The following is a 112,227-nucleotide window of genomic DNA, read 5'->3' on the forward strand; positions in this document are numbered from 1 at the left end:
TCGACGTCAGCGGATCCCCGGACGGTGCGTACCCCTCCGGTATGTAACGCGGGTCGGGCACGCGGACCGCGGCCGGGATGTAGCCGGGGGCGAAGGGATGGATCGACTCCACCGTGGGCCGATCCAGGAGATAGAAGTGGACGTCGAAGTGCGGGACGTCGAAGCCGTGCTGGGGATCGTGGCCGTGCGAGTTCCAGTCGACCGTGACGTGGTCGAACGCGGTGGCGGCCGCCTCCTCGGGCAACTCGAGCACGTAGGCCTCGGTGACCGGCATCAGGGCACTGGGTAGGTCGTCGAGGGCGGCCGCATCGAGTCGCACCCCGATGGTGGCCGGCGTGCCCTCCTCGTCGACGGTGACGTACGTGCGGGCGTTGCCCGCCCCGACGGGATGAGCGGGTCCTTCGACGAGGCCCGAGACGCCCCCGGCGACCGCGGGGGCGGGAGGGACGAACAATCCGAGGACCGCCGCCGAGACGATCACGGCGAGATGTCGGGCACGAGGCCGAATGTTCATGTGGGGTCCTCGATTTCCGTCGTCGTCGAGCGGCATCGTTGTGGATGCTAACTGTCGCGCGGACGGTGGATGGCCGACTAGATCGAACCGTGATGCGTGGGCGGGAAGATGCCCGTGATGTTCGAGGAAGTGGGTCCGCCAGTGCTCGCGGATGCGGCGGAACCCGATCTGTGCCCCCGGCAGGATTCGAACCTGCGACACCCGCTTTAGGAGAGCGGTGCTCTATCCCCTGAGCTACGGAGGCGTCCGGCCGGGCGGAGCCGACCTTGGCGCGTTGTGAGTGTAGCCGCCGGGCACGTGCCGTAACCAAGCGCCCGCTCTCGAGGCTCTCGAGGCGATGCGTACGACCTGCAGGTTCCCGCCGATTGAGATCAAGGAAAGGTAACACTGGCCTTTCCCTATACCGTTTTGTTACCTTGGGTCGCCAGGAGCGGCCGGGGGATACCCGGTCGAAGTCGGGACGAAACAAGGGACACACTGTGGGACGCCATCAGCGCACACGCGAAGACGCAGCATTCGACCTCGAGACGATTCGCGTGCCGTCCCCCGGCAAGGGCCGTCACCGCGTCGAGCCCACCGGTACGTCCGCTCCGGTCAAGGCCGCCACCGTCGCCGCTGCCACGGGTGCCTTCTTCGCCGTCGGCTCGCAGATCGGCGCCGGCACCGCTGCCGCGCATCCCGGCCACGACCACGTCCAGGCCGAGGCTCCCACGCCCAGCCTGCCCTTCGAGCTTCCCGCGGGCCTGCTGCCCGAGGGTGTCGAGATCCCGGCCATCCCCGGCATCACCACCCCGGCCGAGCAGGGCGCGCCCGAGCTTCCGGCCGAGGTCACCGGCTTCCTCGATCAGTTCTCGGGTCCCAACTGGCTCGATCAGCTCAACCCGGCTTCTCCCTCCGCCGTCCAGCCCGTCTCCGGCACCCTCACCTCCGACTGGGGTCCGCGCTGGGGCGCCCACCACGGCGGCATCGATATCGCAGCCCCGATCGGAACGCCCATCAAGTCCGCGGCCAACGGCACGGTCCTCGACGCCGGACCGGCTTCCGGCTTCGGCCAGTGGGTCCGCGTCCTCAACGACGACGGCACCACCGCCGTCTACGGTCACGTGAGCACCTACCAGGTCTCGGCCGGTCAGCGTGTCAACGCCGGCCAGCAGATCGCCACCGTCGGCAACGAGGGCTGGTCCACCGGACCGCACCTGCACTTCGAGGTGTGGGACACCGACGGCACCAAGATCAACCCCAACGCGTGGCTGAGCGATCGCGGCGTCGTCACCGACTGGGGCGGCTACCGCGCCGTCTGATCCCACCCGCAGTATTCGATCCCACCCCACGGCACGCCGTCTGATCCCACCCCCGGCGTGAGCGCGCGCTAGGCTTGGCTCGACAGACCGCGCGCCGACCCGGGGGTTCCATTGGGAGCTGAGATATCCGCTCGTTCGTTCACCGGGGAAGACCGGCGGATGTTCCGGAGCAAGGTTCGCGACTGCATGAAGGCTCTCGAGCGGATGCTTCGAGAGGACGTCTTCGTCGACGTGCACTCGTCACCCGAACCACATCTCGGCATGGAGATCGAGTTCAATCTCGTCCGCGACGACATGTCGCCCGCGATGTCGAACCTCGAGGTGCTCCAGGCGATCGACGATCACGCGGTCTTCCAGACCGAACTCGGCCAGTTCAACGTCGAGATGAACGTCGAGCCGCGACGTCTCACCGGCGACGAACCCTTCGAACTCGAAGAGTCGCTGCGGTCGTCACTGCGGCGCGCCGACGAGCGGATGCACCTGCACGACGCGCAGCTGGTCATGATCGGCATGCTGCCCACACTCGAACTCGACGATCTCGAACGGGGCCGGATCACCGCCAATCCCCGCTACGAAGCGCTCAACGAGCAGATCTTCGCGGCGCGCGGCGAGGACATCGAACTCGATCTCGACGGTGTTCCGCTTCCTGGCAGGGATGCCGTGGAAACCCTTCGGGCAGATATGAATTCGGTGGTCCCCGAGGCGGCTTGCACGTCCCTGCAGCTGCATCTGCGGATCGCTCCCGAGGATTTCGCGACGCATTGGAACGCCGCCCAGTGCCTGGCCGGAGCGCAGGTCGCGCTCGCGGCGAACTCGCCCTTCCTCGCCGGCAAGGCGCTGTGGCACGAGAGCCGGATCCCGTTGTTCGCGCAGGCAACCGACACGCGTCCGCTCGAACTGCGGAACCAGGGTGTCCGTCCCCGCGTATGGTTCGGTGAGCGGTGGATCGACTCCGTCCTCGACCTGTTCGAGGAGAACTCCCGCTACTTCACGGCTCTCCTGCCGGAGGTCTCGGACGTCGATCCGATGGCCGAACTCGACGCCGGCCGGATTCCCGAACTGCGCGAACTGCAGATGCACAACGGCACCATCTACCGGTGGAACCGGCCCGTCTACGACATCAGCGACGGCCATCCGCACCTGCGCGTCGAGAACCGTGTGCTCCCTGCAGGACCGACCGTCCTCGACACCATGGCCAACGCCGCCTTCTACTACGGGACGCTGCGCGCCCTCACCGACGCCGACGAGCCGCTCTGGCGCGACCTCAGCTTCGACGCCGCCGAGCGGAACCTCGTGCTCGGTGCGAAGTTCGGTCTCGACGCGAAGCTGTACTGGCCGCGCACCGGATGGGTCGGCGCCGACGAACTCGTGCTGCGGTGCCTGTTGCCGCTCGCGCACGAGGGCCTCGAGGCATACGGACTGTCGGCGGCGGTCCGCGACCGCTATCTCGGCATCGTCGAGGGGCGTGCACTGACCCGGCAGACCGGGGCGGCGTGGCAACGACGGCAGGTGGCCCGGCGCGAGGCTGCCGGCGAGAACCGTCGCACCGCCCTGCTCGGGATGATGAGGGACTACGTGCAGAACATGACCTTGGGCACTCCCGTCCACGAGTGGGAGTGACGGCCCTACAGTTGCAGGGTCCGCGTCACGGCCACCGTCGGCTGGACGACGACGCGATCCGCGGGTGGCTCGAAGCCGGGTACTTCGCCGAGATCGTCACCGAGATCGGCGACGCGGACGCCGAGGCGGCTCTCGAGCATGCTCAACGTCAGCTCGACCTCGATCCCGTCGGGGCCGGGAGCCCAGAACAGGAAACCGAAGTCGTCGGACGGTTCGGCGCGGAAGCCGTCCACCGTCGCGCCGTGGACGTGGGCGGTGGTGTTGTCGATCCACAGTCCGACGGCCTGGGCGTTCCTCGGTGAGCTCAACCGCAGTCGGATCTTCCGGGCGCTTCCGCCGGTCGTGTCCTCGAGGATCTCGACCTCGGGCGCCTCGAGGTCGGCGACCGGAGCGGGCCCGTGGTACATCGGACGGTGCTCCCGCCACGGGAAGGCGGTGGGGAGCGATTCGGGACCGGTGGTGAGCAGCCCTTCGCTCCAGTCGGATCTCGGGCCGTCCGGCGATCCCCACACCGCGGCACCCCGATCGGCGTCGAGCGAGTACCAGAGGTATTCCTGCCGGGGATCGGTCGCCCCGTCCCGGTTGAGGTAGCCGGCGAGCAGCGTGCCCACCAGGACGATCGCGATCGTGCCCGTCGCGGAGACGACGAGCCCACGGGTGGTCGACGCGAACGGCTCGCACAACGGGAGCAGCGCGGCGAACGTGAAGGCGACGAACAGACCGGCCACCGGCGCCCCGTAGAGGAGTCCGGCGTCGAACGACACCAGCACGGCGGGCAGGCCGAAGATCAGCGAGCCGAGTGCGCCGAGGGCGATCGTGACGAGCGGCCACACCGTGTCGCGCTGCGGGAGGAGCAGCGCCACCAGCAGACCCAGCGCTGCCGGCAGAGTGAGCACGAGCAGAGTCAGCGGCACACCGGCGAAGGGGATACCGGCGAGAGCGAGCACTGCGACGAGCGTGAACGCTCCGCACGTGAGGGCGGCAGCCGGACGGCCGCGGCCCCACCACGATCGCGCGACCAGCAGTACGCCGAGGGCCGCGACGACCGCCGCGAACTGGAAGACACCCGGCCGGTAGGGCTCGTCGGCGACCGGGGCGGCCATGCCCGGATCGACGGTCTGCACGATCCACCACGGCAGCCACGCCGCGCCCGCCGCGAGGACGGCGGCGAGCAGGGACACGCCCACGGCAGCGCCGGACTGCCAGGCCGACGTCTCGCCACGGCGCACCCGCAGCACGACGATCGCCCCCGCGATGCCGGCCAGCACGATCGCCCCGACGACCTCGGCCCACCTCGGCATGTGGAGAAGTCCCCAGGGCGCGGTCGTCACGACCTGGTCGCCGCCGTCGTCGACCGTGGTGAGATCGGATCCGGCGAGCGTGCGGGCGGTCGCGAGGGAGGTGTCGCCCATGTGCTGCAGCGACGTCCGGCTGAGACGGTCGGGGGTGTCGAGAGGGCTGTGGTAGTACGCCGATCCCGCGGAGATCGCGGTGTCGAGGGCGTGGTGGCCGTGCTCGGCGAAGCGGCGGAAATCGGTGTCGTTCGGCAGCGCCTCGAAGATCAGCTCGGTGAGGGAGTCGGCGTTCGCGCCCGGTGCCCCCGCGAGGCTGTCGATCAGGACGCCGTTCGGTGAGGTGATCCGGAAGGTCGTCGGCGTACCGGCGTTCCCGCGGGCTTCGTGGTTGAGCACGACGACCGGGCCCGCCCGGACGGACTCCGTGCCCACGAACCGGTGGGCGCCGAGCAGACCGTTCTCCTCACCGTCGGTGAGCAGGACGACGACGTCGTTCCGCGGGGGAGGACCGGACTCGATGGCACGAGCGACCTCGAGGACCGTGCCGACGCCGATCCCGTCGTCGCCCGCGCCGGGGGAGCCCCGGACCGTGTCGTAGTGCGCGGCGAGCACGACGGTGCCGGTGGGATCGGTACCGGCTCGGGTCGCCACGATGTTCTGCACGCGGGCGCCGCGCTGGGTCGCCTCACCGGACCGCGCCATCCATCCGACGCCCGAGTCGACGCGGGTGGACCACCCGAGTTCCTCGAGGACTGCGACGAGATGGTCGCGGGCATCGGCGTGGGCGGTCGATCCGAGCGGTCGTGGGCCGGTGGCGATCGCGTCGATGTGTTCGCCGGCGCGGGCGGCGCTGAAGACGTCGGCGGGAGCATCGGTTCCGAGCGGCTCGTCGGACCCGGGGAACAGGGCGACGAGGCCCGCCACGAGAAGGACTCCGATCAGCGCGAGGACACTGTTGCCCAGGGCCTGAAATCGGCTACGCGGGGACGGGGCCGGGTCGCGAACAGCCGCGGCGGAGTCCATGGTTGCAGCCTAGCCGCGAATGCGGCGGTGCCCCGGCAGACTCGGCCGGGGCACCGCGATCGGATCGGGTCGGATCAGGAGGCAGGTGCCCAGCTGTCGGGTCCGAACACCTCGTAGTGGATGTTCTCGGCCGGGACGTTGCGCTCGATCAGAGCCTCGCGCAGCGAGAGCATGAACGGCAGGGGACCGCACAGGTAGGCCTGGGTCTTCGGATCGAGCGGCAGATCCGAGATGTCGGCCCGTCCGACGCGGACCGTCTCGAGCGGTCGGCGGTTGCCGAGGTCCTCGTACCAGCGGTACAGCTGGGCCGACGGGATCTTCTCGGCGAGGGTCTCGAGCTCGCGACGGTGGGCGTGGCTCGCGACCGACCGGTCGGCGTGCAGGACCGCGACGGGACGCTCGTCGCCGACGTCGGCGAGGTGATCGAGCATGCCGATCATCGGGGTGCATCCGATGCCGGCGGACGCCAACAGGATCGGGGTGTCGCCCTCGGTGAGCACGAGATCGCCGAAGGGAGTGGTGACCTCCAGCTCGTCGCCCTCGAAGAGGTTGTTGTACAGGAAGTTCGACACCTCACCGGCGGGAAGCACGGTGCCGTCGGGTGCGGTGGTCTCGAGGACCCGCTTGACGGTGATGCGCCAGTCGCCCTTCGCGGGTGCGCTCGACAGGCTGTACTGACGGATCTGGCGGGCGCCGTCGGGGAGGTGGACGCCGACCGAGAGGTACTGGCCCGGACGGAAGGTGGGCAGCGGGGAGCCGTCGAGCGAGGTGAGCACGAACGAGACGGTGTCGGCGGACTGGTGGACGCGGTCGGCGACGCGGACGGTGCGCCAGACGTCGCCGGCCTCGACACCCGCGGCCCGGTACAGATCGGCCTCCATCGAGATGAGGGTATCGGCCATCAGCCAGTACAGTTCGTCCCATGCTTTCGCGACCTCGGGAGTCACTGCCTCGCCGAGGATTTCGACGATCGCCTCGAAGAGGTGCTTGTGGACGATCCAGTACTCGTCGGGCTTGATGCCGAGCGAGGCGTGCTTGTGGGCGACGCGGGACAGGATCGCCTCGACACGGGCGGGGTCGGGATCGAGCTGGAGCGTCGCGAAGGCCGCGATCGATCCGGCGAGTGCCTTCTGCTGCTCACCCTGCTTCTGGTTGCCGCGATTGAACAGGTCGCGTTCGAGCTCGGGGTGGGCGGCGAACATCTTGCTGTAGAACAGCGAGGTGATGTCGCCGATGGCGGCTCCCACCGCTGGGAGGGTCGCGGCGATGACGTCCTTGGATTCGGGTGAGAGCGGCATGGTGTGTCTCCTCGTGTGTGTCGTGACAGGCTGCACCGGCGGCCTCGCCGTGGGTCAGCGGCCGGTGGGTGGTTCGAGGGTGAGCAGGACCGGACCGGCGTCAGGGGTCGCCAGGTCGGCGATCGTGACGTCGTCGAGGGCGGCGTAGAAGGCGTCCTGTGCGGTGCGGAGCTTGGAGCGGAGGCCGCAACCGCGACGCATGGGGCACGGCTTCGCTCCTTCGCACTCGACGACCTCTTCTTCACCCTCGAGGGCTCGGGTGAGCCAACCGAGGCTCGCCGTGCGGCCGAGTTCGGTGATGGTCAGTCCTCCGCCGCGTCCGCGGCGGGTGGTGACCACTCCGAGCTCGCCGAGCCGGGCGACGACCTTCGTCGTATGTGCGTACGACAGATCGAGCTGGTCTGCAATCGTTCTGGTACTGGGCATACTCTCCGCCGGGCCGGCGACGAGATGCATCACAACTCTCAGTCCTAGATCGGTGAACCGGGTGAGTTGCATGACCTCACGGTAGTAAATTCGCATCCCAAATGACAATTTGATGTGACGCAGATCGCTGTTGCCCGAATGCATTGCGATCAAAGGAATCTCGACACGATGACCAAAGTCCGTATCCGGACGTAGCGGATCCGACTAGCCTCGGAGGCGTGAAACCACTCGGTGAAGCACCCCGCGACCACAATCACGTGACCGTCGGTGTGGACGGTTCCCCGGCCTCCGAGCGGGCGGTGAGATGGGCCGCGGCCACCGCGGCCGGCCGGAAGATCCCACTGCATCTCGTCCACGCGGTGGACTTCGCCCCATCGGGTTGGACGAAACTTCCCTTCTTCCGTCCCTCGCAGGTCTTCGAGTGGAGCGAAGCCGAGGCTCAGGCACTCCTGAAGGAGGCCGCGGAGACCGCCGAGGCGGTGGCGCCGGATCTCGAGATCACCGCCGAACTCGCCCTCACCGGAAGCGCCAAGTGGCTCGTCGAGCTGTCCCGCACGTCGCGGATGATCGTCCTCGGTGCCACCGGGAGCACCAAGTTGGGGGAGGCCTTTCTCGGTTCCACCCCGGTCTCTGTCGCCGGTCATGCCGAATGTCCGGTCGTCGTGGTGCGGGGGCCGGAGGGATCCCTCCCCGACGAGCGGCCCGTCGTCGTCGGCGTGGACGGTAGTCCCGCGAGCCGCCAGGCGGTCGACCTGGCGTTCGAGGAGGCGTCCTGGCGCGGGGTCGACCTCGTCGCCGTCCATGTCTGGAGCGACCTGAAGGTCGGGGAGATCGACGAATCACCCCTCGATTTCGATCCCCGCGCGTTCGAGGAGTACGAGCACTCCCTGCTGTCCGAGTGCCTCGCGGGCTACGGCGAGCGCTATCCGGACGTGACGGTCCACCGGAAGGTCTACGTCGACGGCCCCCGCGCCCACCTGCAGTCCTGGAGCGGGAAAGCCCAGCTCGTCGTGGTCGGTACCCGAGGTAGGGGCGGCTTCAAGGGGATGGTGCTCGGCTCCACCGGAAATGCGCTCATGCGCGAGGCGCACTGCCCGGTGATGGTGGTGCGACCGGTCACCTCCTGACGGCGGTAGTGTTCGGGGCACGTGGACGAACGCGCCCCGAGCGGGGTGTGCAGCAGGAACGAAGGTGGCGCATGCGCATCGGAATGGGACTGAACTACAGCGGAGGTTTCGCGGAGACCGCGGCGGAGGTGGCCGACCTGGAAAAGGCCGGCCTCGATATCGTGTTCGTGCCCGAGGCCTATTCGTTCGATGCGGTGAGCCAGCTCGGCTATCTGGCGGCCAAGACCACGCGCGTGGAGCTCGCCTCGGGAATTCTCCAGTTGTTCACCCGGACACCGACGCTCACAGCGATGACGGCCGCCGGCCTGGACTTCGTCTCCGACGGTCGCTTCGTGCTCGGTATCGGTGCGTCCGGGCCGCAGGTTATCGAAGGTTTCCACGGTGTTCCCTACAACGCGCCGCTGGGCCGCACGCGCGAGATCGTCGACATCTGCCGACAGGTGTGGCGCCGCGAGAAGGTCGACCACCAGGGCAAGTACTACCAGATCCCGCTGCCCGCCGAGCGTGGCACCGGGCTCGGCAAGCCGCTGAAGATCATCAACAAGCCTGTGCGCGAGCGCATCCCGATCATCATCGCATCGCTCGGTCCGAAGAACGTCGAGATGACCGCGGAAATCGCCGAAGGGTGGCAGCCGCTGTTCTACTACCCGGAGAAGGCCGCCGAGGTGTGGGGCGAATCGATCGCCAAGGGCAAGGCCAAGCGCGATCCGGCGCTCGGCGACCTGCAGATCTACGCGCAGACCGCGCTGGCGATCGGCGACGATGTCGACCACATGCTCGACTGGGTCCGGCCCATGGTCGCGCTCTACGTCGGCGGCATGGGTGCCAAGGGCAAGAACTTCTACAACGACCTCGCGATCCGGTACGGCTACGCGAAGGAAGCCGAGACCATCCAGGAGCTCTACCTCGCCGGAAAGAAGGAGGAGGCGGCCGCGGCGGTGCCCGTCGATCTGCTCCGCTCGATCTCCCTGATCGGTTCGGAGGGCTTCGTGCGCGAGCGGGTCGCGGCCTTCGCGGAGGCCGGGGTCACCACCCTCAACGTCACCCCGTTCGCGGCCGACACCGCAGGTCGCGTGCGACTGATCGAACAGCTGCGGCAGATCTGCGGCTGACCCACCGAGAAAGGTTCCACGTACGATGACCGAGAACAAGCCGATCGTCGTGGCCGTCGACGGATCCGACGCGTCCACGACCGCGGTGAACTGGGCGGCACGGACGGCCGGGATCCGCGGCCTGCCGCTGCGCATCGTCACCGTCGTGCACATCCCCGCCTTCTACTACTCCGAGCCATACCTCGCGCAGAGCTTCCACGAGGAGATGAAGGCGACGGCCCGCGACAGGCTCGACAACGCGGCCGTGCTCGCCCGGCAGATCATCGACGAGAACCGTCACGGGAACGTCGAGGTCACCACCGAGCAGCTCGAAGGCAAGGTCGTTCCCACGCTCATCGCGCAGGCCGAGCACGCCGACCGGCTCGTCGTCGGATCGCGCGGCCTCGGTGAGGTGAAGGGCCTGCTCGCCGGTTCGGTCTCCACGGCGGTCGTCTCGCACGCGACGGCGCCCGTCGTCGTGGTGCGGGGTCGCACCCTCGACGGTGCGCCGCCGGCAAAGGGGCCCGTCGTGGTCGGTGTCGACGGATCGGTCTCGTGCCGCGACGCGGTGGAGGTCGCGTTCGAGGAGGCCTCCGCACGCGGCGCGACGCTCGTCGCGGTGAACGTGTGGAGCGACGTCAGCGTCCAGCCCTCGCTCGGGGCCGTCCCCGAGGACCCGCACTGGAGCCGGATCCAGACCGGCGAGGAGATCGTGCTCGCCGAACGTCTCGCCGGTTACCAGGAGCGGTACCCGGACGTCACCGTCGAACGTGTCGTCGCCCGCGACCGGCCGGTGCGGGTGCTCAGCGAATATGCCGAGGCCGCACAGCTTCTCGTGGTCGGAACCCGCGGACGCGGCGGTTTCAAGGGGTTGCTGCTCGGCTCCACGAGCAACGCGCTCATCCAGACCGCGGACTGCCCGGTCCTCGTCGTCCGGTCGAAGGAGACCGAGGACTGATCCCGGACGAGGGAGCGAGGCGGGGCGTCACCCGAAGTCGTCGACGCCCCGCTCGCGCAGTTCTCTCCATGCGTCGGCCGGATGCACGCCCCGGCTGATCGCGCCGTTCTCGATGAGCACCCCGAGCATCTGCGAGAGCACGAACGCGACATCCTCGACACGCCCGCACTCGTAGCGGGCGGACAGCCACCCGGAGACGTTGCCGGCCTTGGCGGCCTGCGCCATGTCCAGGGCCGTGCGGAACAACTCGCGGGTCGGATCATCGATCGGATCCTCGGTCGGTGCGCTCATCGTCACCTCGATCTCTCTTCTCGTCAGAAACCCACGCGCAGGATCACCAGCGGCACGACCGGCAGGTCGAGCATCTCGGCCAGGCGCGAGCCCGCGTCCTCGACGCGCAGGGGATGGGTCATGACCGACGCCGACAGTCGCGCGTCGATGGCCGCGAGCCAGCACCGCTCCACCGCCGCGCCGACCCGGACCAGATCCGCCGGCGATGTGGACGCGGCGGAGAACAGGAGAACCGATTCGCGCGCGATCGCCGCAGCCAGCGCATCGACGTCGGGGATCCCCGTCGTGACCATGGCCTCGCCGGCCGCGCCGTGTTCGTCGAGGCTCGCGCTCCAGGTGGTGACCACCTCGGCGTTGCCGCGCGGCTGCCAGTGGGAGGTCCACGAGAACATCTCCCGCTGGTAGTGCGGGTGACGCCGGCGGGTCTCCGCCGCGTAGGCGAGCACCTGGGCCAGGGCGACGGCCTCGTCGGTGGCGAGCAGGCGCACGTCGACGTCGGGTACCGCCCCGGCCGCGGCGACGACGTCGGCGAGCGTCTCCGTCGGCACCGGGATGTCGGTGAACGATTCGCGGTGGCTGCGCCGGTGCGAGATGGCGGCGTACAACCGCAGGTCGCGGCTGCTCGGGGTACCCGAGCCGAGAGTCTCGATCCGGGCGATGAGCTCCGGACGTTGCGGATCGGGCAGCACGGAGGTGCGCGAGCGGTTGCCGAGGACCCGGATCGCGAGCTCGAGATTCGCGAGGGCCGCACCGCACGAGATCAACCGGTCGACGCGCAGCGGGTCCGGCCCCGGTTCCGCGAATTCGAGGCGTTCCTCCAGTTCGGCGCTGTGATCGGGCAGGTGCAGATTCCACGGTTGCGTGTCGTGCACCGAGGGTGCCTCCACCACCGCACGCGCAATGATCTCGGTGTCACCGAGCGACCAGGTTCCGGCATCGACAGTCACGAGATCCTCCTCGTCGGCTCGTTCGTCCCACATGTCCACCTCTGCCTCTCCAGCGTCTCCCGAGCGGTGCCCGCGGGGCAGGGGGAGAAGGTCCCCAGATGGGTGTCGAACGGCCCCGAGGACGTGGGTATCGCGGTACACCTGGGACAATGACGGAACAGCATGTCAACGAAAGGTGTCCGAGATGACCCGCGTGTTTCTCGTCGACGATCACGAGATCGTGCGGCGCGGCCTGGTGGATCTGCTGAGCAGCGTGCCCGACTTCACCGTCGTCGGTGAGGCCGCCTCGGTGGGGGAGGCCCTGGCCCGCGTGCCCGAGAGCGGCGCCGACGTCGCGGTGCTCGACGTGCGGCTTCCCGACGGCAACGGGGTCGAACTGTGCCGCGAGCTGCGTACCCGCATGCCGGGTCTGCGCGCCCTGATGCTCACCTCCTACGCCGACGACGAGGCACTCTTCGACGCGATCATGGCGGGTGCCTCGGGGTTCGTGCTCAAGCAGATTCTCGGCACCGACCTCGTCTCGGCGATCCGCACCGTCGGCGAGGGCGGCTCGCTGCTCGACAGCCGTGCCACCGCCGCCCTCATGGAGCGGATCCGGGCGTCGCGCACGGCCGATCCGCTTGCCGAGCTGTCGGAACAGGAACGCGCCGTCTTCGAACTCATCGGTGAGGGCCTGACCAACCGGGAGATCGCCGAGCGGCTGTTCCTTGCGGAGAAGACCGTGAAGAACTACGTCTCGCGGCTGCTGGCGAAGCTCGGCATGCAGCGCCGCACGCAGGCTGCGGTGCTCGCCACCGAGCTGCGCAACGAGCGCGGCAAGCCGACGTCCTGATCCGACGGGGGCGGGACCCGTTCCGTCAGAGCGGGACCGTCCACAGCACCCGGGTGCCGCGCGGGTGGGCCAGGCCGATCTCGCACGACCCGCCGCACTGCACGGCGCGCCGCTCGAGGTTCGCCAGCCCGCTGCGGCGAGGCGTGTCGGGCAGACCCGTGCCGTCGTCGAGGATCTCGATCCGGAAGTCGTCCTGAACCGAGACCGACACCGAGATGTTGTCGGACTGGGAATGGCGCAGCGCGTTGCTCAGCCCCTCGCGGAGCACGGCCTCGGCGTGCGGATGGATCCGCATCGGCACCAACGTGTCGATGGGGCCGACGAACTGCACGTTGGGTGCCACCGAGGAGTGGATGCTCAGGTCGCCCACGACATCCAGCAGTCTCCGGCGCAGACTGTTCGACGCCGCCGCGCCGGTGGTGTGCAGATCGAAGATGGTCGTGCGGATCTCGCGCACCGTCCGGTCGAGCTGCTCGATCGCGTGGCGGATCACCTCCACGACACGTTCGGTACCCGCACCTTCCGCCGTCGCACTCTGCAGACTCATGCCGGTGGCGAACAGACGCTGGATGACGTTGTCGTGCAGGTCCTGTGCGATACGGTCACGATCGGCCAGCACGTCGAGCAACCGCTTCTTGCGTTGCTGTTCGGCGAACTCGAGGGCCACGGCCGCGAGGTTGGCCATGGATTCGAAGCGGGCCACGTCCTCGTCGTCCCACGGTTCGGTACCGGCCTCGCGGGTCGCGACGAGCACGCCCGTGACGGTCGACGTCGCCGACAGTGGCAGCACCACCGCGTGGCCCTCGTCGCCCTGTTCCGTCGGCGGCAGTCCCTCGAGCGTATCGAGGTGCATCGGCTGCCGGCTCTTGAGTGCTTTGAGCACAGGCGATCCGGTGAGATCGAAACGCTTGTCCTTCCCGCACGGGATCGCGGGGGACGCGGCCTGCAGGCGGCCCTGATGACCCTCGACGAGCACCACATAGGCACCCGCACACCGGGCGAGTTCACGGACCTGGCCGGTGAGCATCGACAGCGTCTCGTCCACCGACCCACCCATCAGCAACCGCGAGTTGATGGATGCCATTGCGGTGAGCCATCTCTCGCGGGCGAGGGAGCCCTCGAACAGGCGCGCGTTCTCGACGGCCACACCGGCGGACATCGCGAGGACCTTGAGGATCACCTCGTCCTCCTCGGTGAACTCGGGTGCGCCCAGCTTCTCGGTGAGATAGATGCTGCCGAAGACCTTGCCGCGCACCATGATCGGAGTTCCAAGGAAACTTTTCATGGGCGGGTGGTTGGGCGGGAATCCGATGGAGGCGGGATGCTTCGACAGGTCGGCGAGGCGGACCGGCCGGGGATCGTTGATGAGCAGACCGAGGATGCCCCGGCCCTCGGGCAGATGGCCCATCACCTCGCGCTGTGTCGGGTTGATCCCGACGTACACGAACTCCGACAGACCACCGTCGGCGGCGCGCACGCCGAGCGCGCCGTAGCGGGCGTCGAGGAGAGCGGTCGCGGCGGTGACGATGCGCTGGAGCATGGAATCGAGTTCGAGACCCGATCCCACGACGAGCACCGCTTCGAGCAGTCCGCGCAGGGTCGTCGGGGCGTCGACGGAGTCGTCGAGCCGGTCGCGGAGCTCGGCGAGCAGCGTGTCGATGGCGACGTCGGTGGGTTCGATCATGAGTTCTTCTCTTCCAGCAGGTGCAGCGCGGCGGACACGGCGGATTCCGAGGGATCCGTCTTCGCGCGGCTCAGGTCGTGTGCGGCCCCGGTGACCTCGACGAGGGTCGTGGCCGCGGGCAGAAGATCGAGTGCCTCCCGCAGTTCGTCGAAGGTACCGAAGGGGTCGCGGTCGCCGTGGACGAACACCGTGGGCACCGAGATCTTCGGCAGGTGCTCGGTGCGCAGCTTCTCCGGCTTGCCCGGCGAATGGAGGGGATAGGACAGCAGGACGAGGGCGTCGGCGATGCCGGGTTCGTCGGCCGCGAGCATCGACGTCTGCCGGCCGCCGTAGGAGACGCCGCCGAGCAACAGCGGCCCGGACACGCGGTCGCGCAGCTCCGCGGCCGCGGCGGCCACACCCTCACGGTCCTCCGCGGCGCGGGACGGCTGCGGGGGTCCCTTGGGTTTGCGACGGCGGAACGGCAGGTCGTAACGCAGAGCGAGGAAGCCGGCGTCGGCGAACCGGGAACACATCAGCTGCAGGATCCGGGCGTCGCAGTTGCCGCCGGCGCCGTGCGTCAACGCGACGGCACCCCGCGGGCTGCCCTCGGGAAGATGCAGGTGACCGGTCACGGTGCCGGTGTCCAGCGGTTCGACACTCACACCGATACGGTAACCGCCGCGTCGGCGACGTTTCCTGGGCCCTCCGTGCTCCGGTGCAGGTCGCCTGTGCTCCGTGCCTCTACCGGCCGGCGGCCGCGCTGCGGGGGATCGGGCCGATGTCGGAGTGGCGACCGGGCACGAGCGCGGCGTGCCGCCCGCCCGGGCCGGGACCGCGGCGGGCGGCGAGCGCGTCGGCGACGGCACCGGTGACGAACCCGTAGACGCTCTTGTGGAGGACGTCGATCGCCAGTTCGGAACGGGGCCACGTCTGCGGCGGTGCTCCCACGCCGGTCGCATTCTCGAGGATCTGGTCGTTGGTCAGACGGACGACGGTGAACTTCGACGAGGCGAGCGGCCCCCGCAGGCCCACCTCGGCCATGACCGAACGCAGCACGCCGATGGCGATGCCCTGTCCGAAATGCATCGCCCAGTTCAGGGCGGTCGAGTGCTGCCCGGCCGATTCGGAGGCGCCCGTCATCCGTGCGAGTACGCGGCCCGGCACGTGGGAGTTCGGTCGCCCGGTGACGGCCTGCTCGATCTTCTCCCCGACGGTCATGGCGGCCACGCCGGCCGCACCGGCGACCAGCCCTTCCCACAGTGCGTTTCTCAGCATGACCGCTCGGGTACCCGCCGCGGGATCGGAACAACCCGCATTCCCGGACGGAGCCCTTCGGGCGACACGGTGAAGGAGCGTCCTTCGGGCGGCACGGTGAGGGAGCGATGACCGGAGCGACACGACCCCGAGACACCCGCGACGGAATCTCGGTGCGGCACTCCGCGATCAGCGGTGCCCTCCTCGGTGTGGCGCTCATGGCCGCGATCGACGAGATCGTCTTCCACCAGATTCTCGGCTGGCACCATTTCTACGACCGCTCCACACCCGCGGTCGGTCTCGCCTCCGACGGTCTGCTGCACACGGCCGAGTTGCTCGTTCTCGTAGCGGGATTCGCGTTGCTCGCCGACGTGCGTCGCAGGCACGCCCTGGCGGTACGGCACTTCTGGGCGGCGCTGCTCATGGGAGCGGGCGCGTTCCAGTTGTTCGACGGACTGGTGAACCACAAGGTGTTCCGCGTCCACCAGATCCGCTACGACGTCGACGTGTGGCCCTACGACCTGGCCTGGATCGCAGGGGCTCTCGTGCTCCTCGTCGCCGGTGCATTCCTGTGGTGGTCGGCGCGACGGAACGTGCGCACCACCGGGCTCTCGGACGGATAGGAGCCGTCGGTGCACGATCATCCGACGCACACGGGACCGGGAGCACTCGCCCTCGTCGTCCTGCTGGTGGCGGCTCTGGGGGTCGCGCTGTACCTCGGGGCGGCCGTGCGGCTGCGTCGCCGTGGCGACGCGTGGCCGTGGTGGCGTGATGCGAGTGTCGCTGCGGGTGCCGGCGCCGTCGCTGCCACGGCGGTAGTTCCTCTGCCCGGTGGGCCGTTCACCGCGCACATGGCCGGGCATCTGCTCGTCGGCATGGTCGCGCCCCTGCTGATCGTGCTGGGGCGGCCGGTGACCATGTTGCTGAGGACCGTCCCGGTGGGAGGCGCACGCACGGGCCTGCTCACCGTGCTGCATTCGCGGCCGGCCGCACTGCTCACGGCGCCGGCGGTCGCGGCCGTGCTGGACATGGGTGGGCTGTGGGTGCTCTACCGGACGCCGCTGTTCGCTGCGATGCACGACGACACGCTCGTCGCGGCCGTGGTCCACCTGCACGTCTTCGCCGCCGGGATGCTGTTCACCATCGCGATCTGCCGGCTCGATCCTCTCCGCCGCAGGTACGGTCTCCCGCATCTCGCGGTGGTGTTGCTCGTGGCCGGCGCGGTCCACGCGGTGCTGGCGAAGACGCTGTACGCGCAGTCACCTCCCGGCACGATGTTCGCCGCGTCCGATCTGCAGGCGGGTGCCCAGCTGATGTACTACGGCGGCGACGCGGTCGGTGTGGCCCTGGCCGTCGTGCTCGCCGTCCGCTGGTACGGCGAGATGGGGCGTGCCCGCGCGCGGGCGGTCACCGTCGGTCGCGCTCGACCGGCCGCATGAACCGGACCCACATGCGGTGCAGCATCGCGGCGAACACCACGGCCCAGGCCGCCACCGCGACCCACAACTCGGCGGCGCCGATCGCTCCGACCAGCGGCAGATCGTCGGCGCGACCCAGATACATCCCCGCGACCGCGTACATGCCGAGCGGGAAGACGATCGACCACAGTGACGAGTCGTAGGTCAGTGGAACCCGGTGGACGCGGTGACGCCACCAGCCGGCCGCGACGAGCGGCGGCAGCAGCCACGTCGCGAAGGCCCAGATGACGACGGCGAGGCCCGCGATCAGGCCGCGAGTCGCGTCGACCATCGGGGCGTCGTCCATCTCGACGATCCGTGAACCCGCCACGACGGTGATCGAGCACGCTCCCATCGACACCCAGTACGGGGCGGTCAGGTCGGTGGGTCGCAACGGGTACTGCAGCATCCGCGCCGCGACGAAGATGCCCGCCGCCGCGTACAGGAAGAGCCCCACACCCCAGGTGAACACCGCGACGGCGGCGAGGAGCCGGTCCAGTTCGCGGTAGACCGGTTGGAGCGTGGCCGCGGCGATGGCCACCGACTCGCTGGCGACGACCCAGATGAACCACGTTCCGTTCGCCTTCGCGAGGACGGGACGCTCCGCCGTGCCGAGCACGGCGGTCCACGGGACGACATATCCGAGCACCAGCCACGTCGCCGCCGCGCCCACGAGCAGTACGGCCGCGGTGGAATGCCGACCGTCCATCATCAGGCGTACGCCGAGCACGTTGCTGCCCGCGACGAAGGTGAAGAAGCCGAACGCCCGTCCGGAATCGGCGAGATCGGCGCGGACTTCGTCGCGGAACGCGAAGAACCGCCACACCGACAGGGCCACCAGCGTCGCGTATCCGATCGCGGACACGATCAGCAGCACAGCTGATCCGAGGTGGAAACCGCGGAGGTGGAGTCCGGTGGAGACGATGCCGCCGGCCATGACGAAGGCGAAGTAACCCGGTGCGAGGGTGCGGACTTCTTCGCGGAGACGGGAACGGGCCTGCACGGCGCGCACGCTACTTCAGCAGGCGGGACATCCGCCGGTCGGCGAGGACCTTCCCTCCGGTCTGACAGGTCGGGCAGTACTGGAACGAACGATCGGTGTAGGAGACCTCGCGGATGGTGTCGCCGCACACCGGGCACGGCTCACCGGTGCGTCCGTGCACGCGCAGCCCCGACCGTTTCTCGCCCTTGAGGCGCGCCGCGTCCTGCCCGACCGAGCGCGTGACGGCATCGGTGAGAACCGACCGCATCGCCCCGTACAGGGCCGTCACCTCGTCATCGGTGAGCTTTCCGGCGGTCGCGAACGGCGACTGCTGAGCGACGTGCAGGATCTCGTCGGAATAGGCGTTGCCGATGCCCGCGAGAACCTTCTGATCGGTGAGCAGCGTCTTGAGGCGTGAGGTGCTGTCGGTCAGGAGCTCGGCGAACTCGTCGCGGGTGAAGGCGAGCGCGTCGGGGCCGAGGCGGGCGATGCCGGGCACCTGCTGCGGATCGTCGACGACCCAGACCGCGAGGCGCTTCTTCGTGCCGGCCTCGGTGAGATCGAAGGCCGGTGTCGTCGCGTCGGGGGCGAACAGGTGCACGCGGAGGGCGAGCGGACCGCGACCGAGTTTCGGGGGAGTGTGCGACGGTTCGTCGAGCCAGCGCAACCAGCCGCCGCGGGACAGGTGCGTGATCAGGTGCAGCCCCGAGCAGTCGATCGCGAGGAACTTGCCGAAGCGCGCCGCTCCGGTGATGTCGCGTCCCTGCAGCGCCGTAATCGGCGGGTCGGCCGTCTGCAGCACGCTCAGCGCCGCGACGTCGATGCGTCCGACGACGCTGCCGACCGCGTGCTCGCGCAGGAACACCGCAAGTGCTTCCACCTCGGGGAGCTCGGGCATGGGAACAGGCTACGGTCGCCGGGCCGTTCGCGGGTGGCGACGGACACCATCACGTCACCGATAGACTGCGCTCGTGACTGTGTCGACGCCCTACGAAGACCTGCTGCGCCTGATCCTCGAGACCGGCGCGGAGAAGGCCGACCGTACCGGAACCGGCACGCGGAGCCTGTTCGGCCACCAGATGCGCTTCGATCTGTCCGAGGGCTTCCCGTTGATCACCACGAAGAAGGTGCATCTGAAGTCCATCGTCTACGAGCTGCTGTGGTTCCTGCGCGGCGACTCCAACGTCAAGTGGCTGCAGGAGCACGGCGTGACGATCTGGGACGAGTGGGCCGCACCCGACGGCGATCTCGGCCCGGTCTACGGCGTGCAGTGGCGCTCGTGGCCGACCCCCGACGGGCAGCACATCGACCAGATCGGCCAGGTGATCGAGACCCTGCGCAACAATCCCGACTCGCGGCGCATCCTCGTCTCGGCGTGGAACGTGGCAGAGCTCGACAGGATGGCGCTCATGCCGTGCCACGCCTTCTTCCAGTTCTACGTGGCCGACGGCAAGCTCAGCTGCCAGCTCTACCAGCGCAGCGCCGACATGTTCCTCGGCGTGCCGTTCAACATCGCCAGCTACGCGCTGCTCACCCACATGGTCGCGCAGCAGACCGGACTCGAGCCGGGAGAGTTCATCTGGACCGGCGGCGACTGCCACATCTACTCGAACCACATCGAGCAGGTCACCGAGCAGCTCACCCGCGATCCGTATCCCTACCCGACGCTGAAGCTGCACCCACGCGACTCGATCTTCGACTACCGCTACGAGGACGTCGAGGTCGTCGGTTACCGGCACCACCCCGCGATCAAGGCGCCGGTGGCCGTCTGATGGGGGATGTCACCCTCGTCTGGGCCCAGGCACGCGACGGTGTGATCGGCCGCGACAACACCATTCCGTGGCACATCCCCGAGGACATGGCGTTCTTCAAGGACGCCACGATGGGCAAGCCGGTGATCATGGGCCGGCTCACCTGGGACTCGCTCCCGGTGAGATTCCGGCCGCTGCCGGGACGCCGGAACATCGTCGTCACCCGCAACGTCGAGTGGTCGGCCGAGGGCGCCGAGACCGCGATGAGCCTCGAGGACGCGTTGACGCTCGCCGGCGAGGACGAGGTCGTCGTGATGGGCGGGGGCCAGATCTACGCGCAGGCGATGCCGTTCGCGACTCGGCTGCTCGTGACCGAGGTCGACCTCGACGTCGTAGGAGATGCGACCGCACCTCCGATCGGGCCCGAGTGGGCGGCGGAACCCGGGGAATGGATGACGTCCACCAAGGGAATCAGGTTCCGCTGGATCCGGTACGCGCGAAGCTGAGTTCTCGCGGCGGCATCTGAGCGATACTGCGGTACATGGACAAGCTCTCGTTGACCGCCCTGGCACGGCAGCAGCTCAAACTCGCAGCGGCGTCCAGCAGCGGACGCAGCTCCCAGACGGTTTTCGGTGGGCATACCAAGCACCTGCGGCAGACCGTCGTCGCGTTGCTCGCCGGCCACGAACTCGGCGAGCACGACAGCCCCGGCGAGGCGACCCTGCAGGTGCTGTCGGGTCAGCTCCAGCTCGTCGCGGGCAACGACGTGTGGAAGGGTTCGGCGGGCGACATGATCATCATCCCGCCGGTCCGGCACAGCGTCAGCGCCATCGAGGACGTCGCCTTCCTGCTCACCGTCGCCAAATAGCGGCGCTCATTGCACGCACCGAGTAGCGGTGCTCATTGCACGCACCGAGTAGCGGTGCTCATTGCACCGGTGCCGGAGCGGTGTACCCGCGGTAGCCCTCCCACGCGAGTCGGCGCTCGCGACGCGGATCGTGCTCGATGTGCGTGACCTCGTCGAAAATCACTGTCGCGCGGCCCTTCTCGTCGTAAGGCGGCCACGACGGCAGTGGTTCACCGTGCCGGGCCACGTTCAGCCACTGGCGCTGCATCACCCCGGCGACCGTGCGCAGGCCGCGTCGCCCACCGAGTGCGGTGAGCGCCCGCCCGAGCGGTTCGCCGGTCTGGTCGAAGACCGCGAGCAACTCCACAGCGTGCGTCGCGTCGAAACCCGTCCACCGCAGCAGTCGCGGCGCGAGATCGAAGCGGTACATGAAGGTCGGCGCGAAACGCGAATGCGCCTGCGCGATCTGCACGGACGGATACCAGAAGGTGAGATCGCCGCCGAGATCGATCGCGGCACGCTCGTCCGGATATCCCGGGTAGACCGCCGTGATGCGATCCTTCGCCTCCGGATCGGTCGCGGCGAACAGTGCGTCGATCCGCCGCGGGTTCGTCGGCAGCGCGTCGAGGAACTTCGGGAACAGTGCGCCCTCGCGGTCGTTCGTCCCGAGCACGAGCGGAACGGGATGCGCCGCGCCCGTCTCGTACGCCTCGAGCGGCTGGAGCGGAACGAAATCGCCGTCGACGACCGGACCGAAGGGATGCAGACCGGGGGTCGCGCGCAGCACCTGCGCCCCGAGTCGCGATCCCACCCGCCCGAGTTCGACGGGGGAGGCGTCGAGCAGCGCCCGCGCCGCGGTATCCGGGTCGGCACCGAGCAGTTCGACGAACTTCCGGCCCCATTCGGCAGAGCGGTCGGAGGTGACGACGAGATTCGGCGCCGGGCTCTGTGCGATCGCGGCGGAGAACAGTCCGCGCGCGGCGGGTGTCGCGAGCAGGGTCGTCACCGAGGTGCCGCCGGCGGACTCGCCGAAGATCGTCACGTTGTCGGGGTCCCCGCCGAAGGCCGCGATATTGCGCTGCACCCATTCGAGCGCCGCCACCTGGTCGCGCAGACCGAGATTGGAATCGAATCGGACCGAATCGGTGGAGAAGGATCCGAAGTCGAGATAGCCGAGCGCTCCGAGGCGGTAGTTGATCGACACGTAGACGACGTCGCCGCGTCGGACCAGCGACTCGCCGCCGTAGACCGACAGGGCACTCGTGCCGAGGGTGAAGGCGCCGCCGTGGATGAACACCATGACCGGTCGCGGTGCATGGACCCGACCGGCGGGGGCGAGCACGTTGAGGGTCAGGCAGTCCTCGTCGGGACGCACGCGCACCCCGCGACGACCGGTCTCGGCGTAGCGCGGACGCTGCGGGGCGGCATTGCCGAACTGCGTCGCATCGCGCACCCCCGTCCAGGGCTCGACCGGTTGCGGCGCGCGCAACCGCAGCGGACCGACCGGGGGAGCGGCGTAGGGGATGCCGCGCCAGGCGAGGAGGTCGCCGAGCCGGGTGCCGCGGACGGTCCCGTCTGCGAATGTGACGTGGGTCTCGGGCGTCATGCTCCGCACTGTACGTGACGGCGCGTCACGGTAGCCGCCGCATCCACCGTCGAGGTCACCAGGAGTAGGCCTCGAGTCCCCGATCTGCGAGCTCGGCCCGGACGTAGGTGCGCAGCGTCGCGGCGTCGGGGAAGCGGTCCTCGTCGAGGGCGACGAACGCGAGGGTGTACCGCTCGTCGGTGTGGCAGGCGTACACCGACAGGCGGGTCGCGGTGCGGGCCGGCCGGGTGTCGAGTCCCGGGTGCATGGCGCGCATCGCGATCCCGGTGGTGCGGTACGGGCCCAGCGTGGTGAGTTCGCGGGGCACTGCGCCGATGTTGGAACACAACAGGTCCCGCTCACCGGCACCGCGCGCGACGCGGGCGGCGATCCGGTCGGGCAGGAGCTGCAGGATATCGGCCGGCATGTTGTGCGGCGCGCCCTCCCGCGGCTGCGAGTAGGCGTGCGCGGCGCGGGCACGGATCGACGCGACGGTGTCACCGTCGTCGACGGTGATCCCCACCATCGACACGCCGTTGGAGACGGTTCCGTCCTTCCGGTCGTCGACCGGAACGGAGATGCGCACGGGGAACGGGATCCGGGCGCGTCGAGCGACACCGGCGGACACGGCGATCAGCAGGGCGTTCGGGCTGCCGTCCTCCGCGGCGGCGACGGCCCTCCACTGCGCCGCGTCGACGTCGACGAGCGCGGTGCGCGGTCGCGAGCGCACCGTCTGCGGAGCGGACGGTTTCTCCGTGCGGGGCGTGTACTTCACGCGGCGCAGCCCGCTGCCGACCTTCCGGAACAACTGCATCGCATCGCGCAGGTCGGACTGGCGACCGGAGTCGGGTCGTCGCGGCCGGTCGGCGAGCGCGTCGGCGACGGCGCGGACGAATCCGCGCGCGTCGGTCAGCACGTGCGAGCACACGATCGACAGTGCGGTGCCGCCGCTCGTGAGTCGGGTCGCGGCGAGGGCCCAGCCGGGACCGAGCTCGGGATCGACGTCCACGTTCGCGTGCTCGTCGGCCCAGTCGAGGAGCTCGTCGTCGGGGATGGGGGTCGCGGGATAGCGCAGCGGATGGACGTGCGTGTTCGGTTCGAATCGGGGGCGTGCGCCGGGAACCCGGGGACGGACCACGCGACGCCCGAGCGGGCCTTCGGACAGCACGTCGTGAAGGGACAGCAACAGGGTCGCGTCCACGGTCTCGTCGGTGCGCCACAGACCCTGCATCACCGACGGCAGGCCGGTTCCTTTGTGGCGGTGGAGGAACATCTCGTCCACGACGCTCAGGCGATTCACAATCCCGACCGTAGCGCCGACCGTTGACCGAAGCACTGAACCGAGGTTCAATCCTTGGTGTGGCGTACCGGCGGACACCCGCAGTGCAGGAGCGACTCGACGCGCAGCGCGAGGCGATCGCCGCTGCCGCCGTGGCTCTGCTCAGCGAGCGCGGATACAGCGGACTGTCCGTCTCGGCGGTCGCCGAACGGGCCGGTGTCGCCACCGGCAGCGTCTACCGGCACTACGTCGACAAGTCCGATCTCATGGTGCGGATCTTCCGGGAACTGTGCGGCCGGGAGGTCGAGGCCGTGACGTCCGCGGCCGCAACCGGATCCGGTGCCGACCGGGTGACCGCGGTGGTCGACACCTTCTCCCGGCGTGCGCTGCGCAATCCCACCCTCGCCTACGCGCTGCTCGCCGAACCGGTCGACGCAGCGGTCGACGTCGAACGGCTCGTGCTGCGCCGCGCCTTCGCGGCGGCCTTCGCGAACGCCGTGCGCCACGGCATCGCAACCGGTGAATTTCCCGAACAGGACGTCGAACTCACCGCCGCCGCGCTCGTCGGGGCCGTCGGTGAGGTACTCACCGGCCGCCTTCCCGGCGCGGCCGACGGTCGCCATTGCGCCGCGGCCGATGGTCGACATTGCGACAGCGCGGCCGGATCCACTGTCCCCGACCTCGTCGCGCTCGCACTGCGCGCGGTGGGGTACCTGTCTTCCGGAACGACCCAGGAGTGAAGCCGTGAATTTCCCCGCCACCCACGAGGTGTTCAATCAGGTACCGGACCTCGAGCCCTACGGGGCCGCCGACGACCCCGCCCTCCTCGAAGGACTGCGCCGCGAAGGAGCGAGCTGGGCCGAGGACGAGGTCCGCGAACTCGGCGCCCTCGCCGGCACTGCCCGTGCCCAGGCCTGGGGGCGGCTCGCCAACGAGTACCCGCCCGTGCTGCACACCCACGACCGCTACGGCCACCGCGTCGACGAGGTCGAGTTCCATCCGCACTGGCACGACCTGATGACCGTCGCCGTCGAGAACGGCCTGCACGCGGCACCCTGGCGCGACTCGCGTCCCGGCGCGCACGTCGCCCGCGCCGCGAAGTTCTACGTGTGGGGCCACACCGACGCCGGGCACATGTGCCCGATCTCGATGACCTACGCCGCGGTCCCGGCGCTGCGCCACAACGCCGAACTCGCCGAGCGCTACGAGCCGCTGCTGGCCGCGCCGCACTACGACTTCGGGCTGCGCGAACCCTCCACGAAACGCGGTCTCATCGCGGGGATGTCGATGACCGAGAAGCAGGGTGGTTCCGACGTCCGCGCCAACACCACCACCGCGACCCCCAACGCGGACGGTTCGTACACGATCGTCGGGCACAAGTGGTTCACCTCCGCGCCGATGTCCGACCTGTTCCTCACGCTCGCGCAGACCGAGCACGGACCGTCGTGCTTCCTGCTCCCGCGTGTCCTGCCCGACGGCACCCGCAACGCGATCCGCATCCAGCGGCTGAAGGACAAGCTCGGCAACAAGTCGAACGCCTCCTCCGAGATCGAGTACGAGAACGCGATCGGCTGGCTCGTCGGCCCGGAAGGTCGCGGCATCAACACCATCATCGAGATGGTGAACATGACGCGACTCGACTGCGTCATCGGCTCGGCCGTGAACATGCGGGTCGCGACGCTGCGCGCGGTCCACCACGCCCGCCATCGGAAGGCGTTCGGCGCGGTGCTCGTCGACCAGCCGCTCATGCGCAACGTGCTCGCCGATCTCGTCGTCGAATCCGATGCGGCGACGACGATGATGATGCGTCTGGCCGGAGCCACCGACCGCGCCGCCGGAGACGAGCAGGAAGCCGCCCTGCGCCGCATCGCGCTGGCCGTCACCAAGTACTGGGTGTGCAAGCGGGCTCCCGCGGTCGCCGCCGAAGCTCTCGAATGTCTCGGCGGCAACGGCTACGCCGAGGAGTCCGGCATGCCGCGGCTCTATCGCGAGTCGCCGCTCATGTCGATCTGGGAAGGATCCGGCAACGTCGCGGCACTCGACGCATTGCGCGCCATGGCCCGGCAGCCCGGCACCGTCGAGGCGTTCTCCACCGAGGTCGGGCTCGCGGAAGGAGCCGATCCGCGGCTCGACTCGGCCATCGCCCGGGTCGGCAAGGAACTCACCGACCTCGAGGACGCCGAGTACCGGGCACGGCGGGTCGTGGAGCTCATGGCCCTGGTCCTGCAGGGCGCGCAGCTCGTCCGGCACGGGCATCCCGCCGTCGCGGAGGCCTTCTGCCGCAGCCGGCTCGACGACGACTGGGGCATCGCGATGGGCACACTGCCGACCGGCGTGGACACCGCCGCGATCCTCGACCGGGTCTGACGGCGCGGGTCCGATCGTGCGGCGCTGTCACCTGTCTCAGGTCGCGGGCATACTGGAATACGTCCTGCGAGGAATCGACTACGGGTGGAGCCCGTCATGATCGGCAGCAACGAATGGTGGGAGTGGGGTCGGCAGATCGCACTCGCGGTGACCGAGCCGCATGCACTGCACCGTGCCCGCATGATCGTGCGCGGCGTCGTCGCCGAGTCCGAGGCGGTGAGCGACAGCCGCCGGGGCGACGCCGAGATCCACTCCGTCAACCTCGCGCAGGGCACTCCGGTCACGATGAGCCCCCGACTGGCCTCGATGGTGCGGTCGGCGCTGTGGGCGGCCCGCATGACGGGCGGGGCCATCACCCCGGTCGACTCCGACGACGCCTCCGTCGATGCCGGAGCCATCCCGCCGATCCATCCCATCCCCACCTACCGCGACGTGCAGATCGACGGAGACGTCGTGCTCGCTCCCTTCGGGGTGAGCCTCGAACTCGGTGCGACGGCCGTGGCCGATACCGTCGACTACTCCGCGGCGCTCGTCGCGAACCTGCTCGAATGCGGGGCGCTCGTGCGCATCGGCGACGTGATGGCCACCGCGGGGCACGCGCCGGCCGGGGGATGGCAGGTGCCGCTCCCGGATCGAGGGTCGGTCGAACTGCCGGCCGGATCGGCCATGGCGTCGCACACCAGCGACGTCGCCGACCCCGAGCGGTGGCGTCTCGTCAGCGTCATCGCTCCCGACGCGGTGTGGGCCGATGCGGCCGCGGCGACGGCGTTGCAGCGGGGGATCGGAGCCCTGTCGTGGCTCGAGCAGTACGACCTGCCGGCGCGTCTCGTCGATACGCACGGACGGGTCCGGACCACCACGGCCTGGTCCGATCCGAAGGCTGCTTGATCTCTCGAGCAGGATGCGGTCAGGCTCCGTCGCGGAGGTTGCGGTAGACCTCGATCAGATGGTCGGTGGACGCGTCTCCGGTATCGGGGGTCTCCTGGCCGGCGAGCACCGTCTGCAGGGCGGTGGCCTGGGTCTTGCCGAGCTCGACACCCCACTGATCGAACGAATCGATCCCCCACACGATGCCCTGGACGAAGGTCTGATGCTCGTAGAACGCGATGATCTGCCCGACCACCGACGGGGTCAGTTCCGGGGCGAGGATCGTCGTCGACGGCCGATCGCCGGGCATCACCTTGTGCGCCACCACCGCCTCGTCGACGCCTTCGGCACGCACCTCGTCGGCATCGCGGCCGAAGGCGAGGACTTTGGCCTGGGCGAACATGTTCGCCAGCACCAGCACCTGCATGCTGGTCTGCCCGTCGCGGGCCGGCAGATCGTCGCCGCAACGGGCCAGGCCGAGGAAGTCGACGGGGACGATCTCGGTGCCCTGGTGCAGCAACTGGAAGAAGGCATGCTGGCCGTTGGTACCGGGCTCGCCCCAGAACACCTCCCCGGTGGGGTAGCTGACCGGTGTGCCGTCGGCGCGCACGGACTTGCCGTTCGATTCCATCGTCAGCTGCTGCAGATAGGCCGGCAACCGCGCCAGATCCTGCGCATAGGGCACCACCGCGCGCGAGCGATAACCGAGGATGCTCGCATTCCACACCCCGATCAACCCCGCCAACAGCGGTGCGTTCTGCGCCGGGTCGGCGGTGGCGAAGTGGTCGTCGATGGCGTGCATGCCGGCGAGGAACTCGCCGAACCGCTGCCGGCCGATGGCGCACATGACCGCCAGCCCGATCGCCGAACCCACCGAATAACGCCCACCGACCCAGTCCCAGAATTCGAACATGTTCGCCGGGTCGATGCCGAACTCGACCACCCGCTCCGTGTGCGTCGACACCGCCACGAAATGCTGGGCGACGGCGTCTTCGCCCAATGTGTCGACGAGCCAGCGGCGCGCGGCGGTGGCGTTCGACAGGGTTTCGAGGGTGGAGAAGGTTTTCGACGCGACGATGAACAGTGTGGTGGCCGGGTCCAGATCGGCCAGCGCCGCGGTCAGATCGGCGGGGTCGACGTTGGAGACGAACCGCGCCGCCGGCCCGTCGTGAAAACGCCGCAGTGCGCCGGTGACCATTGCCGGGCCGAGATCGGAGCCGCCGATGCCGATGTTGACCACCGTGGCGATCTTCTCGCCGGTGGCGCCGCGCCAGTCGCCGCTGCGGAGGCGGTCGGTGAACTGGCCCATCCGGTCGAGCACGGCGTGGACGTCGGCGACGACATCGATCCCGTCCACGATCAGTGCCGCATCGCGGGGCAGGCGCAGGGCGGTGTGCAGCACCGCGCGGTCCTCGGTGACGTTGATGTGCGCACCCGAGAACATCGCCTCCCGAGCCGCGGCGATCCCCGCGGTGTCGGCGAGTTCCAGCAAGGCATGCAGGACGGGGGTGTCGAAACGCTGCTTGCTGAAATCGATGACCAGATCCCCGGCAGGGACCGTCAACGCCGAGACCCTCTCGGGTTCGGAGGTGAACAACTGCCGCAGCGACACCGATTCGAGCCGGTCGCGATGGTCTTCCAGAGCTTTCCACGGTGCCGTTGCGGTTACGTCGCTCATGTCGTCGACAGTAGTGCGCCCCGACACGGTGCGCCCGGTGTGCGACTGTGTGCCCCGGTGTGTGACGAAGGGATCCCTCGGTTTCCCGCAGCGAGCGACCGCGGCGCGCATGATGGGGCATATGGATGCTGCAGAACTGATTCGGTCCGTCCCCACCGACCTGTTCCTCGGCGGTGAATGGGTGGCGGCCGAGAACGGAGCCACCTTCGGAGTCCACGATCCTGCGACCGGCGACGAACTCACCCGCGTCGCCGATGCCGCGCCCGGTGATGCCCTACGGGCCCTCGATGCGGCCGTCGCAGCCGGTCCGGAATGGGCCGCGACCCCGCCGCGCGAACGCGCCGAACTGCTGCGGGCCGTGTGGCAGAAGATCACCGAGCGCGCCGACGACTTCGCGCTGCTCATGACGCTCGAGATGGGTAAGGCGCTGCCGGAGAGCCGATCGGAGGTGACCTACGGTGCCGAATTCCTGCGATGGTTCTCCGAGGAGGCGGTTCGCATCGCCGGTCGCTACACGCCCGCCCCGGCCGGCACCGGACGCGTTCTCGTGACGAAACAACCGGTCGGTCCCTGCCTGGCGATCACGCCGTGGAACTTCCCCCTCGCGATGGGAACCCGCAAGATCGGTCCCGCCCTCGCCGCGGGATGCACGATCATCGTCAAGCCCGCGTCCGAGACACCCCTCACGATCCAGCTGCTCGCGCAGCTCTTCGACGAGGCAGGACTGCCCAAGGGTGTCCTGTCGGTGCTGCCGTCCTCGCATGCCGGGGAGGTCACCGGTCCGCTCCTCGAAGATCCCCGGCTGCGCAAGCTCACCTTCACCGGCTCCACCGAGGTCGGGCGCATGCTCGCCGAGAAGGCCGGTCGTTCGCTGCTGCGCACCTCGCTCGAACTCGGCGGCAACGCGCCGTTCGTCGTCTTCGAGGACGCCGATCTCGACGCCGCGGTCGAGGGCGCGGTGGCAGCCAAGCTGCGCAACGGGGGAGAGGCCTGCACGGCCGCGAACCGCTTCCACGTCCACAATTCGGTGCGCGACGCCTTCGTCGCCAAGCTCACCGAACGCATGGCGTCGTACAAGCTCGGGCCGGGAACGGACCCCGACGCGACGCTGGGTCCCCTGGTCAACGAGAACCAGAAGAAGACCGTGATCGAACTCGTGCAGGACGCGGTGTCGGCGGGCGCTTCGGTGCGCCTGGGCGGTGAACCCGCGGACGGACCGGGATGGTTCTACCCGGCCACCGTCCTCGACGACGTGCCGAAGCAGGCCCGCATCCTGCAGGAAGAGGTGTTCGGGCCGGTCGCGGCCGTCACCGGCTTCGACACCGAGGAGGAAGCGCTCGCGGCGGCGAACGACACCCGCTACGGGCTCGCCGCCTACATCTTCACGCGCGACCTCGACCGGGCCCTGCGCGTGTCGCATGCGCTCGAAACGGGCATCGTCGGCGTGAACCGCGGTGTCGTCTCGGATGTCGCGGCCCCGTTCGGCGGAATCAAGGATTCCGGGCTGGGACGCGAGGGCGGTACCGAGGGCATCGAGGAATTCCTCGAGACCAAGTACATCGCCCTGCAGTAGAGGAACTCAGCGATGGCCGGGACGGCCCGCCGTCGGTGACTCGGACGGCCCCGCCGTCAGTGATTCGGACGGCCCGCCGTCAGTGACCCAGGCGGCCACGCCCGAGGCGGAGCAGCAGCATCGCCAGGGTGTGGCCTTCCTGGCCCAGCTCGCTGAACCGCTCGAGGACCTTCATCTCGCGGCTGTGCACGAGACGGGTACCGCCGGACGCCATGCGGGTACGCCCGATCATGCGGGAGACCTCGGTGCGGCGCTTGACCGCGGCCAGGATCTCGGCGTCGAGACGATCGATCTCCTTGCGGAGCTCCTCGATCTCGGCCTCGGTGGGCACTCCGGTGTCGTCGGCCGCGGCCGGTGTTCCGGCGTTCGCCTGGCCCGGCTCGCCGGAAAGGGAAGAATCGATGTGCGTGCTCATGTCGTCTCCTCGCATCTGCTCTGAAGGATCGCCCGTATGGGAGCGGCTGTTACCGGTATCGGGTCGGGCCGGCGGTCGGGAATCGACAGCGACAACCGGAACTCGATCCGAGCGTGCAAAGGACAGAAGACATGGACTCCAGTTTGCCACTCACCCTGCAGGCCCTGCCACTCGGCTTGATCGACTGTGTGGTCCGGATCCGTTGTCCGAACGGTCCGGTAGTTTGGTGAAACGATGAACACTCCCGTCGCGCTCGCAAACTCCCGCCCCGGATCCGATGCTCTTCTCGAAGGGCTCAATCCGCAGCAGCGGGAAGCGGTCACGCACGAAGGGGCCCCGCTGCTGATCGTCGCGGGCGCGGGCTCCGGCAAGACTGCGGTGCTCACCCGTCGCATCGCCTATCTGCTGGCCGAGCGCGGCGTCGTCCCTGGTCAGGTGCTCGCCATCACCTTCACCAACAAGGCCGCGGCCGAGATGCGCGAGCGGGTGGCGGCCCTGGTGGGGCCGCGCGCGAATGCAATGTGGGTCTCGACCTTCCACTCGAGCTGCGTCCGGATCCTGCGCGCGCAGGCGGGTCTGCTCCAGGGCATGAATTCGAATTTCACAATCTACGACGCCGACGATTCCCGTCGTCTGCTCACGATGATCGCGAAGGATCTCGAACTCGACAGCAAGAAGTACTCCGCCCGGTTGCTGTCCACACAGATCTCGAACCTCAAGAACGAACTGATCGGACCGGAGGAGGCCGCCCACGAGGCGGAGACCGATTCGGCGGCCACCGAACTCACCCGCGTCGTCGCCCGGGTCTACGCGCACTACCAGCAGCGCCTGCGCACGGCGAACGCCTTCGACTTCGACGATCTCATCGGCGAGACGGTGGCGTTGCTGCAGGCGCACCCGCAGGTCGCCGAGTACTACCGACGCCGGTTCCGTCACGTGCTGGTCGACGAGTACCAGGACACCAACCACGCGCAGTACGTGCTGGTGCGCACCCTCGTGGGCGATCCGGAGGAGGAATCCGCCGTCCCCCCGAGCGAACTGTGCGTGGTGGGCGACGCCGACCAGTCGATCTACGCCTTCCGCGGCGCCACGATCCGCAACATCGAAGAATTCGAGCGCGACTATCCGCAGGCCCGCACGATCCTGCTCGAACAGAACTACCGCTCCACCCAGAACATCCTGTCGGCGGCCAATTCCGTCATCTCCAAGAACACGGGTCGCCGCGAGAAGCGGCTGTGGACGGATTCGGGCGAGGGCGAACTCATCACCGGTTACGTCGCCGACAACGAGCACGACGAGGCGCGCTTCGTCGCTGCCGAGATCGATCGGCTCGTCGACGGCGGCGACACCACCTACTCCGACATCGCGGTGTTCTACCGCACCAACAATGCCTCCCGCGCGTTCGAGGACGTCTTCATCCGGCACGGTGTGCCCTACAAGGTCGTCGGCGGTGTGCGGTTCTACGAGCGCAAGGAGGTGCGCGACATCGTCGCGTACCTGAAGGTGCTCGACAACCCCGACGACACGGTGAGTCTGCGCCGCATCCTCAACACCCCTCGTCGCGGTATCGGCGATCGCGCCGAGGCGTGTGTGGCGGTGCACGCCGAGCGGCTCGGCGTCAGCTTCGGGCAGGCCCTCGTCGACGCCGCAGCCGGCAAGGTCGCGCTGCTGAACACGCGGGCGCAGAAGGCGATCGCCGGTTTCGCCGAGATGATGGACGATCTGCGGGCGATGCTCGTCGCGAGCGACGCCGACGGCAACGACATGGTCGACATCGGAGACGTCGTCGAGGCGATCCTCGAACGTACCGGATACAGCGCCGAGTTGTCGGCGAGCGACGACCCGCAGGACGGCGCCCGTCTCGACAATCTCCACGAACTCGTCAGCGTGGCAAGGGAATTCAGCGCCGACGTCCGCAACGCTGCCGGGATCGTCGACGACGAACGCGAAGAGGGCGATCCCGAACCGGGATCGCTCGCGGCGTTCCTCGAGAAGGTCTCGCTCGTCGCCGACGCCGACCAGATCCCGGAGAACGAGGCCGGTGTGGTCACGCTGATGACGTTGCACACCGCGAAGGGCCTCGAGTTCCCGGTCGTCTTCGTCACCGGTTGGGAGGACGGCCAGTTCCCACACATGCGTGCCCTGGGTGATCCGGCCGAACTGTCCGAGGAGCGGCGACTCGCGTATGTCGGCATCACGCGCGCCCGGCGTCGTCTCTATCTCACGCGCGCCGTGCTGCGGTCGTCCTGGGGTCAGCCCCTCACCAACCCGGAATCCCGCTTCCTGCAAGAGATCCCGCAGCACCTCATCGACTGGCGGCGTCTCGAGCCCACACCCGCGCGCGGGCAGGCGATCGGCTCGGGCACCGGTTCGCGGTTCGGTGCGGGTGAGCGGCGCGGTTCGTCGGGCACACCGAGTTTCGGTGCGGCGCGCGGACGCAACAACCAGCTGGTGCTCGATGTCGGCGACCGCGTCAGCCACGACAAGTACGGTCTCGGAACGGTTCTCGAAACTCGGGGCTCGGGCCCCACGGCCACCGTCGTGATCGACTTCGGCAGTGCCGGCAAGGTGCGGCTGATGCTCGTCGGCGGTGTGCCGATGATCAAGCTGTGATGCCCTGAAAGCCTGTGGCAGGCGCGGATTCGCACGAAAGAGCGGGTCCGCGCCGAAACGGGGAAGAGGGTGGAACGGGACGCAGCGCCGAACGTACGGCGGCGAGGTCGGTCAGTCGCGCTGGATGCCGAGGGCGATACCGCGGGTGGCGAGCCACGGGACGGGGTCGATCTTGTCGACGCCGTTGAGGTGCACCTCGAAGTGCAGGTGCGGGCCCGTGGAGAAACCGCGGTTGCCCATGGTGGCGATCTGGTCGCCGGCCATGACGTGCTGACCCACGGTCACCAGCGACTGGTCGATGTGCCCGTACACGGTGACGGTGCCGTCGGTGTGGAGGAGCCGGACCCACATGCCGAAGCCGGAGGCCGGACCGGAATCGATGACCTCACCGTCGGCGACCGCGAGGATCGGGGTTCCGATGGGACCTGCGATGTCGACGCCGGCGTGGAGGGTGCCCCAGCGGGCGCCGAAGTTCGAGGTGAACGATCCCACGGCGGGGAGGACGAAGAGGGGGCGACGGGCCGCGGCCTCGCGCGCAGCGCGTTCCTCGCTGAACCGCTGGCCCTTGGCCAGGAGATTCGAGAACTGCGACAGGTCGTTCGGGTCGGCGATGTTGAGCACCTGCGGGGCCTGCGAGGGCTGGGCGTCGGCGCTCGGCGCGAACTGCGCTGCCTGGGGCACTGCGGTGGCCGTGATGATCGAAGAATCGGCTTCGCCGGCGGCGAGAGCGACCTCGGAGTGCTCGGTGTTCTGTCCCGGACCGCCGTTGGCTGCGGCCTGACCCGCGGCGACCACGGCGCCTGCGGCGACCGCGAAGACCGCGGCGCGACCCTTGAGGGCGGTGGGGGGAGTGGGAAGTCGATGGGCTCCACCGCGGGATGCGGGAGCGGTGACGTCGGTGCTCTCGTCGGGACGGTCCTGCGCGAAACGGTTGTCGCGGACTGCGTGCCCGAAAGAGTCGGAGTAGTAGGTGGGCTCGGGACCGGGGCCGGTGTTGCGGAAGTCCATCGTGGCGGCTTCCCAGGCGTTCCAGTCTTCGGGTGCCGATTCGGGACGGCGGATTCGGCTCTCGGCACTCGGGTTACCAGAGCGCATCGCCATCCTCCGTTCGTGACCTCATCGTTACTTCGACCAGGCGACGGTAACGAAGCGATCGCAGGGGTGGCAAGCCGTAGTTCGTCCGGCGGACGTTATGTGAGTGGCATCACAGTGCAAACCGGGGCAAATTGGGACATGCCCCAGCGGGCGGCGTCCCAAACACTGTTTTCCGACATGTCACGAGTCCGTTGCGCCGCGTTCGCGCGGGATCCGGTGTCGGCGGGCCAGGGGGTACCTGTCATCCTGAACCGAGTGCTCCGCTCGAACGTGGCGTCGGCCACGTCCCGGGAGGGGAACTGCGAAGTCGTTCCCGGACCTACGCGCGCGTGACCTGTGCCACATGGGACTGCCGCGCGTGATCCGCGGCCCGGCCGAGAAACTAGAGTCCGAAACGGCCCGCTCGATACCCCGGAGCGGGCGTGAACGCAGACGAGACGGTGAGCAGATGGATCTCTTCGAATATCAGGCGAAGGAACTCTTCGCCAAGCATGACGTGCCGACGTCGGCCGGCCGTGTTACCGACACTGTCGCCGGTGCCCGCGAGATCGCGGAAGAAATCGGCAAGCCGGTGATGGTCAAGGCCCAGGTCAAGGTCGGCGGCCGCGGCAAGGCCGGTGGCGTGAAGTACGCCGCCACCGCAGACGACGCGCAGACCCACGCCGAGAACATCCTCGGCCTCGACATCAAGGGTCACATCGTCAAGAAGCTCCTGGTCGCCGAGGCCAGCGACATCGCGGAGGAGTACTACATCTCCTTCCTGCTCGACCGCACCAACCGCACCTACCTGGCCATGTGCTCGGTCGAGGGCGGCATGGAGATCGAAGAGGTCGCCGCCACCAAGCCGGAGCGCCTCGCCAAGGTTGCCGTCGACGCCGTCAAGGGCGTCGACCTCGCGTTCGCGCGCGAGATCGCCGAGAAGGGTCACCTGCCCGCCGAGGTCCTCGACGCCGCGGCCGTGACCATTCAGAAGCTGTGGGAGGTCTTCGTCAAGGAAGACGCTCTCCTCGTGGAGGTCAACCCCCTCGTCCGCACCCCGGACGACCAGATCCTCGCCCTCGACGGCAAGGTCACCCTGGATGCCAACGCCGACTTCCGTCAGCCCGGCCACGCCGAGTTCGAGGACAAGGACGCCACGGATCCGCTCGAGCTCAAGGCCAAGGAGAACGACCTCAACTACGTCAAGCTCGACGGCGAGGTCGGCATCATCGGTAACGGCGCCGGCCTGGTCATGTCGACCCTCGACGTCGTCGCCTACGCAGGCGAGAAGCACGGCGGCGTCAAGCCCGCCAACTTCCTCGACATCGGTGGCGGCGCCTCCGCAGCCGTCATGGCCGCCGGTCTCGACGTCATCCTGAACGACGCCCAGGTCAAGAGCGTGTTCGTCAACGTCTTCGGTGGCATCACCGCGTGCGACGCGGTCGCGAACGGCATCGTCAAGGCCCTCGAGATCCTCGGCGACGAGGCCAACAAGCCGCTGGTCGTCCGCCTCGACGGCAACAACGTCGACGAGGGTCGCCGCATCCTCGCCGAGGCCAACCACCCGCTGGTCACGGTCGTCGCCACCATGGACGAGGCTGCCGACAAGGCGGCCGAACTCGCCTTCGCAGCGAAGTAAAGGGACACACAGAACAATGGCAATCTTCCTTACCAAGGATTCCAAGGTCATCGTCCAGGGCATCACCGGCGGCGAGGGCACCAAGCACACCGCGCTCATGCTCAAGGCCGGCACCCAGGTCGTCGGCGGCGTGAACGCCCGCAAGGCCGGCACGACGGTCTCGCACACCGACAAGGACGGCAACCCGGTCGAGCTCCCCGTCTTCGGCTCCGTCGCCGAGGCCATCAAGGAGACCGGCGCCGACGTCTCGATCGCGTTCGTTCCCCCGGCCTTCTCGAAGGACGCCATCGTCGAGGCCATCGACGCGGAGATCCCGCTGCTCGTGGTCATCACCGAGGGCATCCCCGTGCAGGACTCCGCCTACGCCTGGGCCTACAACGTCCAGAAGGGCAACAAGACCCGCATCATCGGTCCCAACTGCCCCGGCATCATCACCCCGGGTGAGGCGCTCGTCGGCATCACCCCGGCGAACATCGCCGGCAAGGGCCCGGTCGGCCTCGTCTCCAAGTCGGGCACCCTGACCTACCAGATGATGTTCGAGCTGCGCGAGTACGGCTTCTCGACCGCCATCGGCATCGGCGGCGACCCGGTCATCGGCACCACCCACATCGACGCCATCGAGGCGTTCGAGAAGGACCCGGAGACCAAGGTCATCGTCATGATCGGCGAGATCGGCGGCGACGCCGAGGAGCGCGCGGCCGATTACATCAAGGCCAACGTGACCAAGCCGGTCGTAGGCTACGTCGCGGGCTTCACCGCTCCCGAGGGCAAGACCATGGGCCACGCCGGCGCCATCGTCTCGGGCTCCTCGGGCACCGCTCAGGCCAAGAAGGACGCTCTCGAGGCGGCCGGCGTGAAGGTCGGCAAGACGCCGTCCGAGACCGCTGCGCTCGCTCGCGAGATCCTGCAGTCGCTCTGACAGCAGCGTCACCTTCCGTGCGCGCCTTCCGGTGGCTCCGGCCATCGGGAGGCGCGCACGCGCTTTTCCGGTGTGGATCCGGTCAGATGTCGATCCAGTCGACTCCCGCGGGTTCGAGTTCGCCCGCCCCGGACGTCAACGACGCCACCCACCCCTCCAGTTCGCTCCGCTCGCGCCCGGCGACGGTGAGGACGACCCGGTCCGCATAAGCGACGTCGAGCACCGCGACCCCGCGCCCGCGCAGTTCCGCCTCCACGCGACCCGCCTCGCCGTGATCGATCGCGAGGGTGAACTTCTCCTGCTGCCTGCGCTCGACGAGGGGCGCCTCGTCCAGTGCCGTCGCGACCGCACCCGAGTACGCGCGCACCAGCCCGCCCGCGCCGAGCTTGATCCCCCCGAACCACCGGGTCACCACCACCGCGACGTTCACGAGATCCCGGTGGTGCAGGACCTGCAGCATCGGGATGCCGGCCGTGCCGCCCGGCTCCCCGTCGTCGCTCGACCGCTCGGCACGCGCCGCCGGGGCGTCACCCACCACGAACGCCCAGCAATGGTGTCGGGCATCGGGATACAGTCGGCGTTGTTCGTCGACGAAGGCGAGCGCGGCGTCGGCCGTGTCGACACGACGAACCGCCGCGAGGAAACGCGAGTGCTTCACCTCCGTCTCGACCACGACGTCGGGGCCCGGGGCGAGAGTGTGCGGCATGGACCCCATTCTCTCGGGTAGTCCCTAGGCTGTTGACTGCAGGACGAGTGACCGACACACACCGATCGACGGCAGGAGAATCGATGACATTCCCCGCAGGCGCATCCGCTCAGAGCAAGGTGGTGCCGTTGCTGCTGCCACTCGCGGTGGCCGTGCTCGGTGCCGTGAACTTCCTGCTCGGCCTCACACCCTTCGTGAACATCACCTTCGGCTCGCAGGTGGCGCTCACGTCCTTCGATTTCGGCTTCGCCGTCGTGCCGCTGGCCTTCCTGCTCTTCGGCGGTGTGAGCGCGGCACTGTCGCTGCTCCCCGGCCAGGACCTGCGTGCCGTGGCCGTCGCGGCGTCGGGCGTCGGTTTCGTGACATCCCTGTTCCAGCTGTTCCATCTGCCCGAGGACACCGGGATCGCGTGGGGCGGCGTGACGATCCTCGTCCTCGGTTTCCTGCAGTTCGCGCTGGCGCTCGTCGCGCTGCTGTTCGGCCTCGGCATCCTCGTGTCCGGCCGGTCGGGTGAGCGGAGTTCCTTCGGGTCGCAGCAGGGCGCCGGGCAGTACCAGGGATTCGGGTCCGGTGCGGGAACCGGTCAGCCGCAGGGCTCCGGTTCGCCGCAGGGATACGGTTCGCCGCAGGGTTACGGCCCGCAGGGATACGGCCAGCCCTACGGCTCGCAGCAGGGAGTCACCGGAGGGCAGTCCCAGTTCGGTGCGCCGCATCCCGGCCATCAGGCGTATCCCGGACAGCAGACGTCGGGGGAGTACTCCGGCGCGCAGCAGTATTCGGGGTCGCAGCAGTACGCCGGGTCGCAGCAGTACGCCGGGTCCCAGCAGTATCCGGGCGCTCAGCAGTACGGCGGGCAGCAGTACAGCGGTTCCCAGCAGTTCCCCGGTTCCCAGCAGTTCCCGGGTGCTCAGCAGTACGGCGGGGGAGCGCAGTATCCCGGTGCCCAGCAGTACGGCGGACAGCAGTACCCCGGTGCGCAGCCGACCCAGCAGTACCCGATCCAGGAACCGCACGGCGCTCAGGACTCGACGGACCACACCGACACGCGGGCGGACGGCACAGCCACGCGGGCGGACGGCACAGCCACGCGGGCGGACGGCACAGTCACATGGGCGGACGGCACAGTGTCCGATGACGACACGACGGGCACGGAACGTCGCGAGGAGACCGGGACCACTGCGACCGGCGACCAGGACGCCACGCAGGCGTTCCGCGCACCGGACGACCAGCGGTGATCGGCGCGCCTGACACCACGATCGCCGTGTCGGTGACACTCTCGAACCGATGACTTCGACGCTCGGCCGGTCCACCCGGCACGTTCCCACCGACGACGACAGCCTGGACCCGGAGCGGTTCCGCATCCTGCTCGGTACTGCGGCCCGCGTTCCGGCGGTGACGCTCGCCGTCGTGGCCACCATCGTGGTGACGACGATGGTCGTCGCCAACAGCGATCTCACCGGCATCTACGCCGCGATCGCCGGCACGTGGCTCGCACTGCACCAGGTGACGCTCACGATCGACGGCACGTCGCTCGGCGTGCTGCCGCTGCTGCCCACCGCGGTTCTGGTGTGGCAGGCGGCGCGGGGATGCGCGTCCGCGGCCGACGCGCTCGTCGAGAACAGTGGGTATGCCCTCGATCGTCAGGACGTCTCGCGCATCACCGTCGCCGTCCTCGCCGGCCCGCTGCTCGTGACCGCGGCGTCGCTGATCGTGCTGCAGGATGCGGCGAGCGTGCTGCCGGTGACGCCTCCGAATGCAGCTGCCGCGCTCACGTGGGTTACCGGCATCTACCTCGTCGCGGCCCTCATCGGCATCGGCTCCCGTGTGTGGAAGCCGCTGGTGCGGTACTACTCGGCGCCCGATTGGCTCGTGCTCGCCTTCCGTCCGGCGCTGCGGGTGCTGCTGGGGATGTTCGCCCTCGGCGGGGTGGTGGTCGTCGCGGGACTGCTGTGGTCGTGGAACGTCGTCGGTGAACTGCTCGCGCGCGGGGACCACTGGACCGGTGTGCTGGGTCTGACGGTGATGTCGATCCTGTACCTGCCCAACGTCATCATCGGTGCCGCGGCCGTCCTGGCGGGCAGCACCGTGCACTTCGGCGACATCCACCTGAGCCTGTTCGAGGCGACGGGCGGCGACCTCCCGGCGCTGCCGGTGCTCGCGGCGGTCCCCACGGGCCCGGCCGCAGCGTTCTGGCCGGTGCTGCTGGCCGTTCCGGCGACGATCGGTGCGCTGCTCGGACGTTTCGCCGCGCAGCGAACCCTGCAGGCGAAGGCCGACGGTGCCCCGGTGGGCAGCGCCGACGCTTCATGGACGGTGCTCGCTGCCGCAGCGGGCGCCGGACTCGTCACGGCGCTGGCGACCTGGGTCGCGGGCGGCCCGCTCGGCGTCTTCGGCACGGTCGGCGCCAACTGGTGGCTCGCCGGAATCCTCGTCTTCGCCTGGTGTGGCCTGCTCGGCATCATCACGGCCCAGCTGCTCGTATGGCGCGAAGGTCGACTGGCCGCGGCGGCATTGCGCGCCGACACCGAGGTGGCCGAGGAGACCCCGGAGGACGCGGCGGACGCGGCCGACGCGACCGAGGCCGACGACACCGCTGATGCAGGAGCCGACACAGAACTCGAGGCGCCCGAGGGCGAGACCCCGGCACTCGAGGCTCCTGTGGCAGAGGACGCCGATGACGCGGATGCCGACGACGAGGAGGAATCCTCGGTCGAGGACACCACCGCCGCCGAGCGCGAGGTCGCAGAAGTCGACGGGGACGAAGCCGCCGCAGTCGAGGAGGACGAGGCTGCCGAGGACGACGCGGAGAGCCTCGAGGACGATGCGGACGCCGACGACGTCATCGACGCCGAGGTGGTCGAGGTGGTCGACGAGGATGACGCCGAGGACGAGGGCGAGCCCGACGAGGAGGTCGCGAACAAGGCCGAAAAGGGCGCCGACTAGGCTCTCCTACGGCCGGTCGATCGGCCGACCCACCTCGACTTCACAGGAGTGGACCCTGACTGCCTCGCGTGACCAGCTGCCGCCCACCGCGCCGGCGCGGCTCGTCGTCCTCGCCTCGGGCACGGGCAGCCTCTTGCGTTCGCTGCTCGACGCCACCCGGACCGACGGATATCCCGCGACGGTCGTCGCTGTCGGTGTCGATCGCCAATGTCCCGCCGAAGGGCACGCCGCCGACGAAGGCATCCCGTCGTTCCGCGTCGCGTTGCGCGACTTCGAGGACCGCACTTCGTGGGACCGCGCGCTGACCGACGCGGTCGCCGCCCACGAACCCGACCTCGTGGTGTCCGCGGGCTTCATGAAGATCCTGGGTTCGGCCTTCCTCGAGCGGTTCGCCGGCCGCATCATCAACACTCATCCCGCGCTACTGCCGTCGTTCCCCGGCGCGCACGCCGTTGCCGACGCCCTTGCCTACGGCGTCAAGATCACCGGTTCGACGGTGCATCTCGTCGACGGGGGCGTCGACACCGGCCCGATCCTCGCGCAGGAAGCCGTGCAGGTGCTCGACGACGACGACGAGGACACCCTGCACGAGCGCATCAAGGTTGTGGAGCGACGGCTGCTGGCCGAGATGGTCGCCGCCGTCGCCACCCGTGGAGTTGTTTCCGATGGACGAAAGGCCGTGATCCCCGGTGACCGAACGTAAGACTGTGCGCCGCGCGCTGGTCAGCGTGTACGACAAGAGCGGGCTGGTGGAGCTGGCGACAGGGCTCCATGCGGCAGGTGTCGAGCTGGTCTCGACCGGCTCCACGGCCAAGACCATCGCCGACGCAGGCGTGCCGGTGACGAAGGTCGAGGAACTGACCGGCTTCCCCGAGTGCCTCGAAGGCCGGGTGAAGACCCTGCACCCGCGCGTGCACGCCGGCATCCTCGCCGACACCCGCAAGCAGGACCACCTCGACCAGATCGCCGATCTGGGCATCGAGACGTTCGAGCTCGTCGTCGTGAACCTCTACCCGTTCACGCAGACGGTCGCCTCGGGTGCGAGCCCCGACGAGTGCGTCGAGCAGATCGACATCGGTGGCCCGTCGATGGTGCGTGCCGCGGCGAAGAACCACCCGTCGGTTGCGGTCGTCGTCGACCCGGCCGCCTACGGTGACGTGCTCGCCGCCGTCGAGGGTGGCGGTTTCACCCTCGAGCAGCGCAAGCGTCTTGCCGCGCAGGCGTTCCAGCACACCGCCGCCTACGACGTCGCGGTGGCGAGCTGGATGAACAGCGGCTACGCGGCGCCCGAGGGCGACGAGTCGCAGTTCCCGGCGTGGACCGGCGCGACCTGGACCCGCGCGAACGTCCTTCGCTACGGCGAGAACCCGCACCAGGCCGCGGCCTTGTACGTGAACGAGGCGGGCGAGCCGGGGCTCGCGCAGGCCGAGCAGTTCCACGGCAAGGAGATGTCCTACAACAACTACCAGGACGCCGACGCCGCTTGGCGCGCCGCGCACGACCACAGCGAGCCGTGTGTCGCGATCATCAAGCACGCCAATCCGTGCGGCATCGCGATCGCCGACGACATCGCCACCGCGCACCGCAACGCGCACGAGTGCGATCCGGTCTCGGCCTTCGGTGGCGTCATCGCCGCGAACCGTGAGGTGAGCGTCGAGATGGCCGAGCAGGTCGCCGAGATCTTCACCGAGGTGATCATCGCCCCGTCGTACGCCGACGGTGCCGTCGACGTGCTCTCCCGCAAGAAGAACATCCGCATCCTGCGCGCCGATTCGCCGAAGTCGGCTCCGGTCGAGATCCGTCAGATCTCCGGCGGACTGCTCCTGCAGGAGCGCGACGTGCTCACCGCGGACGGCGACTCCACCGCCAACTGGCAGCTCGCGTGCGGCGAGGCCGCCGACGAGGCCACGCTGCGCGATCTCGAATTCGCCTGGCGCGCATGCCGTGCCGTGAAGTCCAACGCGATCCTGCTGGCCTCGGGCGGCGCGACCGTCGGTGTCGGCATGGGTCAGGTCAACCGCGTCGACTCGGCGCGACTCGCCGTGACCCGTGCGGGCGATCGTGTCGCCGGATCGGTGGCCGCGTCGGATGCCTTCTTCCCGTTCGCCGACGGTCTGCAGGTGCTGACCGAGGCCGGCGTGAAGGCGATCGTGCAGCCGGGTGGCTCGGTGCGCGACAACGAGGTCATCGAGGCCGCTCGCGAGGCCGGCGTGACGCTGTACCTCACCGGCGCACGGCACTTCGCGCACTAGTCACGAACACCACGCGCGGCACCCGCGCGCACCGTCGCTCAGGCGGCGTGCGCGTGGGTGCCGTTGTCGTGTGCGGTGGGTTCGACGGTGCGCTTGCCGCGGCCCTCGGAGATGACCAGCTTGGCGGCGCCACGGTCGAGCAGTTCGCGGATGAGATCCGCGGAGGCGGCGCCGCTCTCGGTACCGCCGACCCGGCTCAGGTCGATGGTGATGGCGTGACCGGTGAGGTCGTCGGGCAGTTCGGTCGACACGGTGCCGCCGGATTCGATTCGCAGTTTCATGGTGTTTCTCCTGTCGAGGTGATCTTGTACGGGTCGCGGTCGGGGATAGAGAAAGGGCACCCGGGGCGTATGTGCCCCGAGTGCCCGAGAACGAGTCGTCGTGTGACTTCTATTCTCGGGATCGCTCCGCCGCGAAGTGGAAGAAGAAGTGAGAAAACGGTACGGAACAATCGGCTACGTACATGTGCTTGTATCGCATCGGACCGTACCTTTCTCATGTGAACCAGTTGGTTAACGGATGACCATACACGAACAACGCGGAATGGACATTTGTTATTTCCGCGTCGTCCGTGCGTAGGGGCGGGTGCTCAGCCCCTCAGCTTGTCGACCCAGGCCTCGAAACCGGACGTGAACTCGTCGGAGAAGGGCAGGTCGGCGACGTAATCGGCGCCCGTCGACTGCTGGTCGCCGATGTCCTTGAGGACGTGGTTGGTGCGTGTCATGCGCAGCGACGTCAGGCGGGTGTGGACGAGTGCCGCGTCGAGCGCGTCGACGTCCTCGACCCGCACCTGGATGTCCTTCGACGAGACCGCGGTGAGCACCGGCAGGTCGCCGGCGACCTGTGCGGCGAGCATCCGCGGATCGAGCGCGTCCTCCTCGGCGAGTGCCTTCGCGTTGGCGGGGACGAGCCCGGCGTTGCGCAGCGGCTCGGGGAGAGTGTCGCTGAGGGTGCCGTCGGCGCGGAGCGACTCGACCGCGCCGGTGAGCGCGACCCGCAGTTCGTCGGCGATCTGGACGGGAAGTTGTCCCGCGGCGACGACGGCGTCGAGCTGTGCGTCGATCTGGGCGGTCAGCAGGTCGAGCAGGCGCACGGCGAGCGGTTCGAGCAGGCCGAGTCCGGCGATCGAGTCGTTGTCCTGGGCGAGCGACAGCGCGATCAGCGCGCCTTCGCTGTGCCCGACGACGTAGAGCCGCTCCGGGTCGACCCCGCGCTGCGAACCGAGGAAGGCGAGCGCGTCGGCGGCACCGTCGATGAACGTCGAGAAGCCGAGATCGGCGACGTCGTCGACGCTGTACGGGCCGAGCCCGGTCACGCCGCTGCCGAACTTGTCGTACCGCAGGCTCGCGAAGCCCTTGCGTTCGAGCACGTCGGCGAGGTGCCGCAGGGTGCCGATCGATCCGGGGAGCAGTGCGCTGTCGCCGTTGCGGTCGGTGGGACCGCTGCCGGCGAGCAGCAGCACGGCGGGCACCGGACCCCTCATGGAGACGGGGACCCGCAGGCTGCCGTGCAGGGTCACGTCGCCGCTGGAAAAGGTGATCTCGGTGTCCGACATGTCATGTGTCTATCAGAAGTCGCCGGACCGACCCGTATCGAGGGCGCCGCGGTGTGGCGTCGGTTTCGTGCGCGACGAACGGGCCCGGCGCACCCTGCGGTAGCCCCGTACGCCGAGCCATCCGAACAGCGCCAGCAGCGGGACGACGAGCAGGGGAGCGAGCAACGCGATCAGCGACGTGACGAACGAGGTGACGCTCTCGACGATCGACAGCACCGGGTTGCCGAAACCGGCGGTGGTCGCCGTGCTCGCGACCCGCGTGCCCGTCTGCGCCGTGCTCACCGCCAGGGCGGTCGGGGCGCCGATGACGATGCCCGCGAGTGCCGCCATCGCGGGATCGAGGCTCGCGAAGGCCGCCCACGCCGCGAGCGCACCCGCGACCGGCCGGGTCACCGTGCCGAGGGCGGACAGTGCGTTGTCCACGAACGGCACGAGGTCGGCGACGACCTCCACGGCGGTGGCGATCGTCAGGGCGACGAGCGCCGAGGTGGACCCGAGCCACTGCATCGATTCGTTGAGGACGACCCCGAAGAGTTCGAAGTGGACCGCGGCCGACAGGAGCAGCAGCGGCAGGAAGGTGCGCAGCCCGGTGGCGGCCGCGAGCCCCAGCCCGAGCAGGGCCGCCAGGATCCAGGTGTCCATGCGGCGAGTGTAGGCGGACCGGTCGCGGGATCGCGGATGCCGAAACGGCGGTTCGGTCGTACCTTGGGTGAGGTGACGTCACCCACACCGCGCCCCTCCACGGTCGGCGAGCTCCGCGCCTCCGGCCACGTGCAACGGTCCGTCAAGGACGAGATCCGGCACAACCTGCTCGCTGCGCTGCGCGACGGTACCGATCCGTGGCCCGGCATCCTCGGTTTCGAGGACACCGTCGTCCCGCAACTCGAACGCGCCCTCATCGCCGGCCACGACGTGGTCCTGCTCGGCGAACGCGGCCAGGGCAAGACGCGCCTGCTGCGTACCCTGCCGCTGCTGCTCGACGAGTGGACCCCGGTCATCGCCGGCTCCGAACTCGGCGAGCACCCCTACGAGCCCATCACCCCGGCGTCGATCCGTCGTGCCGCCGAACTCGGCGACGACCTGCCCGTCGCGTGGCGGCACCGCAGCGAGCGGTACGCCGAGAAGCTCGCGACGCCCGACACCTCGGTCGCCGACCTCGTCGGCGACGTCGATCCCGTGAAGGTCGCCGAGGGTCGCAGCCTCGGCGACCCGGAGACGATCCACTTCGGTCTCGTGCCCCGCGCGCATCGCGGCATCGTCGCCGTCAACGAACTGCCCGATCTCGCCGAACGCATCCAGGTGTCGCTGCTCAACGTCATGGAGGAGCGCGACATCCAGGTCCGCGGCTACACGCTGCGTCTGCCTCTCGACGTGTTGCTCGTCGCGAGCGCGAACCCCGAGGACTACACGAACCGCGGTCGCATCATCACCCCGCTCAAGGACCGTTTCGGCGCGGAGATCCGCACGCACTACCCGACGCGGCTCGAGGACGAGATCGCCGTCATCGAGCAGGAAGCGCATCTGCAGTCCCGCGTGCCCGACTATCTCTTCGAGATCCTCGCCCGGTTCACGCGGTTGCTGCGCGAATCGACCTCCGTCGACCAACGTTCCGGTGTCTCGGCACGGTTCGCCGTTGCCGGTGCCGAGACCGTCTCGGCTGCGGCCCTGCACCGCGGTGCGGTCCTCGGTGAGGACGATCCGGTCGCGCGTCCCGTCGACCTCGGCACGGTCGTCGAGGTGCTCCGCGGCAAGGTCGAGTTCGAATCCGGGGAGGAGGGAAGGGAATTCGAGATCCTCGACCACCTCCTCCGGCGTGCCACGGCCGAGACCGCCCGCTCGCGGCTGGCGGGCGTCGACCTCGGGCCGCTGGTCGCCGCCGTCGAACAGGGCGATCCGGTGGTCACCGGTGAGCGGATCACTGCGAAGGTGCTGCTCGACGAACTACCCGAACTGCCCGTCCTCGACGCCGTTGCCGAACGGCTCGGTGCCACCGACACCGGAACCCGCGCCGCGGCAGTGGAACTCGCCCTCGAGGGTCTGTATCTGGCACGGCGCATCGCCAAGGACACCGGCGACGACGGCTCGGCGGTGTACTCCCGATGAGCAGGTCCGCCCGCTACGGTCCGTATACCGGGGGCGATCCGCTCGCCCCACCGGTGGACCTGCGCGACGCGCTCGCCGCGATCGGCGACGACGTCATGGCCGGCGCGTCACCCAAGCGCGCCCTGCGGGAGTTGCTGCGTCGCGGGCAGGACGGCATGCGTGGCCTCGACAAGCTTGCCGCGCAGACGAACCGGCGTCGACGTCAGCTGCTCGACCGCACCAACCTCGACGGCACTCTGCGCGAGGTGCGCGAGCTCCTCGACCGCGCCGTGCTCGAGGAACGCAAGGAACTGGCCCGCGCCCTCGACGACGACGCGCGGTTCGCGGAGATGCGGATCGAGGAACTGCCGCCGTCGACGGCGCAGGCCGTGCAGGAACTCGCCGACTACGACTGGCGCAGTGCGCAGGCCCGGCAGGACTACGAGAAGATCCGCGACCTGCTCGGCCGAGAGATGCTCGACCAGCGCTTCGCCGGGATGAAGCAGGCGCTCGAGCGGGCCACCGACGAGGACCGGCAACGCATCTCGGAGATGCTCGACGACCTCAACGAGCTGCTCGACAAGCACTCCCGCGGTGAGGACACCGAGGAGGACTTCGAGCAGTTCATGGCCGAGCACGGTGAGTTCTTCCCGGAGAACCCACAGAACGTGGAGGAACTGCTCGACTCTCTCGCACAGCGGGCAGCGGCGGCGCAGCGGCTGCGCAACTCGCTCACCCCCGAGCAGCGCGACGAACTCGATGCGCTCGCGCAGCAGGCGTTCGGATCCTCGGATCTGATGAGCCGGCTCGACCGTCTCGACGGCCACCTGCGTGCCGCACGTCCCGGCGAGGACTGGACCGGCTCCGAGCAGGTGCGCGGCGAACAGGGCATGGGTCTCGGTGAGGCCACCTCGGCGCTGCAGGAGCTGTCCGAACTCGACCAGCTCGCCGAGCAGCTGTCGCAGCAGTACGCCGGGGCGTCCCTCGACGACATCGACCTCGACGCGCTCGCCCGGCATCTCGGGCCCGAGGCCGCGGCCGATGCCCGTACTCTCGCCGAACTCGAGAAGGAACTGCAGCGGCAGGGCTTCTTCGACCGGGGTGCCGACGGGCAGTGGCGACTGTCGCCCAAGGCCATGCGCCGGCTCGGCGAAGCGGCCCTGCGCGACGTCGTCAATCGCATCTCGTCGCGTACGGGGCAACGCGAGTCGCGGCGGGCGGGTGTGCTCGGCGAACCCACCGGCGCCTCGAAGACGTGGGAGTTCGGCGACACCGAACCGTGGGACGTCGTGCGGACCCTCACCAATGCGACCCTGCGCAGTCCCGGCCTGCCGGTGCGGATGTCGGTGCAGGACGTCGAGGTGATCGAGACCGAACAGCGGACGCAGGCGGCGGTCGCGCTGCTCGTCGACACGTCGTTCTCGATGGTCATGGACGGTCGCTGGGTGCCGATGAAACGCACGGCCCTCGCGCTGAACCACCTCGTGTCCACGCGCTTCCGCGGGGATGCACTGCAGCTCATCGCGTTCGGCCGGCATGCCCGTGTGGTGTCGGCGCCCGAACTCGCCGGGCTCGACGGCGTCTACGAGCAGGGCACCAATCTGCACCACGCCCTGATGCTCGCGGGTCGTCATCTGCGTCGTCATCCCAACGCGCAGCCGGTGGTCTTCGTCGTCACCGACGGTGAACCCACCGCGCATCTCGAACCGGACGGCTTCGCGGCCTTCGACTACCCGCCGAGCGCACGCACTCTGGGGCTGACGGTGCGCGAACTCGACCACATTGCGCGGCTCGGCGCCCAGGTCACGATCTTCCGGCTCGGCAGCGATCCGGGGCTCGCGCGGGTCGTCGACGTGCTGGCGCGTCGCGTCGGGGGGCGGGTGGTCGCGCCCGACGTCGACGGTCTCGGGGCAGCGGTCGTCGCCGACTACGTGCGGGCCCGTCGGCGGTCGTAAGCACTCAGCGGCGCACCGATCTCCAGGTGGTCGTCGCGGCGGCGGACAGCAGGGCAGCGGTCACCCAGAAGATCGACGCGACACCGGCGACCCCGGCGATCGCGCCGGCGGCCATGGGCACCGCGACCTGCCCGAGACGGTTGCCGGTCAACCGTACGGCCAGCGCCGACGCGCGGTCGGACGGTGCGACGAGTTCGACGACCCACGTCATGGTCAGGGGTTGGCCGACGCCCCAGAACATTCCGCACACGGCGAGCAACGCGCCGATGACCCACGGGTTCGGCACGAGCGGCAGCAGCGCGACAGGCACGATGGTCCCGGCGGTCGCGGAGACGAGCAGCCACCTGCGCGGAATCCGGCGCAGCGCCCACGGCAGCAGGGCACGCGAGACGATCGACGCCACGGTGCGGGCGGTGAGCAGGACCGACACCAGGAGCACGCCGAACCCGAACTGCTCACCGAGCAACGGCAGGTAGGCCACGACGAGGTCGACCGAAGCGAGGACCACCAGGCTCGACAACATCGCGGGCTTCATGCCCTTCGTGGCGAGCATCGACAGGATCGACTGGGGCGCGCCGTCCTCCGCGGTGCGACCGGAGCCGGGCGGCTCGCGAAGCCCCAGCACCAGCGGCAGGGAGAGCAGCGAAACCACCGTCATGACCAGCAACGCTCCGGTGGTCTCGACGGATCCGCTGCCGTCGCCGGTGGTCGCGGCGATCACGCCGGAGACGGGCACACCGACGGCCTGCCCGACCGACACACCCAGCGTCAGACCGGCGAACCCGCGATCCAGCCGGCCCGGCGGCGACAGGATCGACACGAACGCCTGCCCCGACACCGTGACGAGCAACTGCCCGAGACCGAGCACGACGTTGCCGGCGGCGAGCACCAGCAATCCCGAACTGAGAGCGATCAACCCGGCGCCGACCGTGGTGACGACGATGCCCGAACGGAGAATGGCGGTCGCGTGCCCGCGGTCCACGGCACGTCCCATCCGCACCGCCGCGATCAGCGGAACGATGGCGTAGAGCGCCGTGACGGCGCCGATGGTCGTCGCGTCACCGCCGAGAGCGAGGATCCGGTAGGAGACCAGGACGCGAATCGACTGGAATGCCGCGTGCAGCAGGGCCGTGGACAAGCACAGATACAGCAGCCAGTGACGCGGAGGATGCGGCATATGTCAGGCGCCGGCCGTCACGACCCGGTCGCCGAGCGGCGACTGCAAGGAGACCTCGAGGGTGCCGACGACGGCGACCATGATGCACATGCGGTCCTGCATCTCCGGCAGCGTGCCGCCGCGGAGCGTCACCGTCACCGTGTCGTCCGTTTCGGTGACGGTCGCGTCGACGCCGAAGCACTCGGGGGTGCCCGTCTCGAAGTGCAGGGCGATCCGGTCGTCGCTCACCCGCGACCACGACAGGATCGTCAGCGGATGCGCGTCGACGATGTCGGGTCGCGGCGAGAACACCGTCGCCCCTGCCGGAACCGGTTCCTCGGGCAGCGCCGGTACGTCCGGTGTACTCGAACTCGACCCGCAGGCTGCGATGAGCAGGCACATCGCGAGGACGGTGATTCCCCGGCAGGCACGGACGACGGAACGCATGGTTCCCACGGTATTTCCGTGTCGCGTGTTCATCACGCCAGCAGGGCGGCGGTCACGCCGATCGCAGGGATGGAGGCGAGGGTGGTGACGAGTGCGGCGTCGCGGGCGAGCACCGTGCCGCGACCGTAGGCACTGGCGTAGACGAACACGTTCTGCGCGGTCGGCAGCGCGGCGACCACCACGACGGCGAACAGTGCGTGGCCGTCGAGTCCGAACACGAATCGCCCCATCAGATACGCGAGCACGGGCTGGGCGAGGATCTTGAGTACGGATGCGAGCGCGATGTCGCGGCGCGGGCTCGTTCCCTTCTCGAGCACCCGGACGCCCTGCAGCGACAACCCGAACGCGAGCAGCGCACCGGGCACCGACGCACCGCCGAGCAGATGGAACGGCTGCAGCAACGCCTCGGGAGGCGTCCATCCGCTGATCGCGATGGCGAGTCCGGCCGCGGCGGCCAGGACGATGGGGTTCTTGAACGGCGCGAGCAGGGTGTCGAGGCGCGAGACCCCGGCGCGCATCGTCGACAGGTCGAGCATCGTCAGCGCGATGGGGGAAAGCACGACGATCTGGAACAGCAACAGGGGCGCGACGAACGACGCGTCGCCGAGCACGAACACGGCGATGGGGATGCCGAGGTTCGCGGAGTTGACGTAGCCGGCGCACAGCGCGCCGATGGTCGCCTCGGGAACTGCACGTCGCAGCCAGAGCTTGGCGACGACGAAGTGCACGATCGCGACGGCGAACGCCGTGGCCGCCGCGATGTAGAGATTGGGAGAGAAGATCACCGACAGGTCGGACGTCGCGAGCACGTCGAACAGCAGCGCGGGGGTGGCGACGAAGAAGACGAGCCGGCTGAGCACCGTCTGCGCCTCGTGACCGAGAGTGCCCAGGCGCCCCAGCGTGAAGCCGATGGCGATGATCACGAAGATGACACTGAACCCCGCGATCACACCCGACACGGTTGCCTAGTCTAAGGACTCTGGGACGTCTCCCCGTCATCGGACCGAAGCGAGGGTCGAGACCGATGTTGTTTGCGGTTCTCGGCAGATTTTCGCGAACAACGTCGGTCTCGGGTGCACACATGACGACGCCGCCCCTCCCGATGGGGAGAGGCGGCGTCGGAAGCCACGACCTACTTGCTGCTGACGTAGGGGAGCAGAGCCATCTCGCGGGCGTTCTTCACCGCGACGGCGACCTGACGCTGCTGCTGCGGGGTCAGGCCCGTGACGCGACGGCTGCGGATCTTGCCGCGGTCGGAGATGAAGGTGCGGAGCAGGTTGACGTCCTTGTAGTCGACGTACTCGATCTTCGCCGCGAAGAGGGGGTTCTTCTTGGGCTTGCGTCCCTCTACGGCACGCGACTTCTTCGACGGTCCTCGCTTGACTGCCATATCTCGCTCCTCACCAGCTCGACTTGTGGACGCCGGGTAGTTCCCCGCGGTGGGCGAGTTCACGCACACGCACTCGTGAGAGCCCGAACTTTCGCAGGTGGCCGCGCGGGCGGCCGTCCGCAGCGTCTCGATTGCGCAATCGTACCGGACTGGCGTCGCGGGGTAGACGCTGCAGTGCCCGCTGGGCTTCGCTGCGCTCCTCGGGCGAGGACGACGGTCGGCGCACGACTTCCTTCAGTTCCGCGCGGCGCTCGGCGTACCGGGCCACGATCGCCTTCCGTTGCTCGTTGCGTGCGATCTTCGATTTCTTCGCCATGACTACTTCTCCTCCCGGAAGTCGACGTGTCTGCGCAGCACGGGGTCGTACTTGCGCAGGACGAGACGGTCGGGATCGTTCCGGCGGTTCTTCCGGGTGACGTAGGTGTAGCCGGTTCCCGCGGTCGAGCGAAGCTTGACGACGGACCGGATCTCGCTGCGTGCTGCCATCAGAACTTCTCCCCGCGGGCACGCAGACGCGCGACGACGCTCTCGATGCCGTCGCGGTCGACGATCTTGATGCCCTTGGTGGACAGGTTCAGCGTGACCCGGCGTCCGAGCGAGGGTACGAAATAGGTTCTGCGCTGGATGTTCGGGTTCCACCGCCGGCTGGTGCGGACGTGGGAGTGCGATACGGATCTCCCGAAACCGGGTCGCCGTCCGGTGAGTTGGCACGTGGCCGACACGTCGGCTCCTTTCGTAGGTAACGACAATCATTTTCGACAAAGTGCTTCGCCGACTGTACGCTCAGATGTCGTTAATGACAATCGTTATCGAAAGGAGTCCTGTGGACACCAGGACGCCGCTCGTCATCGTCTGCGGATGGCGCGGACGGACTGCGCAGGTCGCGCGGTCGCTCCTGCGTCCGGGCACCGCGGTCGTCCACCACGACCTGTCCGGTCTCGACCAGGGCGTACTCCGCCGCTCAGTGCTCACCGTCGAGGGCGAACGCACCGAGATCCTCGAACTCGCGCACGGGTGCGTCTCCTGCACGCTGCGCGAGGATCTGCTGCCGCTTCTGCGCCGCATGCGCGACTACAGCAGCGTCGACCGGATCGTGCTGCACCTCGACCCGCAACTCGAACCCGAGGCACTGTGCTGGGCAGTCGAACATGTCGTGGTGAGCGGGATCGTCGGTCGTGTCGACGGACCCGCGTCCCTCGATGTCCGAGTGGACGGCGTCGTGACCTGCCTCGACGCCGCGACCTGGCTCGAGGACGCGACGGGCGACGACGAACTGAACGAGCGTGTCGACGACGACCGCACCCTGGCGCAGGTCGTCGTCGGCCAGGTCGAGTTCGCCGATGCGTTGGTGGTGCTTCCGGGAGCGGACGGCTGGCAGCAGGCACGCCTGCACGCGGTGCTCACCCGACTCGCCCCGGACGCGCCGATCGCGTGGGCGGGGGAACCGGACGTCGAGCGGCTCCTCCGCGAGATACCCGCCACCGCCCGTCGGGGGACGATCGACGGGGCGCACTCGCCTCTCCTACGAGGTCAACCGCCCCTCGACGACGACTGCGGAATCCGCCTCGTCGAGTTCTCCGCCGACCGGCCGTTCCATCCGGAACGTCTCCACCACGCGATCGACGTGCTGCTCGACGGCGTCGTGCGCGCCCGCGGACGACTGTGGGTCGCCACCCAACCCGACAATGCGCTGCTCATCGAATCAGCCGGTGGAGGACTGCGGGTCGCTCACGCGGGGCCGTGGCTCGCGTCGATGACTCCCGATCAGCAGCGCGAGGTCCCGGCGGAACGCCGCGCGATGGCGTCGCTGCGCTGGGACGAACGCTACGGCGACCGGGACACGAGCATCGTCGTCCTCGTCCACGACGCCGACTCGGAACTCATCGACCGCACGCTGCGCGCGGCGGTCGTGACAGACGACGAGTTCGCCCGCCCCGACCTGTGGCCGACCTGGCACGACCCCTTCGGCCGATTCCACGAAGACCCTTGTGACGACCTCCCGGCAGACCGCCGCGACAACGAGAGAGAAGGACACCGATGAAACCAGGCCTGCATCCCGACTACCACCCCGTGGTCTTCCAGGACGCCAACACCGGCGCCACCTTCCTGACCCGCTCCACCGCGACATCCGAACGCACGACCGTCTGGTCGGACGGCCTTGCCTACCCGCTGATCGTCGTCGACGTCACGAGCGACTCGCACCCGTTCTGGACGGGCGCCGCCCGCCTGCTCGACACCGCCGGTCGCGTCGAGAAGTTCGAGCGCAAGTACGGCCGGCGCCGACCCTGATCCCCGAACCTCCCGACATCGAAGGAGAACGACATGGCAGTCCCCAAACGCAGGAAGTCCCGCTCGAACACCCGTCATCGCCGGTCGCAGTGGACGGCGAAGGTCCCCGATCTCGTGCCGGTCACGGTCGACGGAACGACCGTGAAGGTGCCCCGCAGGCTCGTCGAGGCCGTGCACAGGGGTGAGGTCGATCCCCGGACCGACTGAGTCGTAGAGCCCGCCGGCCACCGCGGGTTCTCAGCGCGCTCTCAGTAGGGGCAGGCCACAATGGTGATCATGCGCATTCTGGTGGTCGACGACGACCGTGCGGTGCGGGAGTCGCTGCGCCGGTCACTGAGCTTCAACGGATACACGGTCGACCTCGCGACGGATGGGCAGGACGCCCTCGAGCAGGTCGCGGCGTCGCGTCCGGATGCGATGGTGCTCGACGTGATGATGCCGCGCGTCGACGGTCTCGAGGTGTGCCGCCGACTGCGCAGCACCGGCGACGACCTGCCGATCCTCGTCCTCACCGCGCGCGACTCCGTCTCGGAGCGGGTCGCGGGTCTCGACGCGGGCGCCGACGACTACCTGCCGAAACCGTTCGCGCTCGAGGAACTGCTCGCGCGGCTGCGGGCGCTGCTGCGTCGTGCCGCGCCCGACCCGGACTCGTCCGCCGACGAGGTGCTGCGGTTCGCCGACCTCAGCCTCGACCCCGCGACCCGCGAGGTCACCCGCGGCGACCGGCAGATCAGCCTCACCCGCACCGAGTTCTCCCTGATGGAGATGCTCATGGCGAACCCGCGGAGGGTGCTCACGCGCAGCCGCATCCTCGAGGAGGTGTGGGGTTACGACTTCCCGACCTCCGGCAACGCCCTCGAGGTCTACGTGGGGTACCTGCGACGCAAGACCGAGGCCGGTGGAGAACCGCGCCTGATCCACACGGTGCGCGGCGTCGGGTACGTGCTGCGCGAAACCCCGCCGTGAGCGACCTGATGCGACCACCTCTTCTTCTGACCCGCTCGGTGCCGCTGCGCACCCGCGTCACGCTCCTCGCGGCCGGCGCGGTGGCGCTCGCCGTCGCCGTCACCTCCATCGCGGCCTACGCCGTCGTCTCGCGGGCGTTGTACTCGGAGGTCGACACCCAGTTGCGGGCGCGGGCCGCCGCGCTCGTCGAGTCGAGCACCCTCATCACCTACGACCCGCGCTATATCGGCGGGGCCCAGCTCTACAGCTCCGACATCAGCGTCGCCCTGATCTATCCGGATCTCGGCAGGTACGTGCCGCCGGGCTCGTCGGTCCCCATCGGCGAATCCGAACTGGCGGTGGCCGAGGGCGACCGTGAGTCGTCGCTGCGCACCGTCGCCCAGCAGCGCGTACTGGCCCAGCGCATGCCCGACGGCAGCACGGTCGTGATCGCGCAGCGACTGCGTCCCACCGTCGAGATCCTCAACCGCCTGGCGAGTGTGCTGTTCATCGTCGGCGGGTGCGGGGTGGTGCTCGCCGCCGCCGTGGGTGCGACGGTCGGCCGCACCGGTCTGCGTCCCGTCGCCCGGCTCACCGCCGCCGCCGAGCGGGTCGCCCGCACCGACGACCTGCGGCCCATCCGGGTGACCGGCCACGACGAGCTCGCCCGTCTCACCGAGAGCTTCAACATGATGCTGCGCGCGCTCGCCGAGTCGCGGGAACGGCAGAGCCGGCTGGTCGCCGACGCCGGTCACGAACTGAAGACACCGCTGACCTCACTGCGGACCAACATGGAACTGCTCATCGCGGCGAGCCGTCCCGGTGCACCGAGCCTGCCCGACGAGGACATGGCCGAGTTGCGGGCCGACGTCATCGGCCAGATCGAGGAGTTGTCGACGCTCGTCGGTGATCTCGTCGACCTCGCCCGTGAGGAGGCGCCGGAGACGGTCTTCGAGGTCGTCGACGTCGCCGAGGTGGTGGACCGCAGTCTCGAACGCGCGCGTCGACGGCGTACCGACATCGAGTTCCGGGCGACCACCGAGCAGTGGTTCGTCTTCGGCGACCAGGCCGGACTCACCCGCGCGGTGGTCAACGTCCTCGACAACGCGGCCAAGTGGAGCCCGGCGGGGGAGGACGTCGTCGTGAACATGCGGCAGATCGCCAGTGGCCTGATGGAACTGACCGTCGACGACGCCGGCCCGGGGATCCCGGAGGAGGAACGCGAGCTGGTGTTCGAGCGGTTCTACCGGGCGACGACCGCGCGGTCGATGCCGGGATCCGGGCTGGGACTGGCCATCGTGCGACAGATGGTCACGAAGCACGGCGGGACGATCGCCGTCGAACGGTCGGATCGTGGCGGCGCGCTGATCCGCATCGTGTTGCCCGGCACACCGACCCTCGACGGAGAGACACACCCCACCGAGATCGGATGAATTCGACAGCAAAATCGCGGGTACTTCTGAGGCGACTCTCAGCTGCCCGGTCCATGCTGGACGAAGAAGCGCGGAGGTGCTCGACGCACCCCGCATGATCGGCCACCGCACGCCGACGTCGACCCGTATGCGTCCGGTGGCCCCGGCGGACGAAGGCGAAGTGACGAATGAGTGAGGACCCCACCCGCGGCGCGGGAGCACCGCAACCGCAACCCCATCCGTACGGCCCCGGTGGATACACCGAGCCCTACGCGCAGGCCGCCCAGCAGCCGGCACCTCCGCCGCCGGCGCCCGGCCCGAACCACACGGCATCGAATCGCATGCCCGGCCGTTCCGCTCTCGTCGTCGGTGCCATCGCACTGGCGCTGGTGAGCGGCGGCATCGGTGGCGCGGTCGGCGCGTGGTCGATGCGCGACTCGTCCGGACCGGTCGTCAACTCCCTCGACGCCCCGCGGCCCGAGACACAGACGATCGCCGCTGCTCCCGAGGGCAGCGTGCAGGCCGTCGCCGACAGGGTCGTGCCGAGCGTCGTGCGAATCGAGGTCCTCGGCCGCACGGGTGCCGGTGAGGGTTCGGGTGTGGTCCTGTCCTCGGACGGATTGATCCTCACCAACAACCACGTCGTGGCGGGCGGCGGGCAGGGCGCGCGCCTGACGGTCTTCTTCTCGGACGGCTCCACCGCACCGGCGACGGTCGTCGGCGCGGACGCGGTCTCGGACATCGCCGTCATCCGGACGGAGGGTCGCACCGACCTCACGCCCATCGAACTCGGCAGCGCCGAGAACCTCGCGGTGGGCCAGGAGGTCGTGGCCGTCGGCTCGCCTCTCGGACTCCAGAGCACCGTGACGGCGGGCATCGTCTCGGCCCTCAACCGCCCCGTCTCCACGAGCGGGGACACCGCCAACCAGGCGTCTGTCATCGACGCGATCCAGACCGACGCGGCGATCAACCCGGGCAACTCCGGCGGCGCGCTCGTCGACATGGAAGGTCGCCTCGTCGGCATCAACACCGCGATCGCCACGGCCGGCGGACAGTCGGGCTCGATCGGCCTCGGCTTCGCGATCCCCGTCGAGCAGGCCCGGCGTATCGCGCAGGAACTCGTCGACACCGGTCAGGCGACGCACTCGATCATCGGCGTCCAGGTCCCGTCCCGGGACAACGCCTACGGCGCGCGCGTCGTGGAGGTCGTGCCCGACGGCCCGGCCGATCGTGCGGGCATCCCGAACAACGCGCTCATCGTCCGCGTCGACGAGCGGGTCATCACCGACGGCGACTCGCTCATCGCCGCGATCCGCTCCCACGCTCCCGGCGAGACCGTGAAGATCACCTACCGCACGGCCGACGGTGAGGAGAACACCGTCGACGTCGTGACCACCGCAGATTCCGCCGGACGATGAGGGACGACATGGACATAGCTCACATTTCGGTACAAGAGCCGCATGCTCTCGACCCGCAAACTACCGTGGACCTCATGGAACTCGAAGCTCCCAGAAAAGGCCGCGCGCTCGTCGTCGTCGTCGACGATCGCGTCTCCCACGGCGACAGTCCGGACTCCGCGGGCCCGCTGGTCACGGAGCTTCTCGTCGAAGGTGGCTTCGCGGTCGACGGTGTCGTGTCGGTCGCGGCCGACGAGGTCGAGATCCGAAATGCGCTCAACACCGCGGTGATCGGCGGCGTCGATCTGGTGATTTCCGTCGGTGGCACCGGTGTCACCCCGCGCGACGTGACTCCCGACGCGACCGAGGACGTGCTCGATCACGAGATCCGCGGCATCGCCGAGGCACTGCGTTCGTCGGGTCTGGCGTCGGGTGCCGTCGACGCCGGCCTCTCCCGCGGTCTCGTGGGAGTCTCCGGATCGACGCTCGTGGTGAACCTCGCGTCGTCGCGTCCCGCCATCCGCGACGGGATGGCAACCCTGCTGCCTCTCGCGGCTCACGTCATCGAAGAGCTGTCCTGGATGGAGGAGTGACGCCATGGCCGGCGACCCTGCGGACCCGCAGGAGCCCGACGAGGTGACCGAAGAGAAGCGTGAGAGCCGTGCCCGGATCGACCGGGCACGGCTGGCGCGCATCTTCGGCGACGTGCTTCCCGAGACCACTCGCGATGAACGACGGGACAACGATCCTCGCGAGGGCGGATCGGACGAATGGCTGCGACGTCAGGTACCACCACACCACTCCGGCTCGTGATGTGTGTCACATTTGCCGGGTTGCTCTCGAGGTGATTCGAACTCGTTGTCGGCCGTGAAGAAACGGCGATGCAACGTTTCGTTCAACTCCGCATGATCCACCATGTGGGACGCGGAGGCGCTGTGCGGTCGCTGAGGGCACCCTTCGAGACATGACGGGTGAAAGCCTCGAGTCGCCCTACCTGGGCAAACCGAAAAATGCGCCATACAGCGCGCATGTTGTACGGCGTGTCGGCATCCACAACCGACGTGTCCGTTTCGTGAACATTTTGTGTGTCCCACGCGTCTCACGAGCCGTCTCGAGCCCTCGGCGTTACATTTCCGAGCCGTTGCTCTGGGAAAGGTCACGGTCTAATCTCCCTCTCAGGTTCAAACCGGTCGAGCCCGGGCCCAGCGGCCCGGGCTCGATCACGAATCGGTAACGCAAAACCGTGCGGACGATGGACGTAACCGACACACCGACGGCTGATCCGCCGGTGTGTTCGCTGTGGACAGCGACCCGCGGGCGACAGGGCGACCACTTGTTGTCGGACGCGGTGCGCAACCCGGCACGCAGAGAACGGATGAGGCATTCATGAAGATTCAGACGCGACGTGGCTTCCGGGCCGCCCGCAACGCCACGGTGGCGGCAGCTGCTGTGGCCGGTCTGGTTCTCGGATCGGCCGGCGCCGCAGGTGCCGAGGTCAACGACCAGAACCGGATCGTCTCCAACGGCCACGAGGTCATCGTCACGCAGGAGGACACCTTCATCAACGGTGTGCCCCCGATCGGCGGCAGCCCGCTGAGCCGTGAGTGGTTCCACAACGGCCGCGGCATCGCCAACATCGTCGGCCCCGAGGCGGCGGACTTCGAGGGCTCGACCTTCCAGTTCGGTTACCAGGTCGCGTGGACCGCCTCGCTTGACGGCGCAATCGGTTTCAGCTGGAGTAGCCCCGACGTCGAAGTCGGGGTCTTTGCGGCACGTTCGGATGCTTTTGAGGAGATCGGCGAACAGCCGGTACTCGATGAGGACGACAACCCCGTCCTGGACGACGAGGGGCAGCCGGTCATGGAACCGATCTACCGACGCATCGAGGGCGGCGGAGATATCGAGCTCGACGCCGTCGAGACGGGGATCTTCGAGATTCTTCCGCAGGCGACCGCAGCCGTCGAACTGACCCCCGCGCCCGGTATTGAAGAGATCGTCGTTGCTGAGGGCGATTTCGATGGTGATTTCAAGGAAGTCCAGATCGCCAATGTCCACGGTGCCGCCACCGGTGTCATCGGACCGGTCTCCCTCCGCCCCTTCGTCCGTGTGATCACCGCCAACGGCGACAACGTCACCACCTACGGCCAGGTCTGGACCCTCTAGTCCTGCTCCGCGCCATCCCGCAAGAAGTCCCCACCACCACAAACGGAGTAATCATGGGAATCAAGTCGCGTGGCTTCAAGGCCGCTCGTAACGCCGCCGTCGCCGGTGCCGCCGTGCTCGGTCTGGTGCTTGGTGCCTCGGGCGCCGCTTCGGCCGAGGTCAACGACCAGAACCGCATCGTCTCCGACGGCGTCGAGGTCGTCGTGACCCAGGAGGACACCTTCATCCAGGGTGTTCCGGCTCTCGGCGGCAGCCCGTTCAACCGCGAGTTCTTCCACAACGGCCGCGGCACCGTGAACCTGCTCGGTGACGGTGCAGCCGACGCGGAGGGTACCCTCTTCCAGTTCGGCTACCAGTTCGCGTGGGCCGGCAGCATCGACGGCGCCATCGGCGTGACCTACTCCACCCCGCAGCTTGAGGTCGCTATCAAGCCCGCTGGACCCGAGGCCAAGGTCACCGACATCCTCCCGCAGGCCTACGCCGAGCTCGAGCTGACCCCGGCTCCGGGCATCGAGGAGCTCGTCGTCGCCGAGGGCGAGTTCGACGGTGATTTCAAGACCGTTCAGTTCTCCAACGTCCACGGCACCGCCTCCGGCGTCCTCGGCGCTGTCCAGGTCCGTCCGTTCGTCCGCGCCATCACGGCCAACGGCGACAACGTCACCACCTACGGCGCTCCCTGGACCGTCTAAGTAGTAGACGTCCGGCTCACGCCGAACACAGCACGACAAGACCGGGCTCGCTCGAAACTCGAGCGGGCCCGGTCTTCTTCGTCGTCGGGCACCTACTCGATTCCGGGGCTGGGTTTGGCGTGCGCGCCACCCTGACCCGACTGCGCGGCCTGGGCTTCGAGGATGTCGCGGATCTGGATGAGCAGGTCCTCGGCGCTGGCCTGCTTGTCCTCCGGCTCGGTGACGAACTTCTTCTTCGCCGCGTTGGCGGGGACGATGAGCACGAAGTACACGACCGCGGCGATGATGACGAAGTTGATTGCCGCGGAGATCACCGCGCCGATGTTGACGAACGTCGCGGGATTGTCGCTCAGGATCTGGAAACCCCAACCCATCTCGTTGTCGCCGCCCACCGCGCTGATGAGCGGTTCGATGATGTACTCGGTGAAGGCCGTGACGATGGCGGTGAACGCCGCGCCGACCACGACCGCGACGGCGAGGTCGAGGACGTTGCCTCTCAACAGGAAGTCCTTGAAGCCCTTCAGCATGGTGTGCTCCTTCTCGCGGCCTGTCCGCCGGAGCCGCGCACATGAGGTAGGTCACACGGACGTCCACACGATAAACCGCGAGGTCGGTTCCTCGTGGGGATTGTGCAGTGGGGAACGTGCAGGGGGGATCGTGTAGGGCAAACGACCGCGACATTCAGTGCAGCGTGACGGTCAGCGCGCTCACGAGCGACGCCGCGGCGACCGCCGTGGCCGGTTCGGGTTCCAGCGCGACCAGCACGACCCGCTCGTTCCGATCCCGCGCCGACCCGGCGGATTCGGCCAGGACCACCACCGCGCCCCGGGCGAGGACGTGTGCGCCGGGCAGGGGGCCGTCGTCGGTCTCCGTCACCGTGAGGACGTCGACGCGGTCGCCTTCGCGGAGCAGTTCGCTCACACCGGCATCGGCGAGCCGGATGGGCACCACGCGGGCGTCGGCGAATCCGGTGGCGGCTGCGGCGAGACGGGGACCGAGAAGGCGGGTATCGACGAGGGGTTCACCGGCGGGTACGGGACCGGCGAGCGTGTGGCCCACGGCGTCGTCGAGGTCGTGCAGGGTCCCGGCGACCAGACCGGACCGATCGCGCTCCACGTGAGCGACGTCGTCAGCCGTGAGGGTGTGCCCGGGTGCGAGATCGCGAGCCGCGACGACGACACCCACGCGATCGGTGTCGGGGTCGCCGCGCAGCGCGAGGATCACTGCCAGGACGGCGAGGAGTCCGGCCGCGATCCGGCGGGCCCGGACGATGCGCGACCAGCCGGGGCGGAGGAGTTCGACGAACCGATCGGGGAGGGTGGGCTGCAACGAGGCACCCGCAGAGGAGCGCGAGCGGTGCGGACGCGCGCGCTCACGTTGGAGGAACGAGAAAGGGCCGACGGGCATGCCCCGAACCTAGAAGGTGGGGATGCCCTGTCGGCCCCGATGAGCTCTCGGAAACGGCGGTCTGTGGATGACTCGACCGCCTGTGGACAAAGGAGTCCGGAAGGTCAGCTCGCGGCGGCAGCCGGAGCCGAGGACGTGCTGCTCGACGACGTGCTGCTCGACGACGAGCTGCTGTCGCTCGACGAGGAGCTGCTCGAGCTCGTCGACGCGGATTCGCTCGCGGTGCTGCCGCTGCGGGAGTCGGTGCGGTAGAAGCCGCTGCCCTTGAACACGATGCCGACCGAGTTGAAGAGCTTGCGCAGCTTGCCCTCGCACTGCGGGCATTCGGTCAGGGAGTCGTCGCTGAAGGACTGCACGATGTCGAACTTGTTGTCGCAGGCCGTGCAGGCATATGAGTAGGTGGGCACCGGTTGATCCTCCGCCAGTTCGTCGAACCGCAGTATTCGTCGTACTGCAGTTTTGGCACTCTACCGCCGACAGTGCCAACAGCGCTAGGGAGTGTGTTGTTCCGCACGGTCGTCGCTACCGAGCCGGACCAGCCCTTTCCCGGGTGTCAGCGCCCATCCCATGCGGATGTCGTGGGGGTCCTCGGGGAGTTCGTCGACGAGTTCTTCATCGCGGACCACCGCGATGATCACGGCGTCGGGAGAGGCGAGGTGCAAGGTGCGGTCGTAGAAGCCGGCGCCGCGGCCGAGCCGCACTCCCCGCGCGTCCACCGCCAGGGCCGGGACGAGCACCGTGTGGGCCTTCGCCACCGCTTCGGGCGGGAGGATCTCACCACCCGGCTCGCGGAGCCCGAAATCCGCCGCCATCAGCGTCTTCTCGCCCATGTAGCGGGCCCACGACAGCGGTTCGCCCGTGCGTGTCACCGGGACGAGCACCGTCGTTCCGGCCTCGGTCAGAGCATCGAGGAGCGCGATCGATCCGGGCTCCGAACCCACCGGCACATATGCGCACACCACAGACCCCGCCGGGGCGAGCGTCGAGGCCACCGTGGCGAGCGCGGTGTCCTCGACTCTGCGCCTCGCAGCACTCAGCTCGCGCCGAGCTGTAAGAATGCGGTCACGCCAGACCGCTTTCGGGGGTGGGGGCATGTCTGCGCCTTACGATTGCCGAACCACCGTCCTCGGTGGCCGAAGTTTAGGGTGGGAGTCTATGACGAACAGTACGACCGGAGGCACGCGGCATTTCAAGACCGCGGTTGTCCCCGCAGCAGGTATGGGGACGCGGTTCCTTCCCGCGACCAAGACGGTTCCGAAGGAACTCCTTCCGGTGGTCGACACGCCCGGCATCGAGCTCGTGGCGGGTGAAGCCGCGGAGTCGGGCGCCGAGCGCCTCCTCATCGTGACGGCGCCGGGCAAGGACGGCGTGGTCGCGCACTTCGTCGAGGACCTCGTCCTCGAGTCCAAGCTCGAGGAGAAGGGCAAGTACGAGCTCCTCGCCAAGGTCCGCAAGGCCCAGGGGCTGCTCGAGGTCGAGTCCGTGGTCCAGGAGAAGCCGCTCGGTCTCGGTCACGCCGTGGCGTGCGCCGAGGAGGCGCTCGATCCCGACGAGGACGCGATCGCCGTGCTGCTGCCCGATGACCTCGTGCTGCCGGTGGGCGTGCTCGAGACGATGCAGCGTGTCCGCGCCAAGCGTGGCGGTTCCGTGCTGTGCGCGATCGACGTGCCCAAGGATCAGGTCAGCGCGTACGGCGTCTTCGACGTCGAGGTCGTGCCGGACGCCGCCAATCCCGACGTGCTCAAGGTGCTCGGCATGGTCGAGAAGCCGGCCGTGGAGGACGCACCGTCGACCTTCGCCGCCGCCGGCCGCTATCTGCTCGACCGGGCGATCTTCGACGCACTGCGTCGCATCGAGCCCGGAGCCGGGGGAGAACTGCAGCTCACCGACGCGATCGCCCTGCTCATCTCCGAGGGTCATCCCGTCCACGTGGTGGTGCACCGCGGCACCCGACACGACCTCGGAAATCCCGGTGGCTATCTGCGCGCTGCGGTTGACTCGGCGTTGAACACGGAAGAGTACGGGCCCTCGCTGCGCGAGTGGCTCCTCGAGCGCCTGAAGCGCTGACTGCAGGACGGGCTGGAGGACGAGAAGCGGTATGCGGTCGGTTGAGGATCAGCAGGCCAGGGTCACGGCGGCGGCAGTCGCACCCCGGCCGGTCCGGGTGGCCATTTCCGAGGCGCAGGGTCTGCTGTGTGCGGAGGAAGTGGTCACCGAGCGACCCCTACCCGGATTCGACCAGGCGGCGATCGACGGATACGCCGTGCGCAGCGTCGACGTCCAGGCCCCGGCCGAGACCGACGGCGGGTCCGCACCCGCCGAGGTGACGCTGCCGGTCGTGGGCGAGGTGCGTGCCGGTTCGCGTCAGCCGATCCGTCTCCAGCCCCGTCAGGCGGTGCGCGTCGACACCGGTGCGCCGCTGCCCACGCTCGCCGACGCGGTGCTGCCGCTCGACAACACCGACGGTGGTGCCGCACGCATCAAGGTGCTCGAGCCGGTGCGTTCGGGCGACTACGTGCGTCGCACCGGCGACGACGTCCAGCCCGGCGACATCGCGGTGCGCGCCGGGACGATCATCGGGGCCGCCCAGGTGGGTCTGCTCGCCGCGGTCGGCCGCGACAAGGTGCTCGTCCATCCGCGGCCGCGACTGTCGGTCATCTCAGTCGGCGGCGAACTCGTCGACGTCGATCGCACGCCCGGGCCGGGACAGGTCTACGACGTCAACTCCTACGCGCTGGCCGCGGCTGCGCGCGACGCCGGAGCCGACGTCAACCGGGTCGGGATCGCGAGTACCGATCCGAAGCGGCTGCGCGAGGTCGTCGAGGGTCAGTTGATCCGCGCCGAGATCGTCGTGATCGCTGGTGCCGTGGGCGGTGGTGCGCTCGAGGAGGTCCGCGAGGCACTGTCCGATCTCGGTGAGCTGGGCGTCGAGCGGATCGCGATGCATCCGGGCTCGGTTCAGGGCTTCGGGCGTCTCGGCCGCGACGAGGTGCCGACCTTCCTGCTGCCCGCCAACCCAGTGAGCGCGCTCGTCGTGTTCGAGGTGATGGTCCGGCCGTTGATCCGCATCGCGCTCGGCCGGCGCCAGCCGATGCGCCGCGTCGTCTCTGCACGCACGGTCGCCCCCATCACCTCGATCCCCGGTCGCAAGGGTTTCCTGCGCGGCCAGCTCATGCGCGACGAGACGACGGGCGACTATCTCGTGCAGGCGCTCGGCGGCGCCGCGGGCTCGTCGTCGCACCTGCTCGCGACCCTCGCCGAGGCGAACTGTCTCGTCATCGTCGACCCCGAGGTCTCCGAGATCCGCACGGGAGATCCGGTGGACGTGGCGTTCCTCGGGCAGCGTGGTTGATGTCCCGTCATCCCGGCTGGCCGGCCGAGCTCGGGCCGCTGCGGGTGGCCGGGGGCGTGGTGACCGTCCGATCGATCCGACTCCGCGACGCCGCGGCGTGGAGCCGCCTGCGTCTGCGTGATCGCGCGCATCTCGAGCCGTGGGAGCCGACCGGTGAGGCGCCGTGGGACATGCGGCACCACATCTCGGTGTGGCCGGGGCTCTACCGCAGTCTGCGGTCGGAGGCCCACAAAGGCCTGATGCTGCCGATGGCCATCGAGTTGGACGGCAGGTTCTGCGGGCAGCTGACGGTGGGCAACATCGTGCGCGGAGCGCTGCGCTCGGCCTGGATCGGCTACTGGGTGGAGAAGGAGGTCAACGGCCTCGGTGTCGCGACCGCCGCCGTCGCCCTCGGGCTCGACCACTGCTTCGGCCCGGTCGGGCTGCACCGTGTCGAGGCCACCGTGCGGCCCGAGAACGAGCCCAGTCGCGCGGTGCTGCGCAACATCGGCTTCCGCGAGGAAGGTCTGTTGAAGCGCTATCTCGACGTCCAGGGCCGATTCCGCGACCATCTGCTGGTCGCGATGACGGTCGAGGAGGTGCCGGGCTCGGTCTCGGACCGTCTCGTCCGTGCCGGTCGCGCGACCTGGTCCTGACCACTTCCCGTCTCGAGTCGGGTTCGTCCGTTATGTAACGCAGGTTACTCGCAACTCGAGTAACAATCCCCAGCGCGTGTGGGATCCCTGTGATTAGAGTGAAGAGAGTGTCAGTTGGTTTCGCGTGACTCGAGTGACTTCTGTAGTCGATTGAGTCGGCGTTTCTGTACAGGTAAGCGCAGTGATGCCGTTAGCCTCATGTAGGTCGGTGGCGTCGACGGGCTGGTAGGGCGACGACTGGAGGGAGGACCACCGGATGCCGAACTCGCTTCTGTGGATCGGGCTCGTTGCCGTGTGGTTGTTCGTTCTGGTGCCCATGCTGGTCACGAAGCGTCCTCGAATCCGGCAGACGACCGACGCCGCTCTCGCAACTCGAGTTCTGCACCGCGGAGACGACGAGCCGATCACCCCTCGGGGGCCGGCCGCCGGGCACCGCAGCGATCCTCATTGGCGTCCGAGTCGTGACCGCACGCACCGCACCCCCGCGGAGGACCGCATGAACACTGAACTCGACGACAGGCCGGAGATCGATTCCGACGAGGCCGACGTCCACGACGAAGCAGCACCCGACCGTGAGCCCGTGCGCGCACATGCACCGCAGCGCCGGGGCCGTGGCGGATTCGACCCGCACGCCGATGCGGTCGCCAGCGCCGCGCGATACGAATTCCGTCAGCGGGCCGTTCTCGGCCTGCTGATCGCCGCGATCATGACGTCGGCGCTCGCCCTGATCGTCTCGTCGGTCATGTGGTGGCTCGCCGGTCTCGCGGCCGTGGCTCTCGTCGCCTACCTGTTCTACCTGCGGCGCCAAGTGCGTCTCGAGCAGGAGATCCGGCGGCGTCGGCTCGCGCGACTGCAGCGGTCCCGCGCAGGGGCCCGTGGCGGCCACGACGACGTTCCGCAGCGCCTGCGTCGCCCGGGGGCCGTGGTCCTCGAGGTCGACGACGAGGATCCGGAGTTCGAACATCTCGACCGCTACGAGGACGACTACGGCATCGACCACGGTTACGACGTCCGAGCGAGCGACGGCGGCGACGAGCCCGGCGACTACGTCGTTCCCCGCGCAGTGGGGGAATGATCGTCCGACGACGCTTCCGGCGGGGCCCGCACCGAATCGGTGCGGGCCCCGGCCCGTCTGCGGAGCAGGTCGCGAAATCGCCTGTCACCTGCGCCGACACTCCGATTTCGTGATGGACGGGGTGGTTTGCTAGAGTTTGCGAGTCGGTTCCCTCGGAACCTACGGGGCTGTGGCGCAGTTGGTAGCGCGCTTCGTTCGCATCGAAGAGGTCAGGGGTTCGATTCCCCTCAGCTCCACCCCCGAAAGCCCCGCCCGCGGCGGGGCTTTCGTCGTATGCGGGGTCATTCGCTGGCGGGTCCACGCCGAACCCGGCAGACTGTGTGGCATGGACCACAGGATGAGTGACGACGAGTTGCGTCGGGCGATCCGGGTACTGCGCGAGCGCGCCGACCTCGCGCGCAGCGAGAATCGCCACGACGATGTCGAGATGATCGAGCGCACGATTCGGGAATACCAGGAGGAGATGGCACAGCGGCTCTGAGTTCGATTCTGCGAGTTCCATCCGCCGGAGCCGCACGCTCCGGCTCACAGGTCGCTTCGCTCGGGCACACAAGTCGATTCGCTCCGGTGCATCCGGTTTTTCCGTGGCGCGCCGGAGCGTCGTGTCGTCACGGCGAGGCTAGGGTGTCGCCATGGCGATCACCGACCTGCGCGGAACCAAATTCCTTGTGACCGGCGCGGCCAGCGGAATCGGCCGCGCCCTGGCCCATGCGGCCTCCGATCGCGGGGCCCGGCTGGTGCTCACCGACCTGCAGGAGGAGGTCCTCGACGAGGTCGTCCGCAGCGTTCGTGAGCGCGGCGGCACCGTGCTGCACTCGGCCGCCTTCGACATCTCCGACTACGAGGCCGTCACCGCCTTCGCCCGCGACGTGCACGAGGCGTGCGGGTCGCTCGACATCGTCGCCAACGTCGCCGGAGTGTCGGTGTGGGGCACGGTCGACCGGCTGAAGCACGAGCACTGGAAGCTCATGGTGGACGTCAACCTCATGGGGCCCATCCACGTCATCGAGAACTTCGTGCCGGCCATGATCGAGGCCGGTCGCGGCGGGCACATCGTCAACGTCTCCTCGGCCGCCGGGCTGCTCGCCCTGCCGTGGCACGCCGCCTACAGCGCAAGCAAATTCGGTCTGCGCGGGGTGTCGGAGGTGCTGCGGTTCGACCTCAAGCGCGACGGCATCGGTGTCTCGCTCGTCGTCCCCGGGGCCGTGCGCACACCGCTGGTCGACACCGTGCAGATCGTCGGCGTCGACCGCGACCGCCCCGAGGTCCGCAAGCTCACCCAACGGTTCGTCCGGCATGCCGCGGCCCCCGAGAAGGTGGCCGAACGCATCGTCGCCGGCATCCTGAAGAACCGCTTCATGGTCTACACGTCGTTCGACACCCGGTTCGGTTACTGGTGGGCCCGCAAGTTCGCGCCGCCCTACAACCTCGTCATGCAGGCCGCCAACGACTACTTCCGTCGCGTCGTCGGCACGAAGTGACGATTCTTCCGGATCATTCCGACGCGCGGCGCAGTTCGGCGTGCAGGTGATGCGTCAGCGGGGTGTCGGCGTGGGCCATCCAGAAGTCGTAGACCAGCACGTCGCCGTCGACCTCGAAACGCCGCCGGACCTCGCGCACGGGCTTGGCGTCGGGTGAGCGCTCCAAGGTGAGGGTGGTGAAGTCCAGGACGCCGCCCTCCGGCCGGGCCCGCTGGATCTCGACGAACCCGGTGGGCTGCGAGACGAGCAGTTCGACATCGTCGCCGCTGCGGCGCAGGTAGCCGTTCTCGGTGTGCAGAGGGCGTCCCTCCGTCCGGTGCCGCGTACGGCTGACGTACATCAGGAAGGGCTTGCCGGGAATGGTGGCGAACTCGATCGTCTCGTCGTACGCGAAGTCGTCGATGGTGGGATAGTGGCCGTCGCCACCTCCGGTCCAGCGCCCGGCGAACGGTGCCAGGCACCCGAGCGGGTCGTCGACCATGAAATCTCCCTCGTGTTCTCGGTGTGTTCTTCGCAATCGTTGTCGCCGTACTCGACGCGCCTGACCCGGATGTCGCCGTCCTGCGCGATACCGTGAGCATATGAGTCATCGCTGGGGTGTCGAGTCCGAAGTCGGTGAACTCCGCGCCGTGATGCTGCACCGGCCCGGCGCCGAACTCGAACGCCTCACGCCCCGCAACAACGACCAGCTGCTCTTCGACGCCCTGCCGTGGGTGGCGCGGGCACAGGAGGAACACGACGCCTTCGCCGACCTGCTGCGCAGCCGCGGGGTCGAGGTGTTCCTGCTGGCCGACCTGCTCACCGAGACACTCGAGGCCAGTGGCGCCGCGCGGGTACAGAGCGTGTCGTCGGCCGTCGACGCGCAGCGTCTCGGTTATGCGCTCGCGGAGGAACTGACGGGCCATCTGCGTGCCCTGCCCGCTGCCGAGCTCGCCCGGATCCTCATCGCGGGCATGACCTTCGACGAACTGCCCGCGGTGGGCAACGGCGCAGCTCCGTCCCTCGTGCGCCTGATGCACCACGGTTCCGATTTCGCGATCGCACCGCTGCCGAACCTGCTCTTCACGCGTGATTCGTCGTTCTGGCTCGGATCGCGCGTCGCGATCCCCAACCTGGCACTGCCTGCGCGCCGGCGCGAGACCAGCCTCACCGACCTCATCTACGCCTTCCACCCGCAGTTCCTTCACGTGCGACGCGCGTACGAATCGCACACCGCGCCGGTCGAGGGTGGCGACGTGTTGCTGCTCGCGCCCGGCGTCGTCGCCGTCGGAGTGGGGGAGAGGACGAGTCCGGCCGGTGCGGAAGCGTTGGCGCGCAGCGTCTTCGACGACGGGCTCGCGCACACCGTGCTGGCGGTGCCGATCGAGCAGCGACGGGCGTCGATGCACCTCGACACCGTGTGCACGATGGTCGACGTCGACGCGGTGGTGATGTACCCGGCGATCCGGGACAGCCTCCAGGCGTTCGCCATCCACCGCGAGAACGGCGCGGTGCAGATCTCGGGGCCGCGCCCCTTCCTCGAGGCCGCCGCCGATGCGATGGGGATCGAGAAACTGCGCGTCATCGACACCGGTCTGGATTCCGTTGTCGCCGAGCGTGAGCAGTGGGACGACGGGAACAACACGCTGGCCGTGGCGCCCGGCGTCGTCGTCGCCTACGAACGCAATGTCGAGACGAACACCCGCCTCGAGGATTCGGGGATCGAGGTGCTGCGGATCGCCGGGTCGGAACTCGGTTCCGGCCGCGGCGGTCCGCGATGCATGTCGTGCCCGCTCTCGCGGGCGGCCCTGTAGCTGCCGTCAGAGGATCTCGCGCACCTTGTCGACCGGACGCGCGAGCACGGTGCCCTTGTCGGTGACGACCAGCGGACGTTCGATGAGGATCGGGTTCGCGACCATCGCGTCGAGCAGTTCGTCCTCGGACGCCTCGGCGAGGTTCAGCTCCTTGTAGAGCGATTCCTTCTTCCGGATCGCCCGACTCGGTGTGAGACCTGCCGCATCGAGCAGCGACCGCAGCTCGTCGCGAGACGGCGGAGTCTCGAGATATTTGATGACCGTGGGTTCGAGTCCGTTCTCCTTCAGCAGCGCCAAAGTGTTGCGTGACGTGCTGCAGCGCGGGTTGTGATAGATCGTCGCCGTGGTTGCCATGGCCCGATTCTGCCCTGACGCAGTCCGTATTCAGGTGCCACCCGCGGCCGTGTTGCCCGATTCGTCCCTGTTGAAGCTGCTGGGAAGCGTTATTACGATTTTCGCGCCCTGAAGTTTTTCGAATTCTCTCTCAGAAAAGGCACGGAGCACGATGCTCAAAGGTTTCAAGGATTTCCTGCTGCGCGGAAACGTCGTCGAACTCGCCGTCGCAGTGGTCGTCGGCGCGGCGTTCACGTCCATCGTCACGGCGTTCACCGATCACATCGTGAACCCGCTGGTCGCCGCTGTGGGTGGCGACAACGAGATGGGCTTCGGCTTCCGCCTGCTCTCGTCGAACGACGCTACCTTCGTCAACCTCGGTGCCGTCATCTCCGCGGCGATCAACTTCTTCATCATCGCCGCCGTCGTCTACTTCGTGCTCATCGTGCCGGTCAATGCCGCCAAGGCCCGCTTCGCGCCGGAGAAGGAGCCCGAGGACGAGCCGCTGAGCGAGACCGATCTGCTCATCCAGATCCGCGACCTGCTCGAGACCGGCAGCTACAACCACGCCCCTGCCGACGCGCCCTCGGCCGAAGCGCCCGTCAAGGTCACCGAGCGCTGATAACCTGCGAGAATGCTCGACCTCACCATCGATCCCGACTCGCCCGTCCCGCCGTTCGAGCAACTGCGCCGGCGCATCGTCGAGCTGGTACACGATGGTGAGCTGATCGCAGGTTCGAAGCTGCCCACCGTCCGGGGCCTCGCCGACACCCTCGGCATCGCACCGAACACGGTCGCCAAGACCTATCGGGAACTCGAGAAGCTGGGCGTGCTCGAGGCCCGCGGGCGGGCTGGGACGTTCGTCGCCGACACGGGCGATCCCACCCGCACGCGGGCCCAGCTATCCACCAACGAGTACGTCGCCGAGGTGAGGGCACTCGGGATGTCCGACGAGGAGATCCTCGAATTCGTCTCGGCCGCCCTGCGTGCAGGCTGACCTGCCGATCTGCGGGATCGCGCAGAGTATGCATGTCGCGTCCGAAATGTGACGATTTTCTCGGGTTCGGCGATTCCGCTCCGCAGGCGCCCGAAACTTGCAAGGTTTGTTCGCATGAATGTCCCTGGTGATCGGCCCGGGTCCGAGGAGATCGACGAGGTCTCGGGCGCCCGTGCTTCTGAAGTAGCCGCGTCCGCGGCGCGCCCACCGCAGACCGACAAAGTGGTCTTCGGAGTCGCTGCCGCGCTGGTCGCGGCGATCGTGGTGTGGGGTCTGGCCGCCACCGAGAACTTCGGGACCGTTACCGGGAACATCCTCGACTGGATCGTCGTCGAGTTCGGTTGGTTGTTCGTGCTCACGGCGAGCGGATTCGTGTTCTTCGCGCTCTGGCTGGCGGTGAGCCGCTACGGCCGCATCCCGCTCGGCAAGGACGACGAGAAGCCGGAGTTCCGCACCGTCAGCTGGATCTCGATGATGTTCGCCGCCGGTATGGGCATCGGCCTGATGTTCTTCGGTGTCGCCGAACCGCTCTCGCACTTCGTCGAGCCACCACCGGGCAGCAACGGCGGCACCGGCGTCGCGATGGCGACCTCGATGTTCCACTGGAGCCTGCATCCCTGGGCGATCTACGCCGTGGTGGGTCTGGCCATCGCGTACGGCACCTTCCGCAAGGGTCGCAAGCAGCTCATCAGCTCGGCGTTCATCCCGCTGCTGGGACGCCGGGCCGAAGGTCCGCTCGGCAAGGTCATCGACATCCTCGCCCTGTTCGCGACCCTGTTCGGCACCGCGGCGTCGCTCGGCCTGGGCGCGCTGCAGATCGGCTCGGGTTTCGAGGTCACCGGCTGGCTCGAGACGGCCGGCGTGATGCTGCTCGTCGCGATCGTCGCACTGCTCACGCTCGCGTTCATCGCCTCCGCGGTCACGGGTGTCGCCAAGGGCATCCAATACCTGTCGAACATCAACATGGTGCTCGCCGCGATCCTGGCGATCTTCGTGTTCGTGCTCGGACCCACCGTCTTCATCCTCAACCTCGTGCCCACCACCCTCGGTGCCTACGCCGCGGAGTTCGCCCGCATGTCGGCGCGCACGGCCGCCTCCAACGAGGCCGCAGGTGAGTGGCTGTCGAGCTGGACGATCTTCTACTGGGCGTGGTGGGTCTCGTGGGCGCCCTTCGTCGGTATGTTCCTCGCCCGCATCAGCCGCGGCCGCACCATCCGCGAGTTCATCGTCGGCGTCATCCTCGTCCCGAGCCTCGTCAGCCTCATCTGGTTCTCGGTGTTCGGCGGCGCAGGTATCGGACAGCAACTGGACGGCCTGGACATCGCGGGTGCCGACAGCGTCGAAGGGCAGCTGTTCGGGGTGCTCGGCAACCTCCCGCTCACCGGCATCGCCACGGTCGTCGCGATGCTCCTCATCGCCATCTTCTTCATCTCCGGAGCGGACTCCGCGTCGATGGTGATGGGCAGCCTCAGTCAACGCGGCACCCTCGCGCCGAATCGTGGCGTCGTGGTCTTCTGGGGCGGACTCACCGGCGGTGTCGCGGCACTGCTGCTGTGGAGCGGCGGCGAGGAAGCCCTCAACGCCCTGCAGACGATGACGATCATCGCCGCGGCCCCCTTCCTTCTTGTGATGATCGGCCTGTGCGTGTCGCTGTACCGGGATCTGCAGCGCGACCCCCTGATCACGGGCGGGCGCAGGAAACGGACACTGCGCAAGGTCGAATGACCGAGCGGTCCCACATCGAGGGTGTCGAGTTCCTGCTCGACGTCCTCGATGCGCGTCCGGGTACGTCCGTCCTCGCGATCGACACCGGGCCCGCCTCCGCCGTGGTCGCCGAGCACGTCGGTCCCCACGGACGCGTGCACGTGGCCCCCTCGGCGACCCGCGCATACGAGTTCACCCGCCAGGAGAAGTTCGACCGCATCTACGCACTCGACGTCCCCGAATTCCACGAGGACACCGCCGCCGTGGCAGCCCTCGCCCCGCTGCTGGCCGACGACGGGCAACTGTGGGTGATCGACGAGGCAGGGCCGGGAGAGGACACCGGAACCGTCTCGATGACGGTGAGCACCGTTCTCGCACAGGCAGGATTCGCGATCGTGGACATCCTCGAACGCGGGTCGCGGGTCGCGGTGTGGGCAGCAATCGGACGGCGGCATCACGGGTGACACACGACGCCGCGTGCCTGCGGTGAGTTGTCGCCCACTCCGAGTACGGTGTCGCCTGCCCGGCAGTTGCTCTTCGAGAGGAGTGCGCGTGACCGACACCGACCGATTCGACGAGGCCCTCGACCGCGATTGGGCCCGTTACGCCTCGCAGCTGGCCCGGCGCATCTCCGAACTCGCCGGATCCGACACCTTCGAGCTGCACGCCGAGACAGCCTCGGGGCCCGCGGCCTGCGTGCGGGTGCTGGCGACTTCCGGCGGATGCGCCACGGTCGAGGTCACCGGATCGGAGCCGGTCACCCGGTCCGTGTCCGAGGCCGGCATGCTCGCCCGGCACATCGTGTCGGTGCTGCGCGGTCGTGGGAAGGTGCCGCATCCGGCCTTCCTGCAGGCGCACCCGCCGTCCGCCCTCGGCGACCTGCGCGAGCGTGTGAGCGACGCGCTCGCGCACGCCCTCGGACGCCCGGTGCCGGTCGACGCCGATGGCGACTTCGTCGTCGTCCTCGACTCCCAGGTGGTCTTCGTCGTGATCGACGACGACGGCAGCATCAGGCTGTGGGCACCGCTGCTGCACGCGATCCCTGAGGACGACACCCCGGGAACCGCGCCCGCCGGCGGTCGCACCCACGCCCTGGCCGAGCTCACCGAACTGAACCGGACGTGGCCGCACATCAAGGTGGTGCTCGTCGAGGACCGGCTCGTCGCCACCGTCGACCTGCTCGGCGATCCGTTCGTGCCCCGTCACCTGTCCGAGCTGCTCCAGCGACTCAAGGGCTTCCTCACGGTCGTCGACGAGCGATTCGCGCGTCGCTTCGACGGTGTCCGCTACGGCTCCGACAGGGAACACGACGTCGAGCTGCCCGAGGGCAGCGTGCTCGACGAACCGAACTGAACTCGAACTCTCCTCAGCGCCAGCTGGGGAGCCACAGCTGGTCGTTCCAGTGCTCCGGCGTGATCGGCAGCGCCGTGAGGATCGGCCACAACCACACGAAGTTCGCGACGACGAGCCCGACGTACAGACACACCACGAGCAACCCGGTCGTCCGCCGTTCCGTCGAGGCGTGCGGCGACCCGAGGATGTCACCGAGCACCAGCGCGACACCCATCACCAGGAAGGGTGCCATCGGCACCGCGTAGAAGTAGTACATCTGCCGGTCGAGGCTCGCGAACCACGGCAGGATCCCCGCGCCGTAACCGGTGAGCACCGCGGCCCACCGCCAGTCGCGGCGGACGAGCAGCTGCCACAGTCCCCACCCGAGCACCGGCAACGACACCCACCACAGCGCCGGCGTTCCGACCAGCATCACGGCCTTGACGCACTGCTCCGCGTCGCACCCGCTGATCCGCTCGCCGTCGGCGAAGTAGTACAGCATCGGTCGCAGCCCCATCGGCCACGTCCACGGCTTCGACTCCCAGGGGTGCTGATTGCCGGCCGAGTTCGTCAGGCCGGAGTGGAACTCGAGGACGCTCGCGCTGTAGTACCAGAGCGATCGCAGCGCGTCGGGAACGAAGGAGAACATTCCGTCGTGACCGATCCGCGAGCCGACCGCGTGACGGTAGACGCCGGTCTCGCTCGCGAACCACGCCCAGTAGGTCGACAGATAAACCCCGAGCGGGACGAGCACGAGGGCGTACAGCGCTGGGCCGATATCGCGCAGGGCCGTCCCGACCCACGGTCGCTGCACCCGGTACGCGCGACGCGTCGCGAGGTCGAAGGCCACGGACATCAGCCCGAAGAACGCGATGAAGTACAGGCCCGACCATTTGGTACCCACCGCGAGACCCAGCAGGATGCCCGCGCCGAAGCGCCACCAGCGCACACCGAAACGCGGACCCCACACACTGTCGAGGACACGACCCTGGGCGTGCACCTTCGCCATGCGGGCACGCACGTCGTCGCGGTCGACGATCAGGCACCCGAAGGCGGCGACGACGAAGACCGCCTGGAAGATGTCGAGCATGCCGAGGCGGGACGACACGAAGGTCACCCCGTCGACGACGAGCAGCAGACCGGCGACCGCGCCCAGCATCGTCGACCGGGTCAGCCGCCGCACGATCCGCACGACCAGCAGGACGAGCACGACACCGGCCGCCGCAGCCGAGAAACGCCAGCCCCACGCGGTGTATCCGAACAGTGCCTCACCGATCGCGATCATCTGTTTGCCGACGGGCGGATGCACGACGAGCCCGTAACCGGGGTTGTCCTCGATCCAGCCCCCGGTGAGCACCTGCCAACCCTGCGGGGCGTAGTGCTTCTCGTCGAACACCGGCGTCTTCGCGTCGGTGGGGTAGTTGAGCATCGTGAACCGCGTGATCGCGGCGAGTGCCGTGACGAAGGCGGTGACGATCCAGCCGCGCGCCCGATCTCCGGGGAGAGGCTCGGGTCCGGGCACCAACGGGCCGGGACCGAGAAGGCGACGATCCTGCGCTGCCGACGGACCACGGCCGGGGGCCTGTGAAGGGCTGCGGTCCGTCACGGTCACGTTCCGATCGTAGGCTGAGCCGTATGCAGGCAGCCAAACCGGTCCAGGGCGCGAATCCGGGAGAGGGCCGGCTCGTGCTGGCCGCCACCCCGATGGGAGACATCGGTGACGCCTCGGCGCGTCTCCGCGACGCACTCGGCACCGCCGACGTGATCGCCGCCGAGGACACCCGCCGCACCAAGGCACTCGCCGCGGCGCTCGGCGTCACCCTCACCGGGCGGGTCGTGAGCTTCTACGACCAGGTCGAGGTGTCGCGGCTGCCGGGTCTCGTCACCGACATCGAGGAGGGCCGCACCGTCCTGCTCGTCACCGATGCAGGTATGCCGTCGGTGAGCGATCCCGGCTACCGGCTCGTCGCGGCGTGCGTCGAGGCCGATCTGCCGGTGACCTGCCTGCCCGGTCCGTCGGCCGTGACCACCGCCCTCGCCCTGTCGGGTCTGCCGGTCGAGCGGTTCTGCTTCGACGGGTTCCCGCCCCGCAAGCCGGGCCAGCGACGCGCGTGGCTCGGAACGCTCGTCCAGGAGCCCCGAGCCGTGGTGTTCTTCGAGGCACCGCACCGGCTCGCGGCGTGCCTGGCCGACGCCGTCGACGTACTCGGCGGTGAGCGTCGCGCCGCCGTCTGCCGCGAACTCACCAAGACCTACGAGGAAGTGCGCCGCGGAACGCTCGCCGAACTCGCCGAGTGGGCCGTCGAGGGCGCGCGCGGTGAGATCACCGTGGTGCTCGAAGGGGCGGTCGCCGTGGCCACCGACCCCGTCGACCTCGTCGACGAGGTGGAACGGAAGGTCGAGGACGGGATGCGCCTGAAGGACGCCTGCGCCGTCGTCGCCGAGGCCGCGTCGAAGTCGTCCGGCGCGACGGTCTCGAAGCGCGAACTGTACGACGCGGTGTTGGAGGCGCGTCGCGACTGACGCGGTGTTGGAGGCGCGTCGCGACTGACGAGGTCTGCCGCCTCCCGATCGAGAAAAACGCATATCGGACGCGCCGTGGGGTCCGAGGACACTGCGTGCCACCGGAGCCTAGACTCTGCCGGGTCCCGAGCGCAGACGTCACCGGCACCGGCCGGTCGGACGCTGTCGGGGCTTCGGACGATCAGGAGGACGCGGATGGATTCGGTGAACGATTTCCTCGTCGAGGTGGCAGGGGTGGTGTGGGGACCGTACCTGCTCATCCCGCTGCTGTTGGGTACGGGCCTCGTGCTCACGATCCGGCTGAGGGGCGTCCAGTTCCGCAAGCTGTGGCCCGCGCTGCGGCTGGGTCTGATCACCCGCCACGACGAAGGCGCCACCGAAGGCGACATCTCCCAGTACCAGGCACTGACCACCGCGCTCGCCGCGACGGTGGGCGTGGGCAACATCGCCGGTGTCGGCACCGCGATCTACTTCGGTGGGCCCGGCGCACTGTTCTGGATGTGGGTCACCGGCCTGGTCGGCATGGCCAGCAAGTACTCCGAGGCCTTCCTCGGCGTGAAGTACCGCACGACCGACGCCAAGGGTGAGCAGAGCGGTGGTCCGCAGTACTACCTCGCCCGCGCCATCCCCAACAAGGCCGGTCTCGTCCTGAGCCTGCTGTTCGCGGTGTTCGCGGTGCTCGCCAGCTTCGGTATCGGCAACATGACCCAGGCCAACACCGTCGCCACCCAGCTCGACGACACCTTCGGTGTGCCGACCTGGATCAGCGGTGTGCTCATGACGGTGCTCGCTGCCGCAGTCCTGCTCGGCGGCATCAAGTCCATCGGCAGGGTCACCGCCGCCTTCGTGCCCGCGATGATCCTCCTGTACGTCGGCGCCGGCATCATCGTCCTCGCGGTCAACTTCACCCAGATCCCCGACGCCTTCGCGCTCATCTTCACCGACGCCTTCACCGGCACCGCGGCCACCGGCGGCTTCATCGGATCGGTCTTCATGATCGCGCTGCGCTACGGCGTCGCCCGCGGCATCTTCTCGAACGAGTCGGGCATGGGCAGCGCGGCGATCGCCGCCGCGGCCGCCCAGACCACCCACCCGGTCCGTCAGGGCCTGGTGTCGATGACCCAGACGTTCATCGACACGATCATCGTCGTCACCTTCACCGGCCTGGTCATCGTCACCACCGGAGCCTGGGAGTCCGGCGAGCAGGGCGCTGCCATGACGTCGGCAGGCTTCGCCGACGGCCTCGGCGGGGACTGGGGTCACTGGATCGTCGCCGTCTCGGTCGTCTTCTTCGCCTTCTCGACGATCCTCGGCTGGTCGTACTACGGCGAGCGGTGCGTCGAGCGTCTCGTCGGTCGCCGCGGCGTGGTGCCCTACCGTGCGATCTTCGTGATCGTGGTATTCATCGGTGCCACCACCCAGCTCGAGGTGGTCTGGAACTTCTCCGATGTGATGAACGGCCTCATGGCCCTGCCGAACCTGATCGGTCTGCTGGTGCTGTCGGGTCTGATTGCGCGGGAGACGAAGGCCTATCTCGATCGCGACCCGTACCTGTTGGGCAACCCCGTCGCGATGGACGATCCCGACACCGTCAAGTAACCGGAAAAACGGGAAAGGGCCCCGCGATGCGGGGCCCTCAACGTATGTGGAGCATGCCTCCACGCCGACCCGGAACTACCCCTCGTCAGTCCCTATCGGCGTGGAGGCCCCCGCCCCACGCTGCAAGGTCGAACCTTGCGTGGTGACCACTCTTCCGTGTCATTGGCTGGGACTGAAAATACCGACCGGCGCGGAACCGGTATCATCCCTGCTCAGGCGTGGTGAGGAATTTTTCCGCAGCGGATGTTTACACGCGGGGAACGGGAGTACGAAGGGCGCGGAACGGATGTCAGACACCAGCGGAAAGCCTGGTTCGGCGCAACGTCAGTTCTTCGCCGACCAGCTGCGGATGCTGTTCGCCGCAGCCGGTCGTCCCGCCCTCAAGAAGGTCGTCTCGGAGGCCGCGACCGTCGCCCGGGCGGTGGGCAGCGACCGGACCGTCTCCGTCCAGCGGGTCAGCGACTGGCGCAGCGGCAACCGGATGCCGGCCAACTTCGAGTCGGTGCATCCGGTGCTCGTCGTCCTCATCCGCGCGGCTCGGGAACTCAACGCCGAACCACCGGCTCCCGGTCTGTACTCCCTGAAGCAGTGGGAGAACTGGTGGAAGGCCGCGCGCGGGCAGGCGAACGCTCCGCGCACCAAGGAATCGGCATCGGCATCGGTGCCGCCCGGCGTCCGCCCGTACAAGGGGCTCGCGTCCTACCGACAGAACGATGCCCGGTTGTTCTTCGGGCGCACCCAGAGCGTGCGCACCCTCGCCGACGTGGTGACCGCCTCCCATGGACAGGGCCCGGTTGTGGTGACAGGTGCCTCCGGCGTCGGCAAGTCCTCGCTCGTGCAGGCCGGTCTCATTCCGCAGCTGTGTTCCACGCCCGACTGCCACCCCGTGGTCCTCACCCCCGGCACCGACCCGGTCGCACGCCTGGTCGACGCGCTCCCCGAGCTGGCCGACGTCGGCGACCCCGCCGACCACACCGCCGTACACGCGGCCCTGCGTGCCGCGACCTCGCGCACGTCGACGTCGCTGCTGCTGATCGTCGTCGACCAGATCGAGGAACTGTTCACCCAGTGCAGCGACGTCGCTCTGCGCACCGCATTCCTCACCCTGCTCGAGACGGCGTCGACCTGTTCCCACGGCGACGCGCCCGCCCTCGTCGTCGCGACGATGCGGTCGGACTTCTACGACCAGGCAGTGGCCACCCCGGTGCTCGCGCGGGCCCTCGAGCGGCGGACCAAGACCGTCCAGCCCCTCGACCGCGACGATCTCGTCGAGGTCATCACCGCTCCCGCCAAGCTCGTGGGGGTCCGCCTCGAACCCGGCCTCGTCGACCTCATCCTCCACGACCTCACGGGTCTGGCCGACGGTGAGATCAGTGGCACCGAGCTTCCCCTGCTCTCCCACCTGCTCGACTCGCTGTGGGACAAGCGCAGCGGGGGCACGCTCACCGTCGCCGCCTACCGCGCGACCGGCGGGGTCCGTGGATCCGTCGCCGCCGGCGCCGAACGGGCATGGGAGAGGCTTGCCGACGATGCCGACCGGGCCCGTGCCCGCTCGATGCTCGTCCACCTGGTGTACGTCACCACGACCGGCACGGACGTCAAGATCGCCCGGTCGCTGAACGAACTTCTCGCAGTGGGCGGCGAGGATCGCGACGCGTCGAAGCGCGTCCTCGACCATTTCGTGTCGGCACGTGTGCTCGTCGTCGACGCCGACTACGTCGAACTCATCCACGACGCGGTGATCGACGCGTGGCCCCGACTCAAGTCGTGGATCCAACAGGACCGCGCCGGCGCTGCCCTGCGACAGCAGATCGAGGCCGACGCATCGACCTGGCTCGCCTCCGGACGCAACCGGGAACTGCTCTACCAGCGCGGACGCATGGATGTCGTGACCGAGCAGAATCCACAGCTTGCCACGGCGGGCACCCCCGAGGATCGGCGCGGACCGGTCGCGCTCAGCCCGACCGCCGTGGCCTTCCTCGACGCCTCCCGCCGGCAGATCGCCCGCGAGACACGGACCCGGCGCGTCGGCATCGCCGCGATGGCGCTGTCCACGATCATCGCGTTCGTCATGACCGGTCTGGCCTGGGACGCGAAGGGACGGGCCGAGACGGCACGGAGCACCGCGCAGTTCCAGCAGATCGTCGCGCTGTCCGACTCCCTGCGCGACGAGGACCCCACCACCTCGGCGAATCTGGCGCTCGTCGCGGCCGAACTCCAGCCCGACAACCCGGTCGCGTACTCGAGGCTCATCGCCAGCCAGGCGGTGCCCCTCGCCTACACGCTGAGCGGACACACCGGGCCGGTCTACGGCGTCGTCGTCTCACCCGACGGATCCACCCTCGCCTCGGCGAGCGACGACGGCACCGTCCGCCTGTGGGCGCTGGACGGCGACGAACCGGTCGCGGTGGGCGAGCCGTTGCAATTGTCGTCGAAGTACATGGCGTCGGTCTCGTTCAGCCCCGACGGCCGTTTCCTCGCGATCGGAGCAGGTGACGGCGGTGTGTGGATCTACGACGCGTCCGATCGTGCCGCGCCGCGCGTGGTACTCGACCGGCAGGTCTACGCCGGCGGCGCCGTGCACAACGTGCGGTACTCGCCCAACGGCCGGGTGCTCGCCGTGCCCTACGACGACGGGCACGTCGCGCTCGTCGACACCTCGGATCCCGGATCGGGCCGGTTCCCCGTCACCTTGATCGACGACCACGACGGTGGTGTGCGGACGGTGGCCTTCCGTCCCGGAGGCCAGGTTCTCGCCACGTCCAGCGACGACCGCACCGTCCGACTGTGGGACGTGAGCACGCCGTCGCGGCCGGTGCCGCTCGGTGAGCCGCTCACCGGTTTCGGCGACGTCGCGCATTCGGTGAGCTTCAACGGCGACGGCACGATCCTCGCGGCGAGCAGCGACGACGGTGTACTGCACCTGTTCGACACCACCGATCCGCGCGCGGCCCGCCCGCTGGGGGTACCCGTGAACGCCCACACCGGCGGCGTCTGGAACATCGCGTTCCTCCCCGACGGACGCACACTGGCGAGCGCGTCCTGGGACGGCACCGCGAAACTGTGGGACCTCGACCCCTCGACACGGACCCTCGACGAGATCGGCCCGCCACTGACCGGGCACGGGGGTGGCGTGCCCACGCTCGCGGTGAGCCCGACCGGCACCACCGTCGTCACCGGCGGACAGGATTCCAACGTCCGGGTGTGGACGATGCCGCAGACCCGGATGGCGGTCGCCGACGGAGCGCTGACCAGGCCGGCGATCGATCGTGCCGGAGACCTCGTCGCGACCGGCAGCTATGGACCGGATGTCACGCTCTGGCGCGTCGGTCAGGGCGGCGACTGGAACCGCGCCGGGGGGATCGCGTTGCCGCGCCCGCTCGGCGGTGCGTACGTGTGCGCGCTCTCGCCCTCGGGCACGATCCTGGCCACGGCACCGACCTCCGGGGGCAGCGTGCAACTGTGGGACGTGCGCGATCCGGCGACACCGAAGCCGTTCGGCGAGCCGGTGCCGCTCGACACGAGGTTCACCTCCGCGCTGGCGTTCGGACCCGACGGAACGACCCTCGTGACCGGCGCCGACGACTTCTCGGTGCAGTTGTGGGACATCGCGGATCCCGCCGAACCGGTGCCGTGGGGCGAACCGCTGACGGGGCCGAAGAATCTCGTGCGCAGTGCCGCCGTCAGCCCCGACGGCCGAAGCCTCGTGGTCACGAGCGCCGACAGCGAGATCTATGCCTGGAACGTGACCGATCCGCGCTCTCCGACACGGGTGACCGTCTCGGGTGGGCACGCAACCGGGGTGAACACCGTGGCCTTCGGCGGGTCGAGCGACGTGCTGGTGACCGGCGGGGACGACCACGACGTGGTGGTCTGGGACCGCGCAGAGTCCGGAGACTTCGTGGCGCGCGAAACCCGGTTGAGCGGCCATACCGGCACCGTCTACTCCGTCTCGATCACGCCGGACGGCACCCGCGCGGTCAGCGGCAGCGACGACGGCACCGTCCGGTTGTGGGACGTCGCCGACCCGGATGGCATGCACGAGATCGGTGGCCCGGTCACCGACATGGGAACGGGACGATGGCAGGTGACCTTCGCGCCCGACGGCACCATCGTGGCCGGCGGCGGCGACGGTCTGCTCCGCACGTGGGGGCTCGACGCCGACGCCGTCGTGGCCCGCATCTGCCGTTCCACCTCGGTGCGACTCGACGAGGTACTCGACCGCTACGAGTTGCCGGCTCCTCCCGACGAGGTGTGCTGAGCGCCTGCCCGCGCGTCGCCGAGCGCGAGGATGCTGGCGGCCTTGTCGAGGCATTCCTGCCATTCGGCGTCGGGATCGGAGTCGATGGTGATGCCGCCTCCCACACCGAGGGCGCACACGCCGTTGCCGGTGTCGTCGTGGCCGAACTCGACGGTGCGGATCGCGACGTTCAGTTCGGTGCCGGCGATCGGACTCGACATGCCGACGGTGCCGCAGTAGACACCGCGCGCGGAACCCTCCCACCGGGTGAGCAGCGTCCGGGCGCGGAGCTTCGGGCAGCCGGTGACCGATGCGGGCGGGAACGCCGCGTCGAGCACGTCGGTGACCGTCACGCCCGGTCGCCGCTCCGCCGCCACGGTGGACACCAGATGCCACACGCCGGGGGCGGGCCGCACGGTCAGCAGATCCTCGACCCGCACCGAACCGGTCTCGGCGATGCGGCCGAGATCGTTGCGGACGAGATCGACGATCATCACGTTCTCGGCGACATCCTTGACCGACGCCCGTAGCCCGGCGGGGTCGGCGGAGCGGGGGAGGGTGCCTTTGATCGGACTCGACCGCAGCGTGTCGCCGCGGAGGGAGACGAACAGTTCGGGCGAGAGCGACGAGACCGCACCCCACGATCCCTGCAGGTAGGCGGCGCGCGCCGGGGCAGTCCGGGAGATCCCGTCGGCGAAGAACGCCAGCGGATCGCCGTCCCACCGGCCGGTGAACCGCGTGCACACGCACGCCTGGTACACCTCGCCGGCGCGGATCGCGTCGAGACAGCGTTCTACGCCGCGGCGGTGCTCGTCGCGAGGTGGTGGTGTCCAGTCGATGTGCCAGCCGGCATGTGGTGCAGCGGTCGGAGATGCATCGGTGTTCGACGGTGGGGTGAGGACCGCCGCGGCGAGATCGTCGGGGCAGGGTGCGGTGCCGAGCGTCTCGTACCACCAGCACCCGTCGGCGTCGAGACGCAGGACGGTGTCGGTCCACCCGCTCGCGGCGAGGGGCAGTGCGGGTCGGTCCGGGATGCGATCCGGGTAGGCGAGGTAACCGATGCGTCCGCCCCCGATGAGCGGCCGATCGTCACCCCCGGGTTCGGGAGCGTCCGCCGGAAGGGAGAAGACCTCCGCCGGTGGGACGGATTCGACGGACACGGACGGGACGAGCACGGCCGCCGCCCCGAACCATTCGCCCGACAGTGCCGCCGGGCCGGGAATGGCGAGGGTCCTGGCGCGTTCTGCCAGTGCACCGAGAACGCGATCGACGGTGCCGCCGCGGCCGAGTCGTTCCATCCGCATGGCGTCAGCTTGTCATGCCTGGTCGGGGGTGTCGGGACGAGCCCCGAGATGCGCGAGCTTGTCGGGATTGCGGACCACGTAGACGCCGGTGACCAGACCGCCGTCGATCTCGAAATGCAACACCATGTCGAGAACGCCCGCCGAGTACACGAGGACGCCGGGCATCGAATTCACCACGGCCGGCTCGATGGTCATGTCGGGCAGCGGATGCCGGACCAGTCCGAGGAACAGGCGGGCGACCTTCGCGGATCCGAGGACCGGAACCCGGGCTGCATTGACCTTGCCGCCACCGTCGGCGAGGTACCGCACGTCGGGAGCCAGCAGCGACAGCAGTCCGTCGAGATCGCCGGTGGTGGCCGCGGTGAGGAACGCCGCGACCACCCGGTCGGTCTCGTCGCCTGCGGGAGTGAAGCGTCGCTGCCGGGCATGGACGTGCTCGCGGGCGCGGTGCGCGATCTGCCGGACGGCGCTCTCGGTGCGGTCGACCGCCCCGGCGATGCGCCCGTACTCGAAACCGAACACCTCGCGCATCACGAACACTGCGCGTTCGACGGGTGTCAGGGTCTCGAGCACCAACAGCATCGCGGTCGACACCGACTCGGCGAGTTCCACCTCGTCGGCTGCGTCGGGAGCGGTGAGGATCGGCTCGGGCAGCCACGGCCCGACGTAGTCCTCCCGTCGGCGTTGCGCCGACCGCAGCGAGTTCAGTGCCTGGCGTGTCACGATCTGCGCCGCGTAGGCCCGCGGGTTGTCGACGGTGTCGGTGTCGGCACGGGCCCAGCGGATGTAGCTCTCCTGCAGGACGTCCTCGCTGTCGGCGACGCTGCCGGTGATCTCGTAGGCGATCGAGAACAGCAGTCCCCGATGCTCGGTGAAGACGTCGGCGGTCATACCTGCGCCTTCTCCTGTGCGGTCGTGTGCGGTCCGCGTCGGGTCGGCAGGGCACGTCCGCGCGCCTGGAGTTGCATGGTGTGGATCGTCCCACGAACGACGGCTTCCTTCACCGAGGCTGCGAGCCGTCCGCGCACGGCCCACCTCGACGGAGTGTCGTCGCGTGCCGACAACTGCACGACGCCGCGATCGCGGCCCAGAGAGATGCAGGTCGAGACGAACCCGAGCGAGAGCGGTGCGGGCTCGCGTCCCTGCAGCAGACGCCACACCGTGTCGGCGCCGTGGGTGCCGAGCGGCATGGCGGCCTGGCAGCTCATACGCAGGTGGTCGTTGCCGTCCACCACCACTGCGTCACCCACGCCGACGATCGGCGTGCTGTCGACCACCTGCAGGGTGTCGCGCACCCGGAGACGACCGTCGTCGTCGACCGGTAGGCCGCTGCGTCGGGCCAGGTCGGGCACGGAGAAACCGGCCGTGCGGACCACGAGAGTCGCGGAGATCTCGGAGCCGTCGTCGAGGGCGACCGAGCCGTCGTCGATGCGGGTGACCCGCGTTCCCGACCGGACCTCCACGCCCAGTTCGTCGAGCCGGCGGCGGATGTAGCGCTGCGTGGTCTCGGGAAGGGCCGCGCCCGGATCGCCGACGAGGACGAGGGTGTGCCGTGGATGGGACTGCGCGAGTTCGGTGACGGTCTCGAGGCCGGTGAGCCCACCGCCGATCACGACGACGGAGGCGTGATCGTCCGCCTCGAGGAGAGCATCGTGCAGAGCCGTGGCGGAGTCGAGGTCGGCGACGGAGAACGCCCTCTCCGCACCGGGAATCGCACCGGATCCCGACGTGCTGCCGACGGCGTAGACCACCGCGTCGCACTGCAGGACCGCTCCGTCGGCGAGGGACACCGCGTGCGGTTCGATCCGAACGGCCGAGCCGACGTGCAGCGTCGCCCGCGGGTGCAGGAGATCGGACAGATCGTGTGTGGCGGTTCCGGATCCGGCTGCCACCTGGTGGAGCCGGACCCGTTCGACGAAGACCGGTCGCGGGTTCACGACGGTGACCGCCACCTCGGGATGTTCGGCGAGCACGCGGTTCGCGGCCATCACCCCGGCGTATCCCGCCCCTACGACCACCACATGGAATTGCGTCGTCATCGCTCTGTTCCCTTCGCTGTCGGAAGTGATGTCACCGATGGGACACCGCTCGCGGCCGGGATGTGACACGGCGACGGTGCGCATTCCTGTGATGTCCGCCTCCTGCCGCCGACCTTGTCGGTGATCGACACGGTCAGCGGCCGACCGGGCGGGATTCCGGTGTCAGTGAGGCGGTCTCGGCCGCATCCCGACCGGCGTGGAAACCGTCGGCGTCGACCCCGCGACTACGCGAGTCGCGGGTGACGGGGAACAGTCGGCGGAACTCGGTGTCGACGGCATCGGATCGCCTGGCGAGGATGGGCGCGAGCGTCGTGATGGGCACCTGCGCGTCGGCGGCGGCGTGGGCGGTGGCCCGGACGTCCGCCTCGCGGAGGCGTTCGCCGATCCGATGCGCGTAGCCGGTGAGGAAGGCGCGGCGGAAGGAGGTCGCGGACGATCCGCGCCGCCCCGCCGTTCCGGCCGCCTGCACGGCCCGTCCGGCCTGCACGAGCAGGGAGGTGTACAGCATCTCGGCCTGCTGCAGGTCGGTGGCGGTGCCGACGATCGTCGCGATCTGCACCCGGGTGAACCACACCGTGCGCACGCGGTTCGCGTCGCCGATGGCGGTGAGGAGCAGGACCTTCTCGCGGATGTACGGGCTGTCGAGGTGGATGCGCCGGCCGACGACCGGGTCGGTGCCGGAATCGGGCCCGGCCAGCAGCGCCGCACCCACGGCGTGACGCGAGACGAGTTCCTGCGCCTTCGCGGTGAGCGCCTCGGCCTCGTCGGGGAAGTCGGTGGACTCGGCCTTCGACAACAGTGCCCGGATGCGTTCGAGGATCCGGGTGTCGGGCGGGGTGGGCGCAGACGGGTCGCCGGACCGGATGGACGGCCATCGCGACGGCGGGGGTGTGAGGATCGCGAAGGACGGCAGGTACTTCCAGGTGAAGGCGAGCCCTTCGATCTCGAAGCGGGTGACGTCGGGGCACGCGCGGAACAGACCGTCGGCCAGCGTCGGGGCTCCGGCCGCGTGGGCGGGACGCGGGTGCCGGCGGGCGATCTCGTCGAGCTGCCGCACCCACTCGACGGGGGCGCGTTCGGCCGCGCGCCGGATCTGCGCGTCGAACAGCATCGTGGCCGCCGTCAGTGCGACGTCGGAGGTGCCACCCGAGCGGGCCGTCACGTGGAGCACGTCGGCGGGCTGCCATCCCCGCTCGTAGGCACCGCCCAGCTCGGCGAGCAGGGCGTGCTCGTTCAGGCCACCGTATCGAACATGTGTTCTATCGCTGCGCATGCGCCGCAGTGTGGCGCACGGCACCGACAGGTTGGCGCGGCGACGGAGAACACGCAGGTGAGGGGCTCTCCGCCGCCGGGTCGGAGCTCAGTCCTCGTCGACGTAGCGCGGGAACACCGGCGACGGGGCGGGCAGTGGGGTGCCCGGAGCCAGGCGGGTCGCGACGGCGTCGAACTGCCGTGCCTCGGGTGCCTGACCGAGGAGGTCGAGGATCTTCGCGGCGGCATCCGGCATCACCGGCTGGACGAGCAGACCCACGATCCGCACGACCTCGAGCGTGACGTACAGGACCGTCGCCATCCGCTCGGGATCGGTCTTGCGCAGCACCCACGGCTGCTGCGCCGAGAAGTAGCGGTTGGTCTCGCCGAGCACGTGCCAGATCGCTTCGAGACCGAGGTGCAGGGCCTGGGCGTCGAATTCGGCGCGCACCTTCGCGAGCAGCGCGTCGGCCTGGGCGAGCATGGCCTCGTCGTCGGCGGTGAACTCGCCCGGCGTGGGCACGGTGCCCTCGAGATTCTTCGCGACCATCGTCAGCGACCGCTGCGCGAGGTTGCCGAGGTCGTTGGCGAGGTCGGCGTTGATGCGGGTGACGATCGCCTCGTGGCTGTAGCTGCCGTCCTGGCCGTAGGAGATCTCACGGAGCAGGAAGAAGCGGAGCTGGTCGAGACCGTACCGGTCGACCATCTCGAGCGGGTCGACGACGTTGCCGACCGACTTCGACATCTTCTCGCCCTTGTTGAACAGGAAGCCGTGGACGAAGACCCGCTTCGGCAGTTCGAGACCCGCCGACATGAGGAAGGCCGGCCAGTAGACGGTGTGGAACCGCGTGATGTCCTTGCCGATGATGTGCAGATCGGCGGGCCAGTAGCGGCGGTAGGACTCCGACTCGGTGTCGGGGAAACCGGCGCCGGTGAGGTAGTTGGTCAGCGCGTCGACCCACACGTACATGACGTGATCGGGATGATCGGGGACCGGAACACCCCAGTCGAAGGTGGTGCGGGAGATCGACAGGTCCTTCAGGCCGCCGGAGACGAAGCTGACGATCTCGTTGCGACGGGTGGCCGGGGCGATGAAGTCGGGCTGCTCCTCGTAGAGCTCGAGCAGCTTGTCCTGGTAGGCCGACAACCGGAAGAAGTAGGTGGACTCCTCCGTCCACTCCACGGGAGTGCCGGTGTCGGTGGAGATCCGCGAACCGTCCTCGAGCAGCGTGGTCTCGCCGTCGGTGTAGAACGCCTCGTCGCGGACCGAGTACCACCCCGCGTAGGTGTCGAGGTAGATGTCGCCCGAGTCGACCATGCGCTGCCAGATCGCCTTGCTCGCCTCGAGGTGATCGGCGTCCGTGGTGCGGATGAACCGGTCGTACGAGATGTTCAGCCGCTTGTCCATGGCCTCGAACACGTTCGAGTTGCGGGACGCGAGTTCGGTGACCGGGATCCCTTCCTTCGCGGCGGTCTGCTGCATCTTCAGACCGTGCTCGTCGGTGCCGGTCAGGAAGCGCACGTCGAAGCCGTCGAGACGCTTGAACCGCGCGATCGCGTCGGTCGAGATGTACTCGTAGGCGTGCCCGATGTGCGGGGCGCCGTTCGGGTACGCGATCGCGGTCGTGACGTAGAACGGCGGGCGGGTGGGATCGCCGGCGGCCGGGCGGGAGGAATCAGGCGCAGTCATGGTGGCCAGTAGTTTATAGGGCGTGAGCGCAGCCCGTCCCGCCCCCGAAGCCCCGCAGCCGTTGAGCCCTCTCGTCGACGCCCACACGCACCTCGACGCGTGCGGCGCCGAGGACGCCGCGACGACCTCCGCGATCGTCGATCGTGCCGCCGCGGTGGGGGTCGGACGCATCGTCACCGTCGCCGACGATCTCGAGGCGGCGCGTTTCGCCGTGCGGGCCGCGCACTGGGACGACCGCGTCCACGCGGCCGTCGCCATCCATCCCACCCGCGCGAACAGCCTCGACGACGCCACTCGCGCCGAGATCGAGAAGCTCGCCGCCGACCCGCGCTGCGTCGCGGTGGGGGAGACCGGCCTCGACCTCTACTGGCCCGGCAAGCTCGACGGGTGCGCCGAACCGGCCGAGCAGGAAGAGGGCTTCCGCTGGCACATCGACCTCGCGAAGCGACTCGGCAAGCCGCTGATGATCCACAACCGCGAGGCCGACGCCGACCTGCTGCGCGTGCTGCACGACGAGGGCGCGCCCGAGAAGGTGATCTTCCACTGCTTCTCGTCGGATGCCGACATGGCCCGCCGCTGCGTCGACGCCGGATACCTGCTGAGCTTCTCGGGCACCGTGAGCTTCAAGAACGCGAAGGCCCTGCGCGAAGCGGCGCCCCTCGTGCCCCGAGAACTGGTGCTGGTGGAGACCGACGCGCCGTTCCTGACCCCGCACCCCTTCCGGGGCGCGCCGAACGAGTCGTACTGCCTGCCGTACACCGTGCGCGCGCTCGCCGAGGTGCGGGGCGAGGACGCCGAGGAACTGGCCGCGGCCACCACCGCGAACGCCGAGCGGGTGTACGGACTTTCGTAAAGGGCACGCGTGCCCCCACTCCCGTCGTGACAATACGGGCATGCGCTCCTTCGTCTACAACTCTCATCCGGTACGTGTGATCTTCGGCCCCGGTACCGCCTCGCGGGTCGCGGACGAAGTACGTCGACTCGATCGTTCCCGCGTCCTGCTGCTCGCCGGCGAGCACGTGCGGCACCAGGCGGAACTGGTCGAGAAGTATCTCGGCGATCTGCAGGTCGCGCGTTTCGACGGCGCGGTGATGCATACGCCGGTCGAGGTGACGGAACGGGTCCTCGGCGTGGTCACCGAGCACGACGTCGATGCGGTCGTCGCGGTCGGTGGCGGATCGACCACCGGACTGGCCAAGGCACTGGCCCGCCGTACGGGGATCGATCAGGTGATCCTGCCGACGACCTACGCAGGGTCGGAGGTGACCCCCGTTCTCGGCGAGACCGCCGACGGGGTGAAGACCACGCGTTCGTCGCCCGACATCCTTCCCGAGACCGTGATCTACGACGTGGAGTTCACCACGTCGATGCCGATCCCGCTGGCGGTGACCAGCGCGATCAACGCGATGGCCCACGCGATCGAGGCCCTCTACTCCGAACAGGCCAATCCGATCGTCGACGCCCTCGCGCTCGAGGCCGTTGCCGCGATCGCCCGGGGTATCCCGGCGCTCGGTGCGGACTCGGCCGATCCCGAGGGGCGTTCGGATCTCCTGCTCGCCGCGTGGCTCTCCGGCACCTGCCTCGCCTCGGCGGGAATGGGGCTGCACCACAAGCTCTGTCACGTCCTGGGCGGATCGTTCGACCTGCCGCACGCCGCCACCCACACCGTCGTCCTGCCCCACGCGCTCGCCTACAACGAACCGTCGGTACCGCACGTCATGGCGCGGGTCGCGCAGGCACTCGGCACGGATTCGGCACCCGCGGGCGTCTACGACCTCGTGGCGGCGGCCGGTGGGCCGACGAGTCTCGAGGAACTGGGGATGCGGGAGTCCGACCTGGACGAGGCGGCGCGACTGGCGACGGCGAAGCCGTATCCGAATCCTCGGGAGGTCACGGAGGTGGGTGTGCGGCGGTTGCTGGAAGAGGCGTTCACCGGTACCCGTCCGGAACCGGATCGGAAGTCTGGTTGAAGCTACAACCATGAGTTGCTATCTTAGTTGTCGCTTCAACTAAGTGGGGCTCTCCGGCCTCCTACCCGAAAGGCTCGACATGAAGACCCCTCTCGTCCGCGACATCGGCATCCTCATCGCCCGACTCGTACTCGGCGTCATCTTCCTCGCGCACGGACTGCAGAAGTTCAACTCGTGGGGATACGAAGGCACCAAGGCCGGCTTCGAAGGAATGGGCGTGCCCGCCCCGGCGATCTCGGCGTTCGTCGCCACCTGGATCGAGATCCTCGGCGGTCTCGCGCTCATCCTCGGTGTGCTCGTCCCCGTCTTCGGCGTCCTGCTGTTCCTGCTCATGCTCGGCGCGTTCTTCATCGTGCACGTGGAGAACGGAATCTACGTCGGCGACGGCGGTTTCGAGCTCGTGGCCGCGCTCGGCGCAGGGGCTCTCCTGCTCGCCGCGGTCGGTGCGGGAGCGTTCAGCGTCGACCGATTCCTCGCGCGGAAGGTTCCGCTCCTGCGCACAGCCTGACCTGCGGTTCCGAGGTGCTGTGGACGATTTCTCCCGATCGTCCGCAGCGCCTTTTCCGTCCGATGACGCGCGCTTTTCGCATATGTCTTGTTATTCTCCTGCACGACATATGCGTTCACGGATCTCTCCGACAGGATCGATATGACCGTGCAGCAAGCTGTTCCGCGTCGCGACACCACGTGGAATGTCAATCGACGGACCTTCCTCGTGGGCGCGGGCGCGCTCCTCGCTGCCGGCCTCGTGGGCGCCGGTACATCTGCGGCACAGCCTCGGACACCGCAGCGCCCCAACATCCTCATCATCATGACCGACCAGGAGCGTCAGCCGATGCACTGGCCGGCCGACTGGGCGCGCAACAATCTGCCCAATCGGCAGCGGCTCGCCGATACGGGGCTGACCTTCACGCGGTCGTTCTGCAACGCCGCGATGTGCTCGCCCAGTCGCAGCACGTTCTTCACCGGGCTCTATCCCGCCCAGCACGGGGTGGTGAGCACCCTCACCGAGGGCGGCACGCTCTCGCCCACCGAGCCCGTGCTGCCGGTGGACGGCCAGAACATGGCGAAGATGCTGCTCTCCGCCGGATACGACGTCCATTACCGCGGCAAATGGCACATGAGCAAGGGCGCCGACGGCGGCGACCCGTCGCCCGAGGACATCGCGCGGTACGGCTTCGCGGGGTGGGAGCCCCCGGAGGCGGGGCAGGACACCGCACCCGAGAACTTCGGGGGTGGCTGCGCCGACCGCGACGGCAAGATCGCCTCCGACGCTGCCGAGTTCCTGCGGTCGCGCAGCGCCTCCGACGACCGGCCGTTCGCGCTCATCGTGTCGTTCGCCAATCCCCACGACATCCTCTCGTACCCGAAGACCTGGGATCAGGTCGACGGCGACTGCAACAATTACGGTGCCTTCGCACCCGAGGCCTTCGAGCAGGGAATCGACCTGCCGCCCACCATCGACGAGGACCTGCTCCGCAACTTCAAGCCCACCGCCCAGGCCGAACTACTCCTGCTGCTCGCAGGTGCGCTCGGTCCGCTGGTCGGTCCCGAAGCCGCACGGCAGTACGTCAACCTGTACGCCTACATGCACAAGGTCGTCGACCAGCACATCGGGACGGTTCTCGATGCGCTGGAATCGGTTTCGGGCATGCGCGAACGCACCGTCGTCTTCCGGGTGGCCGACCACGGCGAGATGGGGCTCTCCCACGGCGGACTCCGTCAGAAGGCCTTCAACGCCTACGAGGAGACGCTCAATGTTCCTCTCGTGGTGAGCAATCCGGTGATGTTCCCGAGGCCGGTCTCCACCGACGCGCTCGCGTCGCTGATCGACGTCATGCCCACCCTCGCGACGATGGCCGCCGTGCCCGACCGTTCGGCGTGGACGTTCAAGGGCGTCGACCTCACGCCCGTCATCGAGGGCGCGTCGTCCGGTGGCACGCCGCCACAGGTGCAGGACACCGTCCTGTTCACCTTCGACGACGAGAACGCCGCCGCGGCCAACGGGCAGACGACGGTGAAGCAGCCCAACCACATTCGCGCCGTCCGGCAGGACAGGTGGAAGTACGCGATGTACTTCGATCCGTCGGGACGCGCGCTGCCGCAGTTCGAACTCTACGACCTGCACGACGATCCGCTCGAGACGCGCAACCGCGCGAACCCGCTCGACCTCGCGAACTTCGACCCGGTGCAGGTCGCGACCATGCACGCCGTCCTGATGGACGTGATGGCCCGCACGGGCACCACCCCGGCCGTGCCGATTCCGCAGTTCCCCGTACCGAGCGGATCCGCCGATCTCCCGATTCCCAGCGGGTCGGCCGGACGCTGACGAAGCCGATCACCGGCAACCGCGACCATCGGTAGGCGGTCCGGAAACCTCCGCGGCCGCGACGCCGGCCGATCCATCCGAGCCTGTGGGCATCGGCACCTCGAACGCCCCCGCATGGGGCAGAGCACAGATGCGCGGGATCCTCGGTGACCTCACGGAGTTCATGTTCTCGGTGCCCGAATCGAGAGGAATTCCTCTTTCCGAGTATCGATAGAAAATGGTGATTTCGGACAATCGCACATGATCGAGGTAATACCGATCCGATATCTGTGATGTGCGTCGTGATCTGACAGAAATCATTATCTGTGCAGGTAGAGGCGATGAAGTTGCGATAACAATGCCGTCTCGTTACCGTGCTGTGATCACAGTTGTCGTCCGTCTGGAAATAATCGTGTCACCTTTCACCAAGATCAATCGCGTCAAGTCGCCGGTGTTCTACTCGGTGGTCGCCGCCGTCTTCGTCACCCTCGGTGCCGGTGGCGCCACTGCTGTGGTTCAGCACAAGGACGTCGTCCTCGACGTCGACGGTGAGCAGCGTGCCTTCGGCACGATGAACTCCAACGTCGGCGACATCCTGGCCGCCGCCGGCTACACCGTCGACGAGAACGACGTCGTGGCCCCGGCCGTGGACTCGTCCGTCTCCGACGGCGACACCATCGTCCTGCGACAGGCCCGCGAACTGCACCTCACCGTCGACGGTGAGGAGCGCTCGGTGTGGACCACCGCGCTGACCGTCGACGAGGCACTCGACCAGTTCCGCCTCTCCGACGACGCCTACGTCTCCGCTTCGCGTTCGCACCGCCTTCCGCTCGACGGCGCCGATCTCGAGGTCGTCAACCCCAAGACGGTGCGTTTCGCCGACAACGGGGCGCCCGCCGCCGAGGTGCGCGTCGCAGTGCCGACGGTCGCGGAGTTCCTGGAGTCCCAGGGCACCAAGCTCGAGCAGGCCGACAGCGTCACTCCTGCCCTCGACGCGCAGCTCGAGGAGGGTATGGAGGTCGTAGTCACCCGCGACCGGACCGAGTCGCGGACCGAGAACCTGCCGATCGCGCCGCCGGAGAACCGCGTGGACGATCCGAACATGCTCGAGGGGGAGACCGCCGTGAGCGACCCGGGTGCTCCGGGCGAGCGGTCGGTGACCTTCGACGTCCACACCGTCAACGGTGTCGAGGTCGGACGCACCGAGACCGCTTCGAAGGTCCTCGCCGAGCCGCGGCCCGTCGTGGTCCGCGTCGGCACCAAGCCGAAGCCTGCCGTACCGGCCTCCGGTCGCGCCTCCACCTGGGACGCTCTCGCGCAGTGCGAGGCGACCGGCAACTGGGCGATCAACACCGGCAACGGCTTCTACGGTGGCCTGCAGTTCACGCAGCAGACGTGGGCCGGCTTCGGCGGCACCCAGTACGCGCCGCGTGCCGATCTCGCGACCCGCGAGCAGCAGATCGCGGTCGCGGAGAAGGTCCAGGCGACCCAGGGCTGGGGTGCGTGGCCGTCCTGCACCAGCAAGCTCGGTCTGCGCTGACCGGCACGGGTGCGCACGGTGTGACCTGCTCCCGAGTGCGCTAGGTTCACCACGTGTCAGCAGACGATCCCGAAACCACTCCGAGGGCCACCCCGGCTTCTCCGCGCGGGCTCGCCGCGCTGCTCGGACCCGCCGAGGTCCGCGCACTCGCGGAGGAGTTCGGGGTGCGCCCGACGAAGCAGCTCGGCCAGAATTTCGTGCACGACGCGAACACGGTGCGCCGCATCGTCAACGTCGCCGGGGTCGGCCCCGAGGACGTCGTGCTCGAGGTCGGGCCCGGGCTGGGTTCGCTCACCCTCGCCCTGCTCGACGTCGTCGATCGTGTGGTCGCCGTCGAGCTCGATCCCGTTCTCGCGCAGCGTATTCCCACGACCGTGCAGGAGCGTGCCCCGCAGCTCGCCGACCGCTTCGACGTCGTGCACATGGACGCGATGAAGGTGCTGCCGAAGGACCTTCCCGTCACGCCCACCGCGCTCGTCGCCAACCTGCCCTACAACGTCGCGGTGCCGGTGCTGCTGCACCTGTTCTCCGAGTTCCCCACTCTGCGAACCGCTCTCGTGATGGTGCAGGCCGAGGTCGCCGATCGGCTCGCAGCCGAACCGGGCGGCAAGATCTACGGCGTGCCCAGTGTGAAGGCGCGGTTCTTCGGCGACGTCCGCAGGGCCGGCGCCGTCGGGCGTGCGGTCTTCTGGCCCGTTCCCCAGGTGGAATCGGGCCTCGTGCGCGTCGACCGCTACACCGAGCCGCCGTGGCCCACCGACGCGCAGACGCGCGCCCGGGTCTTCGCCGTCGTCGACGCGGCCTTCGCTCAACGGCGAAAGACGTTGCGCGCAGCGCTGAGTGGATGGGCGGGCTCGCCAACGGAGGCCGAGAGGCGCCTGCTGGCCGCCGGTATCGAGCCGTCGACCCGCGGGGAGAAGCTCGACGCCGCCGCCTTCGTGAGGCTTGCAAGCGTGCAGTGATCCCGGTCACTCCTCCTGGCGGCGGGCTGCGATGTGTGGTTAAGTTGTCCTCGGTCGTTAGGTAGTGTGTTCGTGGTTTACCCCTCGCACATTTCTGGTTGCGAGCGGAGGCGATAGCCACGATGGAATCGTTTCAGCCGTGTAGTGACAGACCCGGGAGCCGAAACCGACTCCCGACGAGACAGAACGTCTACATCCGTTCTGCCTGCAAGTGAAGGACAGCAACATGGCTGAAGGTACTGTGAAGTGGTTCAACGGCGAAAAGGGCTTCGGCTTCATCGCTCCCTCGGACGGCTCCGCTGACGTCTTCGTGCACTTCTCCGAGATCCAGGGCCGCGGCTTCCGCACCCTCGAGGAGAACCAGCGCGTGAGCTTCGAGATCGGCCAGGGCCAGAAGGGCCCGCAGGCCACCGGCGTGAACGTCATCGGCTGATACCGATAACTCTCCGAATCCGGGCCGGCACCTCAGGGTGCCGGCCCGGATTCGTTCGTCCGGTCAGCCGATCATCGCTCCGTAACCGGTGATGCCCACGCCGGACGAGCCGGTCGACGACCCCGCGGAGTCGGCCGAACCGGTGGCCACGCCGGCCGAGCCGGTGGGCGGGTTGACGCAGTCCACGAGATTCAGCGAGCGCAGGACCAGGTCGCCGAGCGAGCAGACGCGCGGCGGGGCCGGTTCGGCCGAGGCGACGCCGGCGGTTCCCAGCGTGGCCGCCGCGGCGACGACGCAGACGGCGACCGCATTGCGTACGGATCGAGTCACATTTCCTCCAGTGTGTTCACGAGTCGCCCGATCGTAGAGCGCGGCCGCGGCGGTCGGGAAGCATCCGTATCCCGAGTAAGCTCTGTACTCGTGCTTTCCGTCGTGCCGACCCCCGTGACAGTGCGGGTCCCGTCCAAGGTCAACCTGCATCTCGCGGTGGGCGACCTCCGTCCCGACGGCTACCACGACCTGCACACCGTCTTCCAGGCCCTGTCCCTGTACGACGAGGTGTCGGTGGTCCCCGCCGACACCCTGAGCGTGACGGTGCGCGGTACGGGCGCCGAGGTGGTGCCCACCGATTCGACGAACCTGGCGTGGCGCGCCGCCGAGATGATGGCGGAACGAGCCGCGCGCACCCCCGACGTGGCGATCACGATCGACAAGGGCATCCCCGTCGCCGGCGGAATGGCCGGTGGCAGTGCCGACGCGGCCGCGACGCTGGTCGCGCTCGACGCGCTGTGGGGAATCGGGGCACCCCGGGAGGACCTCGCGGATCTCGCCGCCCGGCTCGGCAGCGACGTGCCGTTCTGCCTCCACGGCGGCACGGCGATCGGAACCGGACGGGGTGAGCGCCTCGTCCCTGTCCTCACCCGCGGCACCTTCCACTGGGTGCTGGCCCTCGCGAAGGGCGGCCTGTCCACACCGGTCGTCTTCCGCGAACTCGACCGGCTGCGCGCCGAGGGAGAACCTCAGCGTGTCGGCAGCGCCGATGCCGTGCTCTCCGCGCTCGGCTCCGGCGACGCCCACCAGCTCGCGCCGCTGCTCGGCAACGACCTGCAGGCCGCGGCCCTGTCTCTCGACCCCATGCTGCGGCGCACGCTCCGGGCGGGTGTCGAGGCCGGCGCCCTGGCGGGCATCGTCTCCGGTTCGGGCCCCACGTGTGCGTTCCTCGTCGAGGACCAGCACGCCGCGGTCACCGTGAGCGCCGAACTCGCCGGCGCCGGTGTGTGCCGTACGGTGCGGGTCGCCTCAGGTCCGGTGCCGGGCGCCCGTGTCGTCGGCGACGCCGATCCCGCACACCCCTGATCCTTGTAGTACATCCCCGCAATTCTCGGAAGGCGTTGCTCCACGTGGCGAATCTGATCAACCTCGAACAGGTCTCGAAGTCGTTCGGCATCAAGCCGTTGCTCGACTCGGTGTCCCTCGGCGTGAACGAGGGGGAGCGGATCGGTGTCGTCGGCCTCAACGGCGGTGGCAAGACGACGATGCTCGAGGTGCTCGCCGGCATCGAGGAGCCCGATTCGGGCCGGGTGAGCCGCGTGAACGGTCTGCGCATGGCGGTCGTGACCCAGCGCGGCGGCCTGCCGGAGGGCTCGACCGTCGGCGAGGTGGTCCTCGGGCCGCTCGGGGTGGCCGAGCACGAGTGGGCGGGCGATGCGCGCATCCGCTCGGTGCTCACCGGCATCGGCATCGACAATCTCGGTCTCGACGCGGTCGTCGACGGTCTGTCCGGTGGCGAACGTCGCCGGGTCGCCCTCGCCGCGGCCCTCGTGCAGGATCTCGACCTGCTCGTCCTCGACGAGCCCACCAACCATCTCGACGTCGAGGGCGTGCAGTGGCTCGCCGAGCACCTGCTGTCGCGGCGCAGCGCGCTCGTTGTCGTCACCCACGACCGCTGGTTCCTCGACACCGTCGCGACCCGCACCTGGGAGGTCGTGAACGGTCGGGTCGAGAGCTACGAGGGCGGCTACAACGACTGGATCTTCGCGCGCGCCGAGCGTGCCCGCCAGGCCGACGCGATGGAGGAACGCCGTCGCAATCTCGCGCGCAAGGAACTCGCGTGGCTGCGTCGCGGTGCCCCGGCCCGCACGTCCAAGCCGAAGTACCGCATCGAAGCCGCCGAAGCGCTGATCGCGAACGTGCCGCCGCCGCGCGACTCGGTGGCGCTGGCGTCGTTCGCGAAGCGTCGCCTGGGCCGCGTCGTCATCGAACTCGAGGACGCGACCCTCACCACCCCGGACGGTCGCGAGTTGGTCCGCGACCTCACCTGGCGTCTCGGCCCGGGCGAGCGGATCGGTCTCGTAGGCGTCAACGGCTCGGGCAAGACGACCCTGCTGCGCACGCTCGCGGGCGAACTCGAACCGGCGCAGGGACGTCGCATCCAGGGCCAGACCGTCGAGATCGGCTGGCTGCGGCAGGAACTCGACGACCTGCCCACCGACATGCGGGTGCTCGAGGCCGTCAAGGATGTGGCCGAGCGGATCACGTTGGGCGACAAAGAGATCTCCGCCGGTCAGCTCGCCGAACGTCTGGGCTTCACCCCGGCCCGGCAGCGCACCCCGGTCGGCGACCTGTCCGGTGGTGAGCGTCGTCGCCTGCAGCTCACGCGCGTGCTCATGGCCGAGCCGAACGTGCTGCTCCTCGACGAGCCCACCAACGACCTCGACATCGACACTCTCCAGCAGCTCGAGGACCTGCTCGACGGCTGGGCCGGAACCCTCGTGGTCATCAGCCACGACCGGTATCTCGTCGAACGCATCTGTGATTCGACGTGGGCCCTGTTCGGCGACGGCCGGCTCACGAACCTTCCCGGCGGCATCGAGGAGTATCTGCGCCGGCGTGCAGCCATGGGCGACGGCGACGTGCCGTCGGTGGCGTCGACCGTCTCGAAGACCGGTGACGCCGCGGAGCAGCCGAAGAAACGCGACGGTGCCGCGGAACGTGCCGCGCGCAAGGAACTGTCGCGCCTCGAGCGTCTCGTCGCAAAGCTGACCGAGAAAGAGGAGAAGCTGCACCACGACCTCGCGGAGGCGGCGACCGATCCCGACCGGCTGCAGAAGCTCGACGCGAAGTTGCGTGAGGTGGTCGCGGAGAAGGAAGCGGCCGAGGAGCAGTGGATGGAGCTCGCCGAAGATCTCGACTGAATCCTCTTGACCTCGAGTCGGCTCGAGGTCGCAGGATGGGCGTCGTCAGAAGGAACGCCCATCAGGAGGATCCATGTCCGTCACCGAAACATCCGGTACCTCTACGCATCTCCCGCAGTCCCGACTCGCACGTTCCGCTGTGGTGGTCGCCGCGTCCGTCGTGACCGCACTGGTGATCGACCTCGTGCTGTGGGCCGTCGGGCTCGTCGCGGGTGGCTCGTTCGAACACACCGACGCCGGTGAGGTGGTGAGCGCGGCGCCCGGTGGCGTGGTGCTCATGTCCGTCGTCCCGCTCACCGTCGGTCTCTCCGTCGCGGCCCTGCTCACCCTGTGGTGGAACGGTTTCGCGCGGATCGCCCAGGTCGTCGGGGCGTTGCTGCCGCTGGCGACGATCCAGGGCACGATCTCCGCGGACTTCGACACGCCGAGCACCGTCGCCCTGGCGCTGATGCACGTCGTGATCGCCGTGGTGGTCGTCGTCGCACTGGAGATGCTCCGTGCGCGTGCCTGACACGAGTAGGGGGAGGAAATGTGCGCTTTCGCAAGGAAAGTCGCACATTTCCTCCCCCGAGTTCGGGCGGAGACCTACAGGCCGAGCAGCTTGCTGATGATCTCGTTCATGATCTCGTTGGTGCCGCCGCCGATGCCGAGGACGCGGGCGTCGCGGAAGTGGCGCTCGACCTCGCTCTCGCGCATCAGGCCGATACCACCGGAGAGCTGAACCGCCTCCATGACGGCGTGGTCGCAGACCTTGACGGCGTTGTTCTTCGCCATCGACGTCTCGAGCAGCATGCCCTCGCCGTTGACCCACCGCTCGGCGACCGAGCGGCAGAACGTCTGTGCCGCAGTGATCTCGGTGGCGAGCTCGGCGAGACGGTGACGCACGACCTGGCGCTTCGACAGCGGACGGCCCATCGTCTCGCGGGACTTGACCCACTCGACGGTCAGGTCGAAGCAGCGCTGCGCGGTGGCGACGGCTTGGAAGGCCAGCGACAGGCGCTCACCCTGGAACTGCTGCGCGATCTGCCCGAAGGCCGAGTTCTCGGCGCCGATGAGGTTGGAGACCGGCACGCGCACGTCGTCGTAGAACAGCTCGGCGGTGTCCGAACACAGCCAGCCCATCTTGTCGAGCTTGCGGGAGACCGTGAAACCCGGTGTGTCCGTAGGGACGACGACGAGCGAGATGCCACCGGCGCCGGCGTCGCCCGTGCGCACCGCGGTGGTCACGAAGTCGGCGCGTGTACCCGAGGTGATGTAGAGCTTCGCACCGTTGATGACGTACTCGTCGCCGTCACGACGCGCGGTCGTGCGGATGTTCGCGACGTCGGAGCCGCCGCTGGGCTCGGAGATCGCGAGCGAACCGATCGCGCGACCCTCGAGCGCGGGACGCGCGAACCGCTCGATCAGGTCGGTGTTGCCCGACGAGACGATGTGCGGGGTGGCGATGCCGTGGCTGAACAGCGCCGAGATCAGGCCCGACGAACCACCGGCGAGGATGATCTCCTCGAGGATCGCGAGCATGTCGAGGGCGGTGCCGCCCGAGCCGCCGTGCTCCTCTGCGACCGAGGCGCCGAGCAGGCCCGCGTCGGCGGCCTTGCGATGCAGTTCGCGCGGGATCTCGCCGGCGCGCTCCCACTCGTCCAGGTGGGGGACGATCTCCTTGCGCGTGAAGTCGGCGGCGAGCTGACGGAGCGCCTTCTGCTCGTCGGTGTCCCAGCGGATCACTTCGGTGGTGGTCATGCCTATTCGCCCTTCCAGACGGGTTCGCGCTTCTGCATGAAGGCCATGACACCTTCGAGGGTGTCGGCGCTGGTGGTGAGACGTGCAAGGGCCTTGTCGGTCAGCTCCCAGGGCAGGTCCTCGGCGGGGACGTTGCCGTCGATGATGCCGCGCGCGACGGTCTTGCTGGCCTGCACGGCGAGCGGAGCGCCCTTCGCGACGTCGGCGGCGAGAGCGAGAGCGGTGTCGAGGACCTCGGCCTGCGGGACGACCCGGTTGACGAGGCCCCAGCGCAGCGCGTCGGCGGACGACATCGGCTTGCCCGTCAGGACGAGTTCCATCGCGACGGCGCGGGGGATGGCCTGGCCGATGCGGAAGACACCACCGGCACCGGCGATCAGGCCGCGGTGCACCTCGGGCAGACCGAATTCGGCGCTCTCGGAGGCAACGACGAGATCGCTCGCGAGGGCGAGTTCGGTGCCACCGCCGAGGGCGGTGCCGTTGACCGCGGCGATGACGGGCTTGGAGATGTGGTGCTTGACGACACCGGCGAAGCCCCAGTGCGCGGTCTCGGGCGGGGTGACGCCGTCCGGTCCCTTGGTGCCGAGGGCCTTGAGGTCGGCGCCGCCGCAGAAGACGGCGTCGCCGGAGCCGGTGAGCACCACGACACGCACGTCGCGGTCCTCTTCGGCGCGGTCCCAGGCCTCACCGAGTGCCTGGTGCACGTCGGCGTTGATGCTGTTGGCCGCCTTGGGACGGTTGATGGTGACGAGCAGGACGTGCTCGCGCTTCTCGACGAGAACGACGGGTTCGCTCACGACTGGGACTCCTCGGGGGACAGGTGCTCGATGCGGGTGACGGTGAGAGTGCCGCCGTTGTCGGTGACGTGGACGGTCTCGCCGACGATGTCGGCACCGGCGGCGAGGACCGCGGCGCCGGTGGCGTCGGTCTGGCCGGAGACACGCCGGCCGTCGGGGGTGAGGCCGACGAGGAAACCGACCGACGGGTTGCCGTCGCGACCGAATTCGGCCGTGGCGGTGACGATCTGGACCTCGCCGCTGTAATCGGTGGCGGTCTCCGGCGCGGACGGCTCGAGCAGCACGTGCTCGGGGTCGCCGACGTAGCCGTCGGTGTGCGGTGCGCAGCCGAGGACCACGACGTGCTGGTAGGTCAGGTAGCCGCCGTTGCCGTGCACGAGGGCGAGCTCGCCGTCCTGGCGCAGCCGCTTGGCCACCGACACCACCGAGTGCAGCGTGTAGCTGTTGAGCGGGCCGCCGAAGAAGGAGTGGCCGCCGGTCACCGACGGGACGGTGTCGCGGGGGAGGCCGAGCTGCTCGATGAGCAGCTTCGGGACCACGGGGAAGCAGCTGTAGGCGTCGATGATGTCGAAGTCGCCGGGACGCAGGTCGGTCGCCGACAGCGTGCGCCGCAGCGCATCGTCGAGTGCGGCGGAGCGTCCGAAGTCGCCGCGGGCGAGCACGTCCGAGGGCTCGGTCGCGCCGGCGCCGCCCCACACGTAGAGCAGGTGGTCGTCGGGGACGCCGAGTTCGCGGGCCACGGCGAGCGAGGTGACGACCACGGCAGCGGCCTGGTCGACGAACGGCATCGCGTTGACCAGCAGTGGGTACGGATCGGTGACGAGGCGGTTCTTACCGGCGACGGTGCGGATGTCGTCGGCGGTGCGGCGCTCGGGGTTCCAGGACGCCGGGTTCTCGGCGGCGAACTGCGAGAAGGCGGCGTACAACGTCGCCGACCAGTCGAGCGACTTCTCGCGCGAGTGCCCGAGATCGTGGCTGAGCCGGTTCTCGAACAGCGGGTAGACCCGCGTGGGGACGATCATGCCGGCGCGCTGCATGGCGGGGCTGCCGAGATCCTCGTTGCTGATCGGCGCGGGGCCGCCCGGGGCGGTGGTCCATCCGAGCGTGACCGGATCCGTTCCGACCTTGTACGAGTTGGTCGCCGAGGCCTGCGCCTCGCCGCCGACGAGCAGCGCGACGGTGCTGGTGCCCGCGGCGATGTCGTGGCCGATGCGGTCGAGCAGGGCCGCCGGCCAGTGGCCGCCGATCGGCGTGGTCGACGTGTGTTCGGGCGCCGCGCCGAGACGTTCGGCGAGCAGGCCCGGCAGGTCGTCGTAGTTCCAGCTCGCGGTCTTGATCGCGTGGATGGTGTCGATCCGCGTGGCGAGATCGGCGCCGGAGTCGGCGATCGCAGCGAGGGTGGCCTCGTGGATGAGGTCGAGCGGTTCACGCGGGTCGGCGGGCGCACCGGCACGGCCGGAGCGCAGGTCGCCGACGCCGATCACGACGGGCACCCGAGTGGGGTCGGTCATGGCGTTCCTTCGGTCTGCTCGGGGAGGAGGACGCCGCCAGCTTAATACGGACTATTTCAGTCTGTAAATTGAGGAGTGGTCTGGCACACTTGCCCGATGTGACCGAAGTACCCGCCCCGCGCCGCCGCGGCCGACCCCGCGACGCCGACCTCGAGGACCGCGTGTTCGACGCCGTGCTCGAGGTGTATTCCGAGACGAGCTGGCGTGGCTTCACGCTCGACGCGGTCGGGCGACGCGCGCGGGTGGGCCGCGCCGCCCTCTACCGCCGCTGGTCGAGCAAGGACGACCTGCTGGTCCAGGCCCTCGAAGCGCGCAGCCCACTGCCCGTGCCGATCGACACCGGCGCGCTCCGATCAGATCTCGTCGAACTCGCCCGGCAGCTGTTGCGCGGTTACCGGACCACCCCCGGTCTGGTGAGCCTGCGCGTCGCGCTCGACGCCCGCGCCAATCCCGAACTGCTCGCCCGGCTGATCCACACCCTCAACCGCAGCCGCGTACTCGCGGCACGCACGATCGTGCACCGCGCCGTCGAGCGCGGCGAACTCCCCGCCGACACCTCGGCGACGTTGCTGCTCGAGATGGTCACCGGCACCGTGCTCAGTCACGCCCTGTTCGCGTTGACGACACCGGACCAGAGCGTCGACGACGACTACGCCGAACTCGTCGTCGACGCGACGATCCGCGCGTTGCGCCGTCCCGAGTCGTGACCGGTACGGTCTCCCGTGACCGAATCGCGATCGAATGCCGCCTGGTAACAGTGTGATTCCGGCCGCTTGCGCCGGTCGTCCGGGCTAGCCTGGAATGCGAATACTCGCAGGGGGGGCGCCAATGGGAGGCCGACGATGGATGTGCAGGCGGTAGCGGAGATCACGCGGCTCAAATACCGTTATGCGCGAGCGCTCGACACGAAGGACTGGGACGAACTGGCGAAGACCCTCACCCCCGACGCACACGCCGTCTACGGGGAGCATCTCGTTTTCGACTCGCGCGACGCCTTCATAGGTTTCCTCGAGAACACGCTGGGAACGCGCTTGATCACGGAGCACACGTGTTCCCATCCCGAGATCGACATCGCCGACGACGGCCGCACCGCCACCGGGGTGTGGTTGCTGTCCGACACCGTGATCATCCCCGAGGACGGGATGTTGTTGCGCGGATCGGCCTACTACCACGATCGATACAGTCTCGACGACGACGGATGCTGGCGTATCAGCCGCACCGGTTACCAGCGGAACTGGGAGACGGTCACATGCATGGGCGACGCGGCCTCGGTACGGTTGACGACCAATCGATGGGCGCTGCTGCAGCAACCGAAAGCGTCCTGAGCGGAAACGACACGATGGTCCCGGAAGGCTCCGCCGATTTCCCCCGTTCGGGAGGCGCCGCCGATTTTCCCCGCTCAGGGGCGCTGCCCTACCTGACGGTGCCGCGGGCCCACGAGGCGATCGAGTGGTACACCCGGGTCTTCGGAGCCTCGCTGACCGCCGATCCGGTCGTCATGGACGACGGTCGCGTCGGGCACGCCGAACTGCGGTTCCCCAGCGGAATGGTCTATCTCGCAGACGAATTCCCCGAACTCGGACTCACCGCGCCGCAGGAGGGGGCGGTCTCGGTGAGCCTGATGCTCGAGGTGGCCGACACCGACACGGTGCTCACCCGCGCCCGTCTGGCCGGCGGTTCGGTCGAGAGGTGGATCAACGAGGCCCACGGCCATCGCAACGCCACCCTCCTCGATCCCTTCGGGCATCGCTGGATGCTCGTCGGCCCGTTGACCGGCAAGCTGCCGCCCCCTCGGGAGTGAACTCCGGCTCGGTACCATGCGGCGATGAGCGAGATCGCGCGTCGCAGTGAGTTTCCCGATGTCCGTGGCTGGATCCGAGCCCTACCCACCCTCACGGCGTCCGCGCCGCCGTTCGAACCGGCCGCGACGCCGCAGGAGACCTTCCTCCGGTGGCTCACCGAGGCGGCCGAGGCCGGCGTCGCCGAGCCGCACGCCGCGACCCTGGCGACCGTCGACCCATCCGGGACGCCCGACGCGCGCACGCTGCTGATCAAGGACGTCACCGACGACGGCTGGTGGTTCTCCGGCGACGACCGTTCCCCGAAGGGCCGCCAGCTCGACACGACACCGGCCGCCGCGCTCACCGTGTACTGGCGCGAACTCGGCCGGCAGATCCGCGTGCGCGGGCCCGTCCTGGTCGGCCCACCCGAGGTGTGTGCCCGCGACTTCCGGGAACGGTCGATCTTCGCCCGCGCGGTCGCGTCCACGGGACACCAGAGCGAGGTCCTCACCGATCCCGGCGAGTACGACGACCTCGTGCGGGAACGCCTGACCGCGCTCGAACACGATCCGGACCTCGTCTCGTCACACTGGACGGCGTGGTGCGTCGCCGCCGAGACCGTGGAGTTCTGGCAGGCGGACCCGGGCAGGCGGCACCTGCGGTATCGCTACCGGCGGGTGGGGGATCGGTGGGTCACCGAGGAACTTCATCCGTGACGTGTCGCGTGAGAAGGATCCGTCCCTTGCGACCGGTAGGCTCCCGCCCGTGAACGAGTCCTTCATCCGCACACGCGTCGCCAACGGAGTCGGCGAAGTGCAACTCGACCGTCCCGGTGCGCTCAACGCGCTCGACCGGTCGATGATCCGCGACGTCCGTTCGTCGCTTCTCGCCTGGCGCGACGACCCGGCTGTGACGGCCGTGCTCGTCACCAGCACGTCCGACCGCGCGTTCTGCGCCGGTGGCGACGTCAAGCCGGTGCGCGAGGTGGCCCTCGAGGGACGCTTCGACACCGTCCGGGAGTACTTCGCCGACGAGTACCGCCTCGACGAACTGGTCGCCACCTACCCGAAGCCCTACCTTGCGCTCCTCGACGGCGTCACGATGGGCGGTGGCCTCGGTATCTCGGTGCACGGCGCGGTGCGCGTCACCACCGAGAAGACCACGATGGCCATGCCCGAGACGGCCATCGGGTTCGTTCCCGACATCGGGTCGAGCCACTTCCTCCCGCGCCTGCGCGGCACCACCGCGCGGTGCGATGCGGTGGGGATGTATCTCGGACTCACCGGCGCCCGCATCGATGCGGGCGACGCGCTGGCCGTCGGCCTGGCCACGCACTACGTGCCCAGCGCCCGCATCGACGACTTCGCCGACCGCATCCGCGCCGGGCAGTGGCGCGACGCCCTCGACGAGTTCGTCGAACCGGCCCCCGAATCCTCCCTGGCGCAGCGTTTCCCCGACATCGAGACGGTGTTCGGCGACGGCACGGTGCTCGACATGGCGACCCGCCTCGACAGCCTCGCCGACATCGACGCCGAGTGGGCCGAGCAGACCCGCACGGCCCTGCGGTCGTTGTCGCCGACGAGCGTGTGGGCCACGGCCGAACTGATGCGACGCGGTGCCGAGAGCACGCTCGAGGAATGCTTCGCCCACGAACTCGACGTCGCCGTGCGCGTCGCCGCGACGCCGGACTTCATCGAAGGTGTGCGCGCCGTGCTCGTCGACAAGACCCGCGACCCGCAGTGGTCGCCCGCGACGCTCGAGGACGTCGATCCGGCGGCGATCGCCGCACTGTTCGGCGACGGATAACCCGCGACCTACCGCCTCTACCGGGAGTGACGCTGCGGTACCTGCAGGTCGACGACGATGGGCTGCCCACCGAGGGTCGCGTGGATCTCGGGCTTCTCGAGCCCGCCGGCCAGCAGGTACTCGCCGAGCAGCGTGAGCAGTTCGTCGTTGTCCGCTATCGGGTCGCCGTGCGATCCGGTGCTACGCGGGTCGCCGTGCGCTCCGGTGCTGCGGGAGTCGCGGGAGGTCAGTTCGTTCTGTGCGAGTCGCGCGGCGATACGCACCGACGCCACGCCCATCGAATTGCGCCGCGACGGGACCGGGCCCGGTGCGGTGATCGTGCCCAGGCTCTCGGTGGCCGTCGGGGTCGTCGTGGTGGTGGCGGGCCCGCTCGCGGAGCCGTTCGTGCCGGTGCTGCTCACCAGGGTCGTTCCTTCCTCGGAATTGCCGGCGCCCACCCCGCCGGCCGGGTCACCTTCGAGCGACGATGCGTCCCCCACGCTCGTGCGGTGTGTTCCGGGATCCGGCGTGCTCGTCAGCGGGGTACTGCTCGGAAGAGGAGTGCTCGGCAGCGGGTAGACGAAGGTGCCCGAGCGCTTCGCGCGTCCGGATCGCCTGCTCGTATCCGCCGTCCCACCGGACGACAGGTCCTCACCGGCTGCGGCCGGTACGTCGTCGTTCATCGACACAACTCCTGATTCCACCCGAATACGTCGGATCGACGAAAGGGAAAGTATCAGTAAAATCCGCTGGACGCACTACCCGTCCGGCGTCGCCGGGACGCTCAGTCGGTCGCTGCGACCAACGGTTCGAGAGTCAGCTCCGGCAGCTCCTTGAGGATGTACTGCAGCCGCCACTTGTCGCTGACGAGAGCGAGGAGCACGCCGTCCGACCGGGTGAACACCTCGACGCCGCGCTGGCGGTTCAGTTCGTCGGCCGAAGCCGCATCGGTGCGACGCGCGAGCGAGTAGCCGAGATGCTCGATCTTCGGGTCGACGTTGTACTCGGCCTTCATCCGCGCCGCGACCACCTCGAACTGCATCGGACCCACGGCTGCCATCACCGGCGACGCGTCGCCGCGGACGTCGTTGCGGAGGATCTGCACGACGCCCTCGGAGTCGAGCTGGTCCACGGCCTTGCGGAACTGCTTGTACTTCGAGGCACTCTCGGCCCGCAGGATCGCGAAGTGCTCGGGCGCGAACGACGGGATGGGCGGGAACTCCACCTTCTTGTCGACGTAGAGGGTGTGGCCCGGCGCCAGCGCGGTCGCGTTGACCAGGCCGACGACGTCGCCGGGATAGGCGTTCTCCACCGTGGAGCGTTCGCGGCCGAAGACCGTCAGCGCGTACTTGGTGGCGAAGGGCTTACCGGTCTGCGCGTGCGTGACGACCATGCCGCGCTCGAACACACCCGAGACGACACGCATGAACGCGAGCCGGTCGCGGTGGGCGGTGTCCATGCCGGCCTGCACCTTGAACACGACGGCGCTGAACGGATCGTCGACCTCGCGAGCGGTCTCGTCGATCGCGAGACGGGCCCGCGGCGGCGGTGCGAGCGTGACCAGGGTGTCGAGGATCTGCCGCACACCGAAGTTGAGCATCGCCGACGCGAAGATCACCGGCGAGGTCTGCCCGGCGAGGAACAATTCCTGATCGTGGTCCTGGCCGTTGGCCGACAGCAGTTCGGACTCCTCGGCGGCCTCGACCCAGGTGTCGCCCTCGAGGGCGAGCGCCTCGTCGGGGGACAGATGCTCCTCGGGGGCGATCTTGGCGCCGCCGGCCGTGCGGGTGAACTTGATGTACTCGGCCGCGTCTCCGTCCTCGCCGCGACGCAGCAGACCGCGGAAGTCGCCGGCGATGCCCACGGGCCAGAACAGGGGAGTCGGCATCAGGCCGATGCGCTCGTCGATCTCGTCGAGCAGTTCCAGCGGCGTCCGGCCCGGTCGGTCCCACTTGTTGATGACGGTGACCACGGGGATGCCCCGGTGGCGGCACACCTGGAACAGCTTCAGGGTTTGCGGCTCGAGACCCTTCGCCGCGTCGATGAGCATGACGGCGGCGTCGACGGCGGTGAGGACGCGGTAGGTGTCCTCCGAGAAGTCGGAGTGACCGGGGGTGTCGACGAGATTGACGACGTTGACGACCTCGTCGTCGGTGCCCGCGACGTCCGAGCGGGTGTAGTTGAACTGCAGGGCCGTGGAGCTGACGGAGATGCCGCGGGCCTTCTCCATCTCCATCCAGTCGGAGACCGTCGACTTGCGGCCCGCCTTGCCGTGGACCGCGCCGGCCTCCGAGATGACCTTCGCGTGCAGGGCGAGCGCCTCGGTGAGCGTCGACTTACCGGCGTCGGGGTGGGAGATGACGGCGAAGGTGCGTCTGCGCTCGGCTTCGGCTCTGACCTCCTTCGCGGACCCGGGCTTCGCGGTGCCGGAGGACTGCGCAGGCTCCGTCGTGCCGGTGGATTGACTGTCGGCCGAAGCGTGCGGGGTGCTCAACGGGAAAAACCTCTCGAAGGGGGCAGGGAGTAGGGGCGCTATCGCCGCCAACTCGTCCATGTTACTCGGCGATTCGGTGTCGATTTCCGCCAGATTCGATCACGTTTCCCCGAGGCCGCCCCATACCCACCGCTCGACGGCGCACGCTGATGTGCAACTACCGGATCTTGATCGAGGTCGTGCACCACCGGACGAGGAGCGGGTCGTGAGCAGGTTCACCGAGGAGATGTACGCGACGGCGGAGTCGGACACCGGGGCTCTGATCACCGGCGAACCGGATACGCCGCTGCGGCAGAGCTGGGGACGGATCCACCGTCAGGCCCGCCGCATGGCCGGCGCACTGGCTGCGGCGGGTATCGGACCCGGCGACGCGGTGGGCGTCCTCGCAGGCCAACCGGTGGACATCGCACCGGTCTGCCAGGCCGTGTGGATGCGCGGCGGAAGCGTGACGATGCTGCACCAGCCCACCCCGCGCACCGACCTGCAGATGTGGTCGCACGACACCGAGGTGGTGCTGCAGATGATCGACGCCCGGGCCGTCGTGCTCGGCGCACCCTTCGAGATCGCGGAGCCGCTGTTGCGCGAACGCGGCATCTCCGTCGTCACCGTGGAGCGGATGCGGGAGGGGAAGCCCGTCGATCCCGTCGACACGGCGGAGTCCGACATCGTGCTGCAGCAACTGACGTCCGGGTCCACCGGCTCGCCGAAGGCGGTGCGGATCACGCACGGCAACTTCTACGCCAACGCGACGGCGATGATGGACCGCGTCAAGTTCTCGCTCGACGACGACGTCATGATCAGCTGGCTGCCGCTGTTCCACGACATGGGCATGGTGGCCTTCCTCAGCGTCCCCATGCAGGTGGGCGCCGAGGTCGTGTCGGTCACGCCGCTGGACTTCCTGCGCTCGCCGATCCTGTGGGCGGAGCTGATCAGCAAGTACCACGGAACGCTCACCGCAGCACCGAATTTCGCGTACTCGTTGTTGGCCCGGAAGTTGTCGCAGGCGCCGGACGGCGCGCTCGACCTGTCGTCGATGCGCTGGATGTGGAACGGCGCCGAGCCGGTCGATCCCGACACGATGGAGGCCCTCGCGGAGGCCGGGGAGCGCTTCGGTCTCGACCCGTCCGCCCTCGCGCCCTCCTACGGGATGGCCGAGACCACGCTCGCGGTGTCGGTCCCCGATCCGGGACGCGGGATGGTGCTCGACGTGGTGGACCCCGACCTGCTCGAGGCCGGCGGGATGGCCGTGCCGACCAACCGCACCCACGCGCGCCGCATGCCCACCCTCGGCCGTCTCGTGGCCGGTCTCGAGGGCCGGGTCGTCGGCCGTGACGGACAGGTGCTGCCAGCCCGCGGCGTGGGCATCATCCAGTTGCGCGGCGAGGCCGTCACGCACGGCTATCTCACCGTGGACGGGCCCGTACCCGCGCAGGACGCCGACGGCTGGCTCGACACCGGCGACGTGGGTTACTTCACCGAGGAAGGGCTCGTCGTGGTGTGCGGCCGGGTGAAGGACGTCATCATCATGGGCGGCCGCAACATCTATCCCACCGACATCGAACGAGCGGCGGGGACCGTCGACGGCGTGCGTCCCGGCAACGCCGTCGCCATCCGGCTCGACGCGGGGGACAAGCGGGAATCGTTCGCGGTGGCGGTGGAGACCAAACTCTTCGACCATCCGGACGAGGTGCGCCGCATCGAACACGACGTCGTGCACGCGGTGGTCGCCGAGGTGGGCGTGCGGCCCCGCACGGTCGCGGTGCTCGGCCCCGGCAGCATCCCGAAGACCTCCTCGGGCAAGCTGCGTCGCGGCACCTCGCTGGCGTTGCTGACGCGAGCCTGACCTCACGCACGCCTCCTCGGCGGAGGCGGGTGGTCAGTGGATGCGGTTCTGGGCGCCTTCGAGACCGAGCTTCAGCAGCAGTTCGACGGCGTCGGCGCCTTCCTCGCACCACACGTCGAGTTCCTTGCGTTCGGTGGCCGAGAACGGCTTGAGCACGAAGTCGGCGGGATCCTGGCGGCCGGGCGGGCGGCCGATGCCCATCCGGACCCGCAGGTAGTCCTTGGTGCCGAGCGCCGACGAGGTGGACCGCAGGCCGTTGTGCCCGTTCTCACCACCGCCGAGCTTGAGCCGGATCGTCCCGAAGTCCAGGTCGAGTTCATCGTGCACGACGATCACGTTCGCGGGATCGACCGAGAAGAACTTGGCAAGGGAGGCGACCGGGCCGCCGGACAGGTTCATGTAGGTGCGCGGCTTCGCGATGATCACCTGCCGCCCGTCGAGCCGGGCCTGCACGATGTCGGCGTTGCTGCGCTTGTGCGCGGAGAACTTGCCGCCGACGCGTCCGGCCAGCACGTCGACCACCATGAATCCGATGTTGTGCCGGGTGTTCTCGTACTTCGGGCCGGGGTTGCCGAGACCGACCACGAGCGCGGCGTCGTCGCCCACGAACTGATCCTTCCGTGCATTCGAACGACGTGCGGCGCGCCACCCCGAAGGGATGACGCGCCGCACGAGTGACTTCACAGGGAGCCGGTGATGGCTCAGGCCTCCTCGGAGGCCTCTTCGGCGGTCTCTTCGCCCTCGGCGCCTTCCATGGCGTCGGCGGAGGGAGCCTCGACGATGTTCACGAGCAGCAGCTCGGGATCGTCCTGCAGGGTCGCGCCGGCGGGCAGCTCGACGCCACCGGCCAGGATCTGGGTGCCGGCCTCGGCGCCCTCGATCGAGACGGTGATCTCCTCGGGGATGTTCAGGGCGTCGGCCTCGAGCTTGATGGTGTTGACCTCGTTGACCACCAGCGTGCCGGAGCCGGCCTCACCGGCGAGGACGACGGGCACCTCGACGGTGACCTTCTCGCCCTTCTTCACGACGAGCAGGTCGGCGTGC

General features: G+C 69.0%; 112 protein-coding genes and 2 tRNA genes (2 of these 114 cut by a window edge). 66 read left to right on the forward strand and 48 right to left on the reverse strand.

Annotated elements, in window-relative coordinates; translation table 11 throughout:
- Positions 1-514 carry the 5' portion of a DUF5602 domain-containing protein gene (locus C6Y44_RS05430; protein WP_120281623.1) on the reverse strand. The gene continues 302 nt to the left of window position 1, outside the view, so 514 of the gene's 816 nt are visible here — the first part of the coding sequence; it begins with the start codon at positions 512-514; the stop codon falls past the left edge of the window.
- Positions 515-685: 171 nt separating this feature from the next.
- Positions 686-758 (reverse strand) — tRNA-Arg (locus C6Y44_RS05435).
- A gap of 235 nt (positions 759-993) precedes the next feature.
- Here C6Y44_RS05435 and C6Y44_RS05440 point away from each other — a divergent pair.
- Together C6Y44_RS05440 and C6Y44_RS05445 are read left to right on the forward strand one after the other, a co-directional pair.
- Positions 994-1,815 carry a M23 family metallopeptidase gene (locus C6Y44_RS05440; protein ID WP_120281624.1) on the forward strand — a complete coding sequence of 274 codons (822 nt, stop codon included), beginning with the start codon at positions 994-996 and terminating at the stop codon, positions 1,813-1,815.
- 111 nt (positions 1,816-1,926) lie between these two features.
- A complete protein-coding gene (locus tag C6Y44_RS05445) occupies positions 1,927-3,435 on the forward strand; it encodes a glutamate-cysteine ligase family protein (protein ID WP_159416515.1) in 1,509 nt (502 codons plus the stop codon).
- A 5-nt stretch (positions 3,436-3,440) separates the two neighbouring features.
- On the opposite strand, the gene C6Y44_RS05450 is transcribed toward C6Y44_RS05445, so the two are convergent.
- From C6Y44_RS05450 to C6Y44_RS05460, 3 genes are all read right to left on the reverse strand, one after another.
- Positions 3,441-5,753, reverse strand: a complete 2,313-nt coding sequence (locus tag C6Y44_RS05450) for a M28 family peptidase (RefSeq protein WP_159416514.1) — start codon at positions 5,751-5,753, stop codon at positions 3,441-3,443.
- A 74-nt stretch (positions 5,754-5,827) separates the two neighbouring features.
- Positions 5,828-7,051, reverse strand: coding sequence for a globin domain-containing protein (locus tag C6Y44_RS05455; RefSeq protein ID WP_159416513.1), 1,224 nt, complete (start codon positions 7,049-7,051; stop codon positions 5,828-5,830).
- Positions 7,052-7,105: 54 nt separating this feature from the next.
- The gene (locus C6Y44_RS05460; RefSeq protein ID WP_159416512.1) at positions 7,106-7,549 is read right to left on the reverse strand and encodes an RrF2 family transcriptional regulator; all 444 of its coding nucleotides are present in this window, start codon (positions 7,547-7,549) and stop codon (positions 7,106-7,108) included.
- A 146-nt stretch (positions 7,550-7,695) separates the two neighbouring features.
- Here C6Y44_RS05460 and C6Y44_RS05465 point away from each other — a divergent pair, with 146 nt between their 5' ends.
- The 3 genes from C6Y44_RS05465 (at position 7,696) to C6Y44_RS05475 (ending at position 10,653) form a co-directional block, all read left to right on the forward strand.
- On the forward strand, positions 7,696-8,604 hold the full coding sequence (locus C6Y44_RS05465; RefSeq protein WP_159416511.1) for a universal stress protein: 909 nt from the start codon (positions 7,696-7,698) through the stop codon (positions 8,602-8,604).
- 71 nt (positions 8,605-8,675) lie between these two features.
- On the forward strand, positions 8,676-9,716 hold the full coding sequence (locus C6Y44_RS05470; RefSeq protein WP_159416510.1) for an LLM class F420-dependent oxidoreductase: 1,041 nt from the start codon (positions 8,676-8,678) through the stop codon (positions 9,714-9,716).
- Positions 9,717-9,741: 25 nt separating this feature from the next.
- Positions 9,742-10,653: a universal stress protein gene (locus tag C6Y44_RS05475; RefSeq protein ID WP_120281631.1), complete on the forward strand. Its 912-nt coding sequence runs from the start codon at positions 9,742-9,744 to the stop codon at positions 10,651-10,653.
- A gap of 27 nt (positions 10,654-10,680) precedes the next feature.
- Here C6Y44_RS05475 and C6Y44_RS05480 read toward each other — a convergent pair whose 3' ends face one another.
- Both C6Y44_RS05480 and C6Y44_RS05485 read right to left on the reverse strand, forming a co-directional pair.
- Positions 10,681-10,950, reverse strand: coding sequence for a hypothetical protein (locus tag C6Y44_RS05480; RefSeq protein WP_006551566.1), 270 nt, complete (start codon positions 10,948-10,950; stop codon positions 10,681-10,683).
- Positions 10,951-10,967: 17 nt separating this feature from the next.
- Positions 10,968-11,924, reverse strand: a complete 957-nt coding sequence (locus tag C6Y44_RS05485) for a nitroreductase family protein (protein ID WP_174246928.1) — start codon at positions 11,922-11,924, stop codon at positions 10,968-10,970.
- A gap of 151 nt (positions 11,925-12,075) precedes the next feature.
- Between C6Y44_RS05485 and C6Y44_RS05490 the strand changes: the two genes are divergently transcribed.
- A complete protein-coding gene (locus C6Y44_RS05490; RefSeq protein WP_033096942.1) occupies positions 12,076-12,723 on the forward strand; it encodes a response regulator transcription factor in 648 nt (215 codons plus the stop codon).
- 25 nt (positions 12,724-12,748) lie between these two features.
- On the opposite strand, the gene C6Y44_RS05495 is transcribed toward C6Y44_RS05490, so the two are convergent.
- The 3 genes from C6Y44_RS05495 to C6Y44_RS05505 all read right to left on the reverse strand — a co-directional run bounded on the left by C6Y44_RS05495 (position 12,749) and on the right by C6Y44_RS05505 (position 15,664).
- Positions 12,749-14,407 (reverse strand): sensor histidine kinase, encoded by a 1,659-nt coding sequence (locus tag C6Y44_RS05495; protein ID WP_159416509.1) that lies wholly within the window; start codon positions 14,405-14,407, stop codon positions 12,749-12,751.
- Complete coding sequence (locus C6Y44_RS05500) at positions 14,404-15,051, reverse strand: alpha/beta hydrolase family protein (protein WP_159416508.1); 648 nt, start codon at positions 15,049-15,051, stop codon at positions 14,404-14,406. The genes C6Y44_RS05495 and C6Y44_RS05500 overlap by 4 nt, the downstream gene beginning before the upstream one ends.
- 79 nt (positions 15,052-15,130) lie before the next feature.
- Entirely contained in the window at positions 15,131-15,664 is a 534-nt protein-coding gene (locus C6Y44_RS05505) for a hypothetical protein (protein ID WP_192378723.1), read from the reverse strand.
- A gap of 107 nt (positions 15,665-15,771) precedes the next feature.
- Here C6Y44_RS05505 and C6Y44_RS05510 point away from each other — a divergent pair, with 107 nt between their 5' ends.
- Both C6Y44_RS05510 and C6Y44_RS05515 read left to right on the forward strand, forming a co-directional pair.
- Positions 15,772-16,266 (forward strand): DUF2243 domain-containing protein, encoded by a 495-nt coding sequence (locus tag C6Y44_RS05510; RefSeq protein WP_159416506.1) that lies wholly within the window; start codon positions 15,772-15,774, stop codon positions 16,264-16,266.
- A 9-nt stretch (positions 16,267-16,275) separates the two neighbouring features.
- Positions 16,276-17,082, forward strand: a complete 807-nt coding sequence (locus tag C6Y44_RS05515) for a cytochrome c oxidase assembly protein (RefSeq protein ID WP_159416505.1) — start codon at positions 16,276-16,278, stop codon at positions 17,080-17,082.
- Here the strand turns inward: C6Y44_RS05515 and C6Y44_RS05520 are convergent.
- Positions 17,051-18,112 carry a tellurite resistance/C4-dicarboxylate transporter family protein gene (locus tag C6Y44_RS05520; protein WP_174246927.1) on the reverse strand — a complete coding sequence of 354 codons (1,062 nt, stop codon included), beginning with the start codon at positions 18,110-18,112 and terminating at the stop codon, positions 17,051-17,053. The two genes, C6Y44_RS05515 and C6Y44_RS05520, sit on opposite strands and share 32 nt — an antisense overlap.
- Before the next feature lies 1 nt (position 18,113).
- On the reverse strand, positions 18,114-18,980 hold the full coding sequence (locus tag C6Y44_RS05525; RefSeq protein WP_159416503.1) for an Fpg/Nei family DNA glycosylase: 867 nt from the start codon (positions 18,978-18,980) through the stop codon (positions 18,114-18,116).
- Between the two features lie 73 nt (positions 18,981-19,053).
- Here C6Y44_RS05525 and C6Y44_RS05530 point away from each other — a divergent pair, with 73 nt between their 5' ends.
- The 3 genes from C6Y44_RS05530 to C6Y44_RS05540 are packed head-to-tail and all read left to right on the forward strand — an operon-like array spanning position 19,054 to position 20,701.
- Entirely contained in the window at positions 19,054-19,854 is an 801-nt protein-coding gene (locus tag C6Y44_RS05530; protein ID WP_159416502.1) for a thymidylate synthase, read from the forward strand.
- The gene (locus tag C6Y44_RS05535; RefSeq protein ID WP_159416501.1) at positions 19,854-20,339 is read left to right on the forward strand and encodes a dihydrofolate reductase; all 486 of its coding nucleotides are present in this window, start codon (positions 19,854-19,856) and stop codon (positions 20,337-20,339) included. Before C6Y44_RS05530 ends, C6Y44_RS05535 begins: the two co-directional genes overlap by 1 nt.
- Before the next feature lie 35 nt (positions 20,340-20,374).
- A complete protein-coding gene (locus C6Y44_RS05540; RefSeq protein WP_059381704.1) occupies positions 20,375-20,701 on the forward strand; it encodes a cupin domain-containing protein in 327 nt (108 codons plus the stop codon).
- A gap of 58 nt (positions 20,702-20,759) precedes the next feature.
- Here the strand turns inward: C6Y44_RS05540 and C6Y44_RS05545 are convergent, their stop codons facing one another.
- Together C6Y44_RS05545 and C6Y44_RS05550 are read right to left on the reverse strand one after the other, a co-directional pair.
- Positions 20,760-22,286 (reverse strand): carboxylesterase/lipase family protein, encoded by a 1,527-nt coding sequence (locus C6Y44_RS05545; protein ID WP_159416500.1) that lies wholly within the window; start codon positions 22,284-22,286, stop codon positions 20,760-20,762.
- A gap of 55 nt (positions 22,287-22,341) precedes the next feature.
- On the reverse strand, positions 22,342-23,565 hold the full coding sequence (locus tag C6Y44_RS05550; protein ID WP_159416499.1) for a hypothetical protein: 1,224 nt from the start codon (positions 23,563-23,565) through the stop codon (positions 22,342-22,344).
- Positions 23,566-23,624: 59 nt separating this feature from the next.
- On the opposite strand from C6Y44_RS05550, the gene C6Y44_RS05555 reads away from it, so the two are divergent.
- The 3 genes from C6Y44_RS05555 (at position 23,625) to C6Y44_RS05565 (ending at position 26,799) form a co-directional block, all read left to right on the forward strand.
- On the forward strand, positions 23,625-24,284 hold the full coding sequence (locus C6Y44_RS05555; RefSeq protein ID WP_159416498.1) for a TetR/AcrR family transcriptional regulator: 660 nt from the start codon (positions 23,625-23,627) through the stop codon (positions 24,282-24,284).
- 4 nt (positions 24,285-24,288) lie between these two features.
- Entirely contained in the window at positions 24,289-25,911 is a 1,623-nt protein-coding gene (locus C6Y44_RS05560) for an acyl-CoA dehydrogenase family protein (protein WP_159416497.1), read from the forward strand.
- Between the two features lie 96 nt (positions 25,912-26,007).
- Positions 26,008-26,799, forward strand: coding sequence for an FAD:protein FMN transferase (locus tag C6Y44_RS05565; RefSeq protein WP_174246926.1), 792 nt, complete (start codon positions 26,008-26,010; stop codon positions 26,797-26,799).
- Positions 26,800-26,818: 19 nt separating this feature from the next.
- On the opposite strand, the gene pgi is transcribed toward C6Y44_RS05565, so the two are convergent.
- The gene (gene pgi / locus C6Y44_RS05570) at positions 26,819-28,456 is read right to left on the reverse strand and encodes a glucose-6-phosphate isomerase (RefSeq protein WP_159416496.1); all 1,638 of its coding nucleotides are present in this window, start codon (positions 28,454-28,456) and stop codon (positions 26,819-26,821) included.
- 121 nt (positions 28,457-28,577) lie between these two features.
- Here pgi and C6Y44_RS05575 point away from each other — a divergent pair, with 121 nt between their 5' ends.
- Complete coding sequence (locus C6Y44_RS05575; protein ID WP_026061403.1) at positions 28,578-30,029, forward strand: NAD-dependent succinate-semialdehyde dehydrogenase; 1,452 nt, start codon at positions 28,578-28,580, stop codon at positions 30,027-30,029.
- Between the two features lie 79 nt (positions 30,030-30,108).
- Here C6Y44_RS05575 and C6Y44_RS05580 read toward each other — a convergent pair whose 3' ends face one another.
- Complete coding sequence (locus tag C6Y44_RS05580; RefSeq protein ID WP_120281645.1) at positions 30,109-30,444, reverse strand: chorismate mutase; 336 nt, start codon at positions 30,442-30,444, stop codon at positions 30,109-30,111.
- Positions 30,445-30,678: 234 nt separating this feature from the next.
- On the opposite strand from C6Y44_RS05580, the gene pcrA reads away from it, so the two are divergent.
- Positions 30,679-33,057 carry a DNA helicase PcrA gene (pcrA, locus tag C6Y44_RS05585; RefSeq protein ID WP_120281646.1) on the forward strand — a complete coding sequence of 793 codons (2,379 nt, stop codon included), beginning with the start codon at positions 30,679-30,681 and terminating at the stop codon, positions 33,055-33,057.
- A 111-nt stretch (positions 33,058-33,168) separates the two neighbouring features.
- On the opposite strand, the gene C6Y44_RS05590 is transcribed toward pcrA, so the two are convergent.
- The gene (locus tag C6Y44_RS05590; RefSeq protein WP_404817784.1) at positions 33,169-34,158 is read right to left on the reverse strand and encodes a M23 family metallopeptidase; all 990 of its coding nucleotides are present in this window, start codon (positions 34,156-34,158) and stop codon (positions 33,169-33,171) included.
- Positions 34,159-34,600: 442 nt separating this feature from the next.
- On the opposite strand from C6Y44_RS05590, the gene sucC reads away from it, so the two are divergent.
- Both sucC and sucD read left to right on the forward strand, forming a co-directional pair.
- On the forward strand, positions 34,601-35,770 hold the full coding sequence (sucC, locus tag C6Y44_RS05595; RefSeq protein WP_120281647.1) for an ADP-forming succinate--CoA ligase subunit beta: 1,170 nt from the start codon (positions 34,601-34,603) through the stop codon (positions 35,768-35,770).
- 16 nt (positions 35,771-35,786) lie between these two features.
- Positions 35,787-36,689 (forward strand): succinate--CoA ligase subunit alpha, encoded by a 903-nt coding sequence (gene sucD / locus C6Y44_RS05600; protein WP_120281648.1) that lies wholly within the window; start codon positions 35,787-35,789, stop codon positions 36,687-36,689.
- A gap of 82 nt (positions 36,690-36,771) precedes the next feature.
- Here the strand turns inward: sucD and C6Y44_RS05605 are convergent, their stop codons facing one another.
- Positions 36,772-37,395 (reverse strand): IMPACT family protein, encoded by a 624-nt coding sequence (locus C6Y44_RS05605; protein ID WP_120281649.1) that lies wholly within the window; start codon positions 37,393-37,395, stop codon positions 36,772-36,774.
- Between the two features lie 83 nt (positions 37,396-37,478).
- Here C6Y44_RS05605 and C6Y44_RS05610 point away from each other — a divergent pair, with 83 nt between their 5' ends.
- From C6Y44_RS05610 to purH, 4 genes are read left to right on the forward strand one after another with little or no spacing between them, the layout of a single operon-like run.
- Positions 37,479-38,630, forward strand: a complete 1,152-nt coding sequence (locus C6Y44_RS05610; protein WP_159416494.1) for a DUF5336 domain-containing protein — start codon at positions 37,479-37,481, stop codon at positions 38,628-38,630.
- Between the two features lie 49 nt (positions 38,631-38,679).
- Positions 38,680-40,338 carry a cell division protein PerM gene (locus C6Y44_RS05615; protein WP_159416493.1) on the forward strand — a complete coding sequence of 553 codons (1,659 nt, stop codon included), beginning with the start codon at positions 38,680-38,682 and terminating at the stop codon, positions 40,336-40,338.
- 55 nt (positions 40,339-40,393) lie between these two features.
- Positions 40,394-41,041, forward strand: a complete 648-nt coding sequence (gene purN / locus C6Y44_RS05620) for a phosphoribosylglycinamide formyltransferase (RefSeq protein ID WP_225623810.1) — start codon at positions 40,394-40,396, stop codon at positions 41,039-41,041.
- A complete protein-coding gene (purH, locus tag C6Y44_RS05625; RefSeq protein ID WP_159416492.1) occupies positions 41,028-42,590 on the forward strand; it encodes a bifunctional phosphoribosylaminoimidazolecarboxamide formyltransferase/IMP cyclohydrolase in 1,563 nt (520 codons plus the stop codon). Before purN ends, purH begins: the two co-directional genes overlap by 14 nt.
- Positions 42,591-42,628: 38 nt before the next feature.
- On the opposite strand, the gene C6Y44_RS05630 is transcribed toward purH, so the two are convergent.
- The 3 genes from C6Y44_RS05630 to C6Y44_RS05640 form a co-directional block, all read right to left on the reverse strand.
- Positions 42,629-42,871, reverse strand: a complete 243-nt coding sequence (locus C6Y44_RS05630; protein ID WP_006553768.1) for a hypothetical protein — start codon at positions 42,869-42,871, stop codon at positions 42,629-42,631.
- A gap of 308 nt (positions 42,872-43,179) precedes the next feature.
- A complete protein-coding gene (locus C6Y44_RS05635) occupies positions 43,180-44,145 on the reverse strand; it encodes an alpha/beta hydrolase (protein WP_120281651.1) in 966 nt (321 codons plus the stop codon).
- Positions 44,146-44,157: 12 nt separating this feature from the next.
- The gene (locus tag C6Y44_RS05640) at positions 44,158-44,787 is read right to left on the reverse strand and encodes a DUF4126 domain-containing protein (RefSeq protein ID WP_120281652.1); all 630 of its coding nucleotides are present in this window, start codon (positions 44,785-44,787) and stop codon (positions 44,158-44,160) included.
- 72 nt (positions 44,788-44,859) lie between these two features.
- Here C6Y44_RS05640 and C6Y44_RS05645 point away from each other — a divergent pair, with 72 nt between their 5' ends.
- Both C6Y44_RS05645 and C6Y44_RS05650 read left to right on the forward strand, forming a co-directional pair.
- Complete coding sequence (locus C6Y44_RS05645; RefSeq protein ID WP_088899247.1) at positions 44,860-46,248, forward strand: ATP-binding protein; 1,389 nt, start codon at positions 44,860-44,862, stop codon at positions 46,246-46,248.
- Entirely contained in the window at positions 46,245-48,182 is a 1,938-nt protein-coding gene (locus C6Y44_RS05650; RefSeq protein ID WP_159416491.1) for a vWA domain-containing protein, read from the forward strand. The genes C6Y44_RS05645 and C6Y44_RS05650 overlap by 4 nt, the downstream gene beginning before the upstream one ends.
- 4 nt (positions 48,183-48,186) lie before the next feature.
- Here the strand turns inward: C6Y44_RS05650 and C6Y44_RS05655 are convergent, their stop codons facing one another.
- The 7 genes from C6Y44_RS05655 to rpmB form a co-directional block, all read right to left on the reverse strand.
- Entirely contained in the window at positions 48,187-49,359 is a 1,173-nt protein-coding gene (locus C6Y44_RS05655) for an MFS transporter (RefSeq protein ID WP_159416490.1), read from the reverse strand.
- Positions 49,360-49,362: 3 nt separating this feature from the next.
- A complete protein-coding gene (locus C6Y44_RS05660) occupies positions 49,363-49,785 on the reverse strand; it encodes a hypothetical protein (RefSeq protein ID WP_159416489.1) in 423 nt (140 codons plus the stop codon).
- A gap of 32 nt (positions 49,786-49,817) precedes the next feature.
- Positions 49,818-50,744 carry an AEC family transporter gene (locus C6Y44_RS05665; protein ID WP_026061586.1) on the reverse strand — a complete coding sequence of 309 codons (927 nt, stop codon included), beginning with the start codon at positions 50,742-50,744 and terminating at the stop codon, positions 49,818-49,820.
- Between the two features lie 173 nt (positions 50,745-50,917).
- Positions 50,918-51,175: a 30S ribosomal protein S18 gene (gene rpsR / locus C6Y44_RS05670; RefSeq protein WP_006553776.1), complete on the reverse strand. Its 258-nt coding sequence runs from the start codon at positions 51,173-51,175 to the stop codon at positions 50,918-50,920.
- A 10-nt stretch (positions 51,176-51,185) separates the two neighbouring features.
- Complete coding sequence (gene rpsN, locus C6Y44_RS05675; protein WP_006553777.1) at positions 51,186-51,491, reverse strand: 30S ribosomal protein S14; 306 nt, start codon at positions 51,489-51,491, stop codon at positions 51,186-51,188.
- A gap of 2 nt (positions 51,492-51,493) precedes the next feature.
- On the reverse strand, positions 51,494-51,661 hold the full coding sequence (gene rpmG, locus C6Y44_RS05680) for a 50S ribosomal protein L33 (protein WP_159416488.1): 168 nt from the start codon (positions 51,659-51,661) through the stop codon (positions 51,494-51,496).
- The gene (rpmB, locus tag C6Y44_RS05685; RefSeq protein WP_159416487.1) at positions 51,661-51,897 is read right to left on the reverse strand and encodes a 50S ribosomal protein L28; all 237 of its coding nucleotides are present in this window, start codon (positions 51,895-51,897) and stop codon (positions 51,661-51,663) included. Before rpmB ends, rpmG begins: the two co-directional genes overlap by 1 nt.
- Before the next feature lie 101 nt (positions 51,898-51,998).
- Here rpmB and mrf point away from each other — a divergent pair, with 101 nt between their 5' ends.
- From mrf to C6Y44_RS05735, 10 genes are all read left to right on the forward strand, one after another.
- Entirely contained in the window at positions 51,999-53,216 is a 1,218-nt protein-coding gene (mrf, locus tag C6Y44_RS05690; RefSeq protein WP_159416486.1) for a ribosome hibernation factor-recruiting GTPase MRF, read from the forward strand.
- On the forward strand, positions 53,213-53,464 hold the full coding sequence (locus tag C6Y44_RS05695; protein ID WP_159416485.1) for a type B 50S ribosomal protein L31: 252 nt from the start codon (positions 53,213-53,215) through the stop codon (positions 53,462-53,464). The genes mrf and C6Y44_RS05695 overlap by 4 nt, the downstream gene beginning before the upstream one ends.
- A gap of 33 nt (positions 53,465-53,497) precedes the next feature.
- Positions 53,498-53,671 carry a 50S ribosomal protein L32 gene (rpmF, locus tag C6Y44_RS05700; protein ID WP_016694296.1) on the forward strand — a complete coding sequence of 58 codons (174 nt, stop codon included), beginning with the start codon at positions 53,498-53,500 and terminating at the stop codon, positions 53,669-53,671.
- A gap of 69 nt (positions 53,672-53,740) precedes the next feature.
- Positions 53,741-54,430, forward strand: a complete 690-nt coding sequence (locus tag C6Y44_RS05705) for a response regulator transcription factor (RefSeq protein ID WP_088899223.1) — start codon at positions 53,741-53,743, stop codon at positions 54,428-54,430.
- A gap of 8 nt (positions 54,431-54,438) precedes the next feature.
- Complete coding sequence (locus C6Y44_RS05710; RefSeq protein WP_159419025.1) at positions 54,439-55,842, forward strand: HAMP domain-containing sensor histidine kinase; 1,404 nt, start codon at positions 54,439-54,441, stop codon at positions 55,840-55,842.
- A 167-nt stretch (positions 55,843-56,009) separates the two neighbouring features.
- A complete protein-coding gene (locus C6Y44_RS05715; protein WP_174246924.1) occupies positions 56,010-57,239 on the forward strand; it encodes a S1C family serine protease in 1,230 nt (409 codons plus the stop codon).
- A gap of 74 nt (positions 57,240-57,313) precedes the next feature.
- The gene (locus C6Y44_RS05720; protein WP_174246923.1) at positions 57,314-57,811 is read left to right on the forward strand and encodes a MogA/MoaB family molybdenum cofactor biosynthesis protein; all 498 of its coding nucleotides are present in this window, start codon (positions 57,314-57,316) and stop codon (positions 57,809-57,811) included.
- A 4-nt stretch (positions 57,812-57,815) separates the two neighbouring features.
- Positions 57,816-58,031 carry a hypothetical protein gene (locus tag C6Y44_RS05725; RefSeq protein WP_159416483.1) on the forward strand — a complete coding sequence of 72 codons (216 nt, stop codon included), beginning with the start codon at positions 57,816-57,818 and terminating at the stop codon, positions 58,029-58,031.
- A 573-nt stretch (positions 58,032-58,604) separates the two neighbouring features.
- Entirely contained in the window at positions 58,605-59,381 is a 777-nt protein-coding gene (locus C6Y44_RS05730; protein ID WP_159416482.1) for an MspA family porin, read from the forward strand.
- A 53-nt stretch (positions 59,382-59,434) separates the two neighbouring features.
- The gene (locus tag C6Y44_RS05735) at positions 59,435-60,070 is read left to right on the forward strand and encodes an MspA family porin (protein WP_159416481.1); all 636 of its coding nucleotides are present in this window, start codon (positions 59,435-59,437) and stop codon (positions 60,068-60,070) included.
- Between the two features lie 92 nt (positions 60,071-60,162).
- Here the strand turns inward: C6Y44_RS05735 and mscL (C6Y44_RS05740) are convergent, their stop codons facing one another.
- The 4 genes from mscL (C6Y44_RS05740) to C6Y44_RS05755 all read right to left on the reverse strand — a co-directional run bounded on the left by mscL (C6Y44_RS05740) (position 60,163) and on the right by C6Y44_RS05755 (position 62,571).
- A complete protein-coding gene (mscL, locus tag C6Y44_RS05740) occupies positions 60,163-60,597 on the reverse strand; it encodes a large conductance mechanosensitive channel protein MscL (RefSeq protein WP_120281666.1) in 435 nt (144 codons plus the stop codon).
- A 154-nt stretch (positions 60,598-60,751) separates the two neighbouring features.
- A complete protein-coding gene (locus C6Y44_RS05745) occupies positions 60,752-61,477 on the reverse strand; it encodes an SAF domain-containing protein (protein ID WP_159416480.1) in 726 nt (241 codons plus the stop codon).
- Between the two features lie 104 nt (positions 61,478-61,581).
- The gene (locus C6Y44_RS05750) at positions 61,582-61,884 is read right to left on the reverse strand and encodes an FmdB family zinc ribbon protein (protein WP_159416479.1); all 303 of its coding nucleotides are present in this window, start codon (positions 61,882-61,884) and stop codon (positions 61,582-61,584) included.
- An 84-nt stretch (positions 61,885-61,968) separates the two neighbouring features.
- Complete coding sequence (locus C6Y44_RS05755) at positions 61,969-62,571, reverse strand: 5-formyltetrahydrofolate cyclo-ligase (protein ID WP_192378725.1); 603 nt, start codon at positions 62,569-62,571, stop codon at positions 61,969-61,971.
- Between the two features lie 61 nt (positions 62,572-62,632).
- On the opposite strand from C6Y44_RS05755, the gene C6Y44_RS05760 reads away from it, so the two are divergent.
- From C6Y44_RS05760 to C6Y44_RS05790, 7 genes are all read left to right on the forward strand, one after another.
- Positions 62,633-63,544 carry a UTP--glucose-1-phosphate uridylyltransferase gene (locus C6Y44_RS05760; RefSeq protein ID WP_016692916.1) on the forward strand — a complete coding sequence of 304 codons (912 nt, stop codon included), beginning with the start codon at positions 62,633-62,635 and terminating at the stop codon, positions 63,542-63,544.
- 31 nt (positions 63,545-63,575) lie between these two features.
- A complete protein-coding gene (glp, locus tag C6Y44_RS05765) occupies positions 63,576-64,829 on the forward strand; it encodes a molybdotransferase-like divisome protein Glp (protein ID WP_106200503.1) in 1,254 nt (417 codons plus the stop codon).
- Positions 64,829-65,464: a GNAT family N-acetyltransferase gene (locus C6Y44_RS05770; protein WP_106200502.1), complete on the forward strand. Its 636-nt coding sequence runs from the start codon at positions 64,829-64,831 to the stop codon at positions 65,462-65,464. The genes glp and C6Y44_RS05770 overlap by 1 nt, the downstream gene beginning before the upstream one ends.
- Positions 65,465-65,720: 256 nt before the next feature.
- The gene (gene sepX, locus C6Y44_RS05775) at positions 65,721-66,539 is read left to right on the forward strand and encodes a divisome protein SepX/GlpR (RefSeq protein WP_106200501.1); all 819 of its coding nucleotides are present in this window, start codon (positions 65,721-65,723) and stop codon (positions 66,537-66,539) included.
- Positions 66,540-66,702: 163 nt separating this feature from the next.
- Positions 66,703-66,775: transfer RNA gene (locus C6Y44_RS05780), tRNA-Ala, on the forward strand.
- 101 nt (positions 66,776-66,876) lie between these two features.
- The gene (locus C6Y44_RS05785) at positions 66,877-67,020 is read left to right on the forward strand and encodes a hypothetical protein (RefSeq protein WP_157788873.1); all 144 of its coding nucleotides are present in this window, start codon (positions 66,877-66,879) and stop codon (positions 67,018-67,020) included.
- Between the two features lie 151 nt (positions 67,021-67,171).
- On the forward strand, positions 67,172-68,020 hold the full coding sequence (locus C6Y44_RS05790; protein ID WP_159416477.1) for an SDR family oxidoreductase: 849 nt from the start codon (positions 67,172-67,174) through the stop codon (positions 68,018-68,020).
- A gap of 13 nt (positions 68,021-68,033) precedes the next feature.
- Here the strand turns inward: C6Y44_RS05790 and C6Y44_RS05795 are convergent, their stop codons facing one another.
- The gene (locus C6Y44_RS05795) at positions 68,034-68,501 is read right to left on the reverse strand and encodes an FABP family protein (protein ID WP_159416476.1); all 468 of its coding nucleotides are present in this window, start codon (positions 68,499-68,501) and stop codon (positions 68,034-68,036) included.
- A gap of 100 nt (positions 68,502-68,601) precedes the next feature.
- On the opposite strand from C6Y44_RS05795, the gene arcA reads away from it, so the two are divergent.
- Positions 68,602-69,813: an arginine deiminase gene (gene arcA, locus C6Y44_RS05800; protein ID WP_159416475.1), complete on the forward strand. Its 1,212-nt coding sequence runs from the start codon at positions 68,602-68,604 to the stop codon at positions 69,811-69,813.
- Positions 69,814-69,819: 6 nt separating this feature from the next.
- Here the strand turns inward: arcA and arsC are convergent, their stop codons facing one another.
- Complete coding sequence (gene arsC, locus C6Y44_RS05805; protein ID WP_016692909.1) at positions 69,820-70,167, reverse strand: arsenate reductase (glutaredoxin); 348 nt, start codon at positions 70,165-70,167, stop codon at positions 69,820-69,822.
- A 151-nt stretch (positions 70,168-70,318) separates the two neighbouring features.
- On the opposite strand from arsC, the gene mscL (C6Y44_RS05810) reads away from it, so the two are divergent.
- From mscL (C6Y44_RS05810) to C6Y44_RS05830, 5 genes are all read left to right on the forward strand, one after another.
- Complete coding sequence (gene mscL, locus C6Y44_RS05810) at positions 70,319-70,768, forward strand: large conductance mechanosensitive channel protein MscL (protein WP_059381667.1); 450 nt, start codon at positions 70,319-70,321, stop codon at positions 70,766-70,768.
- Between the two features lie 12 nt (positions 70,769-70,780).
- Positions 70,781-71,143 carry a GntR family transcriptional regulator gene (locus tag C6Y44_RS05815; RefSeq protein WP_159416474.1) on the forward strand — a complete coding sequence of 121 codons (363 nt, stop codon included), beginning with the start codon at positions 70,781-70,783 and terminating at the stop codon, positions 71,141-71,143.
- A 114-nt stretch (positions 71,144-71,257) separates the two neighbouring features.
- Positions 71,258-72,868, forward strand: a complete 1,611-nt coding sequence (locus tag C6Y44_RS05820; protein WP_159419023.1) for a BCCT family transporter — start codon at positions 71,258-71,260, stop codon at positions 72,866-72,868.
- Entirely contained in the window at positions 72,865-73,311 is a 447-nt protein-coding gene (locus C6Y44_RS05825) for a hypothetical protein (RefSeq protein WP_159416473.1), read from the forward strand. Before C6Y44_RS05820 ends, C6Y44_RS05825 begins: the two co-directional genes overlap by 4 nt.
- A gap of 88 nt (positions 73,312-73,399) precedes the next feature.
- Positions 73,400-74,200: a T3SS (YopN, CesT) and YbjN peptide-binding chaperone 1 gene (locus C6Y44_RS05830; protein ID WP_159416472.1), complete on the forward strand. Its 801-nt coding sequence runs from the start codon at positions 73,400-73,402 to the stop codon at positions 74,198-74,200.
- A 13-nt stretch (positions 74,201-74,213) separates the two neighbouring features.
- On the opposite strand, the gene C6Y44_RS05835 is transcribed toward C6Y44_RS05830, so the two are convergent.
- Positions 74,214-75,791 carry a dolichyl-phosphate-mannose--protein mannosyltransferase gene (locus C6Y44_RS05835; RefSeq protein ID WP_159416471.1) on the reverse strand — a complete coding sequence of 526 codons (1,578 nt, stop codon included), beginning with the start codon at positions 75,789-75,791 and terminating at the stop codon, positions 74,214-74,216.
- A gap of 23 nt (positions 75,792-75,814) precedes the next feature.
- Between C6Y44_RS05835 and rsmI the strand changes: the two genes are divergently transcribed.
- The 3 genes from rsmI (at position 75,815) to C6Y44_RS05850 (ending at position 82,562) form a co-directional block, all read left to right on the forward strand.
- Entirely contained in the window at positions 75,815-76,702 is an 888-nt protein-coding gene (rsmI, locus tag C6Y44_RS05840) for a 16S rRNA (cytidine(1402)-2'-O)-methyltransferase (protein ID WP_060652132.1), read from the forward strand.
- A 195-nt stretch (positions 76,703-76,897) separates the two neighbouring features.
- Positions 76,898-78,301: an alanine/glycine:cation symporter family protein gene (locus tag C6Y44_RS05845; protein ID WP_159416470.1), complete on the forward strand. Its 1,404-nt coding sequence runs from the start codon at positions 76,898-76,900 to the stop codon at positions 78,299-78,301.
- Between the two features lie 286 nt (positions 78,302-78,587).
- Complete coding sequence (locus C6Y44_RS05850) at positions 78,588-82,562, forward strand: nSTAND1 domain-containing NTPase (protein ID WP_192378726.1); 3,975 nt, start codon at positions 78,588-78,590, stop codon at positions 82,560-82,562.
- Here C6Y44_RS05850 and C6Y44_RS05855 read toward each other — a convergent pair.
- The 5 genes from C6Y44_RS05855 to metG form a co-directional block, all read right to left on the reverse strand.
- Entirely contained in the window at positions 82,526-83,845 is a 1,320-nt protein-coding gene (locus C6Y44_RS05855; RefSeq protein ID WP_174247084.1) for an aminodeoxychorismate synthase component I, read from the reverse strand. The two genes, C6Y44_RS05850 and C6Y44_RS05855, sit on opposite strands and share 37 nt — an antisense overlap.
- A gap of 12 nt (positions 83,846-83,857) precedes the next feature.
- Positions 83,858-84,736: an RNA polymerase sigma-70 factor gene (locus tag C6Y44_RS05860; RefSeq protein WP_159419021.1), complete on the reverse strand. Its 879-nt coding sequence runs from the start codon at positions 84,734-84,736 to the stop codon at positions 83,858-83,860.
- Complete coding sequence (locus C6Y44_RS05865; protein WP_159419020.1) at positions 84,733-85,884, reverse strand: NAD(P)/FAD-dependent oxidoreductase; 1,152 nt, start codon at positions 85,882-85,884, stop codon at positions 84,733-84,735. Before C6Y44_RS05865 ends, C6Y44_RS05860 begins: the two co-directional genes overlap by 4 nt.
- A gap of 133 nt (positions 85,885-86,017) precedes the next feature.
- Positions 86,018-87,157 carry a DUF2786 domain-containing protein gene (locus tag C6Y44_RS05870; protein ID WP_159419019.1) on the reverse strand — a complete coding sequence of 380 codons (1,140 nt, stop codon included), beginning with the start codon at positions 87,155-87,157 and terminating at the stop codon, positions 86,018-86,020.
- Between the two features lie 87 nt (positions 87,158-87,244).
- Entirely contained in the window at positions 87,245-88,825 is a 1,581-nt protein-coding gene (metG, locus tag C6Y44_RS05875) for a methionine--tRNA ligase (RefSeq protein ID WP_159419018.1), read from the reverse strand.
- A 22-nt stretch (positions 88,826-88,847) separates the two neighbouring features.
- On the opposite strand from metG, the gene C6Y44_RS05880 reads away from it, so the two are divergent.
- The 7 genes from C6Y44_RS05880 (at position 88,848) to C6Y44_RS05910 (ending at position 96,038) form a co-directional block, all read left to right on the forward strand.
- A complete protein-coding gene (locus C6Y44_RS05880) occupies positions 88,848-89,678 on the forward strand; it encodes a TatD family hydrolase (protein WP_060652139.1) in 831 nt (276 codons plus the stop codon).
- Between the two features lie 40 nt (positions 89,679-89,718).
- A complete protein-coding gene (locus C6Y44_RS05885) occupies positions 89,719-90,795 on the forward strand; it encodes a maleylacetate reductase (protein WP_159419017.1) in 1,077 nt (358 codons plus the stop codon).
- 79 nt (positions 90,796-90,874) lie between these two features.
- Entirely contained in the window at positions 90,875-91,303 is a 429-nt protein-coding gene (locus C6Y44_RS05890; RefSeq protein ID WP_060652141.1) for a DoxX family protein, read from the forward strand.
- A 141-nt stretch (positions 91,304-91,444) separates the two neighbouring features.
- Positions 91,445-93,124: a sulfatase-like hydrolase/transferase gene (locus C6Y44_RS05895; protein ID WP_159419016.1), complete on the forward strand. Its 1,680-nt coding sequence runs from the start codon at positions 91,445-91,447 to the stop codon at positions 93,122-93,124.
- Positions 93,125-93,515: 391 nt separating this feature from the next.
- Positions 93,516-94,643 carry a resuscitation-promoting factor gene (locus tag C6Y44_RS05900; RefSeq protein WP_159419015.1) on the forward strand — a complete coding sequence of 376 codons (1,128 nt, stop codon included), beginning with the start codon at positions 93,516-93,518 and terminating at the stop codon, positions 94,641-94,643.
- 53 nt (positions 94,644-94,696) lie between these two features.
- Entirely contained in the window at positions 94,697-95,605 is a 909-nt protein-coding gene (gene rsmA, locus C6Y44_RS05905) for a 16S rRNA (adenine(1518)-N(6)/adenine(1519)-N(6))-dimethyltransferase RsmA (protein ID WP_120281691.1), read from the forward strand.
- A 226-nt stretch (positions 95,606-95,831) separates the two neighbouring features.
- Positions 95,832-96,038, forward strand: a complete 207-nt coding sequence (locus tag C6Y44_RS05910; RefSeq protein WP_006553820.1) for a cold-shock protein — start codon at positions 95,832-95,834, stop codon at positions 96,036-96,038.
- 63 nt (positions 96,039-96,101) lie between these two features.
- Here the strand turns inward: C6Y44_RS05910 and C6Y44_RS05915 are convergent, their stop codons facing one another.
- Entirely contained in the window at positions 96,102-96,368 is a 267-nt protein-coding gene (locus tag C6Y44_RS05915) for a hypothetical protein (RefSeq protein ID WP_120281692.1), read from the reverse strand.
- A gap of 90 nt (positions 96,369-96,458) precedes the next feature.
- Between C6Y44_RS05915 and C6Y44_RS05920 the strand changes: the two genes are divergently transcribed.
- From C6Y44_RS05920 to C6Y44_RS05930, 3 genes are all read left to right on the forward strand, one after another.
- Positions 96,459-97,394 (forward strand): 4-(cytidine 5'-diphospho)-2-C-methyl-D-erythritol kinase, encoded by a 936-nt coding sequence (locus C6Y44_RS05920; RefSeq protein ID WP_026061828.1) that lies wholly within the window; start codon positions 96,459-96,461, stop codon positions 97,392-97,394.
- 44 nt (positions 97,395-97,438) lie between these two features.
- A complete protein-coding gene (locus C6Y44_RS05925) occupies positions 97,439-99,232 on the forward strand; it encodes an ABC-F family ATP-binding cassette domain-containing protein (RefSeq protein WP_159419014.1) in 1,794 nt (597 codons plus the stop codon).
- Positions 99,233-99,305: 73 nt separating this feature from the next.
- Entirely contained in the window at positions 99,306-99,743 is a 438-nt protein-coding gene (locus C6Y44_RS05930; protein ID WP_085468958.1) for a DUF6069 family protein, read from the forward strand.
- Between the two features lie 74 nt (positions 99,744-99,817).
- Here C6Y44_RS05930 and C6Y44_RS05935 read toward each other — a convergent pair whose 3' ends face one another.
- From C6Y44_RS05935 to C6Y44_RS05945, 3 genes are read right to left on the reverse strand one after another with little or no spacing between them, the layout of a single operon-like run.
- On the reverse strand, positions 99,818-100,972 hold the full coding sequence (locus tag C6Y44_RS05935) for an acyl-CoA dehydrogenase family protein (RefSeq protein WP_059381644.1): 1,155 nt from the start codon (positions 100,970-100,972) through the stop codon (positions 99,818-99,820).
- Positions 100,973-100,974: 2 nt separating this feature from the next.
- Positions 100,975-101,769, reverse strand: a complete 795-nt coding sequence (locus C6Y44_RS05940) for an enoyl-CoA hydratase/isomerase family protein (RefSeq protein WP_059381643.1) — start codon at positions 101,767-101,769, stop codon at positions 100,975-100,977.
- Positions 101,766-103,280, reverse strand: coding sequence for an acetyl-CoA acetyltransferase (locus C6Y44_RS05945; protein ID WP_159419013.1), 1,515 nt, complete (start codon positions 103,278-103,280; stop codon positions 101,766-101,768). The genes C6Y44_RS05940 and C6Y44_RS05945 overlap by 4 nt, the downstream gene beginning before the upstream one ends.
- Before the next feature lie 98 nt (positions 103,281-103,378).
- Here C6Y44_RS05945 and C6Y44_RS05950 point away from each other — a divergent pair, with 98 nt between their 5' ends.
- The 5 genes from C6Y44_RS05950 (at position 103,379) to C6Y44_RS05970 (ending at position 106,867) form a co-directional block, all read left to right on the forward strand.
- A complete protein-coding gene (locus C6Y44_RS05950) occupies positions 103,379-103,987 on the forward strand; it encodes a TetR/AcrR family transcriptional regulator (protein WP_159419012.1) in 609 nt (202 codons plus the stop codon).
- Positions 103,988-104,122: 135 nt separating this feature from the next.
- Positions 104,123-104,605 (forward strand): nuclear transport factor 2 family protein, encoded by a 483-nt coding sequence (locus C6Y44_RS05955; protein ID WP_060652153.1) that lies wholly within the window; start codon positions 104,123-104,125, stop codon positions 104,603-104,605.
- A 14-nt stretch (positions 104,606-104,619) separates the two neighbouring features.
- Positions 104,620-105,081 (forward strand): VOC family protein, encoded by a 462-nt coding sequence (locus C6Y44_RS05960; RefSeq protein ID WP_159419312.1) that lies wholly within the window; start codon positions 104,620-104,622, stop codon positions 105,079-105,081.
- 24 nt (positions 105,082-105,105) lie between these two features.
- Complete coding sequence (locus tag C6Y44_RS05965; protein WP_159419011.1) at positions 105,106-105,777, forward strand: pyridoxine/pyridoxamine 5'-phosphate oxidase; 672 nt, start codon at positions 105,106-105,108, stop codon at positions 105,775-105,777.
- 49 nt (positions 105,778-105,826) lie between these two features.
- Entirely contained in the window at positions 105,827-106,867 is a 1,041-nt protein-coding gene (locus C6Y44_RS05970; protein ID WP_159419010.1) for an enoyl-CoA hydratase/isomerase family protein, read from the forward strand.
- A gap of 17 nt (positions 106,868-106,884) precedes the next feature.
- Here the strand turns inward: C6Y44_RS05970 and C6Y44_RS05975 are convergent, their stop codons facing one another.
- A complete protein-coding gene (locus tag C6Y44_RS05975; protein WP_159419009.1) occupies positions 106,885-107,535 on the reverse strand; it encodes a hypothetical protein in 651 nt (216 codons plus the stop codon).
- 95 nt (positions 107,536-107,630) lie between these two features.
- Complete coding sequence (locus C6Y44_RS05980; protein ID WP_120281703.1) at positions 107,631-109,340, reverse strand: peptide chain release factor 3; 1,710 nt, start codon at positions 109,338-109,340, stop codon at positions 107,631-107,633.
- Between the two features lie 205 nt (positions 109,341-109,545).
- Here C6Y44_RS05980 and C6Y44_RS05985 point away from each other — a divergent pair, with 205 nt between their 5' ends.
- A complete protein-coding gene (locus C6Y44_RS05985; protein ID WP_085468953.1) occupies positions 109,546-111,183 on the forward strand; it encodes a fatty acyl-AMP ligase in 1,638 nt (545 codons plus the stop codon).
- 33 nt (positions 111,184-111,216) lie between these two features.
- On the opposite strand, the gene pth is transcribed toward C6Y44_RS05985, so the two are convergent.
- Entirely contained in the window at positions 111,217-111,789 is a 573-nt protein-coding gene (gene pth, locus C6Y44_RS05990) for an aminoacyl-tRNA hydrolase (RefSeq protein ID WP_059381761.1), read from the reverse strand.
- Between the two features lie 95 nt (positions 111,790-111,884).
- A protein-coding gene (locus tag C6Y44_RS05995) for a 50S ribosomal protein L25/general stress protein Ctc (protein ID WP_059381634.1) crosses the window boundary here: on the reverse strand, positions 111,885-112,227 show its 3' portion. Its footprint extends 266 nt past the window's final position; only the last 343 of its 609 coding nucleotides appear in the window; the start codon falls outside the window, past its right edge; its stop codon occupies positions 111,885-111,887.

The sequence above is a fragment of the Rhodococcus rhodochrous genome (assembly GCF_014854695.1).
Lineage (GTDB): Bacteria > Actinomycetota > Actinomycetes > Mycobacteriales > Mycobacteriaceae > Rhodococcus.

Excerpts from the sequence above, each read along its gene's own strand:
- arcA (WP_159416475.1), top strand. The coding sequence starts at position 68,602 with ATGAGTCATCGCTGGGGTGTCGAGTCCGAAGTCGGTGAACTCCGCGCC.
- C6Y44_RS05720 (WP_174246923.1), top strand. The coding sequence starts at position 57,314 with ATGGAACTCGAAGCTCCCAGAAAAGGCCGCGCGCTCGTCGTCGTCGTC.
- rpmF (WP_016694296.1), top strand. The coding sequence starts at position 53,498 with ATGGCAGTCCCCAAACGCAGGAAGTCCCGCTCGAACACCCGTCATCGC.
- C6Y44_RS05785 (WP_157788873.1), top strand. The coding sequence starts at position 66,877 with ATGAGTGACGACGAGTTGCGTCGGGCGATCCGGGTACTGCGCGAGCGC.
- C6Y44_RS05745 (WP_159416480.1), bottom strand. The coding sequence starts at position 61,477 with ATGCCCGTCGGCCCTTTCTCGTTCCTCCAACGTGAGCGCGCGCGTCCG.
- C6Y44_RS05650 (WP_159416491.1), top strand. The coding sequence starts at position 46,245 with ATGAGCAGGTCCGCCCGCTACGGTCCGTATACCGGGGGCGATCCGCTC.
- C6Y44_RS05960 (WP_159419312.1), top strand. The coding sequence starts at position 104,620 with ATGGTCCCGGAAGGCTCCGCCGATTTCCCCCGTTCGGGAGGCGCCGCC.
- C6Y44_RS05870 (WP_159419019.1), bottom strand. The coding sequence starts at position 87,157 with ATGCGCAGCGATAGAACACATGTTCGATACGGTGGCCTGAACGAGCAC.
- C6Y44_RS05510 (WP_159416506.1), top strand. The coding sequence starts at position 15,772 with ATGACCGGAGCGACACGACCCCGAGACACCCGCGACGGAATCTCGGTG.
- C6Y44_RS05910 (WP_006553820.1), top strand. The coding sequence starts at position 95,832 with ATGGCTGAAGGTACTGTGAAGTGGTTCAACGGCGAAAAGGGCTTCGGC.
- C6Y44_RS05860 (WP_159419021.1), bottom strand. The coding sequence starts at position 84,736 with ATGACCGCCGACGTCTTCACCGAGCATCGGGGACTGCTGTTCTCGATC.
- C6Y44_RS05815 (WP_159416474.1), top strand. The coding sequence starts at position 70,781 with ATGCTCGACCTCACCATCGATCCCGACTCGCCCGTCCCGCCGTTCGAG.
- C6Y44_RS05635 (WP_120281651.1), bottom strand. The coding sequence starts at position 44,145 with ATGTCGGACACCGAGATCACCTTTTCCAGCGGCGACGTGACCCTGCAC.
- C6Y44_RS05640 (WP_120281652.1), bottom strand. The coding sequence starts at position 44,787 with ATGGACACCTGGATCCTGGCGGCCCTGCTCGGGCTGGGGCTCGCGGCC.
- C6Y44_RS05605 (WP_120281649.1), bottom strand. The coding sequence starts at position 37,395 with ATGCCGCACACTCTCGCCCCGGGCCCCGACGTCGTGGTCGAGACGGAG.
- C6Y44_RS05490 (WP_033096942.1), top strand. The coding sequence starts at position 12,076 with ATGACCCGCGTGTTTCTCGTCGACGATCACGAGATCGTGCGGCGCGGC.
- C6Y44_RS05695 (WP_159416485.1), top strand. The coding sequence starts at position 53,213 with ATGAAACCAGGCCTGCATCCCGACTACCACCCCGTGGTCTTCCAGGAC.
- C6Y44_RS05470 (WP_159416510.1), top strand. The coding sequence starts at position 8,676 with ATGCGCATCGGAATGGGACTGAACTACAGCGGAGGTTTCGCGGAGACC.
- rsmI (WP_060652132.1), top strand. The coding sequence starts at position 75,815 with ATGCAGGCAGCCAAACCGGTCCAGGGCGCGAATCCGGGAGAGGGCCGG.
- C6Y44_RS05710 (WP_159419025.1), top strand. The coding sequence starts at position 54,439 with ATGCGACCACCTCTTCTTCTGACCCGCTCGGTGCCGCTGCGCACCCGC.
- metG (WP_159419018.1), bottom strand. The coding sequence starts at position 88,825 with ATGACTGCGCCTGATTCCTCCCGCCCGGCCGCCGGCGATCCCACCCGC.
- C6Y44_RS05455 (WP_159416513.1), bottom strand. The coding sequence starts at position 7,051 with ATGCCGCTCTCACCCGAATCCAAGGACGTCATCGCCGCGACCCTCCCA.
- C6Y44_RS05540 (WP_059381704.1), top strand. The coding sequence starts at position 20,375 with ATGGACAAGCTCTCGTTGACCGCCCTGGCACGGCAGCAGCTCAAACTC.
- C6Y44_RS05475 (WP_120281631.1), top strand. The coding sequence starts at position 9,742 with ATGACCGAGAACAAGCCGATCGTCGTGGCCGTCGACGGATCCGACGCG.
- C6Y44_RS05565 (WP_174246926.1), top strand. The coding sequence starts at position 26,008 with ATGATCGGCAGCAACGAATGGTGGGAGTGGGGTCGGCAGATCGCACTC.
- C6Y44_RS05705 (WP_088899223.1), top strand. The coding sequence starts at position 53,741 with ATGCGCATTCTGGTGGTCGACGACGACCGTGCGGTGCGGGAGTCGCTG.
- C6Y44_RS05535 (WP_159416501.1), top strand. The coding sequence starts at position 19,854 with ATGGGGGATGTCACCCTCGTCTGGGCCCAGGCACGCGACGGTGTGATC.
- rpsR (WP_006553776.1), bottom strand. The coding sequence starts at position 51,175 with ATGGCAGTCAAGCGAGGACCGTCGAAGAAGTCGCGTGCCGTAGAGGGA.
- C6Y44_RS05755 (WP_192378725.1), bottom strand. The coding sequence starts at position 62,571 with ATGCCCCCACCCCCGAAAGCGGTCTGGCGTGACCGCATTCTTACAGCT.
- C6Y44_RS05725 (WP_159416483.1), top strand. The coding sequence starts at position 57,816 with ATGGCCGGCGACCCTGCGGACCCGCAGGAGCCCGACGAGGTGACCGAA.
- C6Y44_RS05955 (WP_060652153.1), top strand. The coding sequence starts at position 104,123 with ATGGATGTGCAGGCGGTAGCGGAGATCACGCGGCTCAAATACCGTTAT.
- C6Y44_RS05715 (WP_174246924.1), top strand. The coding sequence starts at position 56,010 with ATGAGTGAGGACCCCACCCGCGGCGCGGGAGCACCGCAACCGCAACCC.
- C6Y44_RS05590 (WP_404817784.1), bottom strand. The coding sequence starts at position 34,158 with ATGGCGATGCGCTCTGGTAACCCGAGTGCCGAGAGCCGAATCCGCCGT.
- C6Y44_RS05615 (WP_159416493.1), top strand. The coding sequence starts at position 38,680 with ATGACTTCGACGCTCGGCCGGTCCACCCGGCACGTTCCCACCGACGAC.
- C6Y44_RS05820 (WP_159419023.1), top strand. The coding sequence starts at position 71,258 with ATGAATGTCCCTGGTGATCGGCCCGGGTCCGAGGAGATCGACGAGGTC.
- C6Y44_RS05845 (WP_159416470.1), top strand. The coding sequence starts at position 76,898 with ATGGATTCGGTGAACGATTTCCTCGTCGAGGTGGCAGGGGTGGTGTGG.
- C6Y44_RS05965 (WP_159419011.1), top strand. The coding sequence starts at position 105,106 with ATGAGCGAGATCGCGCGTCGCAGTGAGTTTCCCGATGTCCGTGGCTGG.
- C6Y44_RS05890 (WP_060652141.1), top strand. The coding sequence starts at position 90,875 with ATGAAGACCCCTCTCGTCCGCGACATCGGCATCCTCATCGCCCGACTC.
- C6Y44_RS05630 (WP_006553768.1), bottom strand. The coding sequence starts at position 42,871 with ATGAAACTGCGAATCGAATCCGGCGGCACCGTGTCGACCGAACTGCCC.
- C6Y44_RS05460 (WP_159416512.1), bottom strand. The coding sequence starts at position 7,549 with ATGCAACTCACCCGGTTCACCGATCTAGGACTGAGAGTTGTGATGCAT.
- C6Y44_RS05930 (WP_085468958.1), top strand. The coding sequence starts at position 99,306 with ATGTCCGTCACCGAAACATCCGGTACCTCTACGCATCTCCCGCAGTCC.
- C6Y44_RS05450 (WP_159416514.1), bottom strand. The coding sequence starts at position 5,753 with ATGGACTCCGCCGCGGCTGTTCGCGACCCGGCCCCGTCCCCGCGTAGC.
- C6Y44_RS05485 (WP_174246928.1), bottom strand. The coding sequence starts at position 11,924 with ATGTGGGACGAACGAGCCGACGAGGAGGATCTCGTGACTGTCGATGCC.
- C6Y44_RS05760 (WP_016692916.1), top strand. The coding sequence starts at position 62,633 with ATGACGAACAGTACGACCGGAGGCACGCGGCATTTCAAGACCGCGGTT.
- arsC (WP_016692909.1), bottom strand. The coding sequence starts at position 70,167 with ATGGCAACCACGGCGACGATCTATCACAACCCGCGCTGCAGCACGTCA.
- C6Y44_RS05505 (WP_192378723.1), bottom strand. The coding sequence starts at position 15,664 with ATGCTGAGAAACGCACTGTGGGAAGGGCTGGTCGCCGGTGCGGCCGGC.
- C6Y44_RS05770 (WP_106200502.1), top strand. The coding sequence starts at position 64,829 with ATGTCCCGTCATCCCGGCTGGCCGGCCGAGCTCGGGCCGCTGCGGGTG.
- mscL (WP_059381667.1), top strand. The coding sequence starts at position 70,319 with ATGCTCAAAGGTTTCAAGGATTTCCTGCTGCGCGGAAACGTCGTCGAA.
- pgi (WP_159416496.1), bottom strand. The coding sequence starts at position 28,456 with ATGAGCGACGTAACCGCAACGGCACCGTGGAAAGCTCTGGAAGACCAT.
- C6Y44_RS05610 (WP_159416494.1), top strand. The coding sequence starts at position 37,479 with ATGACATTCCCCGCAGGCGCATCCGCTCAGAGCAAGGTGGTGCCGTTG.
- C6Y44_RS05825 (WP_159416473.1), top strand. The coding sequence starts at position 72,865 with ATGACCGAGCGGTCCCACATCGAGGGTGTCGAGTTCCTGCTCGACGTC.
- C6Y44_RS05895 (WP_159419016.1), top strand. The coding sequence starts at position 91,445 with ATGACCGTGCAGCAAGCTGTTCCGCGTCGCGACACCACGTGGAATGTC.
- C6Y44_RS05655 (WP_159416490.1), bottom strand. The coding sequence starts at position 49,359 with ATGCCGCATCCTCCGCGTCACTGGCTGCTGTATCTGTGCTTGTCCACG.
- C6Y44_RS05790 (WP_159416477.1), top strand. The coding sequence starts at position 67,172 with ATGGCGATCACCGACCTGCGCGGAACCAAATTCCTTGTGACCGGCGCG.
- C6Y44_RS05795 (WP_159416476.1), bottom strand. The coding sequence starts at position 68,501 with ATGGTCGACGACCCGCTCGGGTGCCTGGCACCGTTCGCCGGGCGCTGG.
- sepX (WP_106200501.1), top strand. The coding sequence starts at position 65,721 with ATGCCGAACTCGCTTCTGTGGATCGGGCTCGTTGCCGTGTGGTTGTTC.
- C6Y44_RS05945 (WP_159419013.1), bottom strand. The coding sequence starts at position 103,280 with ATGACCGACCCCACTCGGGTGCCCGTCGTGATCGGCGTCGGCGACCTG.
- C6Y44_RS05545 (WP_159416500.1), bottom strand. The coding sequence starts at position 22,286 with ATGACGCCCGAGACCCACGTCACATTCGCAGACGGGACCGTCCGCGGC.
- glp (WP_106200503.1), top strand. The coding sequence starts at position 63,576 with ATGCGGTCGGTTGAGGATCAGCAGGCCAGGGTCACGGCGGCGGCAGTC.
- C6Y44_RS05495 (WP_159416509.1), bottom strand. The coding sequence starts at position 14,407 with ATGATCGAACCCACCGACGTCGCCATCGACACGCTGCTCGCCGAGCTC.
- sucD (WP_120281648.1), top strand. The coding sequence starts at position 35,787 with ATGGCAATCTTCCTTACCAAGGATTCCAAGGTCATCGTCCAGGGCATC.
- rpsN (WP_006553777.1), bottom strand. The coding sequence starts at position 51,491 with ATGGCGAAGAAATCGAAGATCGCACGCAACGAGCAACGGAAGGCGATC.
- rpmG (WP_159416488.1), bottom strand. The coding sequence starts at position 51,661 with ATGGCAGCACGCAGCGAGATCCGGTCCGTCGTCAAGCTTCGCTCGACC.
- C6Y44_RS05580 (WP_120281645.1), bottom strand. The coding sequence starts at position 30,444 with ATGAGCACGCACATCGATTCTTCCCTTTCCGGCGAGCCGGGCCAGGCG.
- mscL (WP_120281666.1), bottom strand. The coding sequence starts at position 60,597 with ATGCTGAAGGGCTTCAAGGACTTCCTGTTGAGAGGCAACGTCCTCGAC.
- C6Y44_RS05865 (WP_159419020.1), bottom strand. The coding sequence starts at position 85,884 with ATGACGACGCAATTCCATGTGGTGGTCGTAGGGGCGGGATACGCCGGG.
- C6Y44_RS05730 (WP_159416482.1), top strand. The coding sequence starts at position 58,605 with ATGAAGATTCAGACGCGACGTGGCTTCCGGGCCGCCCGCAACGCCACG.
- C6Y44_RS05575 (WP_026061403.1), top strand. The coding sequence starts at position 28,578 with ATGGATGCTGCAGAACTGATTCGGTCCGTCCCCACCGACCTGTTCCTC.
- C6Y44_RS05525 (WP_159416503.1), bottom strand. The coding sequence starts at position 18,980 with ATGCCCGAGCTCCCCGAGGTGGAAGCACTTGCGGTGTTCCTGCGCGAG.
- C6Y44_RS05735 (WP_159416481.1), top strand. The coding sequence starts at position 59,435 with ATGGGAATCAAGTCGCGTGGCTTCAAGGCCGCTCGTAACGCCGCCGTC.
- C6Y44_RS05935 (WP_059381644.1), bottom strand. The coding sequence starts at position 100,972 with ATGACCACCACCGAAGTGATCCGCTGGGACACCGACGAGCAGAAGGCG.
- sucC (WP_120281647.1), top strand. The coding sequence starts at position 34,601 with ATGGATCTCTTCGAATATCAGGCGAAGGAACTCTTCGCCAAGCATGAC.
- C6Y44_RS05660 (WP_159416489.1), bottom strand. The coding sequence starts at position 49,785 with ATGCGTTCCGTCGTCCGTGCCTGCCGGGGAATCACCGTCCTCGCGATG.
- C6Y44_RS05885 (WP_159419017.1), top strand. The coding sequence starts at position 89,719 with ATGCGCTCCTTCGTCTACAACTCTCATCCGGTACGTGTGATCTTCGGC.
- C6Y44_RS05850 (WP_192378726.1), top strand. The coding sequence starts at position 78,588 with ATGTCAGACACCAGCGGAAAGCCTGGTTCGGCGCAACGTCAGTTCTTC.
- C6Y44_RS05855 (WP_174247084.1), bottom strand. The coding sequence starts at position 83,845 with ATGCGGATGGAACGACTCGGCCGCGGCGGCACCGTCGATCGCGTTCTC.
- pcrA (WP_120281646.1), top strand. The coding sequence starts at position 30,679 with ATGAACACTCCCGTCGCGCTCGCAAACTCCCGCCCCGGATCCGATGCT.